Here is a 115,343-nt window from a genome sequence, read left to right as displayed (position 1 = left end):
TCAATGGATAAAACCCGGTTAACATTCAGCAATATTACAAAGCTATCATCGCGTTTGGCCATGGCATTAATAAAGTTCGAAGGGACACTGGCGCCAAAGCTAGGCGCCGGTTCAATATCATTCTGATTAATTTCCACCACTTCATTCACGGCATCGACAATAATACCGATATCTTGCGGCTCGCCCTCTTCAGTATCCCGAAGGGTTTCTACAATAATAATGCTGGTACGTTTATCTATTAGCGTATTGCCTTTGCCAAAACGCGCTTGCAGGTCTATCACAGGTACCGCGCTACCGCGCAGATTAATCACACCACGTACAAAGGATGGCATCATGGGTACCTCGGTGAGGTAACCGTAATCTATAATTTCTTTAGTATGTAGTATGCCTATGGCATAGCTCTCTCCGCCTAAAATGAAAGTGAGATACTGGCCGGCGCTGGCGGTATGCTTTGTGCTAACTTTAGCAGGCAAATGTTCAGTGGTTTTGGCAACAGCGGTCATGGCTATTTCTCTAGAAGTGTTTAAATTTATCTAAGTTAACATCACTCTCAACTCGACTGCGAGTGAATTGTTGACTGACATGCGCTTTGGATTTGTCAAAATTATGTGAGCCTTTCGCAACATTCCTGCTACCCACTATCCCGCTTTGATTAATTTTAAATATACTCATTAATTCTTGCAGGGCTTCAGCTTGACTAGTCATTTCTTCCGCCGTTGCTGACAGCTCTTCGCTGGCGGAGGCGTTTTGCTGAGTCACTTGGTTCATCTGATTCATGGTTAAATTAATCTGACTGACACCAACCGATTGCTCTTGTGAGGCTGCGGCAATTTCTTGTACCAAATCCGAGGTTTTAGTAATACTAGGTACAATTTCATCCAACAAATGCCCAGCCGTTTCCGCTGTTTTAACACTGCTTTCCGCCAATTGGCCAATTTCATGTGCCGCTACCTGGCTGCGTTCTGCCAATTTACGCACTTCGGCTGCCACCACAGCAAAACCTTTGCCATGATCACCAGCCCGCGCTGCTTCGATGGCGGCATTCAGTGCCAACATATTGGTTTGATAAGCAATATCGTCAATAATGCCAATCCTATTGGCAATTTGTTTCATGGCATCCACCGTTTGCTTAACAGCTGTACCGCCTTCTGTCGCTTCTTTGGAGGCTTTGCCAGCCATACCATCGGTCACTTTGGCATTGTCTGCATTCTGGTTAATACTGGCCGACATTTCCTCGATACTGGCGCTGGTTTCCTCAACACTGGCCGCTTGTTCACTGGTAGCCTGCGATAAGGATTGCGCAGTGGCACTAATCTGTTCGGAAGCATTACTCAATTGATCGGCCGCTGAAATCACTTCGCTAATGGTTTCTTCCAAATTATGGCTCATGTTTTTCATGGCGGCCATCACACTATCTGTATCACCGCTTTTCAACACAATCACACCAGTCAGATCGCCACCTGCAATTTGATTGGCTAGCTTAACTACCGCTTCCGGTTCACCGCCCAATTGACGAAGTAAGTTGCGCACGATCAACCAGGCTAATACACAGATAATTAACAACGATATAATAGTAATCACTATCGATTGAGTAACGGCAGAAACTTTAACCGCAGCCGCATCATCACCCGCTTTTTTTGCCAACTCGACATTTAAGTCCATATGATCGTTAATCGTTGCAGCCAGTTTTTCAGCAAGTGGAATGTTTTTAGTCAACATTTCTCGAGCCTTGTCATTATGATTTTGGCGCGATTCGGCCACTATAGGTTGAACATCGGCTTCCATCAGCCGCAATAGATTTTTTTCCTGTTCCAGTAATTCCCGGTCTTTGTCATTGGAAATGCAACTGACCCCCAAACAACCATTAAATTCGTATTTTTTGATGGCGTCCCTTGAGCCATCGATGTTGCCTTTAAGAATGTCCTCTATTTCGCCCATTTTGCTGGGATCGGTATTGAGTACATGCCGATTGATTCCCAGTCTAATTCTTAGTACATTTTTTCTAAGATCATCAACCAACACTAGCGAAGGTACTATATTTTCAGTTGAGTAATTAGCTGATGTATACACCCGATTAATCTGCACATACCCGACTATGGATAAAAACAACAAACCGGTAATGGCGGCACCGACTAGCAACAACATACGTTGGACAACAGTCATATCTGACTCCTTAAAATTTTTTTAACATACATCAGGCCTTGACCCGGACCAGGGTTCGAAAAATAACAGACTTTTGCAAGCTACCCACACAAACAACGAAAATCAGCGCCTCCTTACCTGTAGCGAGGCCAGTGGCATGTAGGACGTAGGCTGGGTTGAATAAAATGAAACCCAGCTTCGAAGCTTACACATACCATGGGTTGCTATGATTGGTTAGCTAAACATTTGATTAATCAGATAAAATTTATTAATTAATCGTCATAAAGAATACCAATCAACATTTTTAACCTGTTTAAAAGCTAATGGCAGTAAACTTTAATTACTTAATATAAATATAACGTAAAAAAAAAGAATGAGGATAAACGATATTGTATTTGTGATGCCTATCATAAAAACACTATATATTATATGTAAATTGTAGCATTTTTAAAATGCAAACAAGGGCATACAGAAGAATTGAACCGTCTAGTATTGTGTGAAAACAACTCTAGGGATGGGGCGTTATGGTTTACCGTATACCTTTCATGATTCGACAAGACTCATCAGGTAAGGCATACGGCAGATGTAAAACAGATACAATTAAAATAGTTCTACCCTATTTAGCCAGTAGACTAGCCAGTTAAGCATATTCGACGCTATGACTTAAGGCCGCCATTTCATCGATAGATAAAACCCGGTTAACATTCAGCAATATTACAAATCTATCATCGCGTTTGGCCATGGCATTAATAAAGTCCGACGGGATACCCGCGCCAAAGCTAGGTGCCGGTTCAATATCACTCTGATTAATATCCACCACTTCATTCACTGCATCAACAATAATACCAATATCTTGCTGATCACCCTCTTCAGTGTCCCTATGCGTTTCCACAATAATGATACCGGTACGTTTGTCTACTGCCGTATTGCCTTTACCAAAACGTGCTTGCAGGTCTATCACAGGTACCACGCTACCGCGCAAATTAATAACACCACGCACAAAGGAAGGCATCATTGGTACTTCGGTGAGGTAGCCGTAATCTATAATTTCTTTGGTATTGAGTATGCCAATGGCATAAACTTCACCACCCAGTACAAAAGTGAGATACTGCCCGGCGCTGGCGGTTTGCTTTGCGCTTACTTTAGCAGGCATCTGTTCATTGGTTTTGGTAAGGGCTGACATGACTATTCCTCTAGAAGCTGTTGAATTTATCGACGTTGACATCACTATCACTTCGACTGCGAGTGACTTGCCGATTGGCATGCGTTTTAAATTTGTCAGAATTATGAGAGCCTTTCGTAACATTACGGTTACCCCCTACCCCGCTTTGATTAATTTTAAATATACTCATCAAATCTTGCAGGGCTTCAACTTGACTAGCCATCTCTTCCGCTGTTGCTGACAGCTCTTCGCTGGCGGAGGCGTTTTGTTGAGTCACTTGGTTCATCTGATTCATGGTTAAATTAATCTGACTGACACCCACCGATTGCTCTTGCGAGGCTGCCGCAATTTCTTGCACCAAATCAGAGGTTTTAGTGATACTGGGCACAATTTCATCCAACAAATGTCCAGCCGTTTCCGCTGTTTTAACACTGCTTTCCGCTAATTGACCAATTTCCTGTGCCGCTATTTGGCTGCGTTCTGCCAGTTTACGCACTTCGGCCGCCACTACCGCAAAGCCTTTGCCATGATCGCCAGCCCGTGCCGCTTCAATGGCAGCATTCAGTGCCAACATATTGGTTTGATACGCAATATCGTCAATAATGCCAATTCGATTGGCAATTTGTTTCATGGCGTCCACCGTTTGCTTAACAGCTGTACCGCCTTCTGTCGCTTATTTGGACGCTTTACCAGCCATACCATCGGTCACTTTGGCATTGTCTGCATTCTGGTTAATACTGGCCGACATTTCCTCGATACTGGCGCTGGTTTCCTCAACGCTGGCCGCTTGTTCACTAGTGGCTTGTGACAAAGATTGTGCAGTGGCGCTAATCTGCTCAGAGGCATTACTCAATTGATCTGCGGCTGAAATCACTTCGGTTATGGTTTGTTCAAGGTTCTGACTCATATTTTTCATGGCGGCCATTACGCTATCGGTATCACCGGCTTTCAACATAATCTGACCAGTCAGATCACCAGTAGCAATTTTTCCCGCCAGTATTGCTACATCAGAGGGTTCACCGCCAAGTTGCTGCGCTAAAGTTCTATTTAACCTAAATAATAGCCAACCAATCGACAAAATGGCAACGAGAGAGATGAGAATAGATACATACGTAGAGGTTTGTTTTACTGCAACGCCATCGTTATAGCCTTTTTGGGCCAACTCGGCGTTGTAATCTAATTCTGTATTAACGGCTACTTGCAATTTCTGTACTGCCGGTATCAACAAATCTCGGGTTGCGGTTTCTGCCTCCTTGGTTCTACTTTGTTTAGAAAGTTCAAAAACTTTAAGCCTTTGCGCATCGTAATTGGCTAATAATAAGATAACCTCATCAAACATTTTTTGTTCTTTATCATCAGACATGCAAGTTTTACCGCCACAGGCTATGCTGGTATAGTCTTTTAAGCTGTCATCCAATTTTTTACGGGTTTCGTTGATTTTGGGTTCGAGAGCTCTCATGCCAGCATCATCGGTAATGATTACATGAAATAAAGAAAGTTCGCGCAAGTCGGCAAAGCTCTCACGAATTTTAAAAAAAGACTGAAAAGTGGGTACCGTATTAACGGATGCGTAACTTGCAGCCTCAAACACCTTGTCTGTTTGGTAATAACCAGAGCCGGATAGCGCTAAAAGCGCCAAAATCACTGAATAGGTCAGTATGGAAAGTCTTTTATAAAGTGACATGTGTTTTTCCTTTTACATTGATTGAATCGATTGCGTAACTATCAGGTATATTTATTGGCGAATTAAAACTGAATGACTGCGTCAACGCCCATCGCAACTTGATTGAACTGACGTCCAACGTGAAAAGGTGCAATTTGCCCATCAACACAAATTTAATATTGTCATACTTTACTCATGTATCAGGCCTCCTCCCTTACATCGCTTTGCTGCAAAACTAAATTTTTGCGATCTACCCACTCAATTAAGGAGGGAACATCCAAAATCAACGCCACCTTACCCGTGCCCAGTATGGTTGAACCCGCCACCCCTTTGATATGAGCAAACAGACTGCCTAACGGTTTGATGACGGTTTGAAATTCGCCTAACAACTGGTCAACAATAAGCCCCATTTTGTTGCCTGCATATTCCACCACCACCACATTTTCCTGAGCAGGTGGTGTACCACCCAAGTTGAATACATTGCGTAAGCGGATTAACGGCAGCACTTGACCGCGCAAATCCATAAATTCGCGCTGAGCATTATCCGTAGGTAAAGCCACGCATTCATGAATTTTATCTAACGGTATAACAAAGGTGGATTGTTCGATACTAACCATAAAGCCATCGATAATCGCCAAAGTAAGCGGTAAATAAATGCGCATGGTGGCGCCCTTACCCGATTCGCTGTCAACTTCTATACTTCCACGTAAGGCGGTGACATTACTTTTCACGACATCCATACCCACGCCACGCCCCGACAGGTTGGATAACTGTTGCGCGGTTGAAAAACCCGGTTCGAATATCAAGGCATAGATTTCCTGGTCGGATAAATTAGCATTAGCGGATACCATACCGCGTTCCACTGCTTTTTGCAGTATCCGCTCCCGATTTAAGCCGCCGCCATCGTCACCCACTTCGATAACAATGCTACCCGACGCGTGATAGGCGTTAAGCCTCAGCGTACCTTTAGCCGGTTTGCCATTTTGCAGACGTACGTCTGCGGGTTCGATACCGTGATCCATCGAATTACGTACCAAATGCATCAACGGATCACCGATTTTTTCCACCACCGATTTGTCCACTTCAGTATCGCCGCCGCTGATGGACAATTCAATATCTTTACCCAATTCTTTACTGACATCACGAACAATACGCTGAAAACGGGCAAAGGTAGCGCCGATGGGCACCATACGCAATTGCAGAGTCGTTCCCCTAACTTCTTCAATAAGGCGCATGACATTACCCGTCATTTCCTTCAGGATAGTGTCGTCTGAGAGTTGTGAGCGCAAATTAACGCCAGCACTGGAGATGACCAGCTCACCAATCAGATCAATCAATTTGTCCAGACGATCGGCATCTACCCGGATACTTTGGTTTTCTGTATTTTTCTTATCTTTAATTTGTTTTTGTTTTTCCAGAGCGGCAGCAACAATAGGTTGTTGCACCGCTTGCTGTTCGATCAAAATTTCGCCGATAGGCTGACTAATTTGAACGGAATTGGCAGTGCTTACTTCACGCTTACTCTGACTTTGCAGCGCAGCCTCAAGTTCACGCTGCGTTACAGCACCACTATTAATGAGTAATTCACCCAGAAACTTCTCATCTTCAGGTAATTCTTTAATCAGTTGTATGTAATCACCGATTTCACTATCGGCGGGGAGAATGCGGATAATGCTGCTATCTCTAACAAACTCAAACACATTTTCTATGTCTGTTTTATGCGCTTCACTTTTTAATTCTATTTCAAAGCCCAAATAACTGCTTTCAGCATCCATTAACTCGGCTTCTGGTATGCCTTGAGAGATGGTAGTTAGGTGGACAATATCGCCCAGCGTTTTTAGGTAACTAATAAATGCCAGAGGGTCCATGCCTTCGCGAAACGAATCTATGCCAAAACGCAAAGAAAGATGCCAGTTACCAGTAACTTGCGCAGGACTACCCAGTGATTCAATATGATCAGGTTTTTCTGCTGTTGTGGCTACGCTATGTTGAGTATCACCCTGTAGATAAGGCTGAAGTTTATCCAGCAAGGCTTGACCGCTGGCCGTTAAGGCCGGGTCTGCCTGCATTTGACCATCACTGACACCGCGTATCAGCAACACAATATGATCCGTACAAGGCAACAGAGCCGCGATAAGGTCGCTGGAAATGTCTAGTTTACCGTCTCTTAATGAGTCCAGTACACTTTCAACCACATGCGTAAAAGCCACAATGTGATCAAGCCCAAATAAACCTGCCGAGCCTTTAATGGTATGTGCAGTGCGGAAGATGGCGTTAATGTGTTCAGCAGGCTCTTCAGCCGTTTCAATAGTCAACAGCCCTTCTTCCATGTCTTGCAACAATTCCAAACTTTCTATGGTGAATGTCACCAAGGCTTCGCGCATTTCATCATCAAAACTCATAACATGGGCTCCTAGTCAGGGATAATATGAATTGATCGCCAAAAGCCGTAATGAACTTAAAAAATTCCATGTTATTCAACACCACATTGCTATACATGACGAAGTTAAAAGCGCTGCCTATACGGGCAGATTCATAGTTGAGCATAAACAAATTGTGTAAATCACGGTTAGCAAACTGCATGACATAAACATCTTTAATGTTTGTCATGCATCCCTGTTTACTTTAATCTTTAATGGCTGATCGTAATCAACACCTAAAAGTGATCGAACTTACTTAAATTGAATTCAGAATTGGTTTTATTACTCACAAAGTGCACACTTGGTTTTACCTTTTCCGGTTTAGTAGAAGTTTTGCTTGCGCTATAGCCAATCGCTGTATTCGTACTAGCGTTTACTTTGAAAAAACTCATCAGGTTTTGCAATTGTTCCACTTGTTCGGTCATTTCTTCGGCAGTCGCAGCCAGTTCTTCGCTGGCCGAGGCGTTTTGCTGGGTAATCTGATTCATCTGATTCATAGCCGTATTAATCTGGCTAGCACCCGCCGATTGCTCGTGGGACGCGGCAGCGATTTCCTGTACCAAGTCTGATGTTTTGGCAATACTGGGAACAATTTCGTCCAATAATTTGCCGGCAGTTTCGGCCGTTTTGACGCTGGATTCAGCCAGAATACCGATTTCCTGGGCGGCCGTTTGACTGCGTTCCGCCAGTTTACGTACTTCAGCTGCCACCACCGCAAAACCTTTACCATGATCACCAGCACGCGCCGCTTCGATGGCAGCATTCAGCGCCAGCATATTGGTTTGGTAGGCAATATCGTCGATGATGCCAATTTTGCCAGCGATGCTTTTCATGGCTTCTACCGTTTGTTTAACAGCCTCGCCACCATCGCTGGCTTCTTTTGACGCTTTACCGGCCATGCCATCAGTCACTTTAGCATTTTCGGCATTCAGGTTAATACTGGCTGCCATTTCTTCAATACTAGCGCTTGTTTCTTCAACACTGGCTGCCTGCTCACTAGACGCTTGCGACAAAGATTGCGAGGTTGCGCTGATCTGTTCGGAAGCATTATTCAATTGCTGAGCAGCACTGACTACTTCTTCAATGGTTTGCGAAAGTTTGGAAATGGTGTTGTTGACAGTGTCTTTAAAGTCACCTAACTGGCCTTTGTAATCACCTTTTACAGTGCGAGTCAAATCACCCTGTTCGACCAATGCCAGCACCTCTACAGCTTCGTTAATGGGCAGGGTAATACCATCAAGAATTTGATTAATACTTTGTACAAGTACACGGAAATCGCCGTGATGTTTAACCGCATCAGCACGCGTGTCTAGCAACCCATTGCTTGCTGCTTCTATCAGGAGGTTGGTATCGGTTAAAACCGCTTGTATATTAGTACGAATTTGGTTAATTGCCTCGTTAATAAAGGCTTTTTTACCCGGCAGAGGTTCAATATCCGCAGCAAGATTACCGAGTCCAAACTGTTCCACACACGCAATAGCTTTTCTTTTCACATCAATATGCGCTGTCACCATGTCGTTAACCCCTTGCGCCATGGTTTGAAAACTGCCTTGGAATTTGTGACAGTCAACCACCACATCAATATTCCCTTTGGTATGCTCTACGGCCATATTGTCCATTTCCACCAATAGCGTTTTGATGGTATCGCTCATATGTTTCATTGCAGACATCACACTGCTAGTATCGCCGGACTTGAGAACAATTTCCGCACTGAGATCACCGGCAGCAATATTATTGGCCAAACCTGCAACATCGCCGGGCTCCCCACCTAACTGACGCATCAGATTGCGTGTCACCAGCCAGGCAATTGTTATACCCAAGCCCAAAGCAAGCAAGGTAACAGTCAACAGTAGCGAACGCCCCGAATTGTAAAGTTGCAATGATTCATTGGCAGTGTCGTTCATCAATTCATCCTGAAAATCGATCTCAACGTTCAAGGTTTTAACATAGGCAACATTAATTGGTGCAAATTCATTTAATAAATAATCGATTACCGTACGTCGGCTAATAGTCTTATCGGTATACTGCTTAAATAAAAAATCGTATTTGGTATTAAGTAAAGCACTTTGTTCTTTAACAGCGTTGAATAATTCGCGGCCCTTAGGATGTTTAATGATGGGATCAAGGTACTCCATATCCGCTTTGTTTTCGTTACGGTTTTTGTCGATAGCCGCTTTGTATTCATCCAGTTTTGCAGGATCTTCAACCAACACCAAATTGCGTAACAACCGACCGTTATCAAGCGTTCTTTTAGCAATATTATTTAAAATTTTGGTTTTAGCGTAGCGGTCATCGATGATGAATTTTGTTTTATCGGACAAGGTGGACATATTGTTGATACCGATATAAACGTTGATACCCATCAGGATCAACAGCAACGTAAAGCTGAGACCCAGTTTTACAACAAGTTTTACATTACTAAACATATTGTGTTCCTAAAATAAAATAAAATGAAAACTGCCTAACTACGACCAAATCACGACTAATATTGAATACGACGATTGCTTGTTGGAAGCTATGTGTATTGCATGTTTTAACGAATTAAAACCTACAATTTCGATACATCAAGGTTATAGCGCCTCCTTACTGTTACATAACGGAGTAAAACCTCTCCTATTTATACGAACATAAATGTTTGCCATAAAGATAGTGTAAAAATAAATGAATGATGTTAAGCGATATAGTATTTGTGACGCTTATCAAAAAATCAGTTTTGTTCTAATAATTATTTTTCGTAAAGATCTACAACATTTTTTCTGTCGGCATGTGCATTAATTATGCAACTCAAACTCTATTAACCCCGCTATTAACAAGGGCTTTCAGGCATCTGACCGTCACAATAGCAGTGCCGATATTTAGGTCTCGCATCTATAAAAATGACTTTAAAACCTAGAGAGTGCATGGCAACGGAAGTTGAAAGAATATCTATACTCAACATCAATCTACCATTCACCTTCATTACCAAGCTATGACAGGTTTTAACCATGCCCAATAAACTATTGAACAAAACTAATATCTGCCCATTAGTCGTTTTTAGCGTTTACATGGGGTTATTCTCGTGTATCAGTAGCACAACTTTTGCAGAGGGCAACACACCGATAAATCCGCAACCCACCCCGCCCCCGGCATACAGCAGATTGCCTATGACTACCTGGGGCAGCCAAATGAATGATGCCTTACTCGGCAATAAAAAATACGAAGCACCAGTATGGAATCTGCACAATTTTTTAGATTTACCAGACTGGTTGGAACTAAACGTAGACCAGCGTACCCGTTATGAAGATATGAATAATCAATTCAAAGCCAGCGCATTGGGAGGCGATCAACAAATTGCCTTACAAACTGATCTTTGGCTAGCCGCGCATCTGGGCAAATTTACATTCGCTACGGAATTTATGGATTCGCGCGGTATTGGCGGCAGTTACGGTCCCGGTAACAACCTGAACAATCTAAATAACAATGCGATAGATACGCTGGATTTCGTGCAAGCTTATGTGGCCTGGGCTGATAAGAATGTGTTATCCAGTCATCTGGGTGCCGAAATTAAAGTGGGGAGACAAACACTGGACTTGGGTAGTCGCCGCTTAATAGCCAGACCTTATTATCGGAACGCCTATAACAGCTTTACCGGTATTCGATTGCGGGTACTGGATAACGCCAAATGGCAGTTAAACAGCTTTTTCACCCTGCCAGTGAATCGTTGGCCCAGTGCCGCAGGCGGCATTAATGACAGCATTAGTCAACACGTACAGCAATTTGATCAGGAAGCGACCCGTACTTTTTTTTCAGGTGGCATTCTTGAAGCCTATAATCTGGCAACCACAAAAGTCAATGCGGAACTGTATTTATACAATCTGGATGAAGGAGATAGTTTTAACAACCCAACCCGAAAACGCCGTTATTTTACCCCTGGCCTGCGTTTCTACATCAAACCGAGCAAAGGCAACTTCGATTTTCAAGCAGAAGGTATGGCCCAGTACGGCACGGTTAGAGCCACCACAACCTCTACAACCGATCTACGGCATGAAGCCTATTCCTCACATCTAGAAGCAGGTTATACCTTGGACATGGCCTGGACACCGCGCTTTTCCATGGAGTATGACTATGCTACTGGAAGCAAAAACAAGAATGGCCCCAGCGATGAACGTTTTGACCCCTTATTCGGTGTGTCACCGGTAGACTTTGGCCCCTCGGGTATTTTTGCCCCAATCTCACGCAGCAATATCAACAGCCCAAGCTATCGATTTTCTGTTTCGCCGCGTTCAGACTTACTATTATCAGTTCAGCAACGTTTAGTTTGGCTTGCATCGTCCAGCGATTGCTGGGGAGCCGCCAGCTGCTCCGGTGCGCAACTCAATTTGAATCCCAGCGCAAAAAGTGGCAGCTATGTTGGCGATTTACTGGGCTTTACCGCCCGCTACGACTTTAACAGCAGCTGGAATCTAGAAACAGGCTGGTACCGTTTATTTAAAGGACAGTTTGCCAAAACCGCCCAAAACGCCCCTAGTGGTGGAGATGTGGACTATTTCTATGTACAAAGCCTGTTTAGATTTTAAGGTCTGGCAGTCTAAACCAGAATGATGTTCTAAATACCCAAAATTTGACTGGATTGACACTAACAGACAAACAGAGCCGATACTTAACCTCATAAAATAAGGTCATTTTCAATCGATTGAAAACGACCTTATTCCTGCTACAGCAAACTGAAAGCGTCTACCTTTTGAATAAACAGCCTATTCAGGTCGCTTTATGCAGACTTGCGACGATTTAAACACATAAAACCCGCCACAACTGAACCAAACAGCCAAACACTGGCAGGTACAGGCACAGCCGTCACTGCGCTGCCAGATATAACAACATTATCAAAACGCCAGTTGCCAGACGTGTTATTTAAGGCAGTGCCTTGGGTACTGATATTGTCTTTACCTGTTGAAGCGTTTACCAATTCAATAGCAAAATTAGGATTGTTTGCTGCAGATGGGTCATTAATGGTTGCAGTTAAACCAGTAAACCAATCCTGACCGGCCTTAGCACCGTTAGTTAAAAGATTATCGCTAATATAAGCACCATTAACGGTATTGGCAGATGTACTATTGGTTAACGCAGCCAGACCCAGCGAAGCGTTAGCGCCAATACTAATAGGGGTATTAATCCAAGTGGCCCCACCATCTGTGGTATATTCCAACTGCAAGTTTGCTTCACCTTGTGTGGTTGTATACCAGTCGAAGCTAACGTTAATCGCTTGGTAGCCTACTGTACTGGTCGTAAACTCTGCACCTTGAGTACCGATAGGAGCCAGACTTGACCAACCATTTGCGGTAACAGGATTGCTGCTGTTTTGTCCACGCACACGCCAAACATTGCTAGTATCAGCCAATCCATTAGCACCCGTATCAGCGCTCTTACCCACTAAAACATCGTCAGTAGTCACTCCTGCCGCTGGTGTTAAATAAGTCCCCATGTTTAACGAGCTTGCCGTGCCAGTACCTGTAGACGCAGCCGGATTATTATTAACAGCAACGCTGTTATTTTGGAAATTCCAAGCGGTGATGGTTGAAGCCTGAGCTACAGATAATGATGCCACTGACAGAGCCAGTATCGATATAATCTTCATTTTAGTCTTGCCTAAATTAACGAAAAGTGTAGTTAAATATTTGTCCCTTTAGCGATTGAGCCAGAGGAAATATAGTTAAAGAGGCAATCCGGCAATGCTTAATTAAATCATCCCAAGACTTTCCAATCAGAACATAAGGTAGACTAATTGGCTTTTTCTCTCACCTTACATCATGTCATTAATGTATTGCATAATTGTGAAGCTTTTGTTGCGTTATCATGACGTTAGTTTGTATTGGCTTTAGCTGGCTATCAATACCTGTTTTTTACCATTAATTATGCCGAAATGAATGGACCATTAAATTGATTTAACGACCACCTCGTAGGGTGTGGTGAGTTTACGAACCGCACCATGAATACACAGAAAACAATGACGCATTAAACCACTAATTAATACTTATATGTGTCATAGAAAGCCCCTAATGATCCACTTAACTGCTGGGTTTTATTTAAAACACACTCACTAGCATTAATTCTGTATACAGATGGAATTTACAAGCCAAATACCCACCCTTTTGCTTAATCTCTAAGCTAAATATAACAGTGATATTAATTACATAATGACCGTAAAAACATTAACAGATAACCTTAGTCAATAACAATATAGTTTACCCACAGTAAAAACCATCTTCTCTTAATTTTTACTGCTTACATGTACACGACCCCACATTGGCTCTACTTAAGGGGAGTGTCCATTACTTAACTATGAAAAGTTTTTGGAGTTTTATCATGAAAAACATAAAAAATATAAATCTGCCTAATTTGTCAGGTCGCGCTATTGCGTTTACAGGCTTACTTTTTTCATCCCTGCTTTTAGCCAACCCAGCTTTTGCACAATCAAACGGCCCTGGTAACGCTTTACATGCGGCTTACCCCAGTACCGCAAATTGCATAACCACCAGTAGCTATGCCGGTGTGACAAATACTTGTGGCTATCCAGTTTTGGTAGTGGGTTCTTTACAAGTAGCGACTGGCTGGCATAGTACATCGGTATCCATTTATGGTAACAACAGCAACTGCCAATTTCTCAGCACCAACGGTGTCGGCAATGGTTCTAACCTGGGTCCTGTAACTTATACCCTATCGGGTCCTAAAACCTGGCAAACATTAAATACCAGTAGCATTTATGTATGGGATTGGAGTCCTCTAATTGTACGCTGCTCTTTAGAATCGGGTGGCATCATTGGCTCATTTACAGCTATTTAAAATCAAGGAATTTACGGTGCAAGGAAGCACCGCATAATCCATGTTGGCATTTGCGCGATGCCTAACCGCAATAACTATACAGTCAACAGTACACCCGTTGATTAGAGTTATCACTTTATGGACCGGGGAATATAATTTATGAAACATAATACGTATTATTATGCATTGACTGCCATTGCGCTTAGTGCCGGCTATATGGGCTTGCATAATTTAAACAGTGTATCGGCCACACCCAAACTACAATCTGACAAACAGTTAACCACGCTAAGTAGTGTTGATCAAAATAACATGATTCAGGCAGCCGCTAAGAATGACCCGATTGCAATGCAAGTATCAACTATCACATCAAATGATAAAATACTGGTCGAAACAGAACATCGTGCTTTAGGTGATATTTTACGTGATGTAGAAATACAAAACGGAATACATTTTATCCTGTCAGCGCAAACTGCCAATAAAATAATCTTGATCAATCTTAAAGGTGCGCACCTGGAAGCTGGCTTACATACCTTATTTAATGGTTTAGACACATTTTATCAGTTTACCAGTAGTAATAGCTCCCCTGCCCGCTTAAGCAAAGTATGGATTTATCCCGCCGGTGAAGCAGATACCCTGTCTCCAGCCTCTCTCTCAGCCAGTGAGACTAAATCTAATCGTTTAACTGAATTGACACCAGCAAAAACCAGTTTCACGGAACAGAGCGACGCACCTATACAACCCGTCGCCGAAAAAACCATAAATGCTTTACACAGTAACAACCCGAATGTGCGCCTGCAAGTGTTGACACAGTTTCAACATAGCGGCTTAAGCTTACCACGAGATGTATTAGAAAAAATGTTAACTAGCGACGAGTCCGATAAAATCCGCGAAGCAGCGTTGTTATCCATAGCCGCCTTACCGGGTGTGTCGCTGGACGAACTTAAAAAAGAGGCTACCGGTGCCTTAAACGATAATAGTGAATCCGTTAGAAGTGCGGCAAAAGACTTATTGGATAAAATTGAAGCGGGTGTCAATGCGCCACAGCCTATTGATGACGAAGGTGGAGCTGGTTAAAATTAGCAGGACCGGATGTGCCAACCAACGGGCGGCGCATCTGTCGAGTTCAATACCATCAATATCCTTATAATCCAGCTAATAGCGTCTACAATGCTCCCAAAATTGGCGCTGCCAAATACCTCTTTCCCGTCTACACTTCCGGCTGACTGAAATTCTTTCGCCTTTTTTCAATTTTTTTGGAGAATACGCCTTTAAGCATATTCCAGTGTATTGATAAATTGGCATCGTCTTCAGGTAATGTCCAAATACAATGAAGATGATCAGGCAAAACGACAACAGCATCCATGCGAAAAAGATGCTGTTTTTGGATCTCTGCAAAGACTTCCCGTAATATATCTATATTATCGGCCAATAATCGGTTCGGCAAGATTAACGATAAAAAACCATGTGGCACCCGGAATGCAATGTCTACGGCATTCTGACATAAAGATAGATTAACTTCCAATTGATGCGCCGCCCGTTGGTTGGCACATCCTACACTTTAACCTTTTTGTATCATCAATGATCGGAACACGAACTAAACCCGACATTCAATTCTAAAACCCAATGACTGCAAAGGGTCAAACTTCGTCTTTCGTTACATAATTAGATAGCAACTAGGTTTCTAAATTGTCAGATTTAACACTGACTTTCACAATTTAATCGATACGACGCTCAAACAAAGCTACACTTTGCATATGCCGTTGCAAATAACTTTCAAACTCATGTTTAGGTAATGGTTTAGAGAATAAATAACCTTGTATTTCGTCACACCCATGGGCTTCTAGAAAGGCCAATTGGATTTCAGATTCCACCCCTTCGGCGATCACTTCAAAGCCAAAAGAATGACCCAAACCTATGGTGGCAGCGGCAATAATGCCGGTGTTTTCAGCCGGATAGGTTTGAATATCTTGCACAAAGGCTGCGTCTATTTTTATCCGATCCAACGGTAAGTTTTTTAATTGCGCTAGCGAAGAATACCCCTGCCCAAAGTCATCCAGTGCCACTTTGATACCTAACTCTCTTAAAGACTGAATTAAGGCTTTAGCAACATCCGCAGAAGCAATTAATGCCGTTTCGGTAATTTCCAGTTCTAGCATATGAGCGGGTAAATTGTGTTTAACTAATAACCGTTTAACTTGCCCTAAAATATCCATATTTTGAAACTGCTTAGCAGAAATATTGACACTGATACGTTGCAAGGGCAAGCCATTCACTAACCACTCGCTGGCTTGTTGACAGGCATTTTCCAACACCCATTCAGTGATTTTACCTATTTGGTTACTATCCTCAGCCAAAGGTATGAACAATGCAGGCGAAATATAGCCTTTTTCCGGGTGTAGCCAACGTAACAAGACTTCTGCGCCGACCACCTTACGCTCGGGTAATGACAGTTGTGGTTGGTAATAAAGTTCAAATTGCTGATTGTCTATCGCTCTATGCAGTTGATTTTCCAGCTCCAGTTTTTCATGGGCATGTTTATTCATTTCTGTAGCAAAAAAATGAAAACCGTTACCGCCCTCGGACTTTGTAAAGTACATAGCAGTATCTGCATGTTTCATCAGATCGTGGATGTTTTCCGCATTATCTGGAAATATGGCGATACCAATACTCGGCGAGGTATGTAATAACTGATTATTGACATGAAAAGGAGTGCACAAATGATGACGAATCTTTTCCGCAACCGCAGAGGATACCGTATTTAGTTGATAGCCGCGCAGTACCACTACAAATTCATCGCCCCCTATACGCGCCACCATATCGTACTCGCGTATGCACGACTTCAAGCGATCCGCTACCTGTATCAGCATCTGATCACCGATATAATGACCCAACGTATCATTAATACTTTTGAAACGATCCAAATCCAGAAAAAGTATGGCTATCTGTTCTGTGGTTCGCTTAGATATCAATGTACATTGTTCAAGGAACACCTGTAAATGCAGTCGATTTGGCAAGCCCGTTAAGGGATCATGATTGGCTATATATTCAAATCGCCGCTCAACTTCTTTGTAATGACTCACATCGACAAAATTAGCCAGATAGAAAATAATATCGCCAATCGGGTTACGCACGACGGTGATGGTAATCATTTTGGGATAAACACTGCCATCCTTACGCCTATCCCAAAACTCCCCTTGCCAAAAGCCATCGTTTAGTATGGATTGCCACATCAGTTTGTATTCTTCCGGAGAAGTCCGTCCAGAAGAGAGAATTTTTGGATCGTAGCCCAATACATCTTCTTTTGCATAGCCTGTTAAGGTGGTAAATGCAGAATTAACATCCACTATATGATTATTACGATCCGTAATCATAATTGCTTCGCCACTAAAATCGAAAACATGTGCCGCCAATTGCAGTTTAATCCGATCAGCATTGCGCTGAATCAAATTATTTGCCCTAACCACCAATACATTGGGCGACACAGGCTTAACCAGATAATCGTCTGCGCCCAGTTGCAAAGCGGCTAATTCATTTTGTTCTGAGACATCGGCACTCATCAAAATCACTGGAATATTACAACAGTGTGGCGTACTACGTATACGTCGTAACAGTTCAATACCACTCATATTAGGCATCTTTACATCGATGACAGCTAATTTTGGTTGATCGGTAGTTTGCTCAAGTAAAGCTAAGGCATCGTAACCATTGTTGGCTGCTTTAATCCGGAAATATTTTTTTATACCAGCAACCAGCACATGCAAGTTGGCTGGCAAGTCATCCACCAGGAGGACCAAATGCTTTTCAATAATGTCCGGAAACAAAGTGCTCATTGCGGTGACACGACTAAAGCTTTTAAAGTTTTAAAGGTATCCAGAGCGGCTTTATACTCAAAGTTTTCCAAATGGTATAACAATTTATTTAGCAATGGCAAGCAAGGTAAATGACTGTTTGTTAACTGATTAAGGTTAAAAATTATCTCATCGGAAGGTATTTCCTGCCCTACAATAAAAGGCTCCACGGCTAGCAGCAGTTCCGCTAATGATAGCGTTTGAAAGCCGGATGCCTGATCGCTAATTACGCCTTTAGTTGAAACCAAATAGCGTTGAATTTGTTTCATGGTTTCTAAAATAACTTGTTCAAAATACGCGAGTGATGTTAGCGTGTTGCTTAAGCGTAATTCTTCTGTAATACGCCGACAAGCATCAGTAAGCCCCACAGCGCCTAAATTGGCAGCAATACCTTTTAGAGCATGCACCAGATCAAGTGCTTGATCTATATTGTTTTCCTGCAATAATTTATTCAGGCGTAACAAAAAGTCAGTATTACGTTCTATAAAACTCAATAATAATCGTTGTTGCAAATGACTATCACCATCTAAACGACGTAAACCACTGGTCAAATCCAATAAACCTTGGCTGCTTTGTTGTTCCGGTTGCAAAACCTCATGTAACTTTAGCTGTACATGCTGTTTAAGCACCCTGATTAACTCTTCGGGTTCTATGGGTTTAGATATAAAATCATTCATACCCACATCCATACACTGCTTACGATCTTCATGCATAACCGCAGCTGTCATGGCAACTATGGGCAGATGCTGGGTATTCGCTAATGCTCTGATGAGACGTGTCGCTTCTATACCGCCCATAATAGGCATATGCAAATCCATTAAAACTAAATGAAAATGTCTATTTTTAACCAAATCGACCGCTTCAGCACCGTGCCAGGCTACCGTAACAGTAACACCACATTTCTTCAGAAAGTTGGCAGCAACCTCTTGGTTAATATCATGATCTTCTACCAACAACACCTGTATACCAGCGAAATTTTGGCGGATAGATAAATCCGTGCGTATCCTATTTAGGGAATTGTCACTATTATCCCCAGAGCGTAGCGCATTAAATAGGTTTGAGGGTGCAACGGGTTTGGTGAGTATCTGATCAACAATACGTGCATGCGGATATTCCAACAATAGTAGTTTTTCATAGGCCGTGACCATTAATACACGCACAGGCGGATTAACAATTTTTTCATTGATCAGATTTTTTAGCTGGGTGGCTACCTGAATACCATCAATATCGGGCATGCGCCAATCTAACAATACCGCGTAAAAACTATCACCTTTTTGACTGGCCTCAGTTAAAATTGCTAAGGCTTCATGTCCTGTTTCCGCTTCTATGGCTATCAAACCCCATGCTTCCAATAAACGGGATAAAATACTCCTTGAAGTTGCCTGATCGTCAACAACCAGTACAGATTTTCCCTGCATGTCATGTAAATCTTTACTAAAATCGGTAAGGTTGCCAATTTCGCTGGGTACATTGGCCATCTTTACCGTAAATTTAATACAAGTTCCTACTGGGAGAGGCGTTTCTATCCAGATTTGTCCGCCCATTAGTTCAACCAATTTTTTGGCTATGCTTAAACCTAAACCACTACCGCCAAACTTGCGAGTAGTGGAACTGTCGGCTTGAGTAAACGGTTTGAAAAGAAGATCGATTTGTTCAGTATTAATACCTAGCCCCGTATCCCGTACACTAAACTCTAAAACCATGCTGATATCGTTAAGGGTCAACAGCTTGACAGCCACATGAATCTCACCTCGTTGGGTAAACTTGACCGCATTGCCAATTAAATTAGTAAGCACCTGACTCAGCCGCAGCGGATCACCCAAGAAATAAAGCGGTGTATCAGGATTAATTTCGACAAACATCTCCAGACCTTTCTCTTCCACCTGCGCGCCAAACAAATCGACTGCTTCAAGCAAAAGCGATTCTAAGCGAATAGGCACCCGCTCTAAAGTCATTTTATCCGACTCGATTTTCGAAAAATCCAAAATATCATTGATAATGCGTACTAACGCTTTACCTGAATTTTTTACCTTGTTGAGTTGATCACGCTGTTCCGAATTAAGCTCCGACTCCATTACTTGACTGGTTAAACCAATAATGGCGTTCATGGGGGTGCGAATTTCATGACTCATATTGGCCAGAAATTGCGATTTGGCTAATGTGGCCGCCTTTGCTTCTTCTTCGGCGCGTTTGCGCTCTGTAATGTCAGCACGTATAGCTATATAGCGGGTAGGTTTTCCCTTATCATTCATATAAGGCACAATGGTGGTTGCCACCCAATATAAGCTGTTATCTTTAGCCCGATTACAAATATCCCCCTGCCAGACTTCCCCACGCGTTATAGCGCGATACATGCTGGTAAAAAACTCTTTAGGATGTGTGCCAGAATTAAGCAAACGATGATTTTGTCCCATTAACTCTTCTTTGGAATACTGGCTTATTCGACAAAACTGATCGTTGACATAAGTAATGGTGCCACGCACATCGGTCACTGCCACTATGGCATGTTGATCCAAAGCGAATTTTTGATACGTAAATTCTGCAATACTTTCCAGTAGTTGTTTTTCTCGTTTTACAGCGGCAGTAATATCGTTTATCTGGATTAAACAAAAGTGATGACTATTTTTTATTTTTAGTGGTTTGACGATCACTTGCTGATGCAGTTTTTGCCCGTCCAAAGTAAACAACGGCAAAGGTTTAGTGTTTAAGGCATGTGAGACAATCGAAGACATACCGTGACTAAGAGTCAGATTAATAGCCCTGAGTAAGTTGCCCGAGGTGAGTAGCGGAAATACTTCGAGCATGGTTTTACCTTGCACATCTGCCCTATTTAGCAGGCTATGTTTGGTTAACCACGGGTTCCAGGAAATAATTTTTCCATTATGATCAACAATAATTAAACCAAAATGACAGTTATCAAACACGGTTTGATACATTTCTTGAAATTCAGCTTCGTATGCTTGAATGCCTGTCATCACAAAAACCTATATTTGCAGATAGTATTGCTCTATGTTTTGCTTAAAAAATGCCATTGACTCTATATCCATTACTACAGACACATAACCGTCTATCTGGTTTGTAGCAATGGAAAACTCCACGTTCAACAGTAAAACACAGGCTTCTACTTTGTTAATTAAATTTGCATTAAAAAGAATATTGCTTAACGAACTTTTTAAGAACTCTGGAATACCACTGGTAATTTGTTGTTTAAATCTATCGGCAATACTGCACAAACAGCTATTTAAAATAACGTTACCAATTTCTGTCATGGCTTCCTGCTCCATCTCGGTCAGATCATCTAGCGATATATCCTGTTGTAATATTGTTCTAACCAACTTTAGGCAATTTGCTTCGGGAAACAGCAACAATACATCGCCCGTCATCATCCCGGAAAAATGCTGACTGACACCACTGACTGCCTGCTGGGTATTTTGTTCCAATATCTGTAAAGCGTCGGGCTGGGAGATAAACATAACCCCAGGTACAGTCAGTTTAACGTCATCGTTAACCATTTCACTGAGTACACTGCCTGCAGAACCAATACCTATATTTAATATTTCTGTGACGGCGTCAAGAAAAACGGCATTACTAAATTCATGATTATCTGACATAGCGTTTAATCTTCATTTCGGTAATGGTTTTGGAGATAAAATCAATCTTTAGCTGAATGGCTAAATTTTGCACCAATTATTGGACGTTTGCCTTTAAAAACGGCAATTCTGGCCTGTGTATGCAGTGACCAAATTAGTTTTTCGGCCACCCCGCCTTCCATAACAGGCATTTTGTAGTTCAGTAACGATATCAAAACTGCGCCCCTTCGCTCTGTCTCTACCCTTTCGCCCCTAGATTGCTTCAACAGTATTCAGGCACAGTGAGCAACTACGATCATTATCTTCAGGGATCTTCGAAAAACCTGGTTTTTATGCTTCGACAGGCTTCTCCTGAGCTGTATCGAAGGGTGGTTTATCGAAGTTCCCTTCAGCATCAAGCGCTACATGTTACTCTCGTCTACAATCAAACATTCTGAATACGCCCTATTTCACTTATAAATTGTAAGGTATTGTAAATTAAAAACAATTATAAAAGAAGAATGACTTTAAGCGTAGCTTGTATTTGTTTTTTATACAAGGCTAACTGACAAAATTATTGTGACTGTACCCATCAAAAATCGTTTTTAGTGGACCAAACAAGATGGAGGTAACGCAAAACGACGTACGCGCGCACAATATTCGGAGCTGTTATACTGAAGTTTTGTCACTATTTTGGGGTAAGTCTTAGAGTAGATACCTACTGTCTAAACCCAAAACTTGTAACGATAAACGTATACTAATGACTAGGATTAGCTGGTTTTTAGGCTCAGCACAGGGTAGACTTTTGGGGCTTGTTCCACAGCACCCCAGTTAGGCTTTGTATGCTTAATTCATAAGGTAAACTAAACACTGACAGTCAGTGACTTGATTCCATGTCGATTGCCGAATGGTCTTTGGATTCTTTCATAATTAAGGCTACCATTAAGGAGCAGACGGCGCAGCCGCTGACGTAATAATAAAACCACTCCGGGTGGCCGAGACTTTTGACCCATAAAGCCAAGTATTCGGCGGTGCCACCAAGCAGTGAGACCGTGATTGCGTAAGGGAAGCCAACCCCCAAGGCACGAATATGCACCGGGAATAATTCAGCTTTGACTATGGCATTAACTGATGTATAACCAGATGTTATCAACAAGGCACAACTGTACCACATGAGAGCTGATGCCATACTTTGTGGTCTTGATAACAAGTCAAATAAAGGCACAGTAAACGCCGTGGCGCAGACACCAAAAGCAATTAGCATGGCACGTCGTCCAATATAGTCCGATATAAGGCCGAAAATCGGCTGAATAAACATAAAAAAAAGCAGCGCGAGGGAAGAAACCAATGTCGCATCGTCTTTGCTAAACCCTGTGGTGTTAACCAAGTATTTCTGCATATAGACGGTAAAAGTGTAAAAGGAAACCGTTCCCCCCGCCGTCAGGGCGATAACAGTGACTATTGCACCAGGGTAGCGAAGTAACTCCCGTAGATGGGCATGACTGCTTGAGTATGATTGGTGTTCGACAAAATCAGCGGTCTCTGCCATATGGCTACGCAACCAGAGTGCGATGATTGCAAGAGCAGCACCGACGACAAAAGGAATCCGCCATCCCCATGCGTGGAGTTGTTCGCTACTTAGCATGACTTTTTGCAATAGGACTAACAAGCCCAAGGCCAGCAACTGACCCAAGACAATAGTAACGTACTGGAAGCTGGAATAAAAACCGCGCCGGTCTGATGTGGACATTTCACTAAGATAGGTAGCCGAACTACCGTATTCACCACCTAAGCTGAACCCCTGCACCATCCGGGCGAAAACCAGTAAGGCTGGAGCCCAGTTGCCGATTGTAGCGTAACCGGGTAAGCAGGCAATTAAAAGTGAACCAAAACACATCAGGCTGACCGAAAGCAGCAGCGAGGCCTTGCGTCCTTTACGGTCGGCCAGACCGCCGAGTAACCAGCCACCCAATGGACGAAAAATGAAGCCCACGGCAAACACGGCGGCGTTATTAAGCAGTTGCGCAGTTTGATCCCCTGCGGGGAAGAACACTGGTGCAAAGTACAAGCTAAAAGTGGCATAGATTGCCCAGTCGAAATATTCGACTAGGTTGCCAATGCAACCGCTGCAAATATACCGCAAGCGTTTTGGTAAAAACTGATTTTGCATGCTTACAATTTGAATGTTTTCATTTTGACTAGGGTTTAGTCTAACATAAAACCCTATCACCCCCATTTCATTCAAAAATTATATATAATATTATGCGCGCACCCAACCCGCCCTGACTACGGCTCTACTATGCACCCACAAAATAATGTACGTTGAACAAGCCATCAGGGTCTGCCCAGCACATTTTTGCCTGCCATCCAGCCTGAATGGCTAGTTTATTAAACTCTTGATCCGTATATTTATACGAGTTTTCAGTATGAATGGTTTCACCTTCGGAAAATTCAAAGGTTTCGTTTTCCAATCTAATCAATTGCGGGCGGCGACTGACCAAATGCATTTCGATGCGGCCTGCAGAACTATTGTAATAAGCGAGGTGGGCAAAACCATGCACATCTAATTCCGCGCCTAGTTCATTTTGTATGCGCAGCAGTAAATTGAGATTGAAAGCGGCTGTATAGCCGTTGGCGTCATTATAGGCAGCATTCAATAACCTGCTCGATTTTTTACAGTCAACGCCTATCAGTAAACCACCGTCAGCACCCGCCAACTGAGCTGCCTGTTTAAGTAATTGAATGGCTTCGCTCGGCAAACAATTGCCTATGGTCGAACCAGGAAAGAAAATAACCCGCCGTCGCTGGTTAAATTCATCCAACCCCAAACTGTGAATATGCATATAGTCAGCGCACAACGGATGCATCTGTATCGCCGGAAATATAAATTTGAGTCGTTGCGTACTTTGCAATAAATGCGGTTCGCATATATCGATTGGCATGTATACGGCATCGTCCGCAAAATGCTGTAGGAGCAAGGGTGTCTTAATGGCGCTGCCACTGCCAAGCTCGATTAGTAAACAGGACAGGCCTAGCATTTCTGCCATTTCTGCACCGTATTGCTTGAATATCCAAGTTTCGATGCGAGTTGGATAATATTCCGGCGTTTCGCAGATTTTTTCAAAGAGTTGCGAGCCACGCAAATCATAAAAAAACTTAGGGGGGATGGCGCGTTGCCGGCATCGCAGTCCGAACTGGACGGCCGCCAAGAAATCATCTTCTGTTTTTGCCACCTGCTTTACTAATTCTTTAATGAGCATTATGCATCCTCCGCCAACCGCAGCCCCGAAAACAGCCAGCGGTCATCCGGATGGTAAAAATTCCGGTAACTGGGTCGTATATGCTCTAATGCCGTCGCACAGCAGCCTCCGCGCAAAACCATCTGATTGCTCATAAACTTAGCGTTGTATTCACCCAGCGAATCCGGCAAAGGCTTAAAGCCGGGATAAGCCGTATAGGGGCTTTGGGTCCACTCCCATAAATCGCCAAAAAGCTGAGTCATGCCGGAATACTGTGCAGCTTGCGGATGCAGGACGCCGGATTCAAGAAAATTGCCCTCGATTGGCAAGCTGACGGCGACAGACTCCCATTCCTGCTCAGTTGGCAAACGCTTACCGAGCCAGCGAGCATAGGCATCGGCCTCATAATAGCTGATGTGGGCAACAGGCTGATTGGGATCAAGAGATTGTATGCCGGAGAGAGTAAATTGCCACCAGTCACCCTGTTCTTTAAACCAGTAAAGCGGCGCATGCCAAGCTTGAGTATTGATGGTTTGCCAGCCATCGGCTAGCCATAAAGCAGCGCGTTCATAACCGGCATCATCGATAAAAGCCAGGTATTCCGTATTAGTCACCAATCTATTCGCCAGCTTAAAGTCCTGCAAAAAGCTTTTATGTTTGGGCCGCTCGTTGTCAAAGCAAAAACTGTCGCCCTGATGACCGGTTTCCACAATTTCTACCGCGTATTCCTGCCAACCCATCTCCATCAGAAATGAAATCTCCGACAAGCTGGTTTGCTTGGCATAAGTCGGTTTAAGCGGATTGACGAAAAAATTGTATTTAATATCCATTAGTAAAAGTTCTTGATGCTGAATCTCATGTTCGATACCCAAAGCCAAGCGTTGGCATATTTCCAAAACATATTGCTCCGGCGGATTAGAGACTAGTTCTTGCAGCGCAGACTCAACATGTTGGCGATAATTGTAAATTTCCACCACAGTTGGGCGAGACAGACTACCGCGGGCATGCCTGGGAAAAAAACTGCCTAGGGTTTCATAATACGAGTTGAACAGATACGCAAAGCCGGGATGATACGCTTGATAAGCTGTTAAATAGGGAAGCAGGATGAACTGCTCGAAGAACCAGGTGGTATGCGCCAAATGCCACTTTGGCGGGCTGACATTCTGCATGGTTTGAACACAATAATCCTCGATTTCAAGGGTTGCGCAAAGCGATTTGCTGACTGCTCGAATTCGCACAAACCGTCCTAAGAGCAGTTTGCAGGTGTCTGTCTGTTGCATCACTCTTGACTCCAGTAATACTAAAAATTCTGTGCCAAAACCATTGAGAGTGTTTATTCAACGACTTCGACGCCACGCCAAAATGCAATGAAATTCTGAATATGACTAGCCTTACTGCTGGTTTCAGGATAAAACCAGGCTGCATCTTTATTTAACTTGTTATTGACAGAAAGATGATAATAACTGGCGACACCCTTCCAGGCGCAGATAGTATGCGTGGTGCTAGGTAGAAGAAATTCAGGATTTACAGCCGAGGGTGGAAAGTAAATATTACCTTCCACCTGCTGTATTTCGTTTAATGGCGCTTCGGCGATCACTTGGTCATTCCAGATGGCTCTTGGCACAGTAGGCTCTTTTATTTGAAAAAATGGATGAGGTTAGTTTGTTGGCGCCGATACAAATATGCACATTACCCCTTATAAGGTATTCCGGCTCACGAGGAGCAGTCCAAAATGGAGAGCTACTACATAGTGGGTTCTATGCAATAACCGCTATGTGTAACTATCCATAGCGACCAAAACCAGCCAATCAATAATTCCAATTTAATGGCAGGTAAAAAGTTTGAAAACCGCCGTTAAACGAGCGGTGTCCCTGAGAGAGGGTATCGGTTGTAGCAATACTAGGTTGGTCAGTGCGTTAAGTCGGTGCGTTATCGAACATACGACAAGCAGTGAAGCAGTTGAACAGGCGAAAAAAATCTTTGAGCAGGATCGTAGTGAATTTGTTGGATAAGTTTAAACAAACGACACTAAAGTCCCATAAATTTTATAAGCAGCCGCGACTAGAAGTCACGTTGGCGAATAATGATGCCCATTGAGTCTCCTTATTGGATAAAGCAGCCCTATGAGCCTTTGCAGCAGCAAACATTCACCATTAAACTTTTATTCTCAAGACGAAAAGTCTGATATTATAAAATTACTAAAAAACTGACGATCCGAACGGGTTATTTTTGGGAAGTCAAAAAATACTGAAAGCCTTGCAGGATAAGGCATTCAGCAAAATTCCATGACACTTTAGTGTCGTTTTGTTGTTTTTGCTAGATTTTAACTCTGCATATCAGTCGTTTTTCTCGACAGACATCAAACACAATTGACATGAGATTCACTAACAGCATCTCAACTTGTACATTGTCGTCGGCTTTCTTCCCTCTGTAGCAACAATAAGCCAAATTAGCTGTGCTCTACTAGGTTCTCATAGCCATTAAGCTGGCATTCTGCTAGACTTAAGTCTATTTAAGACTACTATGAAGGTCAAAGCCTGAGTGCAAATTCCATGAAAGCTGAATCGTGGGTCACCGCAGAACAAGTTGCCCAGCATCTGGGCGTGGTTAAAGACACCGTCTACCGCTGGCGTGAGCACAAGGGTTTGCCAGCGCACAAGATTGGGCGACTGTGGAAATTTCAGTTGTCCGAGGTTGATGAATGGGTGCGTGCTGGCGGTGCGAATGAAGAGCAAGAGCGCGATTAATGGGAGAGCATGCGGCCATGGACAAGTACCAACTCAGTGAGCGAGATATCTGCACCAAGTTCATTACGCCTTCCATCATGCAGGCCGGTTGGCAGCAGCATCAGTTTCGTGAAGAAGTAAAACTCACAGACGGCCGCGTCATGGTGCGAGGCAAACTCGCTGCACGCATCAAAAATCCAGAAGCCAAAGGCGGTCCCAAGCGTGCCGATTTCGTGCTTTATGCAAGACCGAACGTGCCTATCGCAGTTGTCGAAGCCAAACAGGCCAAGTTTTCTGTTGGGCATGGCATGCAACAGGCTTTGGCCTACGCCGAAATGCTGGATGCGCCGTTTGCCATCAGCAGTAATGGCGATGGCTTTTTGCTGCACGACCGCACTGGTCTCACTCAACCAGTGGAACGCGAGCTGCAACTTAGCGAGTTCCCTTCGTTTGATGATCTTTGGCCACTGTACCAGCAATGGAAAGGGTTGTATGCTCCTGAAGCCGTCAAACTTGTTGAACAGCCTTTCCATACCGATGGCAGCGGCAAGGAACCGTGCTATTACCAGCGCGTGGCGATCAACCGCGCCATAGAAGCAATTGCCAAGGGTCAGCAACGCGTGTTGCTGGTTATGGCTACAGGCACCGGAAAGACCTACACCGCTTTCCAAATTATTTGGCGACTTTGGAAGGCTAAATCCAAAAAACGCATCCTGTTTCTGGCCGACCGTAATATCCTGGTTGACCAAACCATGCAGCAAGACTTCGCACCGTTTGGCGAGGTGATGCACAAGGTCACAAACCGTGAAGTCAAAAAAAACTACGAAATCTATCTTGCTCTCTATCAAGCGGTGACCGGCAAAGAAGAATGGAAGCAGATCTTTCGCCAGTTTCCGGCCGATTTCTTTGAGTTAGTGGTCATAGACGAATGCCACAGGGGCAGCGCTGCAGAAGATTCCGCCTGGCGGGAAGTGCTGGCCTACTTCAGTGGTGCCACGCATTTGGGCCTTACCGCCACACCCAAAGAAACTAAAGATGTCAGCAACATCACCTATTTTGGCGATCCGGTTTACACCTACTCGCTAAAGCAAGGTATTGAAGACGGTTTTCTCGCCCCGTACAAGGTTATCCGTATAGCCACCGATGTAGACGCCGTGGGCTACACGCCGGAAACGGGTAAGATCGATAAACACGGTCAAGCCTTGGAACAACGGCAATACAACACCAAGGACTTTGACCGCAATCTGGTACTGGAAAAACGTACCCAGTTGGTCGCCGGCAAGGTCTGGGAATACCTCAAGGCAACCGATCCGTTGGCCAAGACGATTGTATTCTGCGACGACCAGGATCACGCAGAACGCATGCGCCAGGAACTGGTCAAACTCATTCCAGCTGCCGCCGGCAATCGCCGCTACGTTATGCGCATTACTGGCGATGACAACGAAGGCAAAGCTCAGCTTTCGTATTTCATAGATAATGACGAACCTTATCCCGTTATAGCCACCACCTCAAAGTTACTGACGACGGGTGTAGACGCCAAGACCTGCAAGCTCATCGTACTGGACCAGACCATCAACTCAATGACTGAGTTCAAGCAGATCATTGGCCGTGGCACCCGTTTACGAGAGGATTACCAGAAGCTCTACTTCACCATTATGGACTTTAAGGGTGCGACCCGCCTTTTCGCCGACCCGGATTTCGATGGCGAGCCGGTAGTCATCTACGAACCCAAGCCCGATGAGCCCGTCGTACCGCCAGACATCACCGATCCACCTGGAATTGGCGAGCCGGAACCGCCGCCCTATGGCCCCGGCACCACAGGCGAAGACGATACCGAACCCGGCGATGACACAGGTGGAGGCGATGGTGGCGAAGGTCGAGTCAAATACTTTATCGACGACGTGAACGTGCAAGTAGCGGTCGAGCGCTCTCAATACCTCGATGCTGACGGCAAACTCATGACCGAGGACTACCGGGTCTTGCTCAAGGACGACATCAAGAAAACTTTGCAGACTGAATTCGGCAGCCTCACAAACTTCCTGCGCCGCTGGAACAGTGCAGAGCGCAAACAGGCAGTACTGGAAGAACTCGCTGAACATGGCGTTCCTCTGGACATCCTGCAACAGGCGGTAGCAAACGGCACTGAGCTTGATGCTTTTGACCTGGTTGCCCATGTTGCCTTTGATCAAAAACCGCTAACTCGCCGCGAACGCGCCAACCAAGTGAAAAAACGCGATGTGTTTGGTAAATACGGAGAACAAGCCCGAGCTGTGCTGGAGGCTCTGCTTGAGAAATTTGCCGATCACGGTGTGCAGGACATTGAAGATGCCAAGGTTCTGGAACTACCGCCTTTTGACCAGTTCGGCAGCAAAACGCAAATCCGTCGCGGCATCTTTGGCAGCTTGGAGCAATACAGCCAAGCCGTGCACGAGCTCGAACAAGCACTCTATGACACAGCTTTACAAAAACAGGCCTGAACAATGCGCCAGCTTACGAACTAAGAGAAATACAAAATGAATCTCAGCGGTACCATTAAATCCATCCAGGACATGATGCGTAAGGACGACGGCGTCGACGGCGATGCCCAACGTTTGGGTCAGCTTACATGGATGCTATTCCTTAAAGTGTTCGACCAACGAGAAGAGGAATGGGAAGACGACAACCCAAAATACCAATCACCACTTCCGCAGGCATTGCGCTGGCGTCATTGGGCGGCTTATATTGCGGGTGCAGACGGCAAAAAAGCCCCGCAAAAATCACCATCCGAGATTATTGGCTTTGTGAATAATGAGCTGTTTCCAGCCCTGAAAGAGCTGGATGCCAACCGCAGCCCACAGCATAAAGTGATACGCAGCGTGTTTGAGGATGCCAATAATTACATGAAATCCGGCACCCAGTTACTGGCGGTGATTGAAAAGCTGGAAGAAGCCATTAACTTCCATGACTTTAAAACCCGCGCCAGCCTGGGCGATGTCTATGAACAAATGCTCAACGACTTGCGAGGCGCCGGCAATGCTGGTGAGTTCTACACCCCGCGCGCCATCACCCAATTTATGGTGGACCGCATCAACCCGCGTTTGGACAGGCGGGAAACAGTGCTGGACCCTGCTTGCGGCACAGGCGGCTTCTTGACAGCCGCCATTGATTATTTCCGTAACCAGCTCGACACTAAATCCAGCCCCGAAGACAAACGCGCCATTGAAGCTCTGATACGCGGCATCGAGAAAAAGCAGCTGCCACACCTTTTATGTACTACCAATATGTTGTTGCACGAAATCGACGTGCCTAGTCAGATTGAGCACCGTAATACATTTGGCATAGGCTGGAACGAATGGAGTGCCAACGACAAGGTCGATTGCCTGATCACCAATCCGCCGTTTGGTGGTTACGAGGATGACACGGTGGGCGGCGACTATCCCGCCGATCTGCGCACCCGTGAAACCGCCGACATGTTTATGGCGCTGATTATAAAAAAACTACTGAAGGAAAATGGTCGTGCTGCCGTGGTACTGCCCGATGGCTTTTTATTTGGCGACGGCATCAAAGGCACATTGAAAAAACTGCTGCTGCGCGACTGCAAACTGCATACTATCATCCGTCTGCCCAAGGGCGTGTTCGCGCCGTACACAACCATCAAAACCAATTTGCTATTCTTCACCAAGGGTAGCGTGATCGATGACGGTAGCGAGCACTTCCACACTGAAACCATCTGGTTTTATGAGCACCCCTATCCGACGGGTTACAAGAGCTACTCAAAAACCAAGCCAATTCGTTTCGAGGAGTTTAAACCTGAGCAGGATTGGTGGGGCGATGATAGCAACGATTTTGCCGACCGCGTTGAAAACGAATTTGCCTGGAAACTGGATTTTAAAACCAAGCGCGAACAGGCCGAAGCTGCCGCCGCCCCACACTGGCAACGCGCCGAGGAATTAAACAACGCCGCCGCCAAGCTGGAAGGCGAAGCCAGTGAGTTGCGCAAAAGCCTGGTAGGGACTAGCGATGCTGCCTATCGGGAAAAGATCGAGACTCAAATTGCCGATCTACGCACCCAGGCCGAACCGCTGCGCCTACAAGCCCGCGACGCGCAGGCCGCTGGCGACCGCATTTACTGGCCGATCTTCAACCTCGACATCAAGAACCCCAACGCGCCGGAAGAAGAAACTCACGACCCCGACCTGCTGCTGGAGAAATACAAAAAGCTGATTGGAGAAATCGAGGAGACTGAAAACCTGCTGAAAAGCGAACTGGCCGCCGCGCTGGCGCATCATTTCATGGCCGAGGTAGCCTGATGGATGCACAGCAGTTTTTGGCAGAATTCGGACATATTGCTAATGCAAAGGGGGGTATCCAGCTACTACGAGAAATGATTTACCAGTTGGCAATTACAGGTGCATTGACCTCTCAACTTGATACCGATGGTGATGCTCGTCAACTACTGGCCAACATCACGTCATTAAGAGATCGGTTAATTCGCGAAAAAGCGTACAAACGTCTGCCAAAGCTAGAGAGCGAAGCGATTGATATTCCCTTATTTATTGAGCTTCCTGCCTCATGGTGCTGGACGCGCCTTCTTGATATTGGCGAAATTAGCCCGAAAAATGATGCTCCAGATGAGGCATCTGCTTCTTTTATCCCGATGAGCGGCTTCTCAGAAATCCACATGGGACAACTGGCACCTGAGGCGACTAAGTGGGGAAAGATAAAGAAGGGGTTCACCCACTTCAGAAACGGGGATGTCGTTGTTGCTAAAATCACTCCATGTTTTGAGAACGGCAAGGCTGCCGTGATTGGAGGTTTGGAGCACAGTATAGGAGCGGGTACGACCGAGCTTCACGTATTCCGGCCGATCCACACAGGCATACTGCCGGAGTACATTTATCTGTTCCTAAGATCGCCATATTTCGCTTCTGAAGGCGAGAAGAACATGACAGGGACTGCAGGCCAGAAACGATTGCCAACAGAATACTTTGCGACCCGGGCCTTACCTCTGCCAACGTCTGCCGAACAATCCCGCATCGTCGCCAAAGTCGATGAACTGATGGCCTTGTGCGACAAACTGGAAACGCAGCAGAAAGACCGCCGCAAGCTGCAAAACAACCTACGCCAGTCCACCCTGCAAGCCGTCGCCACCGCCAGCAGTCCGCACGAATTGCAAATCAGCTGGGCGCGCTTGGCTGACAACTTTGGGCGACTGTTTCATACTCCAGAAGATGTTGCAGATATTCGTCAGCTTGCTATGGACTTGGCGGTACGCGGCCTTTTAACAGAACAATGCGACGAAGACGAAGCAGCATTTCATTTGCTTGCTCGAATTGCACTTGAACATAAAGAAATGGTTTTGAATGGCGAAATGAAGCGGCCAAAGCCACTGTCGGAAATTGATTTAACTGATGCGCCATTTGAGCTGCCACGAGGCTGGGCTTGGGCTCGATTCCCTGAAGTTGGATTGTTTGGACGCGGTAAGTCAAAGCACAGGCCACGTAATGATCCAAAACTGTTTTCTCCCGGTATTTATCCGCTTGTACAAACTGGAGAAGTAGCCCGTGCCAATACCGTAATTAATGAATATCATTCTAAATATAGCGAAATTGGGTTGGCTCAAAGCAAGCTATGGCCTAAGGGGACGCTTTGTATAACGATTGCTGCAAATATTGCCGATGCAGCAATTCTGGGATTTGATGCGTGCTTCCCGGATAGCGTTGTTGGATTTATACCTGCGTCTGAGCTACGCGAAGAAGTTGAATATTTCTTGCTTTTCATGAAGACAGCAAGAGAGCGTTTGCTTGCATTTGCACCGTCAACAGCCCAAAAAAATATCAATCTCGAAATTCTCCAGTCGGTACTGATCCCTGTGCCCCCAAAATGTGAGATTAAACGCATTCTATCCAGAATCAATGAGATTAACGCACTCTGTGATCGTTTGGTCGACATACGTGCAAAGGCACAAGACACTGGCAAATTGCTTGCCGTTGCATCGGTTGCAAGCATAACAGGCATAGCCACCGAACAAAACGAGGAACCAATGAAAGTCCCGCAAACCGAATTAATCGCCCCGCTTCGCTTGGGCAAAGTCCCAGACATCAAAGCCCAATCTCCGCTTGCTACCATCCTTGCCCGTCACAACGGCGAAATGCCGGCCAAGGACTTGTGGCAACGTTTCGGCGGAGATATTGACGCCTTTTACGCACAATTGAAAACCGAAGTCGCTCACGGCTGGATTCTGGAACCGGCAGTAGCGGAAATGCGCGAAAAACACGTTGAGTCGGTGGGTGCCTGAGATGCAGATGCTGCGTTTTCGTTTACCGGCTTTTCGCAATTTACGAGATTTGGACATTGACTTCGCAACGCACTTGCCCCCTGCTGCCGGTGCGCTGGCGGATACGCCGCCGAAATCGATTCGCAGCCATGCCTTGATTGGCCAGAACGGCACTGGCAAATCCAACCTGATTGAGGCGCTGATTACCATCTTCCGTGATCTGGATTTGGATAGACCGCAAGCACCGTTCGATTACGAACTGGAATACAGCATTCGCGGTCACCAGGTACGCATTCAGGCAGATACAACACGGCAGAAGCTGCCCTTTGTCTGGTTAGACGGCAAACAGGAATCGCAAGGCTATTTGGTGAAACACGCCCGTGAGTATTTGCCTTCGCATATTTTTGCCTATTACTCCGGCAAAAACGAGCGCATCGAATCTTTGTTCCGCACCCATCAGGACCGTTACAAACAATTGCTGAGACAAGACAATGACGATTTGGTGCGCCGCCTGTTTTACTGCCGGGGTGGACATAGCCAGTTGGTGTTGCTGGCCTGCCTGCTGTCAGATGATCCGGTATTTAAAAAGCTATTAGACAACCTGAATATCGAATCCATTGAGTCCGCGTTATTCGTGCTGAAAAAGCCCTATGCCGCCCGTGACCTTGACGAGCAAGACATAGAACTCGGCGATCCGCGATTTTGGTACCGGCGCGGCACCGTGGTGACTGGCTTTCTCGAAAAACTGTGGCAGGTTGCCTGGGCGCCAGTACAGGAAACTCGACAAGTTGCTATTGATTTCCGCAGGAGGCCGGAAAAGCAGGAATTGCTATACTTGTTTGTACCAGACCAGCACAAACTGAAAGAGCTGGGTGAACTGGTCGGCACACCGGAGCGCTTCTTCCGCTACGCCGAAGCGGCCTATATCGGCGACCTGTTGGAAGAAGTGCGCATTACCGTGAAAAAGCGCAATGGACACGGCGGCGACGTGGAGTTCAAGCAACTCTCCGAAGGCGAGCTACAAATGCTTACCGTATTGGGCCTGATGCGAATAACCCGTGAAGACCATTGCCTGTTCCTGTTGGATGAGCCGGATACTCACCTGAATCCCATCTGGAAGTTGCGCTACTTCGACGATATCGAAAACGTACTGAGTCCACGCGAAGGAACAACATTGCAAGGCGAATCGCAAATTCTGATCACCACGCACGACCCGATGATGGTGGGCAGTCTAAAACGCGAGCAGGTACATATCCTACGTCGCGATGGCCAGCGCACCATAGTGGATGTACCGGATGAGCATCCGCAAGGCATGGGCGTAACCGGCTTACTGAAGAGTGAGTTGTTTGGCTTGTCATCTACGCTGGACATTGAAACCGAGCGACGATTGTTCCGTCGCAACGAATTATTTGTAAAAGCCCCGCGCACGCCGGAAGAGGATGCCGAGCTCTCAAGGCTTTCCGCCGAGTTGGCCGATCTGGGCTTCTCGACTGCTGATTTTCGTGATCCTGACTATGCACTGTTCGTGCGCAAGATGGCGCAGCATCGGCGCTTCAGAAAACCGGTTTTGACTCCAGAGGAACAAGCCGAGCAAAATGCTATTGCCGACTCCATTATCGATGAAATATTACGGGAAGAGGAAGAACGGTGATTTGGATTGATCTAGCGCATAAATTGCCAACCGACGCCAATATTCCGGGCTGGACGCCTTGGACTCAATCGCAATGGGATGCGTGGCTGGCTAAATCACGTCAATTAGTGGGTGAATTGGCAGCAATGGATGCAGCGGGCAAACGTGATGAACGCAACGCACTGATCGATGCCAACAGTATCCACTGGGGAGCACTAAAGACGTGGCTGCTGGCGTTGTCCGCTGGTAAGTGCTGGTTTTCCGAGGTAAGGGAGCTTTATTCTCACTATGACGTTGAGCATTTTCGACCTAAGAAAGAAGCTAAAGCACTTGATGCCAGCGTTCGAGATGGTTACTGGTGGCTTGCCTTCGATTACATGAATTTCCGCGTTTGCGGGAATGTGGGCAATCGCAAAAAAGGCGGCTGGTTTCCGCTCAAGGATGGGTCTCTTTGCTCAACGCACACGCAGCCATGCGAGGAATCCGAAACACCCTACCTGCTTGACCCAATTGATGATGACGATGTTGCGCTGATTGCTTTCGATGAAGAAGGCAAGGTCATCCCGATGCCTGGTATCTCAGCGTGGGAACAGGAGCGCGTTAATGAAACGGTAAAGCGTCTCAAACTCAACGAACACGTCCCTCTTGCCGAGGCTCGCCGCAAAGTATGGCAGCAAATTGACAAGTTAATCGATGACTTCACTACAGCAAAAGCTCGCTGCGGTACGGGCAATAATCCGGCTGCTAAAGCGAAATTGATCGAAGTGAGAGCACGTGTACGTGAGATGACAAACTCGACCGCCGAATTATCGGCCGTTGCCCGTTGGTGTTTGCTGTTGCGCAATGATCCGCAACTATCAAGATTGGTGGGATGAGAATACAGGTATACCATCAGCTATTTATGTTGGATTGACTATTACTTTATATTTAAGGAACTGAACGTATGAATAAATCTGAACTAATTAATAAGATTGCCGTAAATTCCGGATTAACCAAAGCGGACTCCGGTAAAGCCCTGGATGCCCTAATACAGACCATAGAATCAACCTTAAAATCGGGAGATTCCATTGCATTAGTTGGATTTGGCTCTTTTGAAGTGAAGGAAAGAGCCGAACGTACTGGGCGCAACCCTCAAACCGGTGAGTCCATTACCATTGCAGCTGCAAAAGTTCCTTCGTTTAAAGCTGGCAAAGGTCTTAAAGACGCCGTTCAATAATCTTTCAATGATGCCTGAAGCCACAAATAACCAGTTACTGTCGGATATCCGGCAAGTCATCGAACAAGCCCGTACCCGAGTCCAGTATTCCATCAATACTGAAATGGTGCACGCCTATTGGCATATTGGGCGTTTAATCGTTGAAGATGAGCAGCAAGGACAACAACGTGCGGCTTATGGCAAACAACAATTGCAAAATTTGTCGGGAAATCTTACTCGGGAATTTGGCAAAGGTTTCGATACACGAAACCTTCGCAACATGCGTTCATTTTATTTGACCTATCCAAATTGGAACGCACTGCGTACCGAATTGAGTTGGACGCATTATCGAGTGTTGATTAGACTGGAAAATCCTAAAGCCCGCGAGTGGTACATGCTGGAAGCCATCGAGCAAAACTGGAGTGCACGGGCGATGGAACGGCAAATCAGCGTGCTGTATTACGAACGGCTCCTGGCTAGTCAAAATAGATCTGCAGTTGAACAGGAAGCAGGGTCGCATACATCCATATTATCAAATCGGCCGGAAGATTATCTTCGTGATCCCTATGTCCTGGATTTTCTCAACTTGCCATCGCAAACTTATCTGGAAAGCGAACTGGAACAAGGTTTGATTGATAATTTACAGCAATTTTTGCTGGAACTGGGTAAAGGCTTTGCCTTCGTCTCCCGCCAACAACGTATATCAACCGAAGATCAAGATTTTTACATTGATCTGGTGTTTTATAATTTCAAGCTTAAGTGTTTTCTGTTGCTCGATCTAAAACTTGGAAAGCTGACCCATCAGGACGTTGGGCAGATGGATACCTACGTCAGAATTTATGACCAGAATAAAAAAGGCGAAGACGACAATCCGACCATAGGGTTGATTTTGTGTAGCCAAAAAAGCGAAACGATTGCCAAATACTCGGTACTGGCCGATAACCAGCAATTATTTGCCGCCAAATATCTACCCTATTTACCCACGGAAGAAGAGCTTAGACTGGAACTGGTGCGGGAACGGAAATCCGTGCAATTGCGGCTATTAGAAAGTGACGACAAAGATCCTAAAGGGGGGCATTCATGACTGTTGCCCCCCATAATCTACAATTTCCCCAAAAGATCTTATCGTTGACATTAGACGCTACGAATTCGGCATTGGCGCATTTCTTGAGGGAGATGGCCAAATTGTTGTGGACAACATGATTCGCCGATATCAAAATCTCCTGGCGACCATTGCTGAGGATCTGAACTCCAAGGAATCGCATTTCATTCTGGAGCTTATTCAGAACGCTGACGATAACCATTACAAGGACGGCGTCACGCCCAGTCTATGCTTCACGCTGGACAGTAATCGTCTTATAGTGATTAACAATGAGCTTGGGTTCACTGCCGAGAATGTGAAGGCACTATGCAAGGCCATAAGCCGCAATTATTAAAGCGGTTCCCTCATAGGGCGTCAATAGCGAAGCGTATTGCGCCGGAGGCATGGTAGGCATCTTTTGTTTACGAATACTTTTAGCGCAGGAATCGCTAAAATATCAATTCATGCCAAACTATCGCTATTATAATCTAAGAATGCTGTCAGTCTTAACTCTGGTCTTTTTTGAGCATGACAAATTTTCTGGGGTTTCGGTATACAACCCCTACTGTGTAAACCCAAACTTGTGACGATAAATGTATGCTAATGAATAAAATTAGTTAGCTTTTCTGCTCAGCACTGGGTTGATGGGCGTAACGGCTAATCATCTAGGCATAAGATGATTAAATTCGGGGAGAAATCACTGGCTAATCAGAAAAAGCAGATCTTTGCGCAAAGATGAAATGCAATCATCAATGCTTTTTTCAGGTATCCCATTTCGTTAATTGTTCATCATTTAACAATTCTTCTATACGTTCCTGCGTTACTTCACGGATGGCACGTATTTTTTCATAAGCGCAACGGCGCAACGGGGTAATAAACTTCCTGCAGATGTCCCGTTCACTTAATTGTTTTTTATCCATAATGAGAAGGTTAGTTGATAATGGCTATAGGAATACATCGGCTCGAACGTGAAAGCGAGTAGCTAATTTTTTAGCGATTTCTTTGCTAATGGAACGCTTACCGGTCAGGATGTCGGATATTCGACCTTGGGGGGCGATATCGCCTAAATCGTCTTGTTTAAGGCCGCGCTGTTCCATTAGGAATTTCAAGACTTCATTGGGTTCGGCTTCTGGAATGACGAAGTTTTCATCTTCATAAGATTTGACTTGGTCAGCCAAGTAATCAAGCACGTCAGCCAGCGGGTGGTTTTCATCATCCCCCACTTCATCCAACAAAACGTCAATTGTGGCACAGGCTTGAGCATAGTCTTCTTCACTATGAACGCCGGTCACGCCAACTAATTCTTTGAAAGGTAACCAGGCTTGTAAGATGGCTTTTGGTTCGGGAACGGATTTAGTTGCGTATCTCATCGTTATCACCTCTTTTTCCAGGCATTCGTGTCATACTCTGCATGGGTTAATACCGCACGAATATAGACTTTGTGCCAATTGTAATGAATAGCCGCAATCAAGCGAAACTTGTTGCCGCCAATATCAAACACCGTCAATCCGTCCACATAATCAGCACTCGCAAAAGTCGCTTTAAGATGGTTAAAGTCTCTAAAGACTTCGCTTTCCATCAATCGATACCACGCCTGCAGCAGCTTTTCAGCGGCAGGGTGTTTCGACCAAAATTCGATAAGCATGGGTTTTGCGATAACGTGCATAAAGGTAATAATATACCGTATTGGTATTATTTGCAGATGTTTTTAAAAAGCTATTTTTGCCCAGCGCCTCAAATATGCTGTGTACAGCATATTTGGTATCATTAGTCTGTCCACGTGACTCACAATTGCAATTACTTATAAAGCCTATGAAACTTTAGACCCTTTTGTTGATTAGCACCCATTGTTCTGTAATGCATCTAAAAATCCCATAAGGCATCTCCTTTCGATATGCCATTCAAAAATGGAATGTTATCATTCCATTCGCAAAATCGCTTAAATTCTATTTTTAGCATTTTTCGCATGATGAATGTTTAACTACGCGGCAAAGTAATTATAAGATTCGGAACAATTTTATTGGACCTTTGATGTGGGTTTCGGCAATTTAAATTTAAATGGCTCAATTTTTACATTATTGTTAACTAATCCAGATGCTGCAAATACAAGTCGGTTGAGGGCTTTTGATTGCTCACCTAAAGCTAATTCTAAATCACTCGCTGATTTCTTAACTGCGTCTTGACCGAGAATGCGAACTATCTCTGTAATGTCTGAAAGAGGAATACTTATTTTATAAGTATGTTTTGATTCAGTATTAAAATCTTGTACACTTTGAGCCATGATTTCGATAGATTTATCTATTTCATTCCATGAAATAGTTTTCTGCTTAATTTCAATGCGGGATGTGCCATAGTCTTTAGAAGTTCCATTGCGTGAAATTATCATAATGCCTCCAAAAAATTTAAAATATTGCTTATTATAAAACACCAAAATCACATTAATGGTCTTTTGCCAACGCTCCACATCACATTGTAGCTAGGCTAGGCGATATGGTTCCTAGTGTTTGTGGAAATGCCTTATATTTTTAGCCACTAGATAGTAACTTCATACCATCCTGACGAAGCTCTCCTTTGGGTGAAACATGTCGGTACAAAGTCTGCCGAGTAATCCCCAATTCTTTACAAAGATTACCGACTGTTGTTTCTGGATGCCCCATAGCCGCCATAGCAAGCCTAAGTTTGGCAGCTGTCATCTTAAATGGACGCCCACCTTTTCTACCGCGAGCACGAGCCGATGCCAATCCAGCAACTGTTCGCTCTGAAATAAGTTCACGTTCAAACTCGGAAAGTGCAGCGAATATGCCAAAGACCAATTTACCAGCAGCAGTAGTGGTATCAATAGCAGCACCTTGGCCAGTTAAAACCTTTAAGCCAACACCTCGACCCGTTAGATCATGCACCGTATTAATCAAATGACGTAGATCACGACCCAATCGATCCAGTTTCCACACAAGAAGAGTATCCCCATCACGCAATGCCTTGATGCAAGCCGCTAAGCCAGGACGATCTTCCCGTTTACCAGATGCCTGATCCTCATAAATTTGCATGGGATCAACTCCAGCCGCAACGAGTGCATCGCGCTGTAAATGGCAGACCTGAGAACCATCCGCTTTTGAGATCCGCATGTAGCCAATTAGCATAAAATACCCTTGTCACTTAAACGAACGATTATGTGACAGTTTTTTAGCAATACAACTTAGCCATTAAAACCTGTCACTTAACCCGTAATATATATTATGGCATCCAAAGGTTATAAAATAATGATTAAATGACAAACATTAGTCTTCAATGAAAAGCTAGTTCTGCTATAGTATTCAAAGGTACTACCTTTTAATAAGAGGACTTCGCTATGGCAACATCGATCAAGCTTGATGATGGATTAAAAAATCGAATTCGGAATTTGGCTGACTTGAGAAATCGTTCGCCGCATTGGATCATGCGCGAAGCGATTAATGATTATGTAAGTCGTGAAGAAGCGAGAGAAAACTTCAAGCAGGAAGCTCTGACTTCGTGGAAAACTTATCAGGAAACAGGGCAACACCTAACCGGCCAAGAAGTTCGAGACTGGCTAACTACATGGGGTACTGATCAAGAAAAGGAAATACCTAAGTGCCACGAGTAATTATTACGGCAGGTGCTGCACAGGGATTAGAACGTTGTCGGCAATTTTTGGCTGAAAAAAATCCACAAGCAGCGCGTCGTGCCGGTCAAACAATCGCTCGTACCTTTGAATTTTTGGAGTCAGACCCAGAGCTTGGTCGCCCATTCGACGATATTCCTGAGTTACGCGAACTGGTCATTGAATTCGGTGATGCCGGCTATGTGGCTTTGTATCAATATAATGTAGAAACCAATTCGGTTTACATTCTTGCTTTTCGACACCAAAAAAAAGCGGGTTATTAATTAAGTTAACTTGCTTAGCCAGTATGTTTAAAACAGATATTTTTGCTCAACGCGAGATTAGCTTCATGTACATTAGTACTCAACTCGCTACGTTTCATCTTGAGGAGCTGAAAAACACCAACATGATTTCAGATTATTACGCGGTCGGCAGTCCGGTTTGTTGGGGGATTATTCAAGGTGGGCGTGCATATTTAGTTCAGCGAGGCCTGCTTACATAATACAGAGAGTTTTTAGTTTAGCTGTAACGGCTCGCATTTGAAATCGGTCGGGCTCGCAATCAGCGGTGTTTTGGGCTCGAATTTATTACAAATGAAAATGCATTCCGGCTCACATTATCTGCAAATCTGCTTGCATTTATCCGTGTCAGCTTGCAATTCATTTTCGCGGGCTTACTTTAATTGCAATGAAATCTAGCTCAAGGCAATCCAGCATTCTTCATATTACGGTGATCTGGTCGGCTTCTTACGGCCCAGACTGTGTGAAAACTTAAAATTTAAATGATAAATTTGAATAATTATCCACTTTATATTTATAAGTGATGCTATTTCTATAAAATAATTCCACTTATTGAGTAATAATCGACTACAAACCGGGTTATCTCCCCACCATATTTTTGTAATAAACGTTTTCACACAGTCTGGGCCGTACTTGCACTGTCGGGATTGAAAGTGCAAAATCGACCCATACCAGTCAAACAGATATGTTTTTAAGCTTCCCGATACCGGTCATTCGCAAAGTAAGTAAACGCTGAAAAAATGTATTATAACCGCGCTCCGGTTGAGCACCATGTTAGACGGCGAATGGCCAAACATGGCGTCCTTCATTTGTGTATATTTTCCACCGAACCGGCATAGACCATTGCTTAAACATTTCGGGAACCAGCCCAAATCGATGCTCGAATATTGAAATGGCCTTATGGCGCCTCACCCTCCATAAAAATAGTGGTAAACATTTTTTTCGACTATATGATTCTCTACGTGCAAATCGCATGATCAAAGTGTGTAGCTCTCGCCTTGTAGTTCTTTTCCAATATGCTTCTCTTAGAAGAGGACTTCCTTCCAGTAATTTATATTTAAAACTTTGGTATCTCATAAAGCAGAATTAGCCGCCAATGTAGAACTATCCGAGCGCTGTACGGAAAGCTGAATAAACAAAGCCGTATTATAACCCCGCTCAGGTTGAGTGGTATGTTAGGTATTTTCAACATCAACCGCAACATCAATATAGGGTGTTAATCAACAAAAGGCTCTAAAGTTCCATAGAAATTTGCTGAATACCTTATTCAATAAGACCTTCAGCTTTTTTTAGGCTTCTCAAAAGTAGCCCGTTCTGACCGTGAAATTTTAGGGAATTTAAATTGGGGTTATTGAACCAAAAGAACGGTTTGTCCCACGACACCCCTGGAGCCATTGCTGTTAGCAGCTTATAGCGGAAATATCGATCTTGAATCAGTCTATGAAAATTTTCATAACATATTGAAAATAAACTATTTTTACCTTATACTGAGATTCATGAAACTGGTTTATGCTATTTTATTTATATTTCAATGAGTTATGAATAGCGACTAGGCTTCGCAACCTTTTTAAAAATTTCTGTAAGCTCATTTTAAGGTATTTTCCCAATTATTATGCTATTTACCGTAAAATAACAGGCAATACTAATAGAACGCATGAATGTTGTGATACGACAAATGTTATTAAAATACAATAAGTTACTAGTAACACCGTGGACGACATTAAAATCAATATTTCGGCTGCAAGCCGCGAGTACCGTGGGTTTCAAGATGTGCCTGGAACAAACCGTTCTTTTGGTTCAATAACCCCATCTACCGAGAATTAAAAGCTATACCCACGCCAAAACCGGCGAACGGGTAGAACGCAAACCCCACATCCATATCGTCATCCCTAAATACAACCTGCTATCAGGCGAAAGCCTTAATCCGTTCGGCCTGGTCGAACGGCAGGTCAAATACCTGGAAGCCATCCAGGAAACCCTCAACAACCGCTACGGCCTAGCCAGCCCCAAGGACAACCGCCGGGCTTTATTCACCGACGACTCGGAAATGCTCAGCCGCTATAAGGGCGACACCTTCAAAGGCGGCAACAAGGCCTTTAAAAGCGTCCTGCTGACCGAGCTACTGGAACGGCAGATAACCAACTACGACGACTTTAAAAAACTGTTGGCCGAACAGGGCGAAGTCAAAATCCGGAACGCAGGAAAAGACAACGAATACCTCTGGGTAAAACCCCACGCCGGCGGAGACGGCAAAGGTATCAATCTGCGTGACGCCGCCTTCAGCCGCGATTTTATCGAACTGCCGCCGCTGCAAAAAATACAGCAATTAACGACTGACTCCCGCTATGAAACCACCGCCCCGCCCAGGGAAAACCCAACACCCTACGACCAGGCTTTACAAGAATGGCACGAGCAACGGGCCAAGGAAATCAAATAGGGGTTATTGAACCAAAAGAACGGTTTGTCCCACGACACCCCTGGAGCCATTGCTGTTAGCAGCTTATAGCGGAAATATCGATCTTGAATCAGTCTATGAAAATTTTCATAACATATTGAAAATAAACTATTTTTACCTTATACTGAGATTCATGAAACTGGTTTATGCTATTTTATTTATATTTCAATGAGTTATGAATAGCGACTAGGCTTCGCAACCTTTTTAAAAATTTCTGTAAGCTCATTTTAAGGTATTTTCCCAATTATTATGCTATTTACCGTAAAATAACAGGCAATACTAATAGAACGCATGAATGTTGTGATACGACAAATGTTATTAAAATACAATAAGTTACTAGTAACACCGTGGACGACATTAAAATCAATATTTCGGCTGCAAGCCGCGAGTACCGTGGGTTTCAAGATGTGCCTGGAACAAACCGTTCTTTTGGTTCAATAACCCCATCTTGGTTAAACTTAACCTAAAGCATCCCAAACGCAGTCTATCATAAATAGAAAACAAGCCTATTGAGAGTGATTTTAGGTATTTTGTGGTTTAGCAATGCAACATTGGTTAAAACATGAAAAAGTCTTAAGTTATTGATTAATAATTAAAATATTGAAATATGGCACTTTTGGCAGCTATGTGGTAACTATCCCCAGTATGTGGTATTAGCGGTGCTGCCATCGTTGTCTTTAAAGATCACCAACGATCCGGTGGTACAAATATCACCACTTAAAATAGATTGAAGCAATCTGTCCTGTTCGGAAGAACCTGCCAGATTAATGCTGACCGCAGCCGTGGGTACGGTGACTGTAACCCCAGTCGTTGCCGTAGCAGCTTGTAGGTTTTGATAAAAAACGTCAACTATAAGCACAGTGGCAATAGCTGCTGATAACACTTTTACTTTCATAGGAGTTCCTTAAATTATCTAAATATGAGTTTCTAGTTTCATTTCCCTGCTTAAAACCATGTCAGCCTGATCGGCAACTTATCAATCAAATTGGCCTTTGATTCACCAACCTATTTGTTTCGATGCTGGATTTCATCATTTAACAGACGTACCACCATATTATTTAATGGTGGTACGTTTCCCATTGTTTTTATTACTTAATGTAAAAATAAAGTTGACCAGTACACCCATACCCAGAAGAAACTACAATTACATATTCTCCACTAAGAGCAAGAGGCTCAGCTTTTTCTAACTCATGAAACCCTTTAGGTACATATCCATATTCAAGCTTATTAAGTGGAACTTCATCTTTCTCAGCCGAAAGGGACCACATTGTCCTATGCTTACCGTAATTGATCTTATCAACCGAAACTCTACCTATTAAAACGGAATCATCACTTTTTTCACAACGACCAGTTTCTTGATCAATATTAAACACTGGCAAAACATTACTACTAAGTACTGGCACTGCTTCAGTGTTATTAATAGAAACTTTTAAATGTCCAGGAATGCATCCAGTCAATAAAACAATAACTGCTAAAATAATAATAAATAAAGTAAACCTTATAAATAAAGACTTTAACAAGCGCATATATTAATATCCGAGCCTCGTTCAATCATTAATTTTTCCATGCACTTATTCATAGACCATATTAAAAATATGCAAAAATTATTATAGTTTTCTATAAACACTTTGCATTTATAGTGGTACACCCCTTATTTTTTAGGACGCTGAATTTCATCTTTTAACAGACGTACCACCATGTTTTTTATTTAGTGGTACGTCCCCTATTCTCCCAAGATATTTAATTGCCACCTAAAAGGTGTTGTTCAGTTCTTCGATGTTATAGCTCTTGATGAATGTATTCTCTGATCATCGTCTCATCCGTACTAACCCTCTAAACAAAGTAACCGTGCTCCCAAAAGTGTTGCCCTAAAAATTACATTTTCTCTTGATAAGTTAGCACCAAATAGGTTGTATTCTTACTTTTTTAAAGACATTAAAAAATCATTATCTATGACAAACTTTAAAATAAAAAAAAGTGACCATAAAATCAATATTAAAATAAATCTTCTTACTACCAATTTTGCATTTTCTTTATGTGGTGAATCTAAATATTCTGAAAACAAAATAAATTGAGGGAAATATGAAAATATCCCATTAATCTTAACTTGCCTTTCATGCTCACTATTAGGTAAATTGAACAAAAACTGAGCCAATGAAATAATAAATAGAGCAGTATAAACAAGGCAATAAATAAGCAAAACTAAAAAAGTTATTACTAGAATAATATTTAGTATCATTTGCATGAGATTATTTTCTATAAACACTTTGCAGTTGATTAGTATTTGACATATTCGGATAAAGGACAAAGCCTCCATCAGCTTCGCTATTTGTAGCAGCAGCATCGACACTATTCGATCCGGCGGCACTAGAGGATCCATTAGTTGTCCCAGAAAACCAACCATTCGTTACATTGTCTATTAGGGGGACCGTAAGGATTGCACCGTAAATGGGTAATAGTAAACAAAATCAGGTGATTTAGGATTATTTGACGTAAAAATCACTATATTTTGCCAATAATTGGCTTTAGCATACCAAATCTTTCGCTTAAATAACTTATAAAATTCACAAAACGATGTCAAATATGGAAGAATACCCCATCTAGAAGCTATATACGCATGAGAATAGCCGCTATTGCCCATTTACGGTGCAATCCTTACGGTCATCCTATCTTACATAAACTGGCGTAAGATGCGGATTTTTTTTGACAGGGAAATCAGTCCAGCCAAACCCTCGTTTTTTTGAACCAGCATGACGAACCTATAGACTTTCAGAAATTAGGTTTCAAATCTAGCCTGTTAAAAAAACATTTAAAATTAGCCGTATGAACTTGAAAAAATATTTAAAACGGTACTGATGGAAAGTGGCTTAGATCAGAACTAACACTTTTGGGGGTTACCCTTATCGAACCAAACAGATAAATATCATTGATATATACCAACCCGTTATATACTCTTGATATCTATTTAATGATAGGGGTTAGTATGCATACGACTGCGAAGTTATTTATCACAGGCCGGAAAGCACTACGGCTTCCGAAAGAATTCCGTTTTCCAGGGGCGGAAGTATTTATTCGTCGTGATCCCATGACTGGCGAAGTTATACTGTCGCCCAAACTGGCATCCTGGGCGGAATTTTTCGAGCTTGCCGACCGCACAAAGATTCCGGCTGATTTCATGGCAGATCGCGAAGACCTGCCGAACCAAGAAAGGGATTTGTTTTGATACGTTATATGCTGGATACAAATATGGCCAGTTATATTATCAAAAGCCATCCCCCGGAGATTCGTAACCGGCTGGAGTCGCTACCGATGGACGGTATTACCATATCCGCAGTCACACAAGGCGAACTTTTATATGGCTTAGCCCGCAAGGGGCATCCGGCCACCCTTGCAAAACTTATCCGTGAATTTCTTTTTCGTGTTGAGACATTGCCCTGGGACGATCAAGTTTCCACCGTTTATGGCGATTTACGTGCTTCTTGCATGTCGGTTGGCATCACTCGACATGATGATCGCCGCTAGCCGTTACGCCAAGCGGAAGGCTTTATGATATCTCTGGCTCGTGTGCTGAAAGCGAACATCACCATTCCAGATTTCAGTAGCATTTCCAAACGTAGCGTGGCTTTGCCTCGGCATGCCTTAACCAAAGCGTTGGAACCTGGTAGTTTCGTCATTGTTGATTCTACAGGGCTCAAGATCTATGGTAAAGACGAATGGCATCAAGAAAAACACGATGTACCGGCCCGGCGCACTTGGCGTAAACCGCATCTGGCTATTGATGAAAACCATCAAGTACTGGCCTGTGAACTCACTACGCCAGAAGTGGGCGACACCTCGGCGGTTCCCGATCTTTTAGATCAAATTGACAGCACTTTCGACACGTTCATGGGCGTTGGTGCCTACGATGGCGAACCCATATCGCGAGCTGTTTTAGACAAACAACCCGCAGCAAAAGTGGTCGTTCCACCGCACAAAACGGCTGTTTGTTCACTCGCAAGCAACACACAGCGCGACCAGCACATTCATGATATTGAACAGCTCGGCCGTATTGCCTGGCAGAAGAAAATCGAGTATGGTTTACGCAGTCATGTTGAATTAGCCATGCAACGCTACAAGCGGATTTTTGGCAATACGATGAAAGCGCGTCAACTGCCGCAACAAAAAGCGGAGGCTTGGGCAAGTGCCGTTGCGCTCAATCGGATGACCTGCTTAGGCATGCCTGTGTCTGTTAAAATTTGAATTAGGGCCGCCGACGGTCAAACTCGCCTAATTTCTGATTTATTCAACAAAGCCGAGTTAACTCCTCTTTTAAATTGAATGGCAATAATCGTCTATTTGCATAGGATGTATATATTAATCCTATTAAAAACTATAAATTTGAATCTTATAATTTCTTGGAAATTTAGCAATGCCAACAAATAATGCTTTAGAACAAATTCGTAAACGCCGCAAAGCATATTGGCTTTGGGTTCCATTTGGTGCTATGGCAGGTTTATCGCTAATTATGTTATATAAATTTACTATCGGAGTGCCCCCTAAATGGTTTTTTAACACGCTTAACTTTCTTTGGGTTGTCATTGATTTTGTACTTCTGTTGAGATTAACTGCGGTACGTTGTCCAAGTTGCGGGAAGCCGGCTCTTCGAGCAAGCCTTTTATTTACATCCCTCGACAAATTGCGTTGTTATCATTGCGATTATAAACTTAGTAATTAGGTCGAAGTATATAAGTAATGAATACAATGCGTAATTACTTTTTGTTTATTTTAATAATAATGGCGATTTTTCAATTGAAAGTCGCTAGTGCTGACAATTCACTAATAATGAGAGCAGATGAATTTATTAGCTTGTTAAAAAATCATAATTACAAAGAAGGAGCTCAGTTTTTTCACTATCCTGAAAACTACAATGCAACTAAACTTGTGGCTGATCAAACAGCAATTTCAACCAAACTAGGTTTGCTTTTTGAAAAGATAGGTGAAATTGAGACGATCAATCAATCACCGTTTCCCGCTGAAAATTATATCGCGATTGGCTTAGGTGGTGGAGATGTACCTTATTGGTCTTCACATCCAGAATTGAATCAAAATATACAGGCTGTCTATCGTGTAAAAACCAAGCACATTAGTGATGCTCTAATTGTTATTTATTTTGTTCAGATTAAAGATAATTGGGAAATTCGCAGCTTTCATTTTGAAATACCAACTTTACGACCTGATGCAATGAAACTGGCAGAGGAATTAACAAAACTTCTTTATACGAATTATCCTAAATAAGGGCCTAATGACTGACATTTCACCAGTTTAATATATTGCAAGATCAGAGTGTTGGCGCTAATTGAAAATTGACCACCCGGGGGTGCGGACAATAACTTGGACTACTTGGAGGTAGTTCATGTACACATACGAAGACCGCATTCTAGCAGTCAAGCTTTATATCAAGCTCGGGAAACGCACTGGTCCGACCATCGCTGCGCTGCCAGTTTTCAATATGACTAATCCACTTACTGGGTAAACTCATTGCTTAATCTCCTTAGAAAAACACTAAGGATGATATTTTTGACTCTATTTAGCTAGATGGGACGGCTGGACGGATACTAATCTTTGACCTGCTCTATCAGCATTGCTCCGACACCTGAAGAGCGAAACGTAGGAATAACATAAAACTCTTGAATTACACCTATCTTTCCGCCAGCATAGAGAGCGTAAGTTTCTGTGATTGTCGAAACAGCAATGGGGCTATTATCTGTCAAGCCAATAATAGCAGCGTAGTGTCCTGCCGATAGTAATTTTTCACACCTCTAAACAGTACTTCCCAAATCAATATCGAAATGTTGTGCATTTATGTTTTTTAACTGCGCGGGGCTGTTTGCTACAAGCGAGTAGTACGGAAAGATTTTAAGTGCGAAAAAGAGGGGCTAAAATCGAGATTGCTGACTAGGCTGGTGAACCCAAACAGCAGAGTGGATAGGATGAATTCACCAGACATAAAGCCAAAAATGCCGAATGTAAAACAAAGTCCTGTTACGATATCTCTATAAAAATTTTTCGAATTGTGCATATTGCCCCCTAAAGGACTTTGCTACCAGTAATCAATAGATTCCGGCCGCATAAATAATCTGAAAAAAATCCATTCGTATACTCGGCAATCCACCTTGATGACCAAGTGAATAATGTACAGAACTACTCATAAAAAAGTTGTAATAAAATCTGTAAAACAGATAAAGGGAATATAAAAATAGGCATAAATGCAATGCTGCAAGGGGTTGAATCAAGTTAGAGCAGCCAGTCACCTAAATTAGCTTTTGCTTATGTGTCGTCAAATTGTAGCTTCGCTCCAAATGGGCAGAATAACGTTTCTGACGACAACTGGGCATAGCGATTAACCTTCCACTAAACAATTTCATTAACCAGAGATTAGTCGAAAGTTTCTGGACTAAGATGATCTTCGGGCAGCTCGCCGATAAATCCGCTCTGTTCCGCTTTAATCAAGGCCATAAGCCTCAATTATCAAATAGGTTGCCTCAAAGGGCGTCAATAGCGAAGCGTATTGCGTATATGGACTCCACTGTTTTGCAAGCAATTTATTTTCGATGGCGAATAAGCGCAACGGGGTCAGTTCTCTATGGAAACCAGGTTGACAGCAGTGGCAGTGCCAATGCCAGTTTTAGATATGCGGGTATGTTTTACCTGCCCAATCCGGGCGGTACAACCGCATTGCCTCATAGTAAAAGGTAACCCAAAGGTTAGATACAATGCCTGTAGGCCTTTCCGTGCTTATAGAGGGGAAGTCCATACCATTGCCGGATGCATGGTAGGCGTCTTTTGTTTAGGAATACTTTTAGCGCATGAATCGCTAAAATATCAATTCATGCCAGACTATCGCTACTATAATCACGGAATATATAAAAATTTTTCATAATCTTGATCATGCAAAGTCTAGATGTTAGCGCAATGTTCAAATGTCCTGTTTTAGCAATTTAGAAATGTCCAATTTGATGTAACTTAACAACTGGTTAATTTACCCACAATTCGTTGACACTGACTTTGAAATGTAAAATCACCTTAAGAGCAAAAAGCACTTAGTGCTATTCACCAAGCCAAGATCCCCTTGTTTTTGGAAGCCTACCGAAATCATCGATAATCCGAACAGTATTGGATTCGGCTTCTGTCCATTTCCACAACACAAGGTTCTGATTATTGGCCGTGCAGCCCGGTGCAAAACTGCGAACTAAAATTCCAGCAATGCCAAGATGCAGCAATCTGTCGACCAATAGCCAAGTGGAAGGTTCTTGGTTTTGAGTGGCCATGTATTCCCAAGGACAGCCCAAATCCAGAGCTGAACAGCCCAGGCTTTTTAACACGTCCCCATCATTGAGATCGACAATATCTTTACAAATAGCCTCATAAGCCACTAAGGTCATGGGTTGAGGTTTGAATGAAAAGCCTTGCTGAGCTTCCATCCATGCGGTAGTCGGATCAATCGCCGTATATAGCGCAGCACAACCCGGCCGATTAAACCGCCCGCCATATTTTTTGGCACCATTCCCTGACAACGCATCGTAAGCCCACATAGGATGATGCGCCCGATAAACAATTCCGGCAAACCCTCGCCTGGGTGTCTTCAAGCGTAGCCTCCATCAGCAATTCGAGCAAGATACGCTTTGACCGCTTCAGCACGGCCTTCCTTTACCAAATCCTCGGCGGTTTTATCGCCAAATGAGGGCAATGGTTGGGAACGAAACCAGGCAAAAGCACGCCCTACCCCACCCGACCATTCCGACACGCGATTGATGATTTCCACCGTATCTCTTAATCGTGCTTGTGTGGTTCTGCTTTTGCACCGGTCTTTCTTAGAGACAGAGTCACGGGACAACCCAGTGACATCAGCAAGATCATTTTGGGTAATATGCAATATCTTGGCTAAAACATTAGCTGTAACAAAACCTTCGTCAGTAATCACTTGATGTAAAAAACCGGTATCAGTCATAATGGCCTCCATACTTGCCCATTGATACGGTCAAATTATAGGGCAATTTAATGGACTGTGCTTAATTTTCAGTTTTTAATTACTGGATTCTAAGCTCAATCCCGAATGACACTGACTAAGCGAAACACGGGGTCAGTTTAAACATCACATCTTAAAATATCCGGCATTGCCTAGCCACAGCATGATGAGCTTAGAATTCATAAGAACAATTAGGTAGTCGTTAACTTGGATATGAAGTCCGGTCCTGCTGACGTTCTGTTTCCGACAGTGCCAGGTATTCATCGCAAGGCCATAAGCCTCAATTATCAAAGCAGTTGCCTCATAGGGCGTCAATAGCGAAGCGTATTGCGCCGGATGCATGGTAGGCAACTTTTGTTTACGAATACTTTTAGCGCATGAATCGCTAAAATATCAATTCATGCCAAACTATCGCTATTATAATCTAAGAATGCTGTCAGTCTTAACTCTGGTCTTTTTTGAGCATGACAAATTTTCTGGGGTTTCGGTATACAAGCCTTACTGTGTATACCCAAAACTTGTGACGATAAATGTATGCTAATGAATAAAATTAGTTAGCTTTTCTGCTCAGCACTGGGTTGATGGGCGTAACGGCTAATCATCTAGGCATAAGATGATTAAATTCGGGGAGAAATCACTGGCTAATCAGAAAAAGCGGATCTTTGCGCAAAGATGAAATGCAATCATCAATGCTTTTTTAAGGTATCCCATTTCGTTAATTGTTCATCATTTAACAATTCTTCTATACGTTCCTGCGTTTCTTCACGGATGGCACGTATTTTTTCATGTTTTTCATTATAAATTTCTGCCAATTTTGCTTTTTGCTCTGCACTCAATTGTAATTCGTTACTCAGACGTTCAAATTTTGGAGTTGTTAGAGTTTCATCCACCGATTCAGCATAAGCGCCGCCACACAGCAGCGTTATACTAATAAAACTGATACCTATCATTGCATGGCGTATTAACATAGTTATGGTTTTACTTTTTGTTGCAAGTTATACAAGATTATTAATCACTTAAGCTTATTATAAGGGTTTTGCGGCTACCCGTTATTAAGCCTGTCACAATGAATAATATACCCTTTGGATAGCTGTGTATTTGCTCACTATACGTTCATTTAAGCCACTTACAAAATCTCAGTATGCACTACATCGGCTAGTCCATTTGTGGCAAGCCTAGCCGATCAGACCTAAAAAATACAGACTAATTTATTGCTAAGCGCTTACATTAATAATGTGCCGGCAATAGGTGTAAACTGGTCGGCAGCACGTATTAAAGCCGGTGCCGTTAAACCATCTACACCGTAGACTTGGCTAACAACACCGAAATCTTTACGTATTTTTAACAACAGTAAATCAAAATCACCATCACCCGATAGCAGAATGACTTTATCCACTTTACTGGCGTAATCCAACACGTCCAAGGTGATACCAACATCCCAATCGCCTTTGGCACTGCCATCGCGGCGCTGTATATAGGGTTTGAGCTTGATGGTAAAACCAATGTTTTTCAGTATTTGCTGAAAACCCATTTGCTTTATATCACCTCTGTCTGTCGCATAAGCATAGGCAGCGACTACCTGTTGCTGGTTATCGTTAACCTGTTCCCAAAAAACGCTATAGTTAAAATGTTTTTGATAACGATGTCGAGTGGTATAGTAAATGTTCTGCACATCAACAAATATGGCCAGTTTTTCCATTTGCTATTTATTTTATAAAAGAACAACAATAATCGCTTGGTAACTTCACTTTCATGCTAAATTGAGAATTTGCCGGTACCGAAAACGACTCGCCACCTTTAATTAATTGCCAATCGCTATCAGGCAAAGCAACTTCCAACTCACCCGCTAAAATTTCCATTATTTCAGCATCAGCTGTATTAAATGTATATTCGCCGACTTGCATAAAGCCCAAGGTTTTTAATGAGCCATCAGCAAAACGAATGGTGCGACTAGTAACTTTACCATCAAAATAAACATTTGCTTTTTTAACGATGGAAACTTGATTAAATTCTGACATGGTTTTGTATCGGTGAGCTAAAAACCGACAATGATAGCAGATGTATTCCGTCAGGATGGTCCAAATTTAAACATACTTTATCCTAGGAAATTTATACAACACGCGATTACCTTACCGTGTTTAGATGTCCAAATTAAAATTAGAGACTGAGTACATAGAGCAACGGCGCTTTAGCAGTATGATGTTCTGAATAGATAATCTCGACTTTGGCAGACTGCATTTGCTGTTGAGCATGGCAAAAATCATGTACAGCTTGCGCTTCAAGTTCACCACCGGCATGCCCCGGATAAACCAAAACGGTAATCACACCTGTTTTAGCCAGCATTTGCAAGGCAGCGGTTAAGGCCGTCAAGGTACTGTCGGATTTTGTCACCAAGCTTTTATCTCCGCCCGGTAAGTAGCCCAAATTAAACATGATAGCTTGTATCCGCCCCTGTAATCTCTGCGGCAAACGCAACAGCATTTCATCATGACTACAATGATAAAGCTCTACACGCTGCTGTAAACCTTGCTCAATTAAACGGTTACGCGTATTTTCAATAGCCTGCTGCTGAATATCAAAACCGTACACACGGCCGCCATCACCAACGGCAACAGCCAGGCGCTGTGTATCATAACCATTGCCAAGCGTGGCATCAATGACCTCATGTCCGGCTACTAATATCTGCGAAACCCGTTGGTGCGCTATTTCAAGCAGTGAAATGCGTTGCATAATAGCGTCCAGTATCACAGTGCTCAGCTAACGGGGTACCCTGCTGCAAGGCCGATATAAAATGTTGCACATACCAAGGAATGGATAAACTGCCTTTAGCACCAAAACCATTAAAAATATGTACATTAGCGTATTGCGGGTGCGCGCCAACAAAGGGCTGTTTATCCAGCGTCGCAGGTCTTATTCCAGCTTTATGTTCGTCGATTTGCAATCCCGCAAAGGCTGGACACACTGCGTTTAGTGACGCTAACAACTCGGCTTTGGCGTGGCTGGTTGGCAACAGGTTTTCCCATTTAGGTTGGAAGCTGGCACCGATTTTAAACTGGTCAGCCGGTAGCGGAATCAGCCAGTGGCGATAATTTAATATACTCTTCAGTGACTGGCCCGACAGAGAGCCGGTTAGTATCTCACCTTTGGCTAATTGAAAAGGTAATTCGCCAAACCATGGATTAGCCTGTGCCTGATAACCCTCACAAAAAACCAAATGCCTGGCCCGAATATTTTTCCAGATGATAGCCGGAGTAAACGCCAATTGTGAATAATCCAGACTAATTTGCCGGTAACTATCTTGTGCAATAAAAAAATCCCTTAATCTGGACAGCAATAAGCGCGTGCGCAAATAAGCAGTTTTAGTTTGCAAACAAATACCGAAATCATTTTTGATACCAGCGGGCACGTTTAAGCAAGGTTGAATATAAGATTGATAATCAATTTGCGTCAAACGTCGCCGCGCATATTCTGCTTCAGTGGCAGTTTGTAAAATGCGCAACATGGGCTTTTCGATTAAAAAAGTATCTGTAAACACCTTACCAAGCAACTTATAAAAGGCGTTAGCCTCTGGTAACAATAATTCCATATCATGACTTTTTACCAAACGCTGTCCCGTAATAGGATTAATCAATCCAGCCGCAATCTGCGAAGAATTTTCTACACCTTTATCTATAATCAGCACCCGATACTGACGCTGCATCAATTCCCAAGCCAACAAACTGCCAGCCAAACCCTGCCCAACAATTAAAAAATCAACCTGCATACGGTTATTTAGCCAGCAAAACTTCACCCGCAAACTGTATACCCTGCCAACCATCACAAATAAACTGACGAATATTGGCATGATCAGAGCCATCAGGATGTTCTAAAACATCTTTCCGATAATAGTCTCCAAACAGAGCCAGAGTCTGTTGTTGAGTCAAATTATGAATCTTGGCAAAGGCAAATAGACGGCAGGAACCCTCGTTACTACCCGCCTCATTGCAAATAACCTGAGTGATACCGTTTGTAAAGCGGGTGGGTTGATAATAGTAATACTGAGCAATGATGTCCATGGTTTCTTTAAAATCAATATCTTGATTGCTTTTAATCCGTTGCAAAAAAGAGTTAAGCATTTTGTTTACTCCTATCAGGAAACTATTGTAGAATTGAAAGCGTAAAGCGAAATGGCACATTTGCTGCCTTAACACCTATTGCTAAAGGATAGCAATTGTAAGTCATTCATCAGCAGGAATTCGCTTTTGTCTTAATCTTGTTATATTTGATCTTTAAAATCCAATTTTTAGGATTGTTAGACAGTATGGATTACACTTTAAATAACATTATAAACGGATACATTTTGAAACAGATAATCACTCTTCTATCGTTTTGTCTGCTGTTTTCTGCCATCGCACCCGCCGCCGCTTTAGAAACCAGCACTGCTGAAACAGTTGTACCAGTGTCATCTGCCGTTCAGGACGCGGGTAAACTACCTGACCAGTTACCCGCAGTTATATTGTCTGATACAACACCCACGCTAAATACGCCTAATGTTCAGTCGACTGCACCTGCCACCGCAACCGGCATGATTAGTGAGGTAAACACATTAAGCAACTATCTGTTGTCTCCTGGCGAAACCATGATCATCACTGTCTGGAAAGAAGAAGGATTACAGGAACAACAATATCTGATTTCGCCGGATGGCACCATCATTTTCCCTTTAGTGGGTACTGTTATCGCTGCCGGTAAAACCATTACAGAACTTAAAGACTACCTGACTACACGACTGGCGGACTACATTACAGACCCCTCCATCACTGTAAAAATACTCAATAACCAGGGTAACAGTGTCTTTGTCATTGGAAAAGTTAACAAACCCGGTCAATATTTTTCGGGTCGTAAAATTGACGTCTTGCAGGCTATCAGTCTTGCTGGGGGATTGACCGTTTACGCTGATGATGATTCGATCAGCGTGCTGCGTAGGATCGGCAACGTAACCAAAGTTTATCCTTTTGATTATACCGACGTGATGAAAGGCGAAAGCCTTGAACAAAATATCCTGTTAGAGCCAGGGGACACTGTTACAGTACCCTAAAATTGCGGGATAGGGACACTGCGCCATGAAATTTAAAACGGACTTTTTAACTTTAATAGCAGTTGTACTGGCTATTTTTTGCAGCAGGGCTAATGCGCTTGACTGGTACTATAATCCTAGCTTTAACTATACAGAACGTTACACGAATAATTTACGTCTGCTAGCAAGCAACATTAAGCCTGCCCCCACCACTATGTTTATTAGCACTCTGTCCCCAACCTTGGCAATGGGCTACCTAGAAGACGATAGTGAATTAAATACCAGCTTTAACTGGAACCAATTACTTTACCATGAACAGTCGAATCTGGATTTTTCTGAAAAACTGGCCAATTTAAATTATCTGTTTAAAGGTGAAAAATGGATTGCCAATTTAGCAGCCAGTTATGGCGATCAAGCCACATTGGGTTCTGAATCGGTACAGTTAGGCATTACCGGAGCTGGGAATGTGGCCATTCAAGTTGCCCGCTATACACGCACACTGGCACCCAGTTTAACCTACAAGATTGATGAAAAAAATACCTTAAACCTCAGCGGCAGTTATGCAAACACCAACTACGGCGCTCATCCTGCTTCAGGATTAGGTTTCTCCCCTTATAAAAGCTCACAAATTTCCCTGACAGCCACTCACGCTTATTCTGAGCGTTTATCGTTCAACTTAACGGGGAGTTACAATAATTATAATGCTAAAAACAATTTAGCTTCTTCCTGTAATTATTTTCGACTATCTGGACATACCTTAATTATCGATCCTAACAATCCTTTACCTTGCGAATTAAATTATAATCAAAACTCAGATACCCTGAATGCACAAATAGGCGTCAATTACGCGCTAAATGAAACCTGGTCGGCAAACGCCAGCGTGGGTTTGCGTGAAACTATTTCGCACACCATTGAAACTTTTTCGCCCACAGCTTATGGGCGGTTTAATATTAATGGGTCCGCAACAACAATACCGGACAGTACCACACAAGGAAAAACCTATGCTATAGGCATTGTGCATAACTATGAAAAAGGCAGCATCTCCTTTAATGGCAATCAGCAGCTTAGCCCTGCTAGTACCGGTACCCAGCAAAACATTACCCAGTTTACCTCTACAGCCAGTTACAATCTAAGTGAAACAATAAGTACCAGTATTACTGGCAGTTATCTCGTTTCTGATACGATCAACTCGTCTACAGTCACTAACGCTTCGGTTTTCAATCGTACCTTAACTTCCATCACCCCTAACTTGCGCTGGCAATGGAACGAAGATATGTTTTTACAACTGAATTATACTTACATAGAACAAATTTATACCCAATCTAAACTTGCGGCTACTTCTGACAGTGTGCAATTGCAATTTATTTATCAACCCCCCATCAATCGCCAGGTGAAATAGCGTGGAAAATCAAACGCCCGATATTAAAGATTATCTTAAGATAATCAAGAGACGCAGAAGATTCGTCATCATCCCCTTTTTCGTTATTTTCCTGATATCAATAGTGGTTGCTGTCGTTTTACCTTCAATTTACCGATCATCTGCAACGATTTTAATTGAAGAACAGGAAATTCCATCCGAGCTGGTCCGATCAACCGTCACCACCTTTGCTGATCAGCGTATTCAACAAATCAGCCAACGCATTATGTCGCGATCTAATTTGATGGATATCATCAAAAAATTTAACCTGTATGCCGATTTATTGAAAAACAAAACGGAAGAACGGGTGCTGGAAAAAATGCGTAAAAGCATTAGGGTAGATACGGTCAGTGCTGACGTTATTGATCCACGTAATGGACAACCCACTAAAGCCACCATTGCTTTTATTCTAGCTTTTGACAATACATCTGCCGAGGTGGCGCAACAGGTCGATAACGAACTGGTCTCGCTGTTTCTTAAAGAAAACATAAAATCACGTACCGAATCTGCCGATAATGCCGCATTGTTTCTAAATGAGGAATCGAAACGTTTAAAAGACAAAATCATCGAAATTCAAGCAAGCTTAGCCGGTTTCAAAGAAAAAAATCTTAACCAGTTACCCGAAGCCAATCAATTAAATCAACAGGAATTAACCTCGTTGAATAATCAGTTACTGAGTCTGGATACCCAAGATCGCTCTGCTCAAGAACGCCGTTTTTATATCATTGGCGAGTTAGCACAAATCGATCCGAATACCACCTCTGTTAATGCAGCGGGTAATCGGGTATATGATATGAAAGACCGTTTGAAAGAATTGCAATCCCAATATCCGTCTATGGTTTCACGTTATTCAGACACCCACCCGGATGTATTAAAAGCAAAAAGAGAAATTGATTCTTTAAAAAATGAAATTGGTTCCAATACCGATTTGAGTGCCATGGCAGCAGAGTTGACTGATAAAAAATCACAACTGGGTTTATTATTAAAACAGTATTCTGAAAAACATCCCGATGTGATTAAACTGCAAAAAGAAATATCATCATTGCAGCAAAGCATGGTTGAAGCTAAACAACACGAATATTCGAATGTCGTGGTTCAACCTGACAATCCAGCCTATATTTCGCTAAAAGCACAACTGGACAGTGTAGATAGTGACATTAAATCTCTGGCCCAAACCCGCGCTCAATTTAAGCATCGCATTGATGAACTGCGCGATAATCTACGCAAATCGCCCTTAATTGAAAAAGAATACATGGATATGATTCAGGAGTTGGATAATACCAATGTCCGCTATCGCGAAGTGAGTACGCGTGAAATGGAAGCACAAATTGCCCAACAATTAGAGTTACAGAAAAAAGGCGAACGCTTTACCCTGATTGAACCACCACAACTACCTAGCGAAGCACAAAGTCCGAAACGTAATGTCATCGTGTTCCTGGGTTTTGTGCTAGCTATTTTAGGCGGTTTTGCGGTGTTGGGTCTGGCAGAAATGATGGACTCCAGCATTCATAGTGAAAAAGCCATTACCCATATCATAGGCACAGCGCCGTTAGCGACTATCCCCTATTTTGAAAGCCATAAGGAACATCTGGATCGTCTTAAGCAACGTAAAGCCTTATTTTTCACTTGCCTGCTAATCATACTGGCGGTGGCGATCGCTTTTCATTTCATTATCATGCCACTGGATGTGTTTTGGCTGAAACTATTGCGCATAGCCAGCAATTTATAATTTAACTGGATTTTTACAATGAACTCGACTGAATCGCATCAGGAAAACAGACAGCAAAGTGGCAATTCCCATGAAAATGCCAATATTGCTTACACACAAACCCGTATCCAGGTTGCCAACGATCAACTGCTTAAACAAAATCGACTCATATCGATTTTACAGCCGGGTGTATGGCTGGAATCTTACCGGATGTTACGTACCCGCTGTTTGCAAGCGTTTGATGTTAACAACTGGCAAACGCTGGCAATTACCAGCACCAGCAACGGTACCGGTAATAGCTTAACAGCGGCAAATCTGGCCATCTGTATTGCTATGGAGCTCAATAGAACCGCATTATTGGTCGATGCCAACTTCAAAAATCCGGCTATCAACACCCTGTTTGGTTTTAACGCACAAGCGGGGTTAAGCGATTACTTATTGAATGACACAGAACTAAGCACTTTATTGATTAATCCCGGCATACAGCGCCTAGTTATTTTGCCTGCGGGTAAGCCCATGGTTAATTCTACGGAAATGCTGCATTCCCCGAAAATGCTTAAACTCGTATCAGAGCTAAAAAGCCGCTACCCTTCGCGAATCATCATTTTTGATATGCCCCCTATTCTGTCTCAGGATGACGCTTTAGCTTTCTCTCCTTATGTAGATTCTGTATTACTGGTGGTTGACGAGGGAAATACCAAAACAGAAGATTTGAAACGGGTAATGACCTTATTAAAAGATGTGAATGTATTAGGCACCGTATTCAATAAATCGACAGACAAAAAAATCAAGTACGACACCTGATTTTGATTCTTATTTTTCGTTCCGCCAACAGCTGGTTGGAACGAAAAATTTGTTCAACAGTGCTATTAAACTGATGGCTCTGTATTCATTTACATTAAGCCATATAGTTTTCACCGTGCAAATGTTGCATAATTACCCGTTTGGAATGTTGGAAAAACACTGAAAAACGGGTTAATTTAGAGTATTTGTATATTAAAATTAATCACTTAATTTAATATTATCGAATCATTCTCAACTCCACCATCAGGTTTTCCTATCCTCTATATTGTCAGCACTCATTAGCTATTGCAGGCTAATCAGTGCGAATAATGTTGCAATTAACAACTACAGCGAGTCTATAAATAATTATTTAATGGCCAGAAGACCCAATAAAACCACCACCACTAGCCGCCCCACCCGGCGTCGGAAAACCACGTCCAAATCATCCTGGCTACTACATTTGATCATCCCGATCATCTTGTTAGCAGGTTTTGGCTTGTTTTCCTATATGGGGTATCTTGATTACAAAGTGCGTGAACAATTTGAAGGCAAGCGTTGGTCTATACCTGCGCGTGTGTATGCCAGCCCTGTAGAGCTTTATGTAGGTTATCCTATTACCAGCAAGAGCTTTGAAGATCTTTTAATACAATTGCACTATCGTCAGGATGAACAATTAAATGGTGAAGGCTCCTATTTCCTGAAAGCGTCGCAAATGGCTGTTAAAACTCGCACTTTTAACTTTGGTGATACGGAAGAAAAAGGTCGAAAAATTATTATTAATTTTGCAGCAGGTGCCATTACCACCATTACTGATGTCGATACCAATAGCGATGTGGCCATTTTACGCATGGATCCGGTACAAATTGGCAGTTTTTACCCTACTCTAAAAGAAGACCGTATTCTCATTAAACTGGATGAAACACCGCAGCAATTATTGCAGGGTTTATTTTCTACGGAAGATCGCGACTTTTATAATCACTTTGGTTTATCGCCGAAAGGTATTATCCGTGCCATGTGGACTAACGTTAAAGCGGGTGGCATGGTGGCGGGTGGCAGTACTATTACGCAACAATTGGTTAAAAACTTTTTCCTGACCAACGAGCGCAGTCTGGTGCGTAAAATTAACGAAGCCTTAATGGCTTTTATTCTGGAATACCGTTATAGCAAAAATGAAATCCTGGAAGCCTATCTGAATGAAATTTTTCTGGGTCAGGATGGAGCCAGTGCAGTACATGGTTTTGGGCTAGCCAGTGAATTTTATTTTGGTGAGTCTTTAAAAAACCTGTCGCTGCCACAAATGGCCACCTTAGTGGCTTTGGTGCGTGGACCTTCCATGTATGATCCGCGTAAAAATCCAGAACGTTCATTGGAGCGCCGTAATCTGGTTCTGGATTCTATGCAGCAAGAAGGCTATATAACACCGCAACAAGTGAGTGCCGCCAAAAGTGAACCGCTGAATGTAGCTACGGTTACGCATCGCTCTGCCAATCGTTATCCTGATTTTATAGACCTAGTTAAACGCCAATTAAAACAAGAATATAAAGAAGAAGATTTAACTTCAGAAGGCTTGCGTATCGTTACTACACTGGATACGCGTATTCAAGATACTCTGGAACAATCGATACTGACTAAACTTAAACAACTGGAAAAAAGCCCCAAAAGTGACGATCTGGAAAGCGCCGCCATTGTTACACGTCGTGATAGTGGCGAAATTGTGGCTTTATCTGGCGGTCGTAATTCTGCAACCACGGGTTTTAATCGTGCGCTGGACGCAGTTAGACCTATTGGGTCGTTGATCAAACCCGTCATCTACCTGACTGCACTGGAATATCCAGACCGATACACGATAACCACTACAGTCAGTGATACCCCTATGGAAATTGAAGCCGAAAAGGGTAAACTGTGGACGCCTAAAAACTTTGATAATAAAGAACATGGTTCCATTGCGCTGCATACGGCTTTAGCCAACTCTTTTAATCTGGCTACCGTGCGTATTGGTATGGATGTTGGCTTATCGCGCATTGCCAACACACTGAAAAGTATGGGTGTAAACCGGGCTGTTGAACTGTATCCTTCATTTTTACTGGGTGCATCGCCACTCACCCCGTTTGAAGTCACACAGCTTTACCAAACGCTAGCGGGTGATGGTTATGCGACACCGTTGCGCTCTATACGCGCTGTCAATGCAGCCAATGGTCAAGCATTGCAAAGTTATCCGTTAACGGTACATCAAGCCGTAGATCCGGCTGCCACGTTTATCACCAATACCATTTTACAAGAAGTCATGCGCTCTGGTACCGGCCACTCTGCCTACAATTATCTGCATACCGATATGGCGCTAGTGGGGAAAACTGGCACCACCAACGGCTTACGCGATAGTTGGTTTGCCGGTTTTAGTGGCGACTTTTTATCTGTGGTGTGGATAGGTCGTGATGATAATAAACCCACTGGTTTGACAGGTGGCAGTGGTGCTTTGCAGATTTGGGCGGAATTAATGCGGCAAGTCTCTAAAAAACCCGTGGTTTTAGTACCACCCGATAATATTGAAATGAAATGGATAGAATCGGGCAGTGGTTTACTCAGCAGCGAAAAATGTGCAGGTGCGCAACTTTACCCTTATATAGCCAATTCTGGGCCTACTCAATTATCAGAATGCGGCGCTTCGGCAACGACAGATCCCTCCTGGATCAATAACCTTAACCCCTTTTAAATTATGATGATTAAATTACTGGCAACTTGCGTACTTTTTGTCTGTTTCTGGCACTCGGCATGTGCCGAGGAGTCGCCGCTTGCGCAGCTTAAATCTTTTTTATCGCACAGCGCATCAATGAGTGCCGATTTTCAGCAAGTGAGTCTGGATAAAGCGGGCCATCCCGGCAAAAGCAGTTATGGTAAATTTTATTTAAACCGGCCCGGCAAATTTCGTTGGAATTATGAAAAGCCATTTGTGCAAGAAATAGTCTCGAATGGTGGCAAAGTTTGGTTTTACGATGCCGATCTGGAACAAGTTACCGTTAAGAATTTGGATGATTCGCTAGGCTCTACCCCTGCCCTGCTCTTAACCGGTCAAGTGAATCTGGAAGAAAAATTTAAACTGGAAGAACAAGGTAAGGATACCGACATGAACTGGATTAAACTAGTACCCAAAGACGAGGAAAGTGGTTTTAAATACGTACTGATTGGCCTAAACGCTGGACAGTTGGCTGGCATGGAATTAAGCGATAATTTTGGTCAATTAACGCGTATTTATTTTACCAACATTCAACTTAATCCAACATTAAATGCCGATATGTTTAATTTCAAGCCACCTAAAGGCGCGGATGTGTTTGGTAATTAAACATTATCGTCAAGCTACAATTCTCTAGTAGCCGCACAATAGAGCTAAGGTTTATGCTACAGCTTTTAAAAGACTGTAAAACAAATCTAGTGTTAGGTTTTCGCATTGCTGTATTCCGCAAATGCTCAGTCGAGCAATTTGTTGTCAATACCGATCAAGTAGTCTTGCTATTACTACTGGATTTTCTGTTAAACTTGGTATTTGGCTATGTTGCAGCATTACCGAGGCCGGTTTTTGTTGAATTTGCACTGCCAACTTATTGTTATAGCCAGTTGCTATTTTATCTCGGCATCTACTTAGTACTTAAACTCTGGAAAGAATCAGCACTATTTTTGGCACTTTGTGTCACTACATTAAGTATATCGTGGCTGTTTAGTCCATTATTAATCTATATTCATGTTCTTGAAGTAAAGCAAACAGCGGATATTGTTATTAGGATATTACCGATTGTTATTGGTATTTACTATCTTGTTGTCTTGTATAAAGCTATTTTCATTGTTGCCAGTCATAAAAAATTACTCACGCTAGCTGTATTGATAGCGGGATTAGCTCCCATCATTTGGAGTAGCAATTATTTTGAATTTGATGAATTTGACTATTTTTGGAATTCAGCACCAGAAAAAGAAGTAGATGAGCCAAATCCCTATGCAAAGTTTGAGGCTATAGATGCTGAACAATTGATGTATCAGCAACCTAAATTACTGGATGCCGCCTTACAACAAATGCAGCCGCAACGTGATGGTTACACCGATTTATTTTTTATCGGTTTTGCTGGCTATGCAATGCAGGATGTGTTCAGCAAGGAAGTCACGTATGCCAAAGAGCTAATGGATATGCAGTTCGATACGCTGGGGCATTCTATCAACTTGATCAACAATATAGCCACCCACGATAGCCTGCCACTGGCTAACGCTAGCAACCTGAGTATAACCTTAAAGCATATCGGTAGCATTATCAACCCAGCAGAAGATGTCTTGTTTCTGTACTTAAGCAGTCATGGTTCTAAAGATCATAAACTGAGTGTGCAATTCTGGCCCCTGGCGCTGAATGACATTAGCCCAGAAAAACTGCGCACTATGCTAGATGAAGCAGGTATTAAATGGCGAGTAATTATTATCTCGTCCTGTTATTCCGGTGGCTTTATCGATGCTTTACAAAATGAAAACACCCTGATCGCTACTGCGGCAGCAGCCGATAAAACCTCTTTCGGCTGTAGTGATGATGTTGATTTTACCTACTTTGGCGAAGCACTATTTAAAGATACTTTGCCACATGAAAAATCAGTTGTTTATGCCTTACAAACAGCACAAAAGCTGATAAATGCCCGCGAAAAACTGGAAAGTCTCGATCCATCCCAACCGCAGTTAGTCGTCGGCCAAGCTATTACGCCAAAACTGGATGCGCTAGCAGCTGCCTTAACGCTAGCTAAATAGTTTTCTTATTTTTTACTATGTAAAACGATAATTCTGGCATAACACCCAGCGGACTTGTTAATTCATCTGTTTGTGCCTTCATGTCATGCATAATTTCAAGTTACCTTTTACGATTCTGTATCCATGTTTTGTGTCAATTTATTTAGTGCATTACAGCAATGGTGAGCTATAAAATACTAATATATTATGAATTAGAGGTTACTATATAGCTATGTTTGCAGAACGGTAAAAATCAAATTTTAAGCGCTTAGCAATAAATTAGTCTGTATTTTTTACGTCGGATTGGCTAGTCCGTTCATGGTTCGACTAGACTCACCACGAACGGACTAGCCGATGGTGTGCATACTGCGTTTTTGTAAGGGTCTTAGAAGTTAATTGCCAAGATACGGAACAAAATAAAGTTAATCGCCAGCGTTTAGGCCTGTAGGTTAAAGCTGTTAATTAGCAAGGCGGGTTTTGGGTTTAGTGTGCTGATGTGAGTTTAATTGTGTCGGATAATTGGGATATGTTGGCGTAATATGAGGCGTGAAGGGGTATTAATCGAACAGCCTAACCATCAGGTTGTTGATATTGCAAGCTGGAAAGGTGATGATCAATTTGAGATTTACCCTGAAGGTGCACGTGACAAATCGCTATTGATAAGCCCGACTGGCACTGATTACAGTTTTTTGATTGAAAACCACCGATATTTATTTAAGCATTCCTTTCAAACTAAAAAAAGGAGTATTCCAGATCAATACTGGACAGAAATAATTGCTTATAGAATTGGCTGTATGTTAGGTATTCCAGTGCCACCAGCATTTGTTGCTTACAATAGTGAACAAAATATTTGTGGTTCACTGATAGAATGGTTTTTAAACTATCCTGATCAAGCCAATGAGCTTAGCGTATCAGGTGGTGACATTATGTCAGCTTTAATACCTAGTTATGATAGGAAAAAAGGTAAAGAGCATAATTTTTTATCAATTGAGCTGTTTTTAACAGTCATTAATAAGAATGTTGAATTTGAAACAAATTGGTTAGAGTCTTGGTGCGGTATGCTGCTATTTGATAGCATAATCGGTAATACAGATCGCCATCAAGATAACTGGGAATTACTTTGGAACCAAGTACGTGCTCGTAGAGTCAGATTGTCACCTGTTTTTGATAACGGTACGAGTCTCGGTTATGAAATTTTAGAATCAAAAATGTCTGACTTTTATTCAAAAAACAAAATGGCCGCCTATATTAATAAGGGTCGACATCATTTAAAATGGCACCAGAACGATGATAAATCATGTCAGCATATACGCTTGTTAACGCTACTAACGAACAAGCATCCTGATTTAATTTATTGTATAAACAACACTTTAGATTTATTTTCACAAGAGCAATTGCACTCTATACTGAATAATTGTACACAGTACTCAATATCAGTACCATTATCATCAAAAAGAGCAGATTTTATTTGTCACTTAGTAACACAAAGAGTAAGAGCCATAAAACAAAAATTTGAGCGTTATCAATGAACTTTATTAATCACATCCTCCAACCTAGCAGGCTGCTTTTAGTTTGGCAGTCACCAGAAGGCAAATCGAGAAAAAGGTTTGTGGTCGGTGAAGTGTGTGCGGTCGAAGAGACTTATGTTTTTCGTTATCTTCCCAATACAGTAGATTTTTTCAATGCGCAGAATGAAGGATTTATGGGTTATCCTGCATTCCGTAAATATTCTCAGGAATATCAAGAAGGGGTTTTAGACACTTTTTTACGTCGAGTACCGCCTCGTAAACGAGGGGATTTTCATAAATATCTTGAGCAGTGGCGATTGGCTGCCGATATAAATATATCCGATTTTGCATTGCTTGGACATACCGGAGCTAAACTGCCTAATGATGGCTTTTCCCTGATAAATCCCTTTGATGGTATCAATGCACCTTATCAGTTTTATATTGAGGTTGCAGGTTTTCGTTATTATCGAGAGTCTATTTCTCTTAATGATATTACCATTGGCACAGCGGTAAATTTTGTATTAGAGCCAGAAAACGATATTGACCCCAATGCTGTAAGAATCGAAACTTTAGCTGGAAAATTTGGTTATGTTAACAAAGTACAATGCCTTGCTTTTAATCGCTGGCTTAAATCCAGTACCATCACCGCATGGATTGAACGCATTAATGGTACTGATGAACGACCTTTGATTTACATTTTGGGTCAAATCGACAATATAAATTCAAACAAAATTGCTGCTTGATTTTTAACTGCCGTGGGGTGTGGTGAGTTTACGAACCGCACCCTTTACGTCGGATCGGCTAGGCTCACCACGAACGGACTAGCCGATGATGTGTATTCAGCGTTTTGTAAGCGGCTTAACAAAAATTCTTGCATAACACCCAGCAGACTTGTTAATCCATCTGGATGTATGTGAAATTGGATTAACTATTAAAATCTTCCATTTTCAATTGTAATAAGCTCTTGCCCTGATACTCACCTGTTAAGGTTTTCAGAAAAGCGACTAAATCGGCAATTTCCTCAGTAGTAAAGTTTTTATTGGCTTGTACCTTGCCCATTTTCTGAACGGCTTCGGCCAAACTATCAACAGTGCCATCATGAAAATACGGATGGGTTATTTCAATATTACGCAAAGTGGGTACTTTAAAATAATGGCGGTCTTTTTCCTGCTTGGTGACATTGTAGCGGCCATTATCCGCTTCGGTTAGCGGGTCGCTACGCGATTTAAAATACTCTTCGCCCATTTTTTCATACGACAAACCACCTAATACCGGACCTAAATGGCAACTGCTACAATTGTCTTTAAACAAGGCGTATCCGTGTTTCTCTTCGCTGGTTAACAGCGTGGTATTACCACGTAAATATTGATCAAAACGTGAATTACCGGTTAGCAGCGCTTGTTCGAAAACGGCAATAGTGGCGGTTACTGTATTTTTGGTTAAACCCTGTGCTGGATAGAGTGTTGCAAAAGCCTGTTGATAATCTGGCACTTGCTTTAGTTTTTCAATCACTTTATCCCATTGCGCACCCATTTCCTTGGGATTGCTTACAGGGCCTGCGGCCTGTTCCTGCAAGTCTTTTGCGCGACCATCCCAAAATTGGGCAATGTTATACATGGCGTTATACACAGTGGGCGAATTAATTGGCCCTTGTTGCGCATTAATACCCGTAGATACTTTCGATTGATCGGTGCCACCTTTTGTTAAATCATGGCAAGAAGCGCAACTCAACTTATCATTAGCCGATAACAAAGGATCGTGGAATAATTTTTTGCCTAAAGCGACCAACTCTGGATTTAACTCTGTGGTTAAGGGCAAAGGCTGTACGGGTTCTGCTTTTAATTCTGCAACGGTATCTTTACTCCAGGCCAAATTGGCACGTTGCTCATCAATCCAGGCCAGAATGATGGCCTTTTCTTTTTCAGTTAAACTGCCTGTCCAATGCATCAGGCGGTATTCTTCGGGCGGCATTTCGTCGTGTTTAATAACCCCCTGCAATCGCGCTAACATCAGAGGCGTTGCCGGTTTTTCTCCACTAAAAAATTGTTCTGACAAAACCAGCCTTGCACGGGCCAGTTCAATATCCTGTTTAAGATATTCGCGAACCACGGGTAAATCGGAATAAAGAGTTGCGCGCATCATACCGGGCGAATGGCAGTCTACACACTTATTTTGCAGAATTTTAGACACCATCGTAAATTTTTCTGAATGCCCCGGTAATACAGCAATGGGTTCGTTTTGATCTGATAGGCCCAGTAGATTGGCTAGTGGGAAAAACAATAAAGCGCCCAAGAGCAGAAGAATAAAAATGGCAGTATTTTTCATATAATGTGTCTAAATTAAAATGAAATTAAAGGTATCGAGTAGAGTGCTGAGTGGTCAAGATCATCTATTAACCTGACTTCCTTTTAATATCTCTCTAGATTTATGGGCTTTTACCCTACCTGAATTTCCACAAGCGTCAATAAACAGCAATCGAACAGCAGTGCGGATTGCATCGATAACCAACAATGGAATTTGCTAAGGCTTCAACATAATCGAAAAAGTCTAGCAGATATTTTAATGATTCAGGTAAGTATACGGGTTATATTTGCACCAGAATACAATAAACCCAAAAAAATAGTGTGATAACAGGTATAGGTTGTAATAGGCGAAGCTATATTGCGACATGGTGACGTGCAGTTCGTGAACCTTACAGCAACTGATAGTAACTAGGTGTGTTAACTATTTTGCAGATACAAAGTGAATTTCATTACAGACAATTGTACTTTTAAATTTTATAGTTAATTCTGTTTTCATCGTATTAATCGTTTCATAAGTACTTGCGTGAAAATGACCGCCCATCTTTCGACAAGCTCTGGACGAACGGCTTTTCAATATCAGCCTTAAAAAATAAACTGCAAAAACTTTTGCAACGATTAATACCACGACCTGGATTTACAACACTCAATTTGTTGCAGAATGCAGAAGGAGAATAATGATATGAACTGTTGTGACACAAAACCCGAAATCAAGCAGACTGAAGCTGTCGTTCACTTATTATCACCACCCGCAACCCCAGTTGAGTTAACGAATCAATTACTGGTTTTTACTGGCATTGGCGCTTATTTGGTAGAAGGTGCGCATACCGGTAAAGTTTATCGATTTTCTGCTCAACAACCCGAACAATGGGTAGATGCGCTAGATGCAGAAAGTTTGGTAATGACCCAATTTTTTCTAGTCAAACACTAAGCGATTGCTATTGCCAGCAAGCCGTAAATATTAAGTCTATATTTACCGCAAAACTTACATTGCGTATTGTATTTAGAGTTTGACTCTGCAAACCAGGTACAGACTAATCGATGGCCGATATTGATAATTAATGCAAAAAATGTCTGATTTGCTCTATTTCGTCGCGCGCTTCATCCATAATATTAAGACTGGTTTCCACATCCATATGCCCGGATACCAACTTATAATAGGCCGGTAATTCGTTAAATTTTGGCAGCTTTTTACTATCGACCTTGCCAATAAAACTATGTAACTGCGCCATCATAACGACATCGCTATAACTGGCTGTTGCATCTCCCTTGCGAAACCAATCTTCTGCATAACGAATGATGTCAGCAAAATCTTCTGGAAAATCCCAGCGTGTAATAATTTCTACCCCTATTGGAGTTCGTAAGGCTTTTGCTGCCTGAGAAAGTTGGTCGGGGTTGGCGGCAAGGGTATCGGCATAGGTGAAGATTGGCACGATACCAATATCATGAATTAATCCGGCCAGCATGGCGCGGTCTGGATCAAAGCCAGGGGTTTTATGCGCCAATACCATGCTAATGGCAGCCACATAACTACAGTGCTCCCATAATGCTTGCATTTTTTGACGAATATGCGGGGTTTTAGCCGTAAACACCGATTTTAAAGCTAATGCGGTAATAATATCTTGTGCGGCATTAAGACCCAGACGGGTTAACGCCTCTGGGCAACTTTCGGTTTTACGTCGGCCACAATACAAAGGACTATTGGCAATATGAATTAATCGCGCGGTAATACTGGGGTCTATTTGCACAATACGCGCAATTTGATTGATAGTGGTATGCGGATTATTGATAGCACGCCGAATTTTAACGGCAATATCTGGAATAGTAGGTAACACCAGAGTATCTGCCTGCAAAGACTGCAAACAATGCTGATAGACAGTATTATCGGTTAACGATTCGGCGGGTAGTAATTCAGCAATAGGCATTGCGCGGTGCTTTATTCGGGCAAAAGTAAAGTGTTTAGTTTAAAATTATAGCTTGCTTTCAATTTTAGATAAGACATGAACATTAACCAGACTGATGTTATCACATCGTTACACAGCATTAGGGATTATATTCGTTGGGGAGCTAGTCGTTTTGCTGAACATCAGGTATTTTTAGGGCATGGCACTTTAACACCCCTGGATGAAGCTGCAGCCATCGTTCTGCACACCTTGCATCAGCCTTATGATTTGGGCGATGCCTATCTGGACACGTTGCTTACCAGTACTGAACGCGAAGCCATTGTTAACTTGCTTATCCGCCGCGTCACAGAGCGTAAACCCTCTGCCTATTTAACGCATGAAGCACTGTTTGCCAATTTATCTTTTTATGTTGACGAACGCGTGTTGGTGCCGCGTTCGCCCATTGCGGAATTAATTACCGAACGATTTGCACCCTGGGTAGAAGAAGAACAGGTATTTAATATATTGGATTTATGTACTGGCAGTGCCTGCATTGCCATTGCCTGCGCGTATGCCTTTCCTGAAGCACACATTGATGCCGTGGATTTATCTGCCGATGCCCTGTCCGTTGCTGAAATTAACGTGGATAAACATCAGGTACAAGAACACGTAACACTTTATCAATCGGATTTATTTAGCGATTTACCTGTTACACCTTACGATATTATTGTCAGTAACCCACCCTATGTTAGCCGCGCGGAATGGGAAGGTTTGCCAGCCGAGTTTCATACCGAACCCGCCTTAGGGTTTAAAGGCGGCGAAAATGGTCTGGATCTGGTTATAAAAATATTGGTTAATGCTAAAGATTATTTAGCAGAAACGGGTATATTAATTGTTGAAGTGGGCAATAGTGCCGAAACCTTACAGTTACTTTTTCCTGATGTGCCTTTTTTCTGGCTGGAATTTGAACATGGTGGCGATGGAGTCTTTCTACTGACCGCCGAACAACTGGTTGATTATCATTCTTTATTTGTAAGTGCCTTATAAACATGTCTGGAAATAGCATAGGAAAACTTTTTACCGTTACCACTTTTGGCGAAAGCCATGGCCCTGCAATTGGTGCCATTGTAGACGGTTGCCCCCCCGGCCTGGCCTTGTGCGAAGCCGATTTACAGGAAGATCTGGACAGACGCAAACCGGGTACCTCTAGACACACTACCCAACGCCGCGAGGCTGATCAGGTTAAAATTTTGTCGGGTGTATTTGAGGGGAAAACCACCGGCACCCCGATTGGTTTAATGATAGAAAACACAGACCAGCGTTCTAAAGACTATAGCAAAATTGCCGACAATTTTAGACCTGGCCACGCAGACTATACCTATCAACAAAAGTACGGTTTTAGAGATTATCGGGGCGGTGGTCGCTCGTCTGCCCGCGAAACCGCCATGCGTGTGGCAGCAGGCGGTATTGCTAAAAAATACCTGTATGAACAATACGGCATACAAGTACGCGGATATTTATCGCAATTAGGCCCGATTAAAATTGAACACTTTGATTGGCAGGAAATTGGCAATAATCCGTTTTTCTGTCCGGATGCCAGTAAAGTGGCTGAAATGGAAAACTATATGGATGCCTTGCGTAAAGAGGGCGAATCCATTGGCGCAAAAATTGAAGTGATTGCCAGTTTGGTACCACCCGGTTTAGGTGAGCCTATTTTCGACAGGCTGGATGCGGATTTGGCACATGCGCTGATGAGCATTAATGCCGTTAAAGGTGTGGAAATTGGCGATGGCTTTGAGTGTATTAATACCAAAGGCACTAAGTTTCGTGATGAAATGACACCTAGCGGTTTTTTGAGCAACCACGCCGGCGGCATTTTGGGTGGTATATCCAGTGGCCAAGACATTGTTGCCCGTATTTGCCTAAAACCCACCTCTAGCTTACGCTTGGCGGGCCGCAGCATTAATAATCACGGAGAAGCAGTGGAAGTGGTGACAGAAGGTCGACACGACCCATGCGTAGGCATACGCGCTACACCCATTGCAGAAGCCATGGTGGCTATCGTGCTTATGGATCATTTATTACGCCATCGCGCACAAAATCTGCATGTAAATACGGGTTTGCCCAATTTACGTTAAATGAGCGTACCGTATTGGCGATTATCGGCATTTTATGCCTGTTATTTTGCCATTTTAGGTGCATTTTTACCGTTCTGGAGCTTATACCTGCAACAGAGCGGTTTTAATGCCAGCGAAATTGGCCAACTAACCGCGCTATTAGTTGCCACCAAAATTATTGCACCCAATCTTTGGGGCTGGATAGCCGATAAAAGCAGCAAACGGCTAAGACTGATTCGTTACACCACCTTTCTTTCTGCTTTGCTGTTTGCTGGCTTTCTGTATCAGGTTGATTATGCATGGTACGCCTATGTAACTGTCGGCTTTAGCTTTTTTTGGAATGCCTCGCTGCCGCAATTTGAAGCCGTTACCCTATTACACCTAAACGCCACCCCCCAGCATTACAGCCGTATCCGTTTATGGGGTTCTGTGGGTTTTATTGCTGCGGTATTGGGTATAGGCAGAAGTTTGGATTATTTTTCTATTGCCCATTTACCAGTGATTATTAGCATAATTATGGTATTAAATTGGATGATAGCGGTGATAACACCCGAAGCGAAAAGCATCCCCTTACTGCATACGCAGACTAAAATCTGGCAGGTAATTGGCCGAACAGAAGTGATTGCATTTTTGCTGGTGTATCTGTTATTGCAAATATCGCACGGGCCGTATTACGTGTTTTATTCTGTTTATTTAAAACAGCACGGCTATACCGCCACCGTAACCGGTTTATTTTGGGCGCTGGGTGTTTTTTCAGAAATTATTATGTTTATTCTGTTTGCACGCTTAGTTAAATGGTTTAGCTTGCGCACCTTATTGCTTGGCAGTTTAAGCTTAAGTGTGCTGCGCTGGACTATTATTGCCTATGAGCCTGATATTGCACCGCTATTGGTATTTGCGCAACTCTTACATGCGGCTACCTTTGGCGTGGCGCATGTGGTGGCTATTCAATTACTAAGCCAATATTTTGGCGACCATCACCAGGGCATAGGACAAGCCTTATATGCCAGTATCAGTTTTGGCATTGGTGGTATGCTGGGTAGTTTATACAGCGGATATTTTTGGGATAGTTTGGGGGCAATGCAAGTGTTTGTTATTGCAGCGCTGGCCAGCGGCTTGGCTTTAATTATTGCGTATTTGGCCGTGGGTAAAACCAAAAAACCAGTTTAAGGCGGGCAAGTTAAATGCTTAACGATTGACAGCAGGCCTTTTTAAGAATCTGCCTAAAACAAGCTGCTAGTGTATGGGCGGCACGTAATCTACGGCAAAATAGGATATAAGCACCCTATTCTACTAAACGCTAAACCGTTAACTTTACGCAAATGTATTAATCAAGCTACCTTTACTACCACTATGGCTGCCAGCCGAACTTACCTGATTGAGGGTTTGTACACTGGTTTGCACCGAATTTTGAGCGGGCGCAGGTGGTTGATTGTTTTTAACCTGGGTATTTGCTTGCATGTATTGCATAGCATGGGGTGAAACACTTGAGATTGTAGACATGGTAGTCTCCTGAAAGTGATTGATTAAACTGATGCTAGCTATGATACAGACTAACCAAAAATAATCATTAAGTATTAATGTGAAATTTGAATTGGCTCTAAAAAAGATTTGTAACGGGCCTGACGTTAGTTTATTAAAATTTGTCAATTTTCAAAATCAAAAATAAGGTACAAATTTAAAACCTGCTTAAGCTTGTAAATCCTATTAAATTGTACAGGTATGAGCCATATGATTTAAACAAATGGCTAAACAGAAATAAGCGCAGGTATAAAATGTATACCTGCCACTTTATTGTGTTAGTTACCGTTTTGATTGTCTGCGGTTCATCCCCACTGGCGTGGGGAACACATTGCTTTCTCTTCCTGACCATTGATCAGAGCCGGTTCATCCCCACTGGCGTGGGGAACACATCAGCGTTTTCGCTAAACGTGATAACTTTTGCGGTTCATCCCCACTGGCGTGGGGAACACTATAAAGTCAGCACGGTTATATGTATTGATTGCGGTTCATCCCCACTGACGTGGGGAACACATCAATTCAACAACCTATCACAGTTCGATAAACGGTTCATCCCCACTGACGTGGGGAACACTTCCGCCGCGTAGCGATAAAGGTTTCGACAGTCGATTCATCCCCACTGGCGTGGGGAACACTTAAGCGATTTTATTCTGCTCTGTTGTAAGGGCGGTTCATCCCCACTGGCGTGGGGAACACGCAACGCATTTAATGCCATGGGTTTTGGCAATCGGTTCATCCCCACTGGCGTGGGGAACACACCAAAATACACCACCGCCGTTCCATCATGCTCGGTTCATCCCCACTGGCGTGGGGAACACCGCGCCCCATATCTGGGAATTTAGTTCAATGCCGGTTCATCCCCACTGGCGTGGGGAACACATATAGCGTACAAAACGGGGTATTAGTACCAACGGTTCATCCCCACTGGCGTGGGGAACACGTTATTAGCCGTCATATTTTGCGCGGCCTGTGCGGTTCATCCCCACTGGCGTGGGGAACACGTTAATGTAATAATCAATACCATTATAAGTGCCGGTTCATCCCCACTGGCGTGGGGAACACTCCACACGCAGATACCCCCACATCAAAACCTGCGGTTCATCCCCACTGGCGTGGGGAACACTCCACACGCAGATACCCCCACATCAAAACCTGCGGTTCATCCCCACTGGCGTGGGGAACACGGTGATTACGCCGGTACCGCTTCGGCTGCTTGCGGTTCATCCCCACTGGCGTGGGGAACACACTGGTGTCGTTCGTTGTCCAGTTCCACACACCGGTTCATCCCCACTGGCGTGGGGAACACCACAGTTACGATTTAATGCAACTATTTTTTAACGGTTCATCCCCACTGGCGTGGGGAACACTAGTGAATTATCATGAATACAGTCTGGAGTTACGGTTCATCCCCACTGGCGTGGGGAACACCAGCCTAGTTCCCGGATACGTTCCCATAAAAGCGGTTCATCCCCACTGGCGTGGGGAACACCAAAAACGTGTTACAGGGGCGATAGAATGATGCGGTTCATCCCCACTGGCGTGGGGAACACACCCTAAAAAGGTATGGATGGAGTTTGGTTGCCGGTTCATCCCCACTGGCGTGGGGAACACGGGTTATTGCAAAAGCAGCACTAATGCCCACACGGTTCATCCCCACTGGCGTGGGGAACACCAAAATAAGCATTAGCCTGTACCGTTCCAAAGCGGTTCATCCCCACTGGCGTGGGGAACACTCTTTTCCTTAAAAAAGGATGTGTAATTGAGTCGGTTCATCCCCACTGGCGTGGGGAACACAGGTACGCGGGTGGTATTTCTAAAACAATAGGCGGTTCATCCCCACTGGCGTGGGGAACACATTGCAGTAAAATGAATAACATCCGAATGTTACGGTTCATCCCCACTGGCGTGGGGAACACGAAAAGTTTGTTAACCATCTCTTGGCCCATTGCGGTTCATCCCCACTGGCGTGGGGAACACCCACGCATTTCAGACGGCACTTGTAATGGTGGAGGTTCATCCCCACTGGCGTGGGGAACACTTTTGATCAGTTCCGCCTAATTCCACATCCGCTTGGTTCATCCCCACTGGCGTGGGGAACACACTAATCATAACCGATTGTTAGATAAACAGAAATAGTCCTGTTAAATTTCTACCAATTTTTACATCCATTTCCAAATTGTTAAAGAGCCTAGTTTTCATCATCTTCTACAGGATAAAACGACACAAGTTTTAAACCATCCAACTCAACAGGCAAACGCCGATTCTTGCCTAAAGTCTTAAAGTCAAAACCCGATTCAGTATTAGTTGTCCAAGCCATAACAGCATTGCCATCCTCAATACCTTGTTCAATTTGCGACCAAATTACATCCCGAACTTTAACGGATAAATCACCAACATATACACCGGCACGAATTTCTATCAACCAAACAGCAAGGCGTCCACGTAACCTTGGTGGTACATTTTCAACTACGATGACCAACATCACCAATGTTCTCCGTATTAGGGATTGCGGGAGCAATTGCTTCTTCAAACGGTTTAGGTAATTCTATTTCACCAGCTGATAAGACTTCTTCGATAGTTGGAATAATTTTTTTAAGAATTTTTGTTTGCCGAAAAATATCCCGACACATCAACCTTACTTCTCTTTCTGGATTAGGATAGTTTTTAGCGGCAACTTTGAATGCATGAGGAATAATGTCATCAAATTTAAACAAATCGGCAATGTCGTATACAAACGAAAGGGGTTTACCAGTGTGAATAAAACCAATAGCAGGCGCATATCCTGCGGCAAGCACAGCCGCTTCTGAAATACCATATAAACAGGCAGTTGCGGCACTAATGCAGCGGTTGGCTGCATCGCTATTATCCCATTGGGTTTGATCATAGTTGCGACCTTTCCATTCAATACCCGCCTGTTTAGCCAGTAACTGATATAGTTTTCTGACTCTAGCACCTTCAATGCCGCGTAACTGTTCCACGCTACGCCGTTCTGGCGGCTTTTCTCCAAATCTGATTTCATACATTTTGCGAACTACTTTCAAACGTGCCGCATCATCAAGCGCCAGTTTTGCCTGATATAACAAACGGTCCGAACGTGCACCACCGGGTTGACCAGCGGCATATAAACGTACCCCTGCCTCGCCTACCCAAACCAGCAAAGTACCTGCCCTAGCTGCCAATGCTACAGCATGATGAGAAACCCTCGTGCCAGGCTCCAACATGATACATGCAATACTACCAACCGGAATATGTGTGCGGACACCCGTTTCGTCTATCACCACAAAAGCACCATCTTTTACATCAATCTGGCCTTTTTCGACAAAAACCATTGATACGCGTTCTTTCATTGCAATTGGCTTTAGTGGGGGGAGCATTTTAGTCCTTATTTTGGGAAGCCGCGACTAGGCAGAGGCTCAACGATTTAAATCTTGCATTAACATGCGGAAGCCATAACAATATATTGCATTCAAAAATAGATTTAATCTTACTCGCGCAAAATACGCTGTATCAGCAAACTTTGCATATCGCGTCTTCCATCAAGTATGGCATGGACAATAATTTTATCGGCAACTGTTTCATAAATGATCCGGTAAGGTTTTTCAATAACTTGTCGATACTGCCGAATGCCTAAAGCTAACAATTCCTTAGGGATACTGCCTCTGTCTGGAAATTCTGCTAAATTGTTTACAGTAGATTCCAAGCCATCAATGATCTTACTCGCGACATGGTCACTGACTTCGCATAAGTAATAATGGTTTATATCCAGCAAATCGGCCAACGCTGCTTCAGAGAGAACAACCTCAAGCATCATGCTAGCCCGCGCTGCACTCTCAATTGGCTAAAAGCATCAGCACTGGAGACAGTCTTTCCTAGACTAACTGCTTGCTGGCTTTGGGCAAGTATTTTCAACAAGGCTAAGCTGTCTTGCAGTCGTTCATACTCGGTAACAGATTGAACAACCATGGTAGCTTCTCCATTTTGTGTAATGACCATTGCTTGACCGGAGGCTTTTAATTCCAAAGCAACTTGCGCGGCATTTGCCTTGAGATAGCTAATCGGTTTAATGTTTTTTGATAAATTCATAGTGTTCTCACGTATTTTGAATATACCTAAATATAAACTAAATTTGGTTTAATTTATATCTTTGCTAAAGATAGTAGGCCACAGCCGAAGGCTTTGGCGGGGCCTATGCCTTGCTTAACTTCGTAATTAAAGGCTTCGGCATCTGTAACAGTAAGTATCCCATCAAACATCACCGTCTGTATTTTTCCGCTTCGGCCTTCCTTGGCTTTACGGAAATACAAGACCGGTTCCGGCTGCATGATTAGCGTATCCAGTTGTGCAAAGGCTTGAAACTTGCGTTCCAACCAAGCCTGTTGCTGATCTTCGTGCAACAAAGGTACACGCACAGTTTTAGTGAATGTTTTGCCTTTTTTCTCGACGGTGCCTTTGCTACTGTCTTTTATAGTTTTAATAGGATTAGCTCGCAGCCTGAAACGCAACCGCTGACCATTTTGAACATTCAGAACATATTCGCGCTCGGCAAGCAATGCCGGGCTTTGTTCATTGCTTTGCGGCTGAGTGGTCGATTGCATCAATACCTCAGCGCCAATACCTTTTTGCATTTGCTCAACACGAAAAAGAAAATCACGATCCGCTTCTTCGCAATCTGGAAATAAACGCCATAAAGCTTGATGCAGCTGATAGGTATTCTGGGCTTGCAGCCAGGAAATATGGATTTTACTCAGGTACATGCCGTTCTCCTGTACTTGTCGTCATAAACACGATACGGCTGGAAAATTGCCGGGGTTGATGAATAATGGGTACATCGCGTTTTTTTAAAGGTATTGCCCCTGTACTATCTTCTTCACTATAGATGGTGCCTTGATTATTACCCACTTGCGCCAATGCAGCTAACGCTGATTCTGCTATGCACTGAGATTCAAACAAAGGCCTAGCCAACGGACAACTACGCCGTCCCAATACCGGCGTATAAATAGGTTTTTTAACCGCCTGAGCAATGTCAGCCAGTGAAACGACGGCACCGGCATTATTCCACACGGCAACGGTATAACAGGCATCTTGCCAATATTCGCGCCAAGTCTGAATGGTGTCGTGGTTTTTCAGGCCGTGATAATCTTCTCTGGCATTTTTGACGGTGTGATAGTCAGTCATTTTCTGAGTAGCAATCCTCTTATGTGTTTTCTTATCGAACACTGGGTCTACCCGCACCGCAAACAACACACTACCTGCCAATGCTTGTTGCTGTTTTTGGTCTGCACGATCAATGCCTAAGCAGGCACCCAGTAAGCCGAGTAAAGCACTCCGTCCGGGAAAGAGTTCGGAAGGCCTTAAACCCTCAAAACTCTCCCGTCCCCAAGCCTGCATCGGGCCGTGCAGTATTAAGATTAAATGTTCTCTCATGACGTCTCTTCCGGTTAGGCTTGACCGTTGTTTCTTAGCCATCTTTCAAGCTCAGGCAGCGTTGACTTAGTTAATACTCCAGTCGGTAATACCACGCTATCCAATGCAAATTCGGCGCAACGCTCAATCAATCCATAACCGCGATGCACTTTATCCCAATAGCTATTCAGTTCATTGATTGAGGGTTCCCTAAATCCGCCTTTATTGTCGGACTGGATTGGTTTTTCAAACGCATTAGCCAAAGAAATCGGTTGATGGGAAAATCCGACCAATGCCACATCGGCGAGATTATGTGCGGCGAAACTTTGTTGCTTGGCGCTAGGCACTTCGGTAGCCAACATGTGTAAAACATGTGCAGCAATGTCTAATGCTTTAGTTCTACTATCGACTGTTTCATCAGATTTCATGTCGGATAATAAACCGAGATTGACCTGTAACTGTTTAAGGTTAAGGCTGGCATAACGATAAAAAACACCGGATGAAAACTCTTGAGTACCCAGGTGTGCAGAACCCAGGGCTTGCAAATCATCAACAGCTGTAAACCAGTCGATGTCTGCATCAACAGCATGAGTGGTAATGGCGTGGGCGACAGCTAAAGCACCATCAATTTTACCGACTTCACTCATTAAACCTGATGTTGCCATGCGACCCGACAAGGCAATATCTAAGCCATTTGCTATTGCTTGCCGAAATGCTAGACCGTCTTTTTCGATCAACTTTTGTAATTTTTTTGCATCAACGCCATCTAATTCCAATTTCTTGATTTGATCACAAAAATAAGCAATTTCCTCTATAACCCAAGAAGCAACGGCATCGTCTTTAGCATTGTCTACACTAGTATCTTTACCAGAAATATAGTCGATGGCTTGTATGATAAGTTGTTCATCGTAGCGGTCGGATAATGCGGCAACGGCTTGATGTTGGAAATCGGCCAAATGATTGGTACGCACACTGGGTGCGCCTAAATGCTGGTGATAATAATCACTAGTCCGCATGGTCCTTTTTAAGCTCTGACTTGAAACCCGAACACGACGCTTACCGCCAAAAATAGCTGACTTCTGCATGTTCATATCGTCACGATTCAAACAGGATGGGCTATGAGAAATCAGGATGTGGTAGTTGATAAAATTTTCGTTCATGGTTTGGATTCCTTGTGTTAAGCTGAGGCTTTTGGTTTAGTGTTTTGATAATAGAAGAAATCTTCCAGTAACTGGCGTTTAGCTTGGTCATTCCAGTAATACAAAGTCTTCGCGGTCGACAGCCAATCCAGCGTCGGATTAGCTTGTTTCAATAATCGGCGCAATTGAATTAAGTCATTGGGTTCTTGCGAACGTATCACCATGAACAAACGTTTTTCGTTAATATCCGCTTTAGCCAAGGCCTTACCTAATGAATGGTCACCTTCCCGATTTTTGATGTGGGGCAAGCAAAACAACAAGCGTTGCATACTTGGATAGGCTCTTTCAGTGTGCAACACACGGTAAAAAGCGGGGACTTCAATCAAATCAGAGGGATTCATGACTCGTTTTAATTCTGCTTGCGGACCCGGTTTTAATGCCTGATAGCGTTCATATAACGCCATAAAATCAGGTGTTTTATTCTTTTCCTCGCTCATAGTGTTTCTCCTTGGGGTTCCAGTTCATTAAAAGATTTATGTAAAGACCGTCTTGCTAATGCCAAGGCTTTTAGCATTTTCGGTTCTTGCCTGTAAGACTCTGTGGCCTTGTTGAACAAATCTATAACAATGTCTTTTAGCTGCTTATTTAATGTTCGCAATTCATCCTGTGATGCTTCAAATTTAATAGCCGCCAAACTGTTATGCATCAAGTTTTCAGTTTGTTGGTAATAGACGGTTTCAACAGGATCACAAAGATTGACACCGGAACCGTTCACTTTGTCCTTAATGCCAACAGCAAACAGGTACAACGCTTTTCTTAATGCTGTTTTGTATGCTAAACCGTCGGTAATAATCTGTTGAATCACATTGCCATGCTCAGCCCAGCCTTGCGCCAAGCTAAATAACTCATGGCGACGCTCCAATACAGTTGCCTGATTATTGCGATAACCACCGATAATCAATTGAATCTTATCTGTCACCATAAAGGTTCTGGCTTGCTGAATAACTGGCGCGGTTTGCTGACCTTCTTTATCGTTTTGCTGATCAACCACCAGCCGACTCATGTGCGTCCAAGTTGGTGCCGTGGTAGTAAAAGAAGGAAACTTTTCTTCTCTTTCACCTTTTTTAACAGTAAAAATCCGAGCCGATAACGGGTGTGGCCAGATACCTTCTACCGTGTAGTTAAACTTGGCTTTATTAAAACCGTTATAAACTGGTCCGTGACATCCGCAGCAACTGCAATTAGCCGAGAATTTAGAAGGCAACAGTTCAAAATAAGCAGGTTGCCATAACAAACCGCGATTCAGCCCAATTCTGGAAGCCGGTATTTTTGTATCGGCTTTTATTCTGTCCAGATAATTGGGTAGCTGTTCTTTGGTCGCTGAGTACCAAGGCATGACGGATTCTGCCATATCTTCAGTCAACACATTCAACCAGAGTGTTTCTCTAAGCGTACGCCCGTTAATCAAGATCGTAATCGGCGTACTACCGCGCAAACTACCTTTAAATCCACCGCCCATGCTCGGACAATTATTAGCTACATTGAATAACGCAATAGCCGCGCAGCCGCCGCATAAAGCTTCAGCCAACCCATGAGGATTGACAAAGGCTTTGTTGGTACCATCAGCAACCCCGGCCAACAACTTATCCATTGGGGTCGGCTGCGTCGATTTTACACCACGTATTTGCATGAACGGCGTTTCCGGGTGACCCAAATCAAACCAATCCATTTTTCCTTTGCAAGCACCAGTATAAACTTCAGGCGTTATCGGTTCTTTAACGAATTGGCCTAGTGCCTTTTTATCTTTAGGGATAAATAACACTTGGGTAATGGCACATAGGAGCTGCAAGCAGGCCAGTTCCATATCGTCACGCGGCAAACAAAGTTCGCCAGTTTGTTCGCCACAAAGTAGTTGCTGCATGCTGATTTTTTGATGGCTACCTTGATGTTGAATCGGTATCCAGGCATCAGTTAATAAATTAAAACGCATACTAAACCACCATTTATTTTTTCCAAATTACAGATAACGCAACAAATAAAGCCAATACTGCAACTGCCATTGCTGTCGTATTATTCAAAGCTTCAACAAACTTTTCCCAATCACTAGGCACCATTAAAATCTCCAAATCTAAAAGATGTGGATCACTATACGCCAAAAATTATTTATTACAAGCTATTTAGTTTAAAGTAATATAAAATTTTAAGGAAAGTAAAATTTAAAAATTCATGTTAAAATTTGATCTGTTCCCCGTATTCACGGGGATAAACCACTATTCAGTTTTAAGTTAACATCTGAAATAAACTGTTCCCTGAAACCTCAGGGCTTGTGCGGAGGCTAAGCCTCCGCATTTCCTTGTGTTCGTGCCACTCTACTAAACCCAGCCTTAGAATTATAAAAATATAAATAACTACTTTCCTCTGCACTTAGGCATTCACCACTACCAATTTGCATGGCAAGCCAAATAAAACCGTCTTTATCGGTCCCTGGCAACCTGCCATGATCGCCCCAGTATTTTGGTACGGCAACACTGTTTAGATTTATGGATTCCAAGCGGTCACTTTCATCCAGCGTGTCTATCTGTTGACCGCTTAACAAACACGGTTTGCCCTGAGTATTGGTATAAAAAGGTGTTAAGTTCAGGCACATGTCGCCATCGCGGGTTAGCGCAGAAACATGGCTATCATTGTCTGAAAGCTCATTCATGTTACTGGTAATCAGTTGCCTAGCCGTCATTTGGCTGGCATCTCGATCTATTTCGTAGGCTTCGTAGCTTTTCTGCACCCAATCCGGCTCATCCTCCGCCCAAGCTTCTTCACTGTAAACCAGTTCAATCCAATCCCTATAAGCATCAGGAAAGCTGACTTGAGATTCGGTTTTTTGTTCAGCTTGTTGCAAACATTGCTGAGTCCGCCACAACACCCGACTATTGCCATAAATTAGTTCATGCAATTCATAATCGTTTTCTGTAGGCAATAACACGGTGCAAACCGGATTTTTATAGTGTTCTGGCCTATTGCGCAGATGACGGTGTAAACGACCCATGCGCTGAAAAAGCAAATCTACCGGACAAAGTTGGGTAACCATCCAATCAAAATCCAGATCAAGCGATTGTTCAACCACTTGAGTAGCAATCAGCAAATGGCCTTTACTTCTGGCATCTGCCGGGGCGGGTTCCGCACCAAACAGATTGAGAACGGTGCGTTCTTTTTGTTGACGGTCTGCAAAGATAAAGCGGGAATGAAATAGTAATAGCTGATCTTCGCTGAATCGGTCGTCTTGTTCGATTATAACTGATACTTGCTGATAAAGTTGCTGTGCAACCGCGACGATATTACAGACTAGGCAGACTTGTGCACCCAGCACTACCGCGTCAAGTAAATGTTGGATGAAGTCTACATCAGGTAATAAATGGGGTGTTTTGATTAGCTCCACCTGCACCGATGTTGGCTTGGGTTGTTGTTCGCGCAGAGCTAACAAATCGAAGGTAGCAGTTTGTCCAAGACTACAATGGGTGATCAACGGATAGTTCTTGTTCGGAGTGACTAATTTACTACCCCAGGATTCTGCCAACTGGGCTTTTTGTTGAAACGGTAAAGTCGCTGACAGTAAAATAGCACTACCTCCGGCAAGGCGCTGTTGCTCCAGAACCGCGTCCAATAAGCCGTACATATAGCTATCATAAGCATGAACTTCGTCGATAATCAAAACGCTACGACCAATACCGAAGCCGCGCACAAACTTGTGCTTGACGGGTAGCACCGACACCAGAACTTGATCGACAGTACAAACGCCAATTTGACCGAGAAATACCCGCTTGCGGCTTTGCGCTAACCAATTGCCGCATTGCACCCAAGCTTCTTCATAGCCCTGAGCCGTATGCGGTTGGCAAGCCTGCTTCAAGTCAATGAAATTCTGTTCGTATTTCGCCCGACCATGTGCAAGCACCACATTGGTTTGATTGTCAAATAGCAAAGGCGCTGCCATTTCCAAACGTTTTAACATCGCATTAGCGGTGGCCTGAGTTGGCAAGGCAAACACAATGCTGTCAGCCAGGCCCAATGCCAATAGTTGCCATGCGTATGCCAAAGCGGTTTCGGTTTTACCCGAACCTGTAGAGGCTTCGATCAAGGTTAAACCTGGTATTTTAGGCAAATCTTCAACCAGACATTGCACTTGTCGTGGCGAGTTACCATTCAGTAACTTATCAATAGTTTGATAAGACCTGATTTGGCTGATGACACCCGCTTCTTGTAGGGTAGTTTTCGCTATATCCAATCGACTTTTATACCACTTCGATAAATCATCGCAAGATTGGTCGTCATAAAAAAATCGTGCGGATGATCCCAACCAATCACATATTGAACAAAATCCTGCCAGCATCGTTGCAGATGTTTGAGAGTTTTTTGTAACGGTGAGCAATGGCGGTGTATCATTTAACGACAATTCGGCTGGGACAAGAAACAACAGCTCAACAACTTTAAGCCATTGCTGCCGTGCTTCTTTGAGTGTGTCCAGTATTTGCTGTGAAGCACTATGCAGAGAGTACTTTAAATTGTCTTTTTCGTAATCTTGCGGTATAGCACCATGATGACCGACTACTGGCGCTAACCAACTATACCATGCTAGCCAATCTTCGTTATCGTCGAAGCAGAAGTCACCTTCTCCTGACGAAAAGCGTTCCTTTAAATCTTGATAAAACCAATAAAGTCCAGCCGGGCCATGGTAATACTCTTTAATCGATAGTCCATTCAGTTGAATGGGCATTGAACTTACTTCAGTATTGACGACTTCCCAAACTTCCGGCGCTTTACGCTGAAAACGCAGATCGAACTTTCCGTAATCGTGCAAAGTAACAAAAAATAACAGCCAAGCTCGAGCCTGTTTTTCATTTAGACCTGCAATCCCAATAAAGCTACGTCTAATATTGAAACTTTGTTTCCACCAAACATCCGCCACCGCAGCCACATCCAAACAATGATAAGGGAGCAAATGATAGGCTGGCCCTTGTTCCTGATCTGCATGGGCTTTGCCCCAGTAACGATAATACTGTGGATTCATTTAAAATGGCCTGTTGGTTTATGTCAATCGACTCTAACGAATATGTTAATACAAAACACAGAATACTAAAATGCAAGTAAACGCTCTGCACTTGGTGTAGACTATATACCATTACTTTATTGTCATGCAATAAAAATATGCATATAAACTTTCTTTCCATATATTCATGATCCACCCAACCGAAGATTTCCTTAAATGGGATATACGCCAACGCCTTACTTTACTGGAAGCAACAGTCTTCTGGACGGGCGAACTGATAACAGGCTTTTTAACCTCGACCTTTTCTATCAGCCGTGTGCAAGCCACCAAGGATATTGCGCTTTACATATCGTTACGGCCCGATAATCTACGTTATGACCGCTCTTTAAAACGCTATCTCATTACCGAGAAATTTGTTCCTTTATTAATTACAGGAAGTCCGCAAGAATGTTTGCAAGTTTTACAAATATCGCAATCTAGTTTAGCGCCTATTGTTACCTTAATGAGTAATCTGCCGGCTATTGAGGTGCTAAGCCCTCCCACACGGCATATAGATTTAAACGTGTTACGCCCGGTGTTGCAGGCTGCTCGATTTGGCTTGACTATACAAATGGTTTACCAATCTATGTCTAGTACTGAGTTTAAAACTCATTTAGTTTTACCGCAAACATTGGTATTTGATGGTTGGCGCTGGCATATGCGGGCTTTTAGTTATTCGCATGAAAACAGTTTTCGTGATTTTGTATTAGCGCGTATCCATCAGGTTACATTGTTGAACAAGCCATCAATGCCCTGCCCTACAGATACTTTATGGAAAACTGACTTAAGCGTGGTTATTGGCCCACATCCAGGCTTAAATAAAAATCAACAGTACGCAGTTGAGCGTGATTATGGCATGGTCAATGGACAGCTTACCAGTACGGTACGCGCGGCATTGTTGCCTTATTTTTTATTGGCAATGCGTATTGGTAAAGACGATAGGCAGCGCGAGGCCATGGTTCAGCAAATTGTGTTGCTTAACCGCGAAGCATTAAAGCCTTATATTGCTTTTTAGCCAACCTGAACATTCTTAGATTACACCGTAATGACAAAGCCATATTCGAACGTATTGCACTTTATTACCTTATGTAGTTTTTAATACCTAAAATATGCAAGGTTAATTTATAATCTTGGCGGACAGCCATTTCTAAGGCAAAAATTATCCGTTTTCTGCTAATCCACATTTGGAAAACCACCATGTCTACTACCCAACTGATTTTACTGCTGGTTTTTATTCTGTTTCTGTCTGGTTTTCGTATTGTTAACGAATACGTCAGAAGTGTTGTGTTTCGATTAGGTCGTTTTCAAAGTATAAAAGGTCCTGGTTTGTATTGGATTATCCCTCTCATTGAATGGCAAAAAACTATAGATATGCGGACGCGGACTGTTACTGTGGAACGGCAGGAAACCATCACCAAAGATAGTGTAACTGTAAAAGTAGACGCGGTATTGTGGTATCGGGTTACAGATGCCGAAAGAGCTGTTATCGCGGTGGAGAACTACAGTTTGGCCGTGCATCAAATTGCACTGACCAGTTTACGCAATATTATTGGTCAACACTTATTAGACGAAGTATTGAAAGAGCGCGATGCAATCAATCAGGCGCTAAGAAACATTGTGGACAGTTCTACTGAAGCCTGGGGCGTTAAAATTGAAATGGTGGAAATGAAAGATGTAGAAATACCAGAAGCCATGCAACGTGCCATGGCCCGCGAAGCAGAGGCGGTTAGAGAGAAACGTGCAAGGCTTATTAAAGCTGAAGCGGAACAGGAAGCCGCCGCAAAACTTAGCGATGGTGCCAGACAAATTGCCGAAAACCCCATTGCTCTGGAGTTGAGAAGAATGCAAATGATAGCCGAAGTCGGTGCCGAACAGAATACCACCACCATTGTATTAATGCCTTCTGATTTTGTTAATTTGGCGGGTGAGTTGGCGGGGATGTTGCGTAAGAAATCGGTGGGTAGTTAGACTATTTTGCTCAGGAGAGCCTTGTCGAAGGCTGAAGGGTTAAGCCAATCATGGTTCGACAAGCTCACCACGAACGACTTAATTCGATGCCATTGCGCAGGTTGAGCTGTGCTTTTAAGATCACACTGATTATTGAGCCGTCATCCTCTATCCCCAAAAACAGTTTACCGCCTTGAAAATTAGCCATTGCCACTACTTCCCTAGCGAGTTGTTCTGGGCGAATATCGTCGCGCTTAAACTCAATGCCTGAGTTTTCGCCATTAGCAATAATTTATAATAATTCTGTTTTAAGCATGTTCAGTTAAGTCTTACAGGTATTTTGCGCCGAATAACCGCCTTGAAAGTATTACCCTCACGATCATCAATAAAATCAATGTCAGAATAAGCCTGTGTGGCCCGCAAAATTCCACTACCAAGCCCGCGGTAAGGCAATATGCGTGGTGCAAAAGAAGCGATGATGGGATTTCTGACATTCGAGTTACCCAGCTTGATATTTTCAATAGTCAAATTATTGGGTAAGTGGCCTGGGCTAATTATTTCTACTCGATCAGAAAACACCAGTATTTTTACAGGTGCTGAAACAAAATAATCTCTATGGATCAAGGCATTGGCGATTAATTCTTCAAATACTATTCGGGGTATTTCAGGTTCGCCTAAGGAGTTAACACCCTGCTCATTCTGCTGATAATGCAGATTGCTCAAGACAAAAGCAAGTGATTTTTGGAAAACATCCGACATCTTGCCATCTATATCCTGGCTATCCAGGTAGTTAGTATCAGCTATATTCTGGCCTGGAAAAGCTACTGCTTTAACCACAAAAATAGGCAAGCGAAACTGCGGTTTTTTTGCAAATAACAAAGTCCCACAAACATTCAGTTGATTTGCTCTCATCAAGTTCATATTTTCCATTAGCTTAGCTAATGAAAGCGTTTGCACTGCCAAAGGTTCTCCAACAAATTTCTCAAAAAACGACTCAAAAAACTCGTTATCGACATCCCCAGCAGACGTGCCTTGTACAGGTATTTCATCAGCATGCACTAAGGCAGCGGCTTGATACATACGCTGCATTTCTTCTCTAGCGGTCACTTTTCTTTTATCAGCGCCACTTTTTACCCAAATGAAGCCCTGATTATCCATGTAAGGTTTACTGATACCCTGATCTAGCCTAACAACCACTACCATACCATCAGGCATGGCTATATTTTCAGTAATTGGATTAATGGGTGGACGAACTGACTGACTGGCCGCATTAGAAATTAACTGATTGAGCCTAGCCATGTCGGTAGCGCTTAAACCGGAAATTGCGCCATCGTCACTCACACCAATGATCAACCAGCCACCTTGACTATTACTAAAGGCAACCATTTCCGCTGCTACCGCATCAACGTTTCTAAAATCGGCTTTAAACTGGTGTCGACTATCCTCGCCATTGGCTATTATGCTTAGTAATTCTGTTATTTCCATGCTTCATACACCTGTTTACGTCTCTCGAAAGCTTCTGCACCACCTTCCATAATCCTTACGATCTGCTGTTGAATGTTGGCACAATCAATACTGCCAGTTATTGTAACTACTCGCTCATCCACATAACTGCATGCTATCACCTGTTCAGCATCACCCAACACCGGAATATTGGCATTATGAGTAGCAAAAATAAATTGCGTTTCCGGTTTAAGCGCACGTATCAATTTAATTACATCATCATATATTGTTTGGTTATCCAGGTCGTCTTCCGGTTGGTCAATAATCACAACATCGTTGTCACGCTGGCTTAATACAAACAGCATCAAAGCTGACGCCCGCTGCCCCAGTGAATGCTGTGCCAATGCCTTACCGTGATATTCAATTGTGTAAACATTTGGCACTTGCCAGGTTAACAACGTAGCGAGATTATTTTCAAAGTATTGGCTAAATGTTTCAAATGCGCCACCTAAAATCTGATTAGCTGCTGACATATCCCGCCACATGGCACCAAAATCACTGTATTCATTAATGACGCTTTGTAAGCCTGCTTCTCTGATACGACTACCACGAAACAAATCTTGAAGGAATTTAAGCATGGCATCCTTATTCGCCTTAAACGCTGGCACAATTTTCAATGGGGAATCTATCTCATTAATACTGGCCACAATGTGCTCTATGGCACGATATTCTTCCAGCCAAACATCATTCAATTTTGCAAATTCACCCTCCAGCGATTTTTTCAACTCAGTGTATTGTTGCTCACTCTTTTCCAATGCATTCAGCATTTGCTCAGCCTGATCCAACCACTGTTTTAATTCGCGAAACTCTTGCGGATTAATCGCTTGTGCACCTGCTTGTTGCAATTCGCCAGCCAATTTACGTTCAATTTCAGCAAACTCTTCTTTTAAGGTCTGCTTGTTACGTATAAATTGGGAAAATTTTTGCTGCAATTCTGAAACAAGCGGCTGTCCCTGAGTAGATATCTGTTTAATGGTATCTAATCCTTGTAGAATTTTGGCAAATATCGCAAAAAAATCCACAAAAAACGCCTGATTATTGGCTGACTTATACAAGGCTTGATTATTTAATTCATCTTCAACAGTCGCAATAAATCCGACTAGTTGGTCGAAATAATTCTGAACCTCTTGTATCACTTGCCCCGCTTTACGTTCGTCCCGGTCAAAATCAATTTGCTTTTGCAGCTTTTCTTCTACAGCATGTTTCTGATAAAACTTTAATTTATACTCAGCATCCATTTTTTTTTGCAGCCACTCCTGCTTTTGATCCGCTGCACGCTTCAGGCGTTGTATCTGAACAATGCTGTCTAATACGGCCTGTTGTGCTAACGCAATTTTTTGCCTGACTGGTATCAAGGCTTCGCCGACCAGTTTTTCGATCAAATCTTTTTCGAATCCAGCACCAGTACTGGAGAGGTCTTTCTGACCAAAATAGATGGGTTTATACAATACCGTTTCCCGTATGGAAACACCGGGTTGCAATTGTTCATTGACATAGACATCCGGACGCTCACCCAGTATACGGCGTATTTGATAGGGTTGACCGCGACGATCAACCGCATCTATGGTGATTTTGCCTCCACTACGTAGCAAGTGCTTAACCAAGCCTTCCTTATATTCGATATCCGATGCCTTATCGCCAAACGGAATATTAAGCGCATAACGTATGCCCTCTAAAACTGAGGATTTGCCACTGCCCCTTATACCTATTAAAATGTTCAGTTCCGGTGAGAAACAAATTTCGGTGCCACCCAATGCGCCTGCGCCTTCAAAACTTATTTTTTTGATATAGGAATGCTTATATTTACGCAAGCTGTTAGCGACCCGGTTAGGATAGTCGCGCAAAGCAAATTTGACTGCCGCTAAACTAAAATCCCCCAATTTTAAATAAGTCGCTTGCTTGCGGGCACCCATATCAGCAAAGTTTTTGGCATCACAACCCTCAACATCCGCAGGATAATAATTGTTCAAAGCCTGTACTATTTTCGAGCGTTCATCACGGCTACGTACTTTTTGAAAACCGAGGATTCTGCGTCTTACGGTTTCGTTTTCAAATAAATCTTGTATTCGACCAACTGACAAGCCCCCCCACAGACCATTGGGTGCTTCTACATGCGCAAAAATTAAAAAATAATCTTTGTTCAACTTATCTAATTCCCGCACGGTTTCGACAATATTATGATTTGAACGCGCGTATTCCTGCTCGAAATTGGTCTGTCCGGCAAAGGTAACTTCTAAAAAACTTTGGATATAGTTACTCTGAGTATCATTGTCTATCCACTCATCGGCAAACACCACTAAGGTATGAATACCAGCTTGCCCATCATTGATTGACAGTTCCACCCCAGGTAGCAAGCCAATACCCGCTTTACGAGCAGCATTACGGAGGACTTTGAATTCTTGTTTATCGAATTTATTATGATTAGTAATCACGCCTAGTTGTATGTTTGCAGTAACCAGAGCGGAAACATACTCTTTTATGTACTCATTATCCGCACCTGGATAGCTAAATTCTTTATCCGCGCGGGTGTGCAGATGAAAGTCGGCTTTTAACCAACGGCTACCATAGCTAAATACATCATTTGCCATTTGCAAACTCCCTATTTTCGGTTGCGGACTTATTCGATGACGTTTTAAGCAAACGCGTTTTACCTGTCAATAATTCCTGCATCATACCTTGTTTGATGTGGCGGGTTTTGCTTAAGCGTTGTTGCAGGGTTTGGATTTCGGTATCCATGTCGGATTGGATGATGGGTTGTTCTTCTTTTGATGGAAATGGAAAATCTATTGCATCTAGACAATTAAACTGCTTTTGAGCTGAACCGCCTTGCGGCACCACAATCATGCCGTGCGGATCACCTCTGTATTTATCGGATACATACTTCATAAACAGCAAGGTTAAAACATAATCTTTACCCCCGCGCAATTTGTCGCAACCAGCCCACAGCAATGAGGATAATTCGGTTTTTTTAATTGCCATTTAGCGGAGTTTTCCCGATATTTTGTATTCGTTGTGTTCCGATAGAGTAAATCGGTATTCAGACCAATGGTGTTTACCGTTACCTATGTCTACATATTATACTTAATTCACTTATAAAGCTGTTGCGAACAGCAATGGCTATACAAAATTGGCTTATAGTGTATTTGAGTGCTTCACTTCATCCAGCACATCCACAATAGCTAACAGATGCCGAAAGAGCCGTTATCGCGGTCGAGAACTGCAGTTTGGCCGTGCATCAAATTGCGCTGACCAGTCTACGCAATATTATTGGTCAACACTTATTAATTGAAATGGTGGAAATGAAATAGGTAGAAATACCGAAAGCCATTCAGTTTTTTTACTAGATTATAAGTTGCAATCCACTTGCCTGTGCATTATGATCTGCCCGCCAAAGGCTAGTTAAAATGTTAAGTTTTTTAAAAACTGCCCAGTTTGTAATAAACGTACTTAATATTTGACCAAGTACATAGCAATAAGTCTGTATGCTATCTGTTTGTAAGATCGTGCAGTGCATCAATGGTTCGAAAATACCCATAATTAAAGGGCTAAGCGATACTGCGCATAGTGACTTTTGAAAGCTGCCGTTAGCTTTGGCTGGCAAAACCCCTCAATGTAACTTAGCCTAAGTAATGTTTACTCGTTAAGCAAGTTAAACTGGGGAATTAAGTTAACAGTTAATCGAATTTGAAAATTACTCATTTTTCAATCAGGAGATACTACCATGCCTTACCTAGTTTTAAATATCTGCAAGCATACCCGTCCAAATGCCGAAACCCTAACCGCCCTGCTTGAAAACAATCCTAACAGTATTGGCTTTGAGTTTTGCGATCTTTCGCAAAAAGACACCTTGAACGGTTACAAATCAAAAATTAAAGATGCTGATGTCTATGTTGTTGGACATGGAGAGGTCACTAAAGAAGCATTTGTTGACGAAAATAATAAAGATATTATTAATATAGATAAAATAATCAACTGGTGTGTGGACAACGGTGCCACGCGTTTAATAGATACTTGTTGCTATCCAAAACAACGCTTGGCTAAGGTAAAAGCACTGAGTAAATCAATACCATACCATTGCAAAAAGGATCTTGAGCAGCCTGTCACTCCAGGAATCAATAAAAATGACACGGTATCTGGTTTTTTGAAAATACAAGGGATAGAGCAGACGTATCCTTAATCACAGTTAAAGCGGATTGTGGAAGCGTTAGTTAATAGCGCTGTCCGTCAGTGCTTGATGCGGCGCATTAGGTTGAGGCACGCACCGCATCAAGCACTGACTTAACCGCAACAATCTACAAATTACCTACCTAATTGATGCGGTTATAAGGTTTCAACACAGACTTTATTCAATAGCAGCAACGCCAGCGGTTTCCACATGTTTGCCTGGTAAATAGTCTGGCAATTTTGGTAATATCGCTTTTAGAAAAGCTTGCAAGCGTTGCTCTACCACGGCGGGATCTTCACTTTTATCCAAGTTAATCACCAGCCTGACCAACGCACCGTCGGTTCTATTTAGGGTAATGGCGTCATAGAACAAATACCATTTAACCAAATATTCATTGGTTAGCAGGCGTCCACGCTGCTGGAACCAGAAATACACTAATTGTCTGTTTTCGCCTTTTTCAATGATGGCACGATTCACGACTAAAGGTTGACCTTCTAATTGTAATTCTGGAAAGCTGCGCTCTTCGTACTGGACAATTTGCCAACCATCGCCAGGGATACAACTACGTGGCGAATGTACCGCAGCATCTTTACGTTGCGATTGATAATAGGCGCTGTAAAAGTTAATGGCCTGTTTTTCGCCAGGTTTAACATAGTTGGTGATCACATAATCTGTCAGTTTTAGCTGCGCCAAATATTCAGGCCCAAGCAACTCATTGTGACCGACCCAGCTGTCAATTTGTGCTGGAAAATTAACAAAGGCTTTACGTTGCGGAATGATATCTACCCGACCTTTTATAGACTCGGAAATACCGCCCCCTACTAGCAACAACAATAATACCGCAAATATGGAACGATTAAACACTACGTGTGTAACGCCGGTTTTACTTTCTGCCAGCCAGGCATCGGGTATTTGTACCAGCTCGTTAAACGCTTGTTTACGGCCACTTAGTCTGGTCAGCAACCACATTTCTATAAACAATAGCAGCATACATAATAAAAATACCACCCAGCCTTCGAAATCGTGCAGAAAACCTTCTGCCATGGCGGTGCCCCAGTTATCTACCATGACACCAATCACGCCGATACGAAAACTGTTCATAAAGACGGTTAAGGGCATAGACGACAAGAATACCAACCATTTTTGCCAGATGGGTCCTTTATATAAATAAGCACATAAAAACGCCAGACTCGACAAGGGGAATAAATAACGTAAACCGCTACAAGCATCGACTACTTGTAATTTATAACTACCCAGGTCAATAACGTTGCCTTCCAGATAAACCATAATATCGCAGGTACGAATAAATTCTACCCCTAACCATGAGGAGATAAGCTGCAATTTGGTGGACAGATTGCTCAGCACGAAAGACGGCAGCGGTACCATAAACAGCAGAAATAACAGCGGAATGTAAAAAGTGCGCAAGCCTTTGCTGCCAAAAATAACAGCAAATAAACCATACAGGGTAATCAAAAACGCATACTGTTCAAACACGCGAAATACCGCCAGACTTGCCAGCAGGAACAGCAGCATGCCAAACAGCATGACGATCAAACCTAATTGCGAATCTTTAACGCTAGCCACCAATTGCAATTCGGAGCGGCGTATCCAGATCAAATACAGGGTGATACAGGGGATAAAGAAGCCGTGACTATACTCTTCTACATTCAGCCACACCGACAGCATTTCATCAATACTAACCCGAAAGATCAAGCCCAATAACACGACTATCCCTGCCCAAAACCACCAGACAGTGGCCGGTTTATAGGTTTGATTAGCTGGCTGAACGGGTGGTGCAGAGATGGCCATATTGTGATCCTGAGATGTTTATGGGTAACACACTAAAAATAGAATATATAAGGATTTTTGCTATCTAGTTATTCTAGGGTTACAGGACTCTAAAAGTCAGCGCAGTGCATGAATAGAGAACCCTATCAATTATTGCGACAGATTTTGCTAGTTTAGAGTTTGCCCAATGAAAAACAGGTGGGCATTTTTCTGCCCACCCTACCACGATAGCAACACCTTGCTAATCAGGTACTTTTAAGTACAACCCCTGAATTTTAACATTAAGATGCAGCCCAAACATGACGTATTTATGACAACTACCTTATTCGCTGTCAGCGTCTTTAGTAAAAATAGGATTATTTTTATCGTCTTCGTGCAATTTGGCTTTTTCTTCTGGGTAGATATGCCAAAAAGACTGGTCGATAGCGCCATCGGTATAACTGTCTTTACGCGCATGCGTAAACGGACACCACCAGTTTTCAACCACTTTAACCATGTAGGCATGCCATTCAAACAAACCGACACTGTAAGGGCAATACCAAGTGCAGTTTAAAATCCAGAACAATTTAGATTGCGAAAAGCTCAATTTAAATGAACCATCCATAATAATTTGGTCTTTTAAGGTATAGCGGTGGCTGGCACGATCGGGTAAGAAATCTCCCCAGGTTTTAACATTTTCCGCCCCTACCAGCTTCAGACTAAAATAGGTTAAATAAGCACTGAGAATAACAAAGGGTAAGGTTAAAATCGGTAAATAGATAAACACTAAACCAAGGGCTCTGGACCAAACCGGCTTATGCGGGTGATGACAACCAATATTAACCCGATCAGAACAGGATTCGCACGCTTTCATGTTATTTACTCCGATGATTTTATAGTTATAGTGCGCTCAGGATTGAGCAATTGAAAAATACTAAGACAACCCAGACAACAAAACTGTTTTTGCAGGTGCGCTTCGCCCAACACAAAACGCCCGATTACTACCGATTGGCCGCATAAATGACAGGCTGAATGTGGCTTCATCACGGCACCTAGAATCGGCTGGAAACCGCACAAACAAAACTTTTAAGATATTCCGATTCCGGCAAGGCCGGTAAAATGGGATGATCAGCCCCCTGCCCGCCGCTACCCACAAACACCAGATGCCTATCTATATGCCGACTGGCTGATCTGAGTATTTCGTGCAAATTTTCTCGCGTTAAATGATAGGAACAGGAAGCGGACACCAAAATACCCTGATTGGACAATACTTGTATGGCCAATTGGTTTAAGCGTCTATAAGCCTCGTAGCCCGCTTTAAAATCTTTTTTTCGTTTTATCAAGGCCGGTGGATCTAGCACGATGGCATCGTAATGCACGTTTTGTTCACGTTGTTGTTTAAGAAAATCAAACACATCGCTACGTATAAACTGCATTTTATCAGCCACGCCATTTAAGGCGGCACTTTGTGCGGCCAAATCCAGGGCAGAATCAGAACTGTCTACACAGGTGACTTCTGCTGCCCCAGCCAATGCAGCCGGAATGCCCCAGCCACCGGCATAACTGAACAAATCCAGCACTTTTAAGCCACTGACCGAGCGCGCAAACTGGGCTCTATTCTCACGGTGATCGTAAAACCAACCGGTTTTTTGCCCATCGGCCACATTAATAATAAAACGCGCATTATTTTCTTCAATAATCAACTGTTCCGGCATTTGCCCATAGGCTAATTCATTTTCCAGACTCAGTGCTTCCAGTTGACGCTGACTGTTATCATTTTTAAGCAGTACTGCATCGGGATTTAATAATTTAACCAGTACATCCACAATCACTTGTTTGTGCAGTTCCATACCGGCAGTGGTAATTTGCACCGACAATACGCCGCCAAAACGGTCTATGACCAAACCTGGTAAGCCATCACTTTCAGAAAACACCAGTCGATAATAGGGCTTATCGAACCAGCGTTCGCGTAATTGCAGAGCCTCTGTTATACGTGCTTTGAAAAAATTTTCGCCCAGTTTGGTATTGGGTTTTCTGGATAATAATCGCGCACAAATCAAAGCATGTGGATTAACATAGGCTACACCCAAACACTTGCCCGCATGATCGTTGACCAACACCACCTGTCCGGGTGTAAATTGTTCCAAGGCACTACGCTGGGTATCTACTTCGTTGCTAAACACCCAGACATGGCCTTGCCGTAAACGCCGATCTTCGTTTTTCTTTAAAAATAATTCGGCATAGCTCATCGTTTTATAGCATCCAAACGGCACCAATCCTCTTGCGTTACGGTTTCAGAAAAACTGAATCCTAATTGAATATAAGCCTCAACCACCGCGGCCGCCTGTTGCTTGAGTATTCCAGATAAAATAAGATTACCACCTACCTTTACCAAGGCAGCGATAGATTCGGAAAGCTCTATTAAGGGTTTAGCCAGAATATTGGCCACCACCACATCGACGGTCATAGGAGTAAACTGCGCAGGCAGATAATAATCGATAGCGGCTTCCACATGGTTTTTTTCAGCATTATAGCGGCTAGCGGTGATAGCTTGTGGATCTATATCGATAGCATGCACATGTTGCGCACCTAGTAACAATGCTGCCACGCCCAAGATGCCGGAGCCACAACCATAATCTATCATCACTTTGCCCTGCATATCATGCTGGGCTAGCCATTCCAGACACAGAGCGGTGGTGGGATGGGTGCCGGTACCAAAGGCCAAACCCGGATCAAGCGTCATACACACCGTACCCGCTTCGTGTTGTTCCTGGCCGGTGGGACACACCCATAGCTTATCGGCAAACTTCATGGCATGAAAATGTTCCATCCACGCTCGTTCCCAATCCTGATCCAGCAAGACTTCGGCAGTCCAGTTTTGCAGATTGTGTCCGATAAATTGATTAAATAACAGCGTTTGCACCACATCAGGATCGGCATCCAACTCAAATAAAGCGGTCACCCGTGTGTTACTCCAAATGATAGTTTGATCGATACCCGGCTCGTAAACGGGTTCGTCTTCAGCATCGCTATAGGTAACTGAAACAGCCCCCAGCTCGCTAAAAAAATCAGAGAGTTGTGGAGCAGTTGATTCGTCAGTGACGACCGAAAGCTGATGCCATGCCATAGTAAGTTGACTGTTGTTTAGGGGTAAAAAAGCTGCATTTTCTGCATGTTATCATTTTATTATTATCTGCACATTTTGCTATTAGCAGCAAGACCGCACACAAACCGGATAGTGATTATCAAATAATTATATTGATTAATCAAACCCTTACAGACAACTGTTTTGTGGCAACAAGCATTAAATACGCGTATGGCGCAAAAGTGCAAGCATTATATAGCATTACTGCGAGTTGGGTTTAATGTGGGTGCTGGTATTTTAATTAGTGGATAAAGCGCAGGCAAATTACCCGAGTATTGCGGGCAAATATCAGCATATCTATTTGTTCTGTCAGTTTATGCTTTAAGCACACCCGTTATCATTAGCATAGGCAAAAGAGTCAATCATGAATAAATACAAACTACTAGCACTGATATTATTTTGCATTACATTCAAGTGTGGCGCACAAACACGCATTGCTGTGCTTGATTTTCAGCTAAACGATCTTACCCTGCTAGCAAACACGCAAACAGAATTGCAGCGTACAGCATCAATGGCACCTTTGCTGATTGAAAGCTTGAATCTAAATGATGATTATCACGCTATATCTATCCCAAGTACGTTACAAGCAGCCGCCAATAACAATTTTGCAGACTTTTACCATTTTCCGGCACAGAGTGCAAAATTAGGCAGACAGCTAAATGTCGACTGGATGGTGATCAGCCAGCACATTAAACCCAGTTTTTTATTTTCTTATTTACAGGTGTTATTGATAGACGTTAACAAAGAAACACAAGTTGCGCGCTATGATATAGAACTAAAAGGTAGCCATGCAAAAGTCACTCAACATAGTATTATGGCGTTAGCAAAAAAGCTGCAAGCGACGCTTTCAGAACCTAGCCACCATATCGCAAGCCCTATTCCTTAAAGCATCACAAACGATCAACCAGCATTTGCGCTTGTTTATTAACTACCGAAAAGAATGGCTGTTGTCGTGCTGAACGAGCGAAACATTGCTGATAAGCTTGCCAGGCTTGTGCCTTGGCATTTTTTTGCGCTTTAGCAGAATGAGGCTTTTGACTGGACGATTTACCCATCATTTTATCCCGTTTCAATTTACAGGCTTGAATGGTTGGAATTTTAATAGACGTTAGTGCTGACAGCATAAAAACTTTATCGTCTTTAATGCTAAACACAAATACTCTATCTGGAGTTTCTGGAACAACATCCTGCGTATAAGCACCTAAAAAAGCCTGACTGACCACTTGCTTATTGCCGTGTTTAATCGGTATATCCATGTAATTAAGGACGGCTGCATCCCAAGCAAACACCGCACTGTAAAAATTGGTTTTAATCGGCCAGTGTGCTGTTTTAAGTAGTTTCGGTAACGGCGAGGGATATTGGGGATGTTTCAGCAAAAAATCCTGTAGCAAAGCAGTTGTTGTCACAAACAACATGTCGCTTTGTAGTTGAAACTGTAAACCATCCACTTGCTCTACACCCGCCTCCTGATTTAGTGTGACTCGGTTAAGCCGTCCCTGTTCGGCAAATCCGGCTACCTGTACCGGACCTAGCAACTCGGTTAATTGTTTCTGCAACACTTGTAGCGCCAAGCTATCATCGTGTGCCAACAGAGAATCTGCTTGTGCAAAATATTGCAGGAAATAATCGCGGGTTTGCAAAAATTGCTGGGTTGCTGTTACAGAACTGCTATGGTTGCTGGCTGGCATTGCGGGTTGCACAGTCACCCCGGCTTGCAATGCAGTTGCAGCTAGCATTAATAGACCAATAAACAACGCTCTATTTTCAAACAATGGGTGTAACTCGCTTATCAATGGGGTGAAACAGGTTAGATTTTGATTAAAAACAACTTGAGCAAAATGGCGCTTACTTAAAAGGTATAGTGTTTTTAAATCAATGCATAACTAAACAAGGGTCATTCGCCTAGCGGCGCGTTATCTCTACACAGCGTGGAGTAGTTAAACATTGTAAAGCAGATACCTTGCATCACGGCTAAAACTTAACCTAGGCTATAGTTTTTCTTTAAACTAACGGTCATTTTATGCTCTGATGGGATTAAATACTCAGATTGGCTGACAGCAGATGTTCTTTAATCAGATCATAAATGTGTTCGCCATTCAGTTGATTGGCATCAAAGCCTGATTTCAGCGTAATATCACTGAATTGAAGCGCGGCATTGCTATCGTTACCGTGATAAGCCATTGCCCATTTAGAAAAACTACGTTCCGCAATGGGCTCAAAAACCAGGATACAGGTATGTGCATGACGTGTATCACATTGTATAGTTTCAAATGTTTCCTGAATTTTGTCGTGCGGACCTTCTAGTACTTGCGCAAAACACCCCGCATTAAACATTAAGGCACCGGTAATGTCCGATTTTAAATTATTGACTCTGGAGGTAGCCAAAATTTGCTCGATCTCCGCTCTTAGGGTGATAGCATTACCCTGTATTTGATTGCGGCTTATATAGACCAATTTATAGAGTGCATTATTCATTTTACAGCCCTTTGTTACTCTTTTTTACCTTTCTTTAGTCTTAATTAAATTAATAAAGGTTGGCACAGTCTGCGCCGTAATGGGCTTACTTATCAAATAGCCTTGCGCCACCATACAGCCGCCATCGGCCAATTCCTGATATTGCTCCTGAGTTTCTACGCCTTCTGCAACCGTGGTCATACCCAGACAATCCCCCAGGTTGATGATGGCATTCACTAATGCCAACGACTTATCAGATTTATTGCCTCTGATAAAGGACTGATCAATCTTAATTTTGGAAAAAGGAAAATTGTGCAAATAACTGAGTGATGAATAACCGGTACCAAAATCGTCCATGGCTATGCCTACCCCTAAAGCCTGAATATCCCACAGGTGTTTTTGAGCGCCGCTATAATCTTTCATCAGCAAACCCTCGGTAATCTCTATTTCCAGACGCTGTGGGGGTAATCCGGTACTGACCAGTACATTTCGCAATATATGCACAAACTGATCATTTTCAAACTGCACCGGCGATACATTCACTGCCACACAAAAATCGCCATCCCAAGTCATGGCTTCTGCACAAGCGGTGCGTAATGTCCACTCGCCAATGGCATGAATTTCGCCAGTGACTTCCGCCAAAGAAATAAAATCCAACGGCGAAACCAATCCACGTTTTGGACACTGCCAGCGTATTAGCGCTTCAAATCCACGTAGGCTACCATCTACAATATTAACCTGCGGTTGATAGACCAAAAAAAACTCTTTAAGACCCAGTGCCCGCCTAAGATCAATTTCCAAATCGCGCCGCCCCATCGCCCGTAAGGCCAACGCGGGTTCAAAAAATTTGAAGTTACCACGACCGGCGGCCTTAGCTTCGTATAGCGCCAGATCGGCATGTTTCAACAAATCACTAACGGTATCGGTACCGTGATTAAGCGCAGCAACCCCCACGCTGGCACCAATATTAACCTGTTGTCCATCAATTAAAAACGGACGAGCAATTAAATTAACAATACGCTTAGCCACCGTCACTGCCCCTACTGGCTGTGAACCGATGGTATGTAAAATTAGAAACTCATCACCCCCCATACGGATGACATAATCCTGTTTACGCGCGGCAGACAACAAGCGCTTGGCAACCAATTTAAGCAAGCTATCACCGGCGGCATGCCCCAAGGTATCATTCACTGGCTTAAAGCGATCCAGATCTATCATTATGACTGCCATTGACAGTACGTCGGGTGGATTGGGCTGCCAATTGGCTATCACTTCTTCTAATAACAGACGATTGCCTAGTCCGGTCATGGGATCGTAGTGAGACAATGTTTTAGCATGCGCACTGATAGTCATGATTTTAGGCATGCGATCAACCACCAACAGACGCAAGCCCGATTCGGCACTGCCAATATGTAGTCTTACCGGGTCAGCAGACGCTATCGGTTGCAACTCCATAATTGCCGGTTCAATTTTTTGCAAAAGCTGCGAAAAGTCAGATGGGTTAGTGCAGATAAACTGCGTTAACAGATGTGGTATTAACTGACAACCAACCGCAGCTTCTGTGTTTAGAAAACCCAACATGGAGCATAATGCAGAATTAGCAAAAACGATGCAGCCTTGTTCGTCTATGGTTGCAAAACCCATCGCAGACGATTTTAGAGTGTTTTCAAACATTAACGACCTCTTTGTACTTATTAAACAACAGGCATATTCCTAAAATCAGCAGTTGAGCATTACGTTAGCGCATTAAAATTGGGTGATTCAATCAATTAATGGGATGTAAAAGTATAAAAACCGCCCGCAACCTAAAGGGTTATTGGTAACGAGTCCAGTACGCATCGATTAAAACTCGGTTTATAACGGTGTTAGTCCAACCATCAAAAAAGGGGTAAGCACTTAGCAATAAATCAGTATGTGTTTTTTACGTCGGATCGACCAGTCCGATCATGGTTCGACTAGACTCACCACGAACGGACTAGTCGATATAGTACATACTGCGTTTTTGTAAGTAGCTTATTGTTTTATTCAGCCAAGGTCGACGCGTTGTTATTAAACGCTAAAAGAAATACTAAAACTGTGATCGCTTGCCAATATCCAGGTAGAGTAGCGTGAGTGACAGCATTACGATTAAGAAACTGTGCGGTAACTCTCGTGAATTGATCATGGCAATCAATACCGCTTCGAGTTGAGGATAGGCTAGTTTGCGCCAGGCAAAAAAAATCCCGCCGTAGCGGGATGAGTATACAATCAAACAGAAACAGAACTATTTAGCAGTGCGTTTTTTCATTGAGAAACCCAACAAACCCAAACCAGACAGCAATAATGGCAGGCTAGAAGGTAGTGGCACAGCACTGACCGCAGTGCCTTGTACCACCACGCGCAAATCGTTTGCTGCCAAAGTGGACCAAGTTACACCGCTATCGGTCGATTGATAGAAGGTGGCATTGCCTGTAATGTCTTGACCGCTGGCCAAACCGCTGCTGCCGGGTGCCGTTGTCGTATTGCCACCAAAAATAATGTCGTAAGTTCCCGGTCCTAATAGTACAGAAAAGGCTGTAGAGCTATCCGTGCCATCGGTATTGGGTGCAAAGTTGACTTGCGCAAGCACAGTACTTGTAGGTAGGCCTTGGGCAGTGACAGAAGTAATTTCAGCAAAGATATTGTTGCCATCGCCGAACTGGGTAAAGTGACCACCAATAGACGTAATTTGTTCTGCTTGCGTCAGCGTGAAGCTGGTAGCCAGATAATTACTGCTATCAATAACATAATCACCGGGTTCGTTAACATTGTAGTCGGCAGTGCTTAAAATAGTATCAGCAACAGCCTGAGTGTTTACCAGTGCCAGCGCTACTAACAGTGTAGCTATTTTAGGTAATGAAGTACGCATACTAAAAATCCTTAAATTAGAGTGTTTGCAAATGATATATACCGTTACGGGGCTGTAGAATGGGCCAAGCAACGGGTGACGCATCTATCCTATGTAAGGTATATATCAGTTAATAATGTCAAGGTGTTTTAACGCTGCCGAGGACAGCTTATGACGCTGTTCCTCGGCAACGCTAGGTTTAATACAGACTGTTATTGATTGAAATTAAGCGCACCGCCTAAATAACCCATACGTGTACTACCGTTGGCAATCAATGCATTGTCACGCACGTTCAGACCATTAAGTGGTGTCAACGAATAACGGTGAGTGATAAAACGCAAGATAGAGGCAGTATCATACTGAGTGTGATCAACGAAACCTTTTTTAGCATACGGTGAAATAATCAGCGCAGGAATACGTGTGCCAGGACCTAATAAGTCGCCTTTTGGTGGAACGGCGTGATCGAATTGACCACCGAACTCATCATAAGTAACCACTACCAGCATGTTAGACCATTGCGGACTGGCCTGCAAAGTGCTGATAACGGTAGCAATTTCGTTATCACCACCTGTTACATCGGTATAACCAGGATGTTGGTTAAGGTTGCCTTGTGGTTTGTAGAAAGCCACAGCAGGTAAAGTACCCGTTTGCGCCTGAGTAATCAGGTCACTACGATCTTTTAAATGCGCGGCACGACCAGTAGGGTTAGTGACTGGATCAAACTCGGCAAAATAGTTGAACGGTTGATGATGAAACTGGAAGTTAGGTACAGCAGGCACTGTAGCGGTACTGGTGATGGTATGCCCAGCAGAAGTAGCCTGGCTTAAAACGGTATTCCATGCACCGCTATACCAAGCCCAGCCTACATTTTTGGCGCTCAACAAATCTCCAATATGAGTTTGGGTTTGTGGTGGTAAGGTGGTTGCTGCTGTAGGATTGGCATATAACCGAGTGGTATCTGTCGCAGCCGGTGCATTGGCGCTGGGTTGATACGGTGGTTGCATGGTATTAACAGCGCGGTAGCCATCGCCAGCACCAAAATAATCAAGTGGCGCAATATTGCCCGATTTTAAAGAGGCCGCCCCATTCATAGCCGATGCTGTCTGTGAAGTATTGGCCGCCAGTTGTGGGATACCATTAACAGGTGTGGTCAAGGTATTCATCGACATATTATTGGCTGTTACTGTAGCCGCTGGTACGCTGGGCGCACAGCCGCAAACCAAGTATTGGTGATTCAGGAACGAACCGCCGTAGGCACCCTGAAAGAAATTATCAGCCAAGGTATATTGGTGAGCCAGATTCCACAGCTGCATTTTGCTGCCGTCAAAGTTGCCCATAACCAAACCACCGGCATCTGCCCAAGCCACATACATATCGTTTTTGCCACCATCAATTTGCATGATGTTTTCAAAGAATCGGTGATAAAGATCGCGGGTGACTACATTTTGACCCACTGGAGTATAGCCGTAAATGTTGTTACCGTTACTCTGTGCAGGCGCATCAATTTGAAAAGGTGCATTTGGCCATACACCTGTAGTTTGCGCTTGAGTGACAACAGTGCTTTGACCCGCAGCAGTTAACCCACCCCAAGCAGGTGGTAATGTGGTTAATACGGTAGTGCCATCACGATCTACTTGTTTAATGGCTTTAGCTTTGGCAGTTTTCAGACCGTTAGCGCCTGGAAAATTGCCGTATAAGTTATCGAAGCTACGATTTTCTGCGTAGATAACCACGATATTTTTAATAGTATCTAGCGCCAAACGGTTGCGTAAGGCTGTCACCAGATTACCTGCTTTTCCGGCATCGCTGAGAGCATCACCGATACGGATATTGATCAGGCTGGTTTCGTTGCTCAGTGCAGACAGCACGCTGGCATTGGTTTCTGCTGTATAGTCTTCCAGAAGTTGTGCATCGCTTACACCCACGCGAGTAGCCAATTCTGTTAACGCACCGTTGTAATCACCGCCGTTTGCATCTATTAATGCTTGTAATTCAGTGGTAATGGCACTCACCACAAAGCCGCCTGTCGCTGCTGGCGCACGAAAATTAAGTGCTTGTGATACAGGAGTGGAGTTAAAAAGGCTTTGACCTGGAACGATTTGCGCTACAACTGGTAAGCCACTGCCGGACAAAGTAAAGCTGCCACCAGCATCGGTAGTTGTTTGGGTTTCGCCTGCATCACAGCGGGCATTATTATTAGCGTCTAGACACACCGTCGCGTTTTGGTAATAACCGCCGCCAGCAACGACACCTGATGTCGAAGTGGTTACAGCGCTGGCGACCGAAACGGACGACATTAACGCAGCAATCATTGCACTCTGTTTTGCATCAAACATTTTTACTCCCCTTTCTACTTTTAATAGTTAAATTTCGCACGTGCTACACAATCACTTTGCCAACTTTCAAATCTACGTCACAAATATGAAATTATCGTGTCAACTTTGTAAGCATTTGATGACAATTTTGCGCATAGTGCGCAGGGGTAGTTGTTTTGCTGTTTTTCATCGCACTGACACAAATACATGGGAATATTTAAAATTCAAAACTATTCAGCTCAAACTTAAGCTAATATAGAATGTGCCGTTACAAGTAAGCGCATCAATCCCGACAAATGCGCTTCAGCTAGTTCTGCACAACCTATTATCCTTAGCTTTAATTGATATAAAACACTGCTGTATCGTTTTAAGCTAAATAATGACAATAGGCTGTGTTCAGCAAGGCTAGGCAGCTCTGTCGACAGACTATACCAACACGAAGAACCATATAACATTATGATTTACACAGTAAAAGCAAGGCCACACCTGATTACAGAAATTAATGATAGAAAGGTAAAAGCATGACCATCAACACAGTAACAGGTGCAATTTCTTGGCTTTTTATCCGCATGATTGCTGTGCTGGGTAGTTTGATGGTGCTGGGTAGCCTAACCAACAGTTACGCCAGCAACGAAGATTTAAATCCAGTTAACGAAGCCAGTTCCAATACACCCGCCATTAGCGTGCCCCCCCATCCATCAGCCGCGGCCATGGAAGCCTTAGGACGCAAGCTGTTTTTTGATCCTACCCTGTCCGCAGCCCACAACATATCTTGCGCCACTTGTCACGACCCCAGCCATGCATACGGTCCTAGTAATGCACGTCCGGTAGAACTGGGTGGTCGTCAGCGCAAGCAGCAAGGTCCTCGTGCGGTGCCATCGTTACGTTATCTGCAAAATATCCCTTTTTTCTCCGAACAGTTTTTCGACGAGGATTTTGATGACAGTGTTAATGCTGGCCCCACCGGCGGACGTACCTGGGACGGGCGTGCCGCAACGGTACAAGAACAAGCACGTTTGCCTTTGCTGGGCGCGGCAGAAATGGCGAATGAAAGCCCCGAACAAGTGGTTGCTTCATTACAGAAGGGTAAATATACTGAACAGTTTAGGCAGACATTTGGCGCGGATATATTTAAAAATCCACAAGCCGCTTTTGCCGCAGCTTGCCAAGCACTTGAAGTGTTTCAACAAAATCCTGCCGAATTTTATCCCTACTCCAGTAAATACGATGCTTTTTTGCGCGGACAAACTAAATTAAATAAGCGCGAACAGCACGGCTTGGTTCTCTTTAACGATCCCAAAAAAGGCAATTGTGCCGCCTGTCATCAAAGCGCTGTTGGCACATCGCATGCCTTGCCAAGTTTTTCTGATTTTGGTTACATCGCATTAGGGGTACCGCGTAATCTACACTTAACTGCCAATGATGACCCTAACTTCCATGATCTTGGCTTATGCGGCCCGTATCGACGTGATTTAACTGATAGGCCTGAATATTGCGGCTTGTTTCGTACCCCGTCTTTACGCAATGTGGCTTTACGCAAAACATTTTTTCATAACGGTGTTTTTCATAACTTAAAACAAGTGTTGGAGTTTTATGTACAACGCGAATCGCATCCAGAGAAATGGTATGCACGTGATGCGCACGGAAAAGTACAGAAATACGACGATCTACCCGCACAATATCATAAGAACATTAACCACGAGGCCCCTTTCGACAAAGGCCCCAAAGACAAACCGTCTCTTAACGCAGCTGAAATACAAGATGTGATAGTGTTTCTAAATACACTGACAGACGGCTGGGCAAAATCAAAATAACCCGACAATCGTAGGGGATCGAAGCACATCACACTGCCATTTATCAATTATCTTAAATAAATGGCAGTGGTTTTTCACCCCAATTAATGTTGCGTTTATATCTAATTAACAGACGTGTCACCCAAAAAAAAACCACCCGATCGGGTGGTTTTAAAACAGCAGACAGTAACCAAGACTACTGCCCCATTTTAGTAAAACTTAAGCTTGAGCTTTCAATCTACGATAACCCGCAAAACCCATACCCATTAAGCCTGTTACAAAAGGAATTACAGCAGAAGGTAGTGGAACTGCTGATACAGCTGAACCTACTACTTGGAAAGGGCTAGAGCATTGTACAGAACTAATAGCCAGATCGCCCGAGCAAGGGTTTGTTGCACTGAATGCACCTGTTTGATTAGTCCATGACAATGATGAACCCGCGTTTGCACTGGCACTGTTAATATCCCATGATGCATATTGACCGCTTGCGGTGGTGGCATTCGTCAATTGCAACCAGTATGTACCAGAAGCCAAAGCCAATGAAGACACTTGGAATGCATTCAGATCCAGAACATAACCTTGTGCATTGGTGCTGATATCACTAGCAGTAACTGTTGATTGGCTACCAGAAGCATACACAGTACCTGAACCATCAGCAGAGCTGGTAATTGCCCAGTCTACATTGGTCACATCTTGAGAAAAAGCATCCCAAGTATCAAAGTTAATGGCTGTAATAACTGAATTTGATGATAGGTTGAAAGAATCAGCAACTGTTAAGCCACCGCCCAGTGTCAATGCATTGGTAGTGCCATCTAATGAACCATTGCTATATAAAACATCGGCATTAACAGAGGTAGTAACCAATCCGGCCAGCAGCGCTGCCATAATTTTGTGCTTTGTAAACATGTTTAAATCTCAAATAATAATTGTTTAAAGTATCGATTGCATAAAGGCAAACCAATGTTTATTTAGGCAATACAAAAGCATGCGTTGCAGGCATAATATTGACACCGCGAAATACTTCACCGTAGGCAGCTGTTTTCAATACTGTGAATTTTTCAGTTGTAGGCAAAGCGGTAGCGTTCACTACATCTTTAATAGATACCAATCTGTTTGGATCGGCACCTTGGTCGCCGTAGATAGTCGCATCGCTAACAGTTGATGTGGTTGCATACAGATTGACAGTACCATCAGCATGTAAAGAACCCACTATATGACGCACACCACCGGTTGTGGTGGTATAGCTACCTGTTGAACCGTCCAGAGCAGTACCTGTTACTGTATATGGAACGCCCAAACCTAAACCGTTTTGCAGGGTATAAACGTTGCTCCAAACACCAGTTGTGGTGTTAAGTACCCATTTTTCTATACCTTCGTTGCCAGTAGCAGCATAAGGAAATTTAGTACCGCCTTCATCAGCCACATATAAAGTGGTTGGGTTAGCAAACCACATACCGAAAGGATAATGCGTTGGTGCCACGCTGGCTAAATCAGCAGGGAAGCCAGGCAGAACAGTAATTGGGCTAGTACCGCTCAAGTTGCCAGCGCCAAAGTCACCGACATTACCAACTTGATAAACGGTGTTAATGCCGTTACCGCCGCTACCTTTGCTGACATACATAGTGCCTTTGTAAACAGTAGCACCACGGAAGTTGTCGTCTTTACCCACTTTGTCAGAGGGTCCGTAAACCAAGCCAGTTAACGGGTTGATTGAATTGACAGTAAAACCATGTTGCCCATCGGCAGTCAGGTTACCGATAACAGAGGTATTTGGACTAGTACTACCCGCAGCAATAGTTTGTACACCGGTGTTGCTGCTTAACTGAGCAAGTACAGAAGCCGCTGGTGCAGGTTTACCGGCATTACCCGCGTTACCTGCCATGTAATACTGATTGTTGGTACTGTCTAAAATGGCAGTACGGCCGTTATTGCCGCTATAGCCGTTGGTATTAGTCAGGAACCAAGTGCCATCATTATTTAATTGCATGATGTTACGATAGGTAGGCGCACTAAAACCGTAGGTTGGGTTAGTGGTATCGATCAAACCTGGGGTATTACTGTTAGAAACGTCAAGTAAACCACTAGTGGTGCTGTAACCAACCAGGGTCAGCGCAGATACGCCATCAGAAGACAAATTAACAGACAGTTCTGATTTAGAAGGGAAGCTGGTAACGAAATCTAAACTTTTTGATGCAGCCAGTGCTGTTAAATCGATGGTTTTTTGTACATAACCATTGGTACTGTTAACCAGGCTTAAATAGATGGGTGAAGTAATACCAAAACTGGCATCAGCACCCGCATTTAAAAACACACTAGGATAAGCGCTGCTGGTAGTTACTGCGGCTATTTTAGTAGTGGCATTAGTGCTAGGTAATAATGCAGGAATAGCGCTTGCAGTGCCCGTATATTTACTGCTAGTTAATACCAATGTGTCTGGTGTAAGGCTTACACCCAGCGCATATGATACAGCAGGCATACAGGCTAGTAACAAGCTACCCGCTAAGCTTGTCTGAATGGCACGGTGTAAAACTGCATTATATTTTGTTGTTTTTGTACTCATGAACAAGATCGCTCCATACGGCTTCAAAAATGTGGTCGCAGCTGCCAAATTTTAAAATTGACAATGTTTAATGTGGCAGCTCGGCTATCTTTTCTTTGTGTACAGATCCGCAGCTTTCCGCCCCTGTTTCACAACAGGTTAGGCTTTTCACAAGCGGAATACTAACAAGCCATTATGTCGATATCGTGACTAATATATAACGGTTTTATGTCAAGCACCGTAACCTAGATGTCATTATTTAAGGCAAAACATACAATAAATACAGCATAAAATACGCAGTATTTATTTTTTATGTAATTGTTTTTATGTATTTATTTTTTATTACACGTTCTTACTAAGACGATTTACAGTTGTATGCTTAAAAATTAAACAACACACACATTAACATTTGTAATGTGTTGTTAATAAACATAGCCAGAATGAAAGGTAATCGGAAAGGTATTTGTAAGAAAACTATTTGTTATTCAATAAAAATAAGCGCTGCAACGTGTGTTTTGCTCAGGATTAAGCTAGCATATAAACTCTATAAGCTGTTGAGTGTTTGCCTAACACACGTAAAAACTCACCATAAACTAACATACACAATAAGTTATTCGGGGATTTATAAGCATGGAAGAACTTAAAGCTTTAGAGTCTTTAGGCGTTACGCTACCAACACCCGCAGCCCTATTTGCCATGCTGTTGTTCAGTTTAATTGGCTATGCGGCTTATCGCTATGGTAAAAGGCTGGAATTACCTGTGCCCAAATGGCTAGGTGTAGCCTTGATGTTTTATCCGTATGCAGTATCTGAAACCTGGATGTTGTACGCGGTGGGTGTCAGCTTGTGCGCTGGATTGTATATCTGGCGACATTAGACGCTGTCAGTTTAGGCATTTACCCATAACGCAAGATTCGGATAGGCATACCCGCTTCCAGAACGGCCATCTCTATTGAAAAAGTTTTAGGGGCTGATCAAATTATTCAGCCTGATCCTAATACTTTTGTGTGAACAAAAAACAATACATGCAAATTTTATGATTCAATGGAAAAAAATTAATCCTTAAATAGATGCACCGGACTTTTTGCGAACTCTATTCAGTTGAAATCAAATTTTGATAAAATTAAGCTGTTGTTATCGAAATTATTATAAGTTTGGCTAATAATATAGAACTCGAAAGATGCGCCTGACGGCGGCATCCTATTAGGCACACCTTACCGAGTTAACCTAACGAACAGCCCTGACAAAAACTACACCTGATCACGTTGCAAGAGAGTAATTGCCTAACATAATGAATTAGTTTTTAGGGGCAAATGAAATTGGTTTTGTCGCAAATTTTGCTGGCTCTTTGCGATAATGCCCGGAATTTGAGTAGGCCGAAAGCATGATCAATTTCCGTTGCGCCCATTATCCAAAAGATGCCATCCTTTACGCCGTTTACTTTTATGTTCGTTATGGCGTATCGTATCGAGATCTTGAAGAAATTTTAGAAGAGCGCGGTGTCCACGTTGATCACTCAACGCTCAACCGCTGGGTGATCCGGTATTCGCCGATGATTGCCGAGGCCGCGAAGAAAAGCAAACGAATGGCCGCCGATTCCTGGAGGATGGACGAAACTTATATTAAAGTCAAAGGCCAATGGGTATACCTGTACCGGGCCATTGATAAGTATGGCGATACTATTGATTTTATGCTGTCAGAACGCGGGGATGAAGAGGCGTCCACACGCTTTTTCAAACAGGCGATTGATATCAATGGCCTGCCAAATCGTGTAGTCATCGACAAGAGCGGTTCAAACGAAGTGTCGGAATTCATAATTAGTGTCAAAAAGATATTATTTAATTTCAATAGGTTGCCATTAATTATGAAACAAAAATTAGCATCAAAATTTCATTATTTTTGACAAAAAAAGCATTAAATTTCACAATTTATGTCATAAAACTGCGTAATTGCATTTACTTTAGCACTCACTTGTACACACTTAAAGATTGGGTGCGCGCGCTCGACAAGTTTCAATCGCTAACGGTTAGTTACCAGTTGACGGGCAAGTACCGGCCATCAAAAGTCATTGGCATCCCGCAAAACCAGCACTGTCGAACGGCAGATCTCTGCGCATTAGCGGCCACTGGCGAACTTCTTGGCTGCATGTAAGTTGACCAAAGCTGCCAGTCATGTTTGGCGCTTACTTCATTCCCCCGAATGGCGGTTTTCGGGAATACAGTCGGGGTCAATGCCGGATTCCATCATCGCGGCAAGCTTCGCGTCCCGAATCACTTCTTCAATGTGGGCAAGTATCATAGGTGACAAAGGCTCTGTTTTCTGAAGCTTACTTACCAATAGATCTCTAGCAGCATAGGTAGCATGATGTGAGCGGTAGTCCATTAACATAGCACGCCTTTTGCGCTTAAGTGACAATCGCGCGTGCCAAGACGTTGTCTTATCTCTAATTTGATGGCGAATTACCTTCAGGGAGAAAAGCAAGCTGGTACGTAAGTAAGCCCGTTGAGTCTTTGAGCGAAGCGACAACGTTATTTCGGTAAGCTTGAGGCAGGCTTGGGTCCAGTCTGCACGCTCTTCAAAAGACACATCAGGTTTAGAGAATTGCTGATCGCGGGCGTAAGTTTGCTTCTCCAGGTGATTCCACAGATAGACTTCATTGGCGAATGTTAGGTACTTGTTGACTAGCTCGTATTGACCCCAGTCACCTGCCTGTGTAGCGGACTGGACAATTTGATCGTAAATCTGTTGGCCCATCTCCTGGCTTGCGATCGATTGCTCAGATAATCTCGACTGGACCAACGCTTCAAATTCCTTCAGTTTTCCGATAATGTCTTCAGTCCCTTGCCGTTGCTTTACGATTGCGGGTAATAATTCCTTTCGCTCTGGGTAGCAAAAATCGCTCAACTCGCCTTCAATATGCTCCAATTGCGATAGGTCAATGAATGCCTCCGGAACTTCTTTCAGCAGGCTTGAGTTTTCGTCGAGGTGGTTAGGTGACACGCTCTCAGCGCTCCTCGGCTTCTTGAATAGCGTGATGCCCAGAGCGTCGAAGTACATCGCTACCAGCTCTGAGCAAAATACTCCTGTATGGCTCGATACCCCTTTCCGGCTTTCCATGAGCTTGACCACTTGTTCTGAGATCTCCTCGATCCGGTCTGAAAGATCTACCGGCTTGATCAGTCGTGAGAGAATAGAGTAGCGGCGAAAGAGCACCTTCTCTTGCAAGTCTGACGCAGCTTTAAGGAGTTGCTTGGGAGTCTTGCTCTCGATTGCGGGATGCCGAAGCAGCTTGTAGGCCTTGGGAGCATCTGGAATTGAGTACACAGAGAAGTTTCCGAACTCCGTGCTTGAAAGAAACAACAAGGGCAGGTTTGTAAAACCGACACCCAACCCATCCGCTTCCACAAGTGTCGGCTGTAGCGCGTATTCCAGTGGAAGAAAAATCGCGGCATGGGAAAACTCTCCTCTGGTAGCTTTTGCGATGAATGTCGACCGAGCGGCTCGGCCGCGAGTCAGTAAGACATCACCTGGACGGATTTTGTCTATCCGGAGGAAAGGTGCAAGGGATTGGAGTTTCTTCGGATTTAGTTTTTTGCTCTCTTCTGACAAGAAAGTCTCCTCGCTCGTAATTTGGTTCATCTGGCTTTCATCTCTTTGAGTCTTAGCCGCTGTACGTCTTTAGAATCTAAAGAAAGCCGCCATCGGCGAATGGTAGACTTTGGTCAGGCCGAATAACTGCTGAGGCCGATCAGTACTCTTTCGTGGTGTGGAAACCAGCGTCAGCAATACCCCTGATAGCTGCCCTTAATGCCATCGAAGGGCGAACGTCTCTTGTGGGTCGTATCCTGATGGCCAGCCTGTTCGAAATGAATCATTGTCAGCGGCCGCTTTAGAGTAAATTTGGCGTAGCAGGATTTTGTCGAAACTGGAAGCTTCTGTTCAAATGCTCACGCTAGTCCTATTAACGCTAGTAAAAATTGCTTTCCAACACTCAGTGTCATCTGACTGCGTCAGCTTAACTAAGTCGATTGCATGTACAGTGATGCGCAACGTTGTATTAGGTACTGAAAAGCTTTGTTTATCTG

Annotated in this window: 98 protein-coding genes, 3 pseudogenes, 1 CRISPR repeat array and 1 riboswitch (2 of these 103 only partly in view); of the genes and pseudogenes, 39 read left to right on the top strand and 62 right to left on the bottom strand. The window is 43.3% G+C overall.

Annotation, left to right across the window (positions count from 1 at the left end; all coding sequences use genetic code 11):
• From ABH008_RS11715 to ABH008_RS11685, 7 genes and pseudogenes are all read right to left on the bottom strand, one after another.
• Positions 1 to 503, bottom strand: the 5' portion of a protein-coding gene (locus tag ABH008_RS11715; RefSeq protein WP_347985800.1) for a chemotaxis protein CheW. 40 nt of this gene lie to the left of the window's left edge; only the first 503 of its 543 coding nucleotides appear in the window; it begins with the start codon at positions 501 to 503; its stop codon lies off the left edge, out of view.
• A 10-nt stretch (positions 504 to 513) separates the two neighbouring features.
• Positions 514 to 2,163 (bottom strand): methyl-accepting chemotaxis protein, encoded by a 1,650-nt coding sequence (locus ABH008_RS11710; protein WP_347985799.1) that lies wholly within the window; start codon positions 2,161 to 2,163, stop codon positions 514 to 516.
• 619 nt (positions 2,164 to 2,782) lie between these two features.
• Positions 2,783 to 3,325 carry a chemotaxis protein CheW gene (locus tag ABH008_RS11705; protein WP_347985798.1) on the bottom strand — a complete coding sequence of 181 codons (543 nt, stop codon included), beginning with the start codon at positions 3,323 to 3,325 and terminating at the stop codon, positions 2,783 to 2,785.
• 10 nt (positions 3,326 to 3,335) lie between these two features.
• Positions 3,336 to 3,965: pseudogene (locus tag ABH008_RS11700) on the bottom strand (methyl-accepting chemotaxis protein); the annotation flags it as partial.
• Between the two features lie 12 nt (positions 3,966 to 3,977).
• Positions 3,978 to 4,988, bottom strand: a complete 1,011-nt coding sequence (locus ABH008_RS11695; protein ID WP_347985797.1) for a methyl-accepting chemotaxis protein — start codon at positions 4,986 to 4,988, stop codon at positions 3,978 to 3,980.
• Between the two features lie 179 nt (positions 4,989 to 5,167).
• Positions 5,168 to 7,369, bottom strand: a complete 2,202-nt coding sequence (locus ABH008_RS11690) for a chemotaxis protein CheA (RefSeq protein ID WP_347985796.1) — start codon at positions 7,367 to 7,369, stop codon at positions 5,168 to 5,170.
• Between the two features lie 254 nt (positions 7,370 to 7,623).
• Positions 7,624 to 9,813, bottom strand: coding sequence for a methyl-accepting chemotaxis protein (locus tag ABH008_RS11685; protein ID WP_347985795.1), 2,190 nt, complete (start codon positions 9,811 to 9,813; stop codon positions 7,624 to 7,626).
• A 558-nt stretch (positions 9,814 to 10,371) separates the two neighbouring features.
• On the opposite strand from ABH008_RS11685, the gene ABH008_RS11680 reads away from it, so the two are divergent.
• Complete coding sequence (locus tag ABH008_RS11680) at positions 10,372 to 11,943, top strand: alginate export family protein (RefSeq protein WP_347985794.1); 1,572 nt, start codon at positions 10,372 to 10,374, stop codon at positions 11,941 to 11,943.
• Positions 11,944 to 12,134: 191 nt separating this feature from the next.
• Here ABH008_RS11680 and ABH008_RS11675 read toward each other — a convergent pair whose 3' ends face one another.
• The gene (locus ABH008_RS11675) at positions 12,135 to 13,001 is read right to left on the bottom strand and encodes a hypothetical protein (protein ID WP_347985793.1); all 867 of its coding nucleotides are present in this window, start codon (positions 12,999 to 13,001) and stop codon (positions 12,135 to 12,137) included.
• A 728-nt stretch (positions 13,002 to 13,729) separates the two neighbouring features.
• Between ABH008_RS11675 and ABH008_RS11670 the strand changes: the two genes are divergently transcribed.
• Both ABH008_RS11670 and ABH008_RS11665 read left to right on the top strand, forming a co-directional pair.
• Positions 13,730 to 14,206: a hypothetical protein gene (locus tag ABH008_RS11670; protein WP_347985792.1), complete on the top strand. Its 477-nt coding sequence runs from the start codon at positions 13,730 to 13,732 to the stop codon at positions 14,204 to 14,206.
• A 138-nt stretch (positions 14,207 to 14,344) separates the two neighbouring features.
• Positions 14,345 to 15,259 carry a hypothetical protein gene (locus ABH008_RS11665; protein WP_347985791.1) on the top strand — a complete coding sequence of 305 codons (915 nt, stop codon included), beginning with the start codon at positions 14,345 to 14,347 and terminating at the stop codon, positions 15,257 to 15,259.
• A 133-nt stretch (positions 15,260 to 15,392) separates the two neighbouring features.
• Here ABH008_RS11665 and ABH008_RS11660 read toward each other — a convergent pair whose 3' ends face one another.
• The 9 genes from ABH008_RS11660 to ABH008_RS11620 form a co-directional block, all read right to left on the bottom strand.
• On the bottom strand, positions 15,393 to 15,707 hold the full coding sequence (locus tag ABH008_RS11660) for a transposase (RefSeq protein WP_347985790.1): 315 nt from the start codon (positions 15,705 to 15,707) through the stop codon (positions 15,393 to 15,395).
• 193 nt (positions 15,708 to 15,900) lie between these two features.
• Positions 15,901 to 18,015, bottom strand: a complete 2,115-nt coding sequence (locus ABH008_RS11655) for an EAL domain-containing protein (RefSeq protein ID WP_347985789.1) — start codon at positions 18,013 to 18,015, stop codon at positions 15,901 to 15,903.
• Positions 18,012 to 21,008, bottom strand: coding sequence for a response regulator (locus ABH008_RS11650; RefSeq protein ID WP_347985788.1), 2,997 nt, complete (start codon positions 21,006 to 21,008; stop codon positions 18,012 to 18,014). The genes ABH008_RS11655 and ABH008_RS11650 overlap by 4 nt, the downstream gene beginning before the upstream one ends.
• A gap of 9 nt (positions 21,009 to 21,017) precedes the next feature.
• Positions 21,018 to 21,644, bottom strand: coding sequence for a chemotaxis protein CheC (locus ABH008_RS11645; RefSeq protein ID WP_347985787.1), 627 nt, complete (start codon positions 21,642 to 21,644; stop codon positions 21,018 to 21,020).
• Positions 21,645 to 21,685: 41 nt separating this feature from the next.
• Entirely contained in the window at positions 21,686 to 21,838 is a 153-nt protein-coding gene (locus ABH008_RS11640; protein WP_347985786.1) for a hypothetical protein, read from the bottom strand.
• Between the two features lie 641 nt (positions 21,839 to 22,479).
• Complete coding sequence (locus ABH008_RS11635; protein ID WP_347985785.1) at positions 22,480 to 23,772, bottom strand: MFS transporter; 1,293 nt, start codon at positions 23,770 to 23,772, stop codon at positions 22,480 to 22,482.
• Between the two features lie 127 nt (positions 23,773 to 23,899).
• On the bottom strand, positions 23,900 to 24,862 hold the full coding sequence (egtD, locus tag ABH008_RS11630; RefSeq protein WP_347985784.1) for an L-histidine N(alpha)-methyltransferase: 963 nt from the start codon (positions 24,860 to 24,862) through the stop codon (positions 23,900 to 23,902).
• Entirely contained in the window at positions 24,862 to 26,121 is a 1,260-nt protein-coding gene (gene egtB / locus ABH008_RS11625) for an ergothioneine biosynthesis protein EgtB (RefSeq protein WP_347985783.1), read from the bottom strand. Before egtB ends, egtD begins: the two co-directional genes overlap by 1 nt.
• Before the next feature lie 53 nt (positions 26,122 to 26,174).
• Positions 26,175 to 26,465 carry a DUF427 domain-containing protein gene (locus ABH008_RS11620; protein ID WP_347985782.1) on the bottom strand — a complete coding sequence of 97 codons (291 nt, stop codon included), beginning with the start codon at positions 26,463 to 26,465 and terminating at the stop codon, positions 26,175 to 26,177.
• Between the two features lie 928 nt (positions 26,466 to 27,393).
• On the opposite strand from ABH008_RS11620, the gene ABH008_RS11615 reads away from it, so the two are divergent.
• The 8 genes from ABH008_RS11615 (at position 27,394) to ABH008_RS11580 (ending at position 37,732) form a co-directional block, all read left to right on the top strand.
• Positions 27,394 to 27,588 carry a helix-turn-helix domain-containing protein gene (locus ABH008_RS11615; protein WP_347985781.1) on the top strand — a complete coding sequence of 65 codons (195 nt, stop codon included), beginning with the start codon at positions 27,394 to 27,396 and terminating at the stop codon, positions 27,586 to 27,588.
• A 17-nt stretch (positions 27,589 to 27,605) separates the two neighbouring features.
• Positions 27,606 to 30,044 carry a DEAD/DEAH box helicase family protein gene (locus ABH008_RS11610; RefSeq protein ID WP_347985780.1) on the top strand — a complete coding sequence of 813 codons (2,439 nt, stop codon included), beginning with the start codon at positions 27,606 to 27,608 and terminating at the stop codon, positions 30,042 to 30,044.
• Between the two features lie 36 nt (positions 30,045 to 30,080).
• Entirely contained in the window at positions 30,081 to 31,856 is a 1,776-nt protein-coding gene (locus ABH008_RS11605; protein ID WP_347985779.1) for an N-6 DNA methylase, read from the top strand.
• Positions 31,856 to 33,844, top strand: coding sequence for a restriction endonuclease subunit S (locus ABH008_RS11600; RefSeq protein ID WP_347985778.1), 1,989 nt, complete (start codon positions 31,856 to 31,858; stop codon positions 33,842 to 33,844). The genes ABH008_RS11605 and ABH008_RS11600 overlap by 1 nt, the downstream gene beginning before the upstream one ends.
• A 1-nt stretch (position 33,845) precedes the next feature.
• A complete protein-coding gene (locus ABH008_RS11595; RefSeq protein WP_347985777.1) occupies positions 33,846 to 35,474 on the top strand; it encodes an AAA family ATPase in 1,629 nt (542 codons plus the stop codon).
• Positions 35,471 to 36,328, top strand: coding sequence for a hypothetical protein (locus ABH008_RS11590; RefSeq protein WP_347985776.1), 858 nt, complete (start codon positions 35,471 to 35,473; stop codon positions 36,326 to 36,328). The genes ABH008_RS11595 and ABH008_RS11590 overlap by 4 nt, the downstream gene beginning before the upstream one ends.
• Before the next feature lie 68 nt (positions 36,329 to 36,396).
• A complete protein-coding gene (locus tag ABH008_RS11585) occupies positions 36,397 to 36,669 on the top strand; it encodes an HU family DNA-binding protein (protein WP_347985775.1) in 273 nt (90 codons plus the stop codon).
• Positions 36,670 to 36,676: 7 nt separating this feature from the next.
• Entirely contained in the window at positions 36,677 to 37,732 is a 1,056-nt protein-coding gene (locus ABH008_RS11580; RefSeq protein ID WP_347985774.1) for a PDDEXK nuclease domain-containing protein, read from the top strand.
• A gap of 758 nt (positions 37,733 to 38,490) precedes the next feature.
• Here ABH008_RS11580 and ABH008_RS11575 read toward each other — a convergent pair.
• The 5 genes from ABH008_RS11575 to ABH008_RS11555 form a co-directional block, all read right to left on the bottom strand.
• Positions 38,491 to 38,649 carry a hypothetical protein gene (locus ABH008_RS11575; protein WP_347985773.1) on the bottom strand — a complete coding sequence of 53 codons (159 nt, stop codon included), beginning with the start codon at positions 38,647 to 38,649 and terminating at the stop codon, positions 38,491 to 38,493.
• 24 nt (positions 38,650 to 38,673) lie between these two features.
• The gene (locus ABH008_RS11570) at positions 38,674 to 39,099 is read right to left on the bottom strand and encodes a helix-turn-helix domain-containing protein (protein WP_347985772.1); all 426 of its coding nucleotides are present in this window, start codon (positions 39,097 to 39,099) and stop codon (positions 38,674 to 38,676) included.
• Positions 39,100 to 39,104: 5 nt separating this feature from the next.
• Positions 39,105 to 39,374, bottom strand: a complete 270-nt coding sequence (locus ABH008_RS11565) for a type II toxin-antitoxin system HigB family toxin (RefSeq protein WP_347985771.1) — start codon at positions 39,372 to 39,374, stop codon at positions 39,105 to 39,107.
• A 372-nt stretch (positions 39,375 to 39,746) separates the two neighbouring features.
• Positions 39,747 to 40,115 carry a hypothetical protein gene (locus ABH008_RS11560; RefSeq protein ID WP_347985770.1) on the bottom strand — a complete coding sequence of 123 codons (369 nt, stop codon included), beginning with the start codon at positions 40,113 to 40,115 and terminating at the stop codon, positions 39,747 to 39,749.
• Between the two features lie 139 nt (positions 40,116 to 40,254).
• Positions 40,255 to 40,869, bottom strand: coding sequence for a recombinase family protein (locus ABH008_RS11555; RefSeq protein WP_347985769.1), 615 nt, complete (start codon positions 40,867 to 40,869; stop codon positions 40,255 to 40,257).
• A 209-nt stretch (positions 40,870 to 41,078) separates the two neighbouring features.
• Here ABH008_RS11555 and ABH008_RS11550 point away from each other — a divergent pair, with 209 nt between their 5' ends.
• The 4 genes from ABH008_RS11550 (at position 41,079) to ABH008_RS11535 (ending at position 44,084) form a co-directional block, all read left to right on the top strand.
• Entirely contained in the window at positions 41,079 to 41,351 is a 273-nt protein-coding gene (locus tag ABH008_RS11550) for a CopG family ribbon-helix-helix protein (protein WP_347985768.1), read from the top strand.
• A complete protein-coding gene (locus tag ABH008_RS11545) occupies positions 41,339 to 41,632 on the top strand; it encodes a type II toxin-antitoxin system RelE/ParE family toxin (RefSeq protein WP_347985767.1) in 294 nt (97 codons plus the stop codon). Before ABH008_RS11550 ends, ABH008_RS11545 begins: the two co-directional genes overlap by 13 nt.
• 23 nt (positions 41,633 to 41,655) lie before the next feature.
• The gene (locus ABH008_RS11540; protein WP_347985766.1) at positions 41,656 to 41,850 is read left to right on the top strand and encodes a hypothetical protein; all 195 of its coding nucleotides are present in this window, start codon (positions 41,656 to 41,658) and stop codon (positions 41,848 to 41,850) included.
• Positions 41,851 to 43,694: 1,844 nt separating this feature from the next.
• On the top strand, positions 43,695 to 44,084 hold the full coding sequence (locus ABH008_RS11535; protein WP_347985765.1) for a hypothetical protein: 390 nt from the start codon (positions 43,695 to 43,697) through the stop codon (positions 44,082 to 44,084).
• A gap of 652 nt (positions 44,085 to 44,736) precedes the next feature.
• Here the strand turns inward: ABH008_RS11535 and ABH008_RS11530 are convergent.
• Both ABH008_RS11530 and ABH008_RS11525 read right to left on the bottom strand, forming a co-directional pair.
• The gene (locus tag ABH008_RS11530) at positions 44,737 to 44,997 is read right to left on the bottom strand and encodes a hypothetical protein (RefSeq protein ID WP_347985764.1); all 261 of its coding nucleotides are present in this window, start codon (positions 44,995 to 44,997) and stop codon (positions 44,737 to 44,739) included.
• 193 nt (positions 44,998 to 45,190) lie between these two features.
• Positions 45,191 to 45,628 carry a hypothetical protein gene (locus tag ABH008_RS11525; protein ID WP_347985763.1) on the bottom strand — a complete coding sequence of 146 codons (438 nt, stop codon included), beginning with the start codon at positions 45,626 to 45,628 and terminating at the stop codon, positions 45,191 to 45,193.
• 1,457 nt (positions 45,629 to 47,085) lie between these two features.
• On the opposite strand from ABH008_RS11525, the gene vapB reads away from it, so the two are divergent.
• From vapB to ABH008_RS11505, 4 genes and pseudogenes are all read left to right on the top strand, one after another.
• A complete protein-coding gene (gene vapB / locus ABH008_RS11520) occupies positions 47,086 to 47,325 on the top strand; it encodes a type II toxin-antitoxin system VapB family antitoxin (protein WP_347985762.1) in 240 nt (79 codons plus the stop codon).
• Entirely contained in the window at positions 47,322 to 47,624 is a 303-nt protein-coding gene (locus ABH008_RS11515) for a PIN domain-containing protein (protein ID WP_347985761.1), read from the top strand. Before vapB ends, ABH008_RS11515 begins: the two co-directional genes overlap by 4 nt.
• Before the next feature lie 12 nt (positions 47,625 to 47,636).
• Positions 47,637 to 48,341, top strand: a pseudogene (locus ABH008_RS11510) (IS5 family transposase); the annotation flags it as partial.
• 492 nt (positions 48,342 to 48,833) lie between these two features.
• Complete coding sequence (locus tag ABH008_RS11505) at positions 48,834 to 49,376, top strand: hypothetical protein (protein WP_347985760.1); 543 nt, start codon at positions 48,834 to 48,836, stop codon at positions 49,374 to 49,376.
• A 1,811-nt stretch (positions 49,377 to 51,187) separates the two neighbouring features.
• Here ABH008_RS11505 and ABH008_RS11500 read toward each other — a convergent pair.
• The 8 genes from ABH008_RS11500 to ABH008_RS11465 form a co-directional block, all read right to left on the bottom strand.
• Entirely contained in the window at positions 51,188 to 51,727 is a 540-nt protein-coding gene (locus tag ABH008_RS11500) for an RES domain-containing protein (protein ID WP_347985759.1), read from the bottom strand.
• Positions 51,724 to 52,089 (bottom strand): antitoxin Xre/MbcA/ParS toxin-binding domain-containing protein, encoded by a 366-nt coding sequence (locus tag ABH008_RS11495; protein ID WP_347985758.1) that lies wholly within the window; start codon positions 52,087 to 52,089, stop codon positions 51,724 to 51,726. Before ABH008_RS11495 ends, ABH008_RS11500 begins: the two co-directional genes overlap by 4 nt.
• A 704-nt stretch (positions 52,090 to 52,793) precedes the next feature.
• Positions 52,794 to 53,075, bottom strand: a complete 282-nt coding sequence (locus ABH008_RS11490) for a hypothetical protein (protein ID WP_347985757.1) — start codon at positions 53,073 to 53,075, stop codon at positions 52,794 to 52,796.
• Between the two features lie 254 nt (positions 53,076 to 53,329).
• Positions 53,330 to 53,806, bottom strand: coding sequence for an NYN domain-containing protein (locus ABH008_RS11485; protein ID WP_347985756.1), 477 nt, complete (start codon positions 53,804 to 53,806; stop codon positions 53,330 to 53,332).
• Between the two features lie 7 nt (positions 53,807 to 53,813).
• Positions 53,814 to 54,125 (bottom strand): pyrimidine/purine nucleoside phosphorylase, encoded by a 312-nt coding sequence (locus ABH008_RS11480; protein ID WP_347985755.1) that lies wholly within the window; start codon positions 54,123 to 54,125, stop codon positions 53,814 to 53,816.
• A 139-nt stretch (positions 54,126 to 54,264) separates the two neighbouring features.
• The gene (locus ABH008_RS11475; protein WP_347985754.1) at positions 54,265 to 54,837 is read right to left on the bottom strand and encodes a class I SAM-dependent methyltransferase; all 573 of its coding nucleotides are present in this window, start codon (positions 54,835 to 54,837) and stop codon (positions 54,265 to 54,267) included.
• Entirely contained in the window at positions 54,815 to 55,870 is a 1,056-nt protein-coding gene (locus tag ABH008_RS11470; RefSeq protein ID WP_347985753.1) for an FAD-binding oxidoreductase, read from the bottom strand. Before ABH008_RS11470 ends, ABH008_RS11475 begins: the two co-directional genes overlap by 23 nt.
• A 4-nt stretch (positions 55,871 to 55,874) precedes the next feature.
• On the bottom strand, positions 55,875 to 56,222 hold the full coding sequence (locus ABH008_RS11465) for a HopJ type III effector protein (RefSeq protein WP_347985752.1): 348 nt from the start codon (positions 56,220 to 56,222) through the stop codon (positions 55,875 to 55,877).
• 224 nt (positions 56,223 to 56,446) lie between these two features.
• Here ABH008_RS11465 and ABH008_RS11460 point away from each other — a divergent pair, with 224 nt between their 5' ends.
• From ABH008_RS11460 to ABH008_RS11420, 9 genes are all read left to right on the top strand, one after another.
• A complete protein-coding gene (locus ABH008_RS11460) occupies positions 56,447 to 57,181 on the top strand; it encodes a polysaccharide biosynthesis/export family protein (RefSeq protein ID WP_347985751.1) in 735 nt (244 codons plus the stop codon).
• 25 nt (positions 57,182 to 57,206) lie between these two features.
• Positions 57,207 to 58,559, top strand: a complete 1,353-nt coding sequence (locus ABH008_RS11455; protein WP_347985750.1) for a hypothetical protein — start codon at positions 57,207 to 57,209, stop codon at positions 58,557 to 58,559.
• Position 58,560: 1 nt separating this feature from the next.
• Positions 58,561 to 60,306 (top strand): Wzz/FepE/Etk N-terminal domain-containing protein, encoded by a 1,746-nt coding sequence (locus ABH008_RS11450; RefSeq protein ID WP_347985749.1) that lies wholly within the window; start codon positions 58,561 to 58,563, stop codon positions 60,304 to 60,306.
• Between the two features lie 18 nt (positions 60,307 to 60,324).
• Positions 60,325 to 61,089 (top strand): CpsD/CapB family tyrosine-protein kinase, encoded by a 765-nt coding sequence (locus tag ABH008_RS11445; RefSeq protein WP_347985748.1) that lies wholly within the window; start codon positions 60,325 to 60,327, stop codon positions 61,087 to 61,089.
• A gap of 352 nt (positions 61,090 to 61,441) precedes the next feature.
• Positions 61,442 to 63,778, top strand: a complete 2,337-nt coding sequence (mrcB, locus tag ABH008_RS11440; RefSeq protein ID WP_347985747.1) for a penicillin-binding protein 1B — start codon at positions 61,442 to 61,444, stop codon at positions 63,776 to 63,778.
• Positions 63,779 to 63,781: 3 nt separating this feature from the next.
• Positions 63,782 to 64,405: an outer membrane lipoprotein chaperone LolA gene (gene lolA / locus ABH008_RS11435; protein ID WP_347985746.1), complete on the top strand. Its 624-nt coding sequence runs from the start codon at positions 63,782 to 63,784 to the stop codon at positions 64,403 to 64,405.
• A 53-nt stretch (positions 64,406 to 64,458) separates the two neighbouring features.
• The gene (locus ABH008_RS11430; RefSeq protein ID WP_347985745.1) at positions 64,459 to 65,838 is read left to right on the top strand and encodes a C13 family peptidase; all 1,380 of its coding nucleotides are present in this window, start codon (positions 64,459 to 64,461) and stop codon (positions 65,836 to 65,838) included.
• Positions 65,839 to 66,356: 518 nt separating this feature from the next.
• The gene (locus tag ABH008_RS11425) at positions 66,357 to 67,346 is read left to right on the top strand and encodes a HipA domain-containing protein (protein ID WP_347985744.1); all 990 of its coding nucleotides are present in this window, start codon (positions 66,357 to 66,359) and stop codon (positions 67,344 to 67,346) included.
• Complete coding sequence (locus ABH008_RS11420) at positions 67,343 to 68,068, top strand: HIRAN domain-containing protein (RefSeq protein ID WP_347985743.1); 726 nt, start codon at positions 67,343 to 67,345, stop codon at positions 68,066 to 68,068. The genes ABH008_RS11425 and ABH008_RS11420 overlap by 4 nt, the downstream gene beginning before the upstream one ends.
• Before the next feature lie 181 nt (positions 68,069 to 68,249).
• Here the strand turns inward: ABH008_RS11420 and ABH008_RS11415 are convergent, their stop codons facing one another.
• Positions 68,250 to 69,650 (bottom strand): cytochrome c peroxidase, encoded by a 1,401-nt coding sequence (locus ABH008_RS11415; protein ID WP_347985742.1) that lies wholly within the window; start codon positions 69,648 to 69,650, stop codon positions 68,250 to 68,252.
• A gap of 657 nt (positions 69,651 to 70,307) precedes the next feature.
• Between ABH008_RS11415 and ABH008_RS11410 the strand changes: the two genes are divergently transcribed.
• Entirely contained in the window at positions 70,308 to 70,556 is a 249-nt protein-coding gene (locus ABH008_RS11410; RefSeq protein WP_347985741.1) for a hypothetical protein, read from the top strand.
• 127 nt (positions 70,557 to 70,683) lie between these two features.
• Here the strand turns inward: ABH008_RS11410 and ABH008_RS11405 are convergent, their stop codons facing one another.
• Positions 70,684 to 71,550, bottom strand: a complete 867-nt coding sequence (locus ABH008_RS11405; protein WP_347985740.1) for an HDOD domain-containing protein — start codon at positions 71,548 to 71,550, stop codon at positions 70,684 to 70,686.
• 75 nt (positions 71,551 to 71,625) lie between these two features.
• On the opposite strand from ABH008_RS11405, the gene prmB reads away from it, so the two are divergent.
• From prmB to ABH008_RS11390, 3 genes are read left to right on the top strand one after another with little or no spacing between them, the layout of a single operon-like run.
• Positions 71,626 to 72,555: a 50S ribosomal protein L3 N(5)-glutamine methyltransferase gene (gene prmB / locus ABH008_RS11400; RefSeq protein ID WP_347985739.1), complete on the top strand. Its 930-nt coding sequence runs from the start codon at positions 71,626 to 71,628 to the stop codon at positions 72,553 to 72,555.
• 2 nt (positions 72,556 to 72,557) lie between these two features.
• Positions 72,558 to 73,646, top strand: coding sequence for a chorismate synthase (gene aroC, locus ABH008_RS11395; RefSeq protein WP_347985738.1), 1,089 nt, complete (start codon positions 72,558 to 72,560; stop codon positions 73,644 to 73,646).
• Positions 73,647 to 74,795, top strand: a complete 1,149-nt coding sequence (locus ABH008_RS11390) for an MFS transporter (protein ID WP_347985737.1) — start codon at positions 73,647 to 73,649, stop codon at positions 74,793 to 74,795.
• A 144-nt stretch (positions 74,796 to 74,939) separates the two neighbouring features.
• On the opposite strand, the gene ABH008_RS11385 is transcribed toward ABH008_RS11390, so the two are convergent.
• From ABH008_RS11385 to cas3, 11 genes are all read right to left on the bottom strand, one after another.
• Positions 74,940 to 75,128 (bottom strand): hypothetical protein, encoded by a 189-nt coding sequence (locus ABH008_RS11385; RefSeq protein WP_347985736.1) that lies wholly within the window; start codon positions 75,126 to 75,128, stop codon positions 74,940 to 74,942.
• Between the two features lie 319 nt (positions 75,129 to 75,447).
• A CRISPR array of direct repeats spans positions 75,448 to 77,246; the repeat unit is 29 nt; unit sequence CGGTTCATCCCCACTGGCGTGGGGAACAC.
• Positions 77,247 to 77,334: 88 nt separating this feature from the next.
• Positions 77,335 to 77,628, bottom strand: coding sequence for a type I-E CRISPR-associated endoribonuclease Cas2e (cas2e, locus tag ABH008_RS11380; protein ID WP_347985735.1), 294 nt, complete (start codon positions 77,626 to 77,628; stop codon positions 77,335 to 77,337).
• Positions 77,609 to 78,493 carry a type I-E CRISPR-associated endonuclease Cas1e gene (gene cas1e / locus ABH008_RS11375; protein WP_347985734.1) on the bottom strand — a complete coding sequence of 295 codons (885 nt, stop codon included), beginning with the start codon at positions 78,491 to 78,493 and terminating at the stop codon, positions 77,609 to 77,611. The genes cas2e and cas1e overlap by 20 nt, the downstream gene beginning before the upstream one ends.
• 137 nt (positions 78,494 to 78,630) lie before the next feature.
• Positions 78,631 to 78,957, bottom strand: coding sequence for a type II toxin-antitoxin system RelE/ParE family toxin (locus ABH008_RS11370; RefSeq protein ID WP_347985733.1), 327 nt, complete (start codon positions 78,955 to 78,957; stop codon positions 78,631 to 78,633).
• Entirely contained in the window at positions 78,954 to 79,229 is a 276-nt protein-coding gene (locus ABH008_RS11365) for a type II toxin-antitoxin system Phd/YefM family antitoxin (protein ID WP_347985732.1), read from the bottom strand. Before ABH008_RS11365 ends, ABH008_RS11370 begins: the two co-directional genes overlap by 4 nt.
• Before the next feature lie 53 nt (positions 79,230 to 79,282).
• Complete coding sequence (cas6e, locus tag ABH008_RS11360; protein WP_347985731.1) at positions 79,283 to 79,900, bottom strand: type I-E CRISPR-associated protein Cas6/Cse3/CasE; 618 nt, start codon at positions 79,898 to 79,900, stop codon at positions 79,283 to 79,285.
• Positions 79,887 to 80,570: a type I-E CRISPR-associated protein Cas5/CasD gene (cas5e, locus tag ABH008_RS11355; protein WP_347985730.1), complete on the bottom strand. Its 684-nt coding sequence runs from the start codon at positions 80,568 to 80,570 to the stop codon at positions 79,887 to 79,889. The genes cas6e and cas5e overlap by 14 nt, the downstream gene beginning before the upstream one ends.
• Positions 80,571 to 80,584: 14 nt before the next feature.
• Positions 80,585 to 81,709 carry a type I-E CRISPR-associated protein Cas7/Cse4/CasC gene (gene cas7e, locus ABH008_RS11350; protein ID WP_347985729.1) on the bottom strand — a complete coding sequence of 375 codons (1,125 nt, stop codon included), beginning with the start codon at positions 81,707 to 81,709 and terminating at the stop codon, positions 80,585 to 80,587.
• 17 nt (positions 81,710 to 81,726) lie between these two features.
• Positions 81,727 to 82,185 (bottom strand): type I-E CRISPR-associated protein Cse2/CasB, encoded by a 459-nt coding sequence (casB, locus tag ABH008_RS11345; protein WP_347985728.1) that lies wholly within the window; start codon positions 82,183 to 82,185, stop codon positions 81,727 to 81,729.
• Positions 82,182 to 83,678, bottom strand: a complete 1,497-nt coding sequence (gene casA, locus ABH008_RS11340) for a type I-E CRISPR-associated protein Cse1/CasA (protein WP_347985727.1) — start codon at positions 83,676 to 83,678, stop codon at positions 82,182 to 82,184. The genes casB and casA overlap by 4 nt, the downstream gene beginning before the upstream one ends.
• 345 nt (positions 83,679 to 84,023) lie before the next feature.
• Positions 84,024 to 86,747, bottom strand: a complete 2,724-nt coding sequence (gene cas3 / locus ABH008_RS11335; RefSeq protein ID WP_347985726.1) for a CRISPR-associated helicase/endonuclease Cas3 — start codon at positions 86,745 to 86,747, stop codon at positions 84,024 to 84,026.
• 166 nt (positions 86,748 to 86,913) lie between these two features.
• On the opposite strand from cas3, the gene ABH008_RS11330 reads away from it, so the two are divergent.
• Together ABH008_RS11330 and ABH008_RS11325 are read left to right on the top strand one after the other, a co-directional pair.
• Positions 86,914 to 87,780, top strand: a complete 867-nt coding sequence (locus ABH008_RS11330) for a WYL domain-containing protein (RefSeq protein WP_347985725.1) — start codon at positions 86,914 to 86,916, stop codon at positions 87,778 to 87,780.
• Between the two features lie 182 nt (positions 87,781 to 87,962).
• Positions 87,963 to 88,733, top strand: a complete 771-nt coding sequence (locus ABH008_RS11325; RefSeq protein ID WP_347985724.1) for a slipin family protein — start codon at positions 87,963 to 87,965, stop codon at positions 88,731 to 88,733.
• A gap of 64 nt (positions 88,734 to 88,797) precedes the next feature.
• Here the strand turns inward: ABH008_RS11325 and ABH008_RS11320 are convergent, their stop codons facing one another.
• Genes ABH008_RS11320 through ABH008_RS11305 form a run of 4 tightly spaced genes read right to left on the bottom strand, consistent with a single transcriptional unit; the run spans position 88,798 to position 93,194 of the window.
• A complete protein-coding gene (locus ABH008_RS11320) occupies positions 88,798 to 88,977 on the bottom strand; it encodes an ATP-binding protein (protein WP_347989969.1) in 180 nt (59 codons plus the stop codon).
• Positions 88,978 to 89,030: 53 nt separating this feature from the next.
• Positions 89,031 to 90,197: an RNA-binding domain-containing protein gene (locus tag ABH008_RS11315; RefSeq protein ID WP_347985723.1), complete on the bottom strand. Its 1,167-nt coding sequence runs from the start codon at positions 90,195 to 90,197 to the stop codon at positions 89,031 to 89,033.
• Positions 90,188 to 92,803 carry a TrlF family AAA-like ATPase gene (locus ABH008_RS11310; protein WP_347985722.1) on the bottom strand — a complete coding sequence of 872 codons (2,616 nt, stop codon included), beginning with the start codon at positions 92,801 to 92,803 and terminating at the stop codon, positions 90,188 to 90,190. The genes ABH008_RS11315 and ABH008_RS11310 overlap by 10 nt, the downstream gene beginning before the upstream one ends.
• Positions 92,793 to 93,194 (bottom strand): hypothetical protein, encoded by a 402-nt coding sequence (locus ABH008_RS11305; protein WP_347985721.1) that lies wholly within the window; start codon positions 93,192 to 93,194, stop codon positions 92,793 to 92,795. The genes ABH008_RS11310 and ABH008_RS11305 overlap by 11 nt, the downstream gene beginning before the upstream one ends.
• Positions 93,195 to 93,936: 742 nt before the next feature.
• Between ABH008_RS11305 and ABH008_RS11300 the strand changes: the two genes are divergently transcribed.
• A complete protein-coding gene (locus ABH008_RS11300) occupies positions 93,937 to 94,392 on the top strand; it encodes a hypothetical protein (RefSeq protein WP_347985720.1) in 456 nt (151 codons plus the stop codon).
• 165 nt (positions 94,393 to 94,557) lie between these two features.
• Here the strand turns inward: ABH008_RS11300 and xrtD are convergent, their stop codons facing one another.
• The 4 genes from xrtD to prmA form a co-directional block, all read right to left on the bottom strand.
• Positions 94,558 to 96,189 (bottom strand): VPLPA-CTERM-specific exosortase XrtD, encoded by a 1,632-nt coding sequence (xrtD, locus tag ABH008_RS11295; protein WP_347985719.1) that lies wholly within the window; start codon positions 96,187 to 96,189, stop codon positions 94,558 to 94,560.
• A gap of 301 nt (positions 96,190 to 96,490) precedes the next feature.
• Positions 96,491 to 97,021, bottom strand: coding sequence for a hypothetical protein (locus ABH008_RS11290; protein ID WP_347985718.1), 531 nt, complete (start codon positions 97,019 to 97,021; stop codon positions 96,491 to 96,493).
• Positions 97,022 to 97,199: 178 nt separating this feature from the next.
• Positions 97,200 to 98,396 (bottom strand): class I SAM-dependent rRNA methyltransferase, encoded by a 1,197-nt coding sequence (locus tag ABH008_RS11285; RefSeq protein WP_347985717.1) that lies wholly within the window; start codon positions 98,394 to 98,396, stop codon positions 97,200 to 97,202.
• Complete coding sequence (gene prmA, locus ABH008_RS11280; RefSeq protein WP_347985716.1) at positions 98,393 to 99,274, bottom strand: 50S ribosomal protein L11 methyltransferase; 882 nt, start codon at positions 99,272 to 99,274, stop codon at positions 98,393 to 98,395. Before prmA ends, ABH008_RS11285 begins: the two co-directional genes overlap by 4 nt.
• Before the next feature lie 382 nt (positions 99,275 to 99,656).
• On the opposite strand from prmA, the gene ABH008_RS11275 reads away from it, so the two are divergent.
• On the top strand, positions 99,657 to 100,178 hold the full coding sequence (locus tag ABH008_RS11275) for a DUF2380 domain-containing protein (protein ID WP_347985715.1): 522 nt from the start codon (positions 99,657 to 99,659) through the stop codon (positions 100,176 to 100,178).
• A gap of 4 nt (positions 100,179 to 100,182) precedes the next feature.
• Here ABH008_RS11275 and ABH008_RS11270 read toward each other — a convergent pair whose 3' ends face one another.
• The 5 genes from ABH008_RS11270 to acpA form a co-directional block, all read right to left on the bottom strand.
• Positions 100,183 to 101,064: a hypothetical protein gene (locus ABH008_RS11270; protein WP_347985714.1), complete on the bottom strand. Its 882-nt coding sequence runs from the start codon at positions 101,062 to 101,064 to the stop codon at positions 100,183 to 100,185.
• Between the two features lie 262 nt (positions 101,065 to 101,326).
• The gene (locus ABH008_RS11265; protein ID WP_347985713.1) at positions 101,327 to 101,767 is read right to left on the bottom strand and encodes a BLUF domain-containing protein; all 441 of its coding nucleotides are present in this window, start codon (positions 101,765 to 101,767) and stop codon (positions 101,327 to 101,329) included.
• A gap of 24 nt (positions 101,768 to 101,791) precedes the next feature.
• On the bottom strand, positions 101,792 to 103,420 hold the full coding sequence (locus ABH008_RS11260; protein WP_347985712.1) for an EAL domain-containing protein: 1,629 nt from the start codon (positions 103,418 to 103,420) through the stop codon (positions 101,792 to 101,794).
• A gap of 589 nt (positions 103,421 to 104,009) precedes the next feature.
• Positions 104,010 to 104,633, bottom strand: coding sequence for a PEP-CTERM sorting domain-containing protein (locus ABH008_RS11255; protein ID WP_347985711.1), 624 nt, complete (start codon positions 104,631 to 104,633; stop codon positions 104,010 to 104,012).
• Positions 104,634 to 104,824: 191 nt separating this feature from the next.
• Positions 104,825 to 106,948 (bottom strand): acid phosphatase, encoded by a 2,124-nt coding sequence (acpA, locus tag ABH008_RS11250; protein WP_347985710.1) that lies wholly within the window; start codon positions 106,946 to 106,948, stop codon positions 104,825 to 104,827.
• Positions 106,949 to 107,448: 500 nt separating this feature from the next.
• Here acpA and ABH008_RS11245 point away from each other — a divergent pair, with 500 nt between their 5' ends.
• Positions 107,449 to 108,741, top strand: coding sequence for a cytochrome c peroxidase (locus tag ABH008_RS11245; RefSeq protein ID WP_347985709.1), 1,293 nt, complete (start codon positions 107,449 to 107,451; stop codon positions 108,739 to 108,741).
• Positions 108,742 to 108,939: 198 nt separating this feature from the next.
• On the opposite strand, the gene ABH008_RS11240 is transcribed toward ABH008_RS11245, so the two are convergent.
• Both ABH008_RS11240 and ABH008_RS11235 read right to left on the bottom strand, forming a co-directional pair.
• Entirely contained in the window at positions 108,940 to 109,626 is a 687-nt protein-coding gene (locus tag ABH008_RS11240) for a hypothetical protein (protein ID WP_347989942.1), read from the bottom strand.
• A gap of 58 nt (positions 109,627 to 109,684) precedes the next feature.
• Positions 109,685 to 111,280, bottom strand: a complete 1,596-nt coding sequence (locus ABH008_RS11235; protein ID WP_347989941.1) for a hypothetical protein — start codon at positions 111,278 to 111,280, stop codon at positions 109,685 to 109,687.
• 71 nt (positions 111,281 to 111,351) lie between these two features.
• Positions 111,352 to 111,434: riboswitch (cyclic di-GMP riboswitch) on the bottom strand.
• A gap of 455 nt (positions 111,435 to 111,889) precedes the next feature.
• Between ABH008_RS11235 and ABH008_RS11230 the strand changes: the two genes are divergently transcribed.
• Together ABH008_RS11230 and ABH008_RS11225 are read left to right on the top strand one after the other, a co-directional pair.
• Positions 111,890 to 112,135, top strand: coding sequence for a hypothetical protein (locus ABH008_RS11230; protein ID WP_347989940.1), 246 nt, complete (start codon positions 111,890 to 111,892; stop codon positions 112,133 to 112,135).
• Between the two features lie 507 nt (positions 112,136 to 112,642).
• A pseudogene (locus ABH008_RS11225) lies at positions 112,643 to 113,056 on the top strand (IS6 family transposase); the annotation flags it as partial.
• Positions 113,057 to 113,445: 389 nt separating this feature from the next.
• On the opposite strand, the gene ABH008_RS11220 reads toward ABH008_RS11225, so the two are convergent.
• Both ABH008_RS11220 and ABH008_RS11215 read right to left on the bottom strand, forming a co-directional pair.
• Positions 113,446 to 114,867, bottom strand: a complete 1,422-nt coding sequence (locus ABH008_RS11220; RefSeq protein ID WP_347989939.1) for a hypothetical protein — start codon at positions 114,865 to 114,867, stop codon at positions 113,446 to 113,448.
• Positions 114,868 to 115,197: 330 nt separating this feature from the next.
• On the bottom strand, positions 115,198 to 115,343 hold the end of the coding sequence (locus ABH008_RS11215; RefSeq protein ID WP_347989938.1) for a hypothetical protein. Its footprint extends 1,141 nt past the window's final position; only the last 146 of its 1,287 coding nucleotides appear in the window; its start codon lies off the right edge, out of view; its stop codon occupies positions 115,198 to 115,200.

Origin of the sequence: Methylomonas sp. AM2-LC, assembly GCF_039904985.1 — a bacterium.
Classification (GTDB): Bacteria; Pseudomonadota; Gammaproteobacteria; order Methylococcales; family Methylomonadaceae; genus Methylomonas.
The sequence above is the reverse complement of the archived record's forward strand: the minus strand, read 5'-3'. Positions and strand labels throughout refer to the sequence as shown.

Excerpts from the sequence above, each read along its gene's own strand:
- ABH008_RS11710 (WP_347985799.1), bottom strand. The coding sequence starts at position 2,163 with ATGACTGTTGTCCAACGTATGTTGTTGCTAGTCGGTGCCGCCATTACC.
- ABH008_RS11705 (WP_347985798.1), bottom strand. The coding sequence starts at position 3,325 with ATGTCAGCCCTTACCAAAACCAATGAACAGATGCCTGCTAAAGTAAGC.
- ABH008_RS11695 (WP_347985797.1), bottom strand. The coding sequence starts at position 4,988 with ATGTCACTTTATAAAAGACTTTCCATACTGACCTATTCAGTGATTTTG.
- ABH008_RS11690 (WP_347985796.1), bottom strand. The coding sequence starts at position 7,369 with ATGAGTTTTGATGATGAAATGCGCGAAGCCTTGGTGACATTCACCATA.
- ABH008_RS11685 (WP_347985795.1), bottom strand. The coding sequence starts at position 9,813 with ATGTTTAGTAATGTAAAACTTGTTGTAAAACTGGGTCTCAGCTTTACG.
- ABH008_RS11680 (WP_347985794.1), top strand. The coding sequence starts at position 10,372 with ATGCCCAATAAACTATTGAACAAAACTAATATCTGCCCATTAGTCGTT.
- ABH008_RS11675 (WP_347985793.1), bottom strand. The coding sequence starts at position 13,001 with ATGAAGATTATATCGATACTGGCTCTGTCAGTGGCATCATTATCTGTA.
- ABH008_RS11670 (WP_347985792.1), top strand. The coding sequence starts at position 13,730 with ATGAAAAACATAAAAAATATAAATCTGCCTAATTTGTCAGGTCGCGCT.
- ABH008_RS11665 (WP_347985791.1), top strand. The coding sequence starts at position 14,345 with ATGAAACATAATACGTATTATTATGCATTGACTGCCATTGCGCTTAGT.
- ABH008_RS11655 (WP_347985789.1), bottom strand. The coding sequence starts at position 18,015 with ATGAGCACTTTGTTTCCGGACATTATTGAAAAGCATTTGGTCCTCCTG.
- ABH008_RS11650 (WP_347985788.1), bottom strand. The coding sequence starts at position 21,008 with ATGACAGGCATTCAAGCATACGAAGCTGAATTTCAAGAAATGTATCAA.
- ABH008_RS11645 (WP_347985787.1), bottom strand. The coding sequence starts at position 21,644 with ATGTCAGATAATCATGAATTTAGTAATGCCGTTTTTCTTGACGCCGTC.
- ABH008_RS11635 (WP_347985785.1), bottom strand. The coding sequence starts at position 23,772 with ATGCAAAATCAGTTTTTACCAAAACGCTTGCGGTATATTTGCAGCGGT.
- egtD (WP_347985784.1), bottom strand. The coding sequence starts at position 24,862 with ATGCTCATTAAAGAATTAGTAAAGCAGGTGGCAAAAACAGAAGATGAT.
- egtB (WP_347985783.1), bottom strand. The coding sequence starts at position 26,121 with ATGCAACAGACAGACACCTGCAAACTGCTCTTAGGACGGTTTGTGCGA.
- ABH008_RS11615 (WP_347985781.1), top strand. The coding sequence starts at position 27,394 with ATGAAAGCTGAATCGTGGGTCACCGCAGAACAAGTTGCCCAGCATCTG.
- ABH008_RS11610 (WP_347985780.1), top strand. The coding sequence starts at position 27,606 with ATGGACAAGTACCAACTCAGTGAGCGAGATATCTGCACCAAGTTCATT.
- ABH008_RS11605 (WP_347985779.1), top strand. The coding sequence starts at position 30,081 with ATGAATCTCAGCGGTACCATTAAATCCATCCAGGACATGATGCGTAAG.
- ABH008_RS11600 (WP_347985778.1), top strand. The coding sequence starts at position 31,856 with ATGGATGCACAGCAGTTTTTGGCAGAATTCGGACATATTGCTAATGCA.
- ABH008_RS11595 (WP_347985777.1), top strand. The coding sequence starts at position 33,846 with ATGCAGATGCTGCGTTTTCGTTTACCGGCTTTTCGCAATTTACGAGAT.
- ABH008_RS11585 (WP_347985775.1), top strand. The coding sequence starts at position 36,397 with ATGAATAAATCTGAACTAATTAATAAGATTGCCGTAAATTCCGGATTA.
- ABH008_RS11580 (WP_347985774.1), top strand. The coding sequence starts at position 36,677 with ATGATGCCTGAAGCCACAAATAACCAGTTACTGTCGGATATCCGGCAA.
- ABH008_RS11575 (WP_347985773.1), bottom strand. The coding sequence starts at position 38,649 with ATGGATAAAAAACAATTAAGTGAACGGGACATCTGCAGGAAGTTTATT.
- ABH008_RS11570 (WP_347985772.1), bottom strand. The coding sequence starts at position 39,099 with ATGAGATACGCAACTAAATCCGTTCCCGAACCAAAAGCCATCTTACAA.
- ABH008_RS11565 (WP_347985771.1), bottom strand. The coding sequence starts at position 39,374 with ATGCTTATCGAATTTTGGTCGAAACACCCTGCCGCTGAAAAGCTGCTG.
- ABH008_RS11560 (WP_347985770.1), bottom strand. The coding sequence starts at position 40,115 with ATGATAATTTCACGCAATGGAACTTCTAAAGACTATGGCACATCCCGC.
- ABH008_RS11555 (WP_347985769.1), bottom strand. The coding sequence starts at position 40,869 with ATGCTAATTGGCTACATGCGGATCTCAAAAGCGGATGGTTCTCAGGTC.
- ABH008_RS11550 (WP_347985768.1), top strand. The coding sequence starts at position 41,079 with ATGGCAACATCGATCAAGCTTGATGATGGATTAAAAAATCGAATTCGG.
- ABH008_RS11540 (WP_347985766.1), top strand. The coding sequence starts at position 41,656 with ATGTTTAAAACAGATATTTTTGCTCAACGCGAGATTAGCTTCATGTAC.
- ABH008_RS11535 (WP_347985765.1), top strand. The coding sequence starts at position 43,695 with ATGCTCAGCCGCTATAAGGGCGACACCTTCAAAGGCGGCAACAAGGCC.
- ABH008_RS11530 (WP_347985764.1), bottom strand. The coding sequence starts at position 44,997 with ATGAAAGTAAAAGTGTTATCAGCAGCTATTGCCACTGTGCTTATAGTT.
- ABH008_RS11525 (WP_347985763.1), bottom strand. The coding sequence starts at position 45,628 with ATGCGCTTGTTAAAGTCTTTATTTATAAGGTTTACTTTATTTATTATT.
- vapB (WP_347985762.1), top strand. The coding sequence starts at position 47,086 with ATGCATACGACTGCGAAGTTATTTATCACAGGCCGGAAAGCACTACGG.
- ABH008_RS11505 (WP_347985760.1), top strand. The coding sequence starts at position 48,834 with ATGAATACAATGCGTAATTACTTTTTGTTTATTTTAATAATAATGGCG.
- ABH008_RS11495 (WP_347985758.1), bottom strand. The coding sequence starts at position 52,089 with ATGACTGATACCGGTTTTTTACATCAAGTGATTACTGACGAAGGTTTT.
- ABH008_RS11490 (WP_347985757.1), bottom strand. The coding sequence starts at position 53,075 with ATGTTAATACGCCATGCAATGATAGGTATCAGTTTTATTAGTATAACG.
- ABH008_RS11485 (WP_347985756.1), bottom strand. The coding sequence starts at position 53,806 with ATGGAAAAACTGGCCATATTTGTTGATGTGCAGAACATTTACTATACC.
- ABH008_RS11480 (WP_347985755.1), bottom strand. The coding sequence starts at position 54,125 with ATGTCAGAATTTAATCAAGTTTCCATCGTTAAAAAAGCAAATGTTTAT.
- ABH008_RS11475 (WP_347985754.1), bottom strand. The coding sequence starts at position 54,837 with ATGCAACGCATTTCACTGCTTGAAATAGCGCACCAACGGGTTTCGCAG.
- ABH008_RS11470 (WP_347985753.1), bottom strand. The coding sequence starts at position 55,870 with ATGCAGGTTGATTTTTTAATTGTTGGGCAGGGTTTGGCTGGCAGTTTG.
- ABH008_RS11465 (WP_347985752.1), bottom strand. The coding sequence starts at position 56,222 with ATGCTTAACTCTTTTTTGCAACGGATTAAAAGCAATCAAGATATTGAT.
- ABH008_RS11455 (WP_347985750.1), top strand. The coding sequence starts at position 57,207 with ATGAAATTTAAAACGGACTTTTTAACTTTAATAGCAGTTGTACTGGCT.
- ABH008_RS11445 (WP_347985748.1), top strand. The coding sequence starts at position 60,325 with ATGAACTCGACTGAATCGCATCAGGAAAACAGACAGCAAAGTGGCAAT.
- mrcB (WP_347985747.1), top strand. The coding sequence starts at position 61,442 with ATGGCCAGAAGACCCAATAAAACCACCACCACTAGCCGCCCCACCCGG.
- lolA (WP_347985746.1), top strand. The coding sequence starts at position 63,782 with ATGATGATTAAATTACTGGCAACTTGCGTACTTTTTGTCTGTTTCTGG.
- ABH008_RS11430 (WP_347985745.1), top strand. The coding sequence starts at position 64,459 with ATGCTACAGCTTTTAAAAGACTGTAAAACAAATCTAGTGTTAGGTTTT.
- ABH008_RS11425 (WP_347985744.1), top strand. The coding sequence starts at position 66,357 with ATGAGGCGTGAAGGGGTATTAATCGAACAGCCTAACCATCAGGTTGTT.
- ABH008_RS11420 (WP_347985743.1), top strand. The coding sequence starts at position 67,343 with ATGAACTTTATTAATCACATCCTCCAACCTAGCAGGCTGCTTTTAGTT.
- ABH008_RS11415 (WP_347985742.1), bottom strand. The coding sequence starts at position 69,650 with ATGAAAAATACTGCCATTTTTATTCTTCTGCTCTTGGGCGCTTTATTG.
- ABH008_RS11410 (WP_347985741.1), top strand. The coding sequence starts at position 70,308 with ATGAACTGTTGTGACACAAAACCCGAAATCAAGCAGACTGAAGCTGTC.
- ABH008_RS11405 (WP_347985740.1), bottom strand. The coding sequence starts at position 71,550 with ATGCCTATTGCTGAATTACTACCCGCCGAATCGTTAACCGATAATACT.
- prmB (WP_347985739.1), top strand. The coding sequence starts at position 71,626 with ATGAACATTAACCAGACTGATGTTATCACATCGTTACACAGCATTAGG.
- aroC (WP_347985738.1), top strand. The coding sequence starts at position 72,558 with ATGTCTGGAAATAGCATAGGAAAACTTTTTACCGTTACCACTTTTGGC.
- ABH008_RS11390 (WP_347985737.1), top strand. The coding sequence starts at position 73,647 with ATGAGCGTACCGTATTGGCGATTATCGGCATTTTATGCCTGTTATTTT.
- ABH008_RS11385 (WP_347985736.1), bottom strand. The coding sequence starts at position 75,128 with ATGTCTACAATCTCAAGTGTTTCACCCCATGCTATGCAATACATGCAA.
- cas2e (WP_347985735.1), bottom strand. The coding sequence starts at position 77,628 with ATGTTGGTCATCGTAGTTGAAAATGTACCACCAAGGTTACGTGGACGC.
- cas1e (WP_347985734.1), bottom strand. The coding sequence starts at position 78,493 with ATGAAAGAACGCGTATCAATGGTTTTTGTCGAAAAAGGCCAGATTGAT.
- ABH008_RS11370 (WP_347985733.1), bottom strand. The coding sequence starts at position 78,957 with ATGATGCTTGAGGTTGTTCTCTCTGAAGCAGCGTTGGCCGATTTGCTG.
- ABH008_RS11365 (WP_347985732.1), bottom strand. The coding sequence starts at position 79,229 with ATGAATTTATCAAAAAACATTAAACCGATTAGCTATCTCAAGGCAAAT.
- cas6e (WP_347985731.1), bottom strand. The coding sequence starts at position 79,900 with ATGTACCTGAGTAAAATCCATATTTCCTGGCTGCAAGCCCAGAATACC.
- cas5e (WP_347985730.1), bottom strand. The coding sequence starts at position 80,570 with ATGAGAGAACATTTAATCTTAATACTGCACGGCCCGATGCAGGCTTGG.
- cas7e (WP_347985729.1), bottom strand. The coding sequence starts at position 81,709 with ATGAACGAAAATTTTATCAACTACCACATCCTGATTTCTCATAGCCCA.
- casB (WP_347985728.1), bottom strand. The coding sequence starts at position 82,185 with ATGAGCGAGGAAAAGAATAAAACACCTGATTTTATGGCGTTATATGAA.
- casA (WP_347985727.1), bottom strand. The coding sequence starts at position 83,678 with ATGCGTTTTAATTTATTAACTGATGCCTGGATACCGATTCAACATCAA.
- cas3 (WP_347985726.1), bottom strand. The coding sequence starts at position 86,747 with ATGAATCCACAGTATTATCGTTACTGGGGCAAAGCCCATGCAGATCAG.
- ABH008_RS11330 (WP_347985725.1), top strand. The coding sequence starts at position 86,914 with ATGATCCACCCAACCGAAGATTTCCTTAAATGGGATATACGCCAACGC.
- ABH008_RS11325 (WP_347985724.1), top strand. The coding sequence starts at position 87,963 with ATGTCTACTACCCAACTGATTTTACTGCTGGTTTTTATTCTGTTTCTG.
- ABH008_RS11315 (WP_347985723.1), bottom strand. The coding sequence starts at position 90,197 with ATGGAAATAACAGAATTACTAAGCATAATAGCCAATGGCGAGGATAGT.
- ABH008_RS11310 (WP_347985722.1), bottom strand. The coding sequence starts at position 92,803 with ATGGCAAATGATGTATTTAGCTATGGTAGCCGTTGGTTAAAAGCCGAC.
- ABH008_RS11305 (WP_347985721.1), bottom strand. The coding sequence starts at position 93,194 with ATGGCAATTAAAAAAACCGAATTATCCTCATTGCTGTGGGCTGGTTGC.
- ABH008_RS11300 (WP_347985720.1), top strand. The coding sequence starts at position 93,937 with ATGCCTTACCTAGTTTTAAATATCTGCAAGCATACCCGTCCAAATGCC.
- xrtD (WP_347985719.1), bottom strand. The coding sequence starts at position 96,189 with ATGGCCATCTCTGCACCACCCGTTCAGCCAGCTAATCAAACCTATAAA.
- ABH008_RS11290 (WP_347985718.1), bottom strand. The coding sequence starts at position 97,021 with ATGAAAGCGTGCGAATCCTGTTCTGATCGGGTTAATATTGGTTGTCAT.
- ABH008_RS11285 (WP_347985717.1), bottom strand. The coding sequence starts at position 98,396 with ATGAGCTATGCCGAATTATTTTTAAAGAAAAACGAAGATCGGCGTTTA.
- prmA (WP_347985716.1), bottom strand. The coding sequence starts at position 99,274 with ATGGCATGGCATCAGCTTTCGGTCGTCACTGACGAATCAACTGCTCCA.
- ABH008_RS11275 (WP_347985715.1), top strand. The coding sequence starts at position 99,657 with ATGAATAAATACAAACTACTAGCACTGATATTATTTTGCATTACATTC.
- ABH008_RS11265 (WP_347985713.1), bottom strand. The coding sequence starts at position 101,767 with ATGAATAATGCACTCTATAAATTGGTCTATATAAGCCGCAATCAAATA.
- ABH008_RS11260 (WP_347985712.1), bottom strand. The coding sequence starts at position 103,420 with ATGTTTGAAAACACTCTAAAATCGTCTGCGATGGGTTTTGCAACCATA.
- ABH008_RS11255 (WP_347985711.1), bottom strand. The coding sequence starts at position 104,633 with ATGCGTACTTCATTACCTAAAATAGCTACACTGTTAGTAGCGCTGGCA.
- acpA (WP_347985710.1), bottom strand. The coding sequence starts at position 106,948 with ATGTTTGATGCAAAACAGAGTGCAATGATTGCTGCGTTAATGTCGTCC.
- ABH008_RS11245 (WP_347985709.1), top strand. The coding sequence starts at position 107,449 with ATGACCATCAACACAGTAACAGGTGCAATTTCTTGGCTTTTTATCCGC.
- ABH008_RS11240 (WP_347989942.1), bottom strand. The coding sequence starts at position 109,626 with ATGTTTACAAAGCACAAAATTATGGCAGCGCTGCTGGCCGGATTGGTT.
- ABH008_RS11235 (WP_347989941.1), bottom strand. The coding sequence starts at position 111,280 with ATGAGTACAAAAACAACAAAATATAATGCAGTTTTACACCGTGCCATT.
- ABH008_RS11230 (WP_347989940.1), top strand. The coding sequence starts at position 111,890 with ATGGAAGAACTTAAAGCTTTAGAGTCTTTAGGCGTTACGCTACCAACA.